General features: G+C 63.8%; 94 protein-coding genes and 3 pseudogenes. 37 read left to right on the forward strand and 60 right to left on the reverse strand.

Annotated elements, in window-relative coordinates; translation table 11 throughout:
• Positions 1-198 precede the first annotated feature (198 nt).
• The 17 genes and pseudogenes from arsH to HZF05_RS13915 all read right to left on the reverse strand — a co-directional run bounded on the left by arsH (position 199) and on the right by HZF05_RS13915 (position 17,187).
• Entirely contained in the window at positions 199-942 is a 744-nt protein-coding gene (gene arsH, locus HZF05_RS13840) for an arsenical resistance protein ArsH (RefSeq protein WP_160363763.1), read from the reverse strand.
• Positions 939-1,376, reverse strand: coding sequence for an arsenic resistance N-acetyltransferase ArsN2 (gene arsN2, locus HZF05_RS13845; protein ID WP_160363764.1), 438 nt, complete (start codon positions 1,374-1,376; stop codon positions 939-941). Before arsN2 ends, arsH begins: the two co-directional genes overlap by 4 nt.
• Positions 1,373-2,440 carry an ACR3 family arsenite efflux transporter gene (gene arsB / locus HZF05_RS13850; RefSeq protein ID WP_160363765.1) on the reverse strand — a complete coding sequence of 356 codons (1,068 nt, stop codon included), beginning with the start codon at positions 2,438-2,440 and terminating at the stop codon, positions 1,373-1,375. Before arsB ends, arsN2 begins: the two co-directional genes overlap by 4 nt.
• 1 nt (position 2,441) lies before the next feature.
• Positions 2,442-2,867 carry an arsenate reductase (glutaredoxin) gene (gene arsC, locus HZF05_RS13855; RefSeq protein ID WP_160363766.1) on the reverse strand — a complete coding sequence of 142 codons (426 nt, stop codon included), beginning with the start codon at positions 2,865-2,867 and terminating at the stop codon, positions 2,442-2,444.
• A gap of 14 nt (positions 2,868-2,881) precedes the next feature.
• Positions 2,882-3,211 (reverse strand): ArsR/SmtB family transcription factor, encoded by a 330-nt coding sequence (locus HZF05_RS13860; protein ID WP_160363767.1) that lies wholly within the window; start codon positions 3,209-3,211, stop codon positions 2,882-2,884.
• 197 nt (positions 3,212-3,408) lie between these two features.
• Entirely contained in the window at positions 3,409-5,361 is a 1,953-nt protein-coding gene (locus tag HZF05_RS13865; protein ID WP_160363768.1) for a hybrid sensor histidine kinase/response regulator, read from the reverse strand.
• Positions 5,354-5,992: a chemotaxis protein CheX gene (locus HZF05_RS13870; RefSeq protein ID WP_160363769.1), complete on the reverse strand. Its 639-nt coding sequence runs from the start codon at positions 5,990-5,992 to the stop codon at positions 5,354-5,356. Before HZF05_RS13870 ends, HZF05_RS13865 begins: the two co-directional genes overlap by 8 nt.
• Positions 5,992-6,372 carry a response regulator transcription factor gene (locus HZF05_RS13875; protein WP_160363770.1) on the reverse strand — a complete coding sequence of 127 codons (381 nt, stop codon included), beginning with the start codon at positions 6,370-6,372 and terminating at the stop codon, positions 5,992-5,994. Before HZF05_RS13875 ends, HZF05_RS13870 begins: the two co-directional genes overlap by 1 nt.
• 326 nt (positions 6,373-6,698) lie before the next feature.
• Positions 6,699-8,621: a chemotaxis protein CheA gene (locus HZF05_RS13880; RefSeq protein WP_160363771.1), complete on the reverse strand. Its 1,923-nt coding sequence runs from the start codon at positions 8,619-8,621 to the stop codon at positions 6,699-6,701.
• Positions 8,621-9,469: a CheR family methyltransferase gene (locus HZF05_RS13885; RefSeq protein WP_281367517.1), complete on the reverse strand. Its 849-nt coding sequence runs from the start codon at positions 9,467-9,469 to the stop codon at positions 8,621-8,623. Before HZF05_RS13885 ends, HZF05_RS13880 begins: the two co-directional genes overlap by 1 nt.
• Positions 9,470-9,471: 2 nt before the next feature.
• Positions 9,472-10,563 (reverse strand): chemotaxis-specific protein-glutamate methyltransferase CheB, encoded by a 1,092-nt coding sequence (gene cheB / locus HZF05_RS13890; protein ID WP_160363772.1) that lies wholly within the window; start codon positions 10,561-10,563, stop codon positions 9,472-9,474.
• Between the two features lie 2 nt (positions 10,564-10,565).
• Positions 10,566-11,618 (reverse strand): chemotaxis protein CheW, encoded by a 1,053-nt coding sequence (locus HZF05_RS13895; protein WP_246332007.1) that lies wholly within the window; start codon positions 11,616-11,618, stop codon positions 10,566-10,568.
• A 48-nt stretch (positions 11,619-11,666) separates the two neighbouring features.
• Positions 11,667-11,936, reverse strand: a pseudogene (locus HZF05_RS22440) (chemotaxis protein CheW); the annotation flags it as partial.
• A 2-nt stretch (positions 11,937-11,938) separates the two neighbouring features.
• Positions 11,939-13,750, reverse strand: a complete 1,812-nt coding sequence (locus HZF05_RS13900; RefSeq protein ID WP_246332008.1) for a methyl-accepting chemotaxis protein — start codon at positions 13,748-13,750, stop codon at positions 11,939-11,941.
• A 787-nt stretch (positions 13,751-14,537) separates the two neighbouring features.
• Positions 14,538-15,845: a chloride channel protein gene (locus HZF05_RS13905; protein WP_160363775.1), complete on the reverse strand. Its 1,308-nt coding sequence runs from the start codon at positions 15,843-15,845 to the stop codon at positions 14,538-14,540.
• Between the two features lie 192 nt (positions 15,846-16,037).
• A complete protein-coding gene (locus tag HZF05_RS13910; RefSeq protein ID WP_160363776.1) occupies positions 16,038-16,292 on the reverse strand; it encodes a hypothetical protein in 255 nt (84 codons plus the stop codon).
• Positions 16,276-17,187 carry a mechanosensitive ion channel family protein gene (locus HZF05_RS13915; RefSeq protein ID WP_246332009.1) on the reverse strand — a complete coding sequence of 304 codons (912 nt, stop codon included), beginning with the start codon at positions 17,185-17,187 and terminating at the stop codon, positions 16,276-16,278. The genes HZF05_RS13910 and HZF05_RS13915 overlap by 17 nt, the downstream gene beginning before the upstream one ends.
• Before the next feature lie 163 nt (positions 17,188-17,350).
• Between HZF05_RS13915 and HZF05_RS13920 the strand changes: the two genes are divergently transcribed.
• Complete coding sequence (locus tag HZF05_RS13920) at positions 17,351-17,605, forward strand: hypothetical protein (RefSeq protein ID WP_160363777.1); 255 nt, start codon at positions 17,351-17,353, stop codon at positions 17,603-17,605.
• Between the two features lie 22 nt (positions 17,606-17,627).
• Here the strand turns inward: HZF05_RS13920 and HZF05_RS13925 are convergent, their stop codons facing one another.
• The 6 genes from HZF05_RS13925 to HZF05_RS13945 all read right to left on the reverse strand — a co-directional run bounded on the left by HZF05_RS13925 (position 17,628) and on the right by HZF05_RS13945 (position 24,424).
• Positions 17,628-19,199: a DUF389 domain-containing protein gene (locus HZF05_RS13925; protein ID WP_160363778.1), complete on the reverse strand. Its 1,572-nt coding sequence runs from the start codon at positions 19,197-19,199 to the stop codon at positions 17,628-17,630.
• 55 nt (positions 19,200-19,254) lie between these two features.
• Positions 19,255-20,466: a hypothetical protein gene (locus tag HZF05_RS13930; RefSeq protein ID WP_160363779.1), complete on the reverse strand. Its 1,212-nt coding sequence runs from the start codon at positions 20,464-20,466 to the stop codon at positions 19,255-19,257.
• Positions 20,463-21,878 carry a DUF2254 domain-containing protein gene (locus HZF05_RS13935; RefSeq protein ID WP_160363780.1) on the reverse strand — a complete coding sequence of 472 codons (1,416 nt, stop codon included), beginning with the start codon at positions 21,876-21,878 and terminating at the stop codon, positions 20,463-20,465. Before HZF05_RS13935 ends, HZF05_RS13930 begins: the two co-directional genes overlap by 4 nt.
• Positions 21,879-21,941: 63 nt before the next feature.
• Positions 21,942-22,988 carry a cation:proton antiporter gene (locus HZF05_RS13940; protein ID WP_246332010.1) on the reverse strand — a complete coding sequence of 349 codons (1,047 nt, stop codon included), beginning with the start codon at positions 22,986-22,988 and terminating at the stop codon, positions 21,942-21,944.
• Positions 22,988-23,224 carry a hypothetical protein gene (locus tag HZF05_RS21935; RefSeq protein ID WP_246332011.1) on the reverse strand — a complete coding sequence of 79 codons (237 nt, stop codon included), beginning with the start codon at positions 23,222-23,224 and terminating at the stop codon, positions 22,988-22,990. Before HZF05_RS21935 ends, HZF05_RS13940 begins: the two co-directional genes overlap by 1 nt.
• 81 nt (positions 23,225-23,305) lie before the next feature.
• On the reverse strand, positions 23,306-24,424 hold the full coding sequence (locus HZF05_RS13945) for a permease (RefSeq protein WP_160363781.1): 1,119 nt from the start codon (positions 24,422-24,424) through the stop codon (positions 23,306-23,308).
• Positions 24,425-24,611: 187 nt separating this feature from the next.
• Between HZF05_RS13945 and HZF05_RS13950 the strand changes: the two genes are divergently transcribed.
• Complete coding sequence (locus HZF05_RS13950; RefSeq protein WP_160363782.1) at positions 24,612-25,379, forward strand: SDR family oxidoreductase; 768 nt, start codon at positions 24,612-24,614, stop codon at positions 25,377-25,379.
• Between the two features lie 2 nt (positions 25,380-25,381).
• The gene (locus HZF05_RS13955; protein ID WP_160363783.1) at positions 25,382-26,272 is read left to right on the forward strand and encodes a glycoside hydrolase family 130 protein; all 891 of its coding nucleotides are present in this window, start codon (positions 25,382-25,384) and stop codon (positions 26,270-26,272) included.
• A 12-nt stretch (positions 26,273-26,284) separates the two neighbouring features.
• On the opposite strand, the gene HZF05_RS13960 is transcribed toward HZF05_RS13955, so the two are convergent.
• Positions 26,285-27,166 (reverse strand): SMP-30/gluconolactonase/LRE family protein, encoded by an 882-nt coding sequence (locus HZF05_RS13960; RefSeq protein ID WP_160363784.1) that lies wholly within the window; start codon positions 27,164-27,166, stop codon positions 26,285-26,287.
• An 88-nt stretch (positions 27,167-27,254) separates the two neighbouring features.
• On the opposite strand from HZF05_RS13960, the gene HZF05_RS13965 reads away from it, so the two are divergent.
• The 7 genes from HZF05_RS13965 (at position 27,255) to HZF05_RS13995 (ending at position 35,503) form a co-directional block, all read left to right on the forward strand.
• Positions 27,255-28,106, forward strand: coding sequence for a sugar phosphate isomerase/epimerase family protein (locus tag HZF05_RS13965; protein WP_160363839.1), 852 nt, complete (start codon positions 27,255-27,257; stop codon positions 28,104-28,106).
• A 73-nt stretch (positions 28,107-28,179) separates the two neighbouring features.
• On the forward strand, positions 28,180-29,955 hold the full coding sequence (locus tag HZF05_RS13970; protein WP_160363785.1) for a glycoside hydrolase family 15 protein: 1,776 nt from the start codon (positions 28,180-28,182) through the stop codon (positions 29,953-29,955).
• Positions 29,952-30,806, forward strand: coding sequence for a cytochrome ubiquinol oxidase subunit II family protein (locus HZF05_RS13975; RefSeq protein WP_160363786.1), 855 nt, complete (start codon positions 29,952-29,954; stop codon positions 30,804-30,806). Before HZF05_RS13970 ends, HZF05_RS13975 begins: the two co-directional genes overlap by 4 nt.
• Positions 30,803-32,887, forward strand: a complete 2,085-nt coding sequence (locus HZF05_RS13980) for a cbb3-type cytochrome c oxidase subunit I (protein WP_160363787.1) — start codon at positions 30,803-30,805, stop codon at positions 32,885-32,887. Before HZF05_RS13975 ends, HZF05_RS13980 begins: the two co-directional genes overlap by 4 nt.
• A complete protein-coding gene (locus HZF05_RS13985; RefSeq protein ID WP_160363788.1) occupies positions 32,884-33,510 on the forward strand; it encodes a cytochrome c oxidase subunit 3 in 627 nt (208 codons plus the stop codon). Before HZF05_RS13980 ends, HZF05_RS13985 begins: the two co-directional genes overlap by 4 nt.
• Positions 33,507-33,821, forward strand: a complete 315-nt coding sequence (gene cyoD, locus HZF05_RS13990; RefSeq protein ID WP_160363789.1) for a cytochrome o ubiquinol oxidase subunit IV — start codon at positions 33,507-33,509, stop codon at positions 33,819-33,821. The genes HZF05_RS13985 and cyoD overlap by 4 nt, the downstream gene beginning before the upstream one ends.
• Positions 33,822-34,207: 386 nt before the next feature.
• Positions 34,208-35,503, forward strand: a complete 1,296-nt coding sequence (locus tag HZF05_RS13995; RefSeq protein WP_160363790.1) for a YhjD/YihY/BrkB family envelope integrity protein — start codon at positions 34,208-34,210, stop codon at positions 35,501-35,503.
• Positions 35,504-35,575: 72 nt separating this feature from the next.
• Here the strand turns inward: HZF05_RS13995 and HZF05_RS14000 are convergent, their stop codons facing one another.
• From HZF05_RS14000 to HZF05_RS14025, 6 genes are all read right to left on the reverse strand, one after another.
• Complete coding sequence (locus tag HZF05_RS14000) at positions 35,576-37,159, reverse strand: L,D-transpeptidase family protein (protein WP_246332012.1); 1,584 nt, start codon at positions 37,157-37,159, stop codon at positions 35,576-35,578.
• Positions 37,160-37,259: 100 nt separating this feature from the next.
• Positions 37,260-38,915: a GMC family oxidoreductase gene (locus HZF05_RS14005; RefSeq protein WP_160363791.1), complete on the reverse strand. Its 1,656-nt coding sequence runs from the start codon at positions 38,913-38,915 to the stop codon at positions 37,260-37,262.
• A complete protein-coding gene (locus tag HZF05_RS14010) occupies positions 38,905-39,552 on the reverse strand; it encodes a gluconate 2-dehydrogenase subunit 3 family protein (protein WP_160363792.1) in 648 nt (215 codons plus the stop codon). Before HZF05_RS14010 ends, HZF05_RS14005 begins: the two co-directional genes overlap by 11 nt.
• Positions 39,545-40,471: a hypothetical protein gene (locus HZF05_RS14015; protein ID WP_343046893.1), complete on the reverse strand. Its 927-nt coding sequence runs from the start codon at positions 40,469-40,471 to the stop codon at positions 39,545-39,547. The genes HZF05_RS14010 and HZF05_RS14015 overlap by 8 nt, the downstream gene beginning before the upstream one ends.
• A gap of 4 nt (positions 40,472-40,475) precedes the next feature.
• Complete coding sequence (locus tag HZF05_RS14020) at positions 40,476-42,257, reverse strand: thiamine pyrophosphate-requiring protein (RefSeq protein ID WP_160363793.1); 1,782 nt, start codon at positions 42,255-42,257, stop codon at positions 40,476-40,478.
• Between the two features lie 40 nt (positions 42,258-42,297).
• Positions 42,298-43,293: an SDR family oxidoreductase gene (locus tag HZF05_RS14025; protein WP_160363794.1), complete on the reverse strand. Its 996-nt coding sequence runs from the start codon at positions 43,291-43,293 to the stop codon at positions 42,298-42,300.
• Positions 43,294-43,423: 130 nt separating this feature from the next.
• Here HZF05_RS14025 and HZF05_RS14030 point away from each other — a divergent pair, with 130 nt between their 5' ends.
• From HZF05_RS14030 to HZF05_RS14045, 4 genes are read left to right on the forward strand one after another with little or no spacing between them, the layout of a single operon-like run.
• Positions 43,424-44,986 carry a GMC oxidoreductase gene (locus HZF05_RS14030; RefSeq protein WP_160363795.1) on the forward strand — a complete coding sequence of 521 codons (1,563 nt, stop codon included), beginning with the start codon at positions 43,424-43,426 and terminating at the stop codon, positions 44,984-44,986.
• On the forward strand, positions 44,986-45,447 hold the full coding sequence (locus HZF05_RS14035; protein WP_181638880.1) for a DoxX family membrane protein: 462 nt from the start codon (positions 44,986-44,988) through the stop codon (positions 45,445-45,447). The genes HZF05_RS14030 and HZF05_RS14035 overlap by 1 nt, the downstream gene beginning before the upstream one ends.
• Positions 45,444-45,890 carry a cupin domain-containing protein gene (locus HZF05_RS14040; RefSeq protein WP_160363797.1) on the forward strand — a complete coding sequence of 149 codons (447 nt, stop codon included), beginning with the start codon at positions 45,444-45,446 and terminating at the stop codon, positions 45,888-45,890. Before HZF05_RS14035 ends, HZF05_RS14040 begins: the two co-directional genes overlap by 4 nt.
• A complete protein-coding gene (locus HZF05_RS14045; RefSeq protein WP_160363798.1) occupies positions 45,875-46,690 on the forward strand; it encodes a VOC family protein in 816 nt (271 codons plus the stop codon). Before HZF05_RS14040 ends, HZF05_RS14045 begins: the two co-directional genes overlap by 16 nt.
• On the opposite strand, the gene HZF05_RS14050 is transcribed toward HZF05_RS14045, so the two are convergent.
• Entirely contained in the window at positions 46,680-47,594 is a 915-nt protein-coding gene (locus tag HZF05_RS14050; RefSeq protein ID WP_160363799.1) for an SMP-30/gluconolactonase/LRE family protein, read from the reverse strand. The two genes, HZF05_RS14045 and HZF05_RS14050, sit on opposite strands and share 11 nt — an antisense overlap.
• Positions 47,595-47,982: 388 nt before the next feature.
• Here HZF05_RS14050 and HZF05_RS14055 point away from each other — a divergent pair, with 388 nt between their 5' ends.
• The 8 genes from HZF05_RS14055 to HZF05_RS14090 all read left to right on the forward strand — a co-directional run bounded on the left by HZF05_RS14055 (position 47,983) and on the right by HZF05_RS14090 (position 53,880).
• Positions 47,983-48,804 (forward strand): glutathione S-transferase N-terminal domain-containing protein, encoded by an 822-nt coding sequence (locus HZF05_RS14055; protein ID WP_246332013.1) that lies wholly within the window; start codon positions 47,983-47,985, stop codon positions 48,802-48,804.
• Between the two features lie 48 nt (positions 48,805-48,852).
• On the forward strand, positions 48,853-49,308 hold the full coding sequence (locus HZF05_RS14060; RefSeq protein ID WP_160363800.1) for a DUF3617 domain-containing protein: 456 nt from the start codon (positions 48,853-48,855) through the stop codon (positions 49,306-49,308).
• Positions 49,309-49,468: 160 nt separating this feature from the next.
• Positions 49,469-49,843 carry a DUF2784 domain-containing protein gene (locus tag HZF05_RS14065; protein WP_160363801.1) on the forward strand — a complete coding sequence of 125 codons (375 nt, stop codon included), beginning with the start codon at positions 49,469-49,471 and terminating at the stop codon, positions 49,841-49,843.
• A gap of 102 nt (positions 49,844-49,945) precedes the next feature.
• Positions 49,946-51,397, forward strand: coding sequence for an 8'-apo-carotenoid 13,14-cleaving dioxygenase (locus HZF05_RS14070; RefSeq protein ID WP_246332014.1), 1,452 nt, complete (start codon positions 49,946-49,948; stop codon positions 51,395-51,397).
• Between the two features lie 69 nt (positions 51,398-51,466).
• Positions 51,467-51,964, forward strand: coding sequence for a DUF4142 domain-containing protein (locus HZF05_RS14075; protein ID WP_160363802.1), 498 nt, complete (start codon positions 51,467-51,469; stop codon positions 51,962-51,964).
• A gap of 128 nt (positions 51,965-52,092) precedes the next feature.
• Positions 52,093-52,527 (forward strand): sigma-70 family RNA polymerase sigma factor, encoded by a 435-nt coding sequence (locus HZF05_RS14080; RefSeq protein WP_246332022.1) that lies wholly within the window; start codon positions 52,093-52,095, stop codon positions 52,525-52,527.
• The gene (locus HZF05_RS14085) at positions 52,524-53,243 is read left to right on the forward strand and encodes an anti-sigma factor (RefSeq protein WP_160363803.1); all 720 of its coding nucleotides are present in this window, start codon (positions 52,524-52,526) and stop codon (positions 53,241-53,243) included. The genes HZF05_RS14080 and HZF05_RS14085 overlap by 4 nt, the downstream gene beginning before the upstream one ends.
• A 118-nt stretch (positions 53,244-53,361) precedes the next feature.
• On the forward strand, positions 53,362-53,880 hold the full coding sequence (locus tag HZF05_RS14090) for a fasciclin domain-containing protein (RefSeq protein ID WP_220129856.1): 519 nt from the start codon (positions 53,362-53,364) through the stop codon (positions 53,878-53,880).
• Between the two features lie 99 nt (positions 53,881-53,979).
• On the opposite strand, the gene HZF05_RS14095 is transcribed toward HZF05_RS14090, so the two are convergent.
• The 10 genes and pseudogenes from HZF05_RS14095 to HZF05_RS14140 form a co-directional block, all read right to left on the reverse strand.
• Positions 53,980-54,426: a lipocalin family protein gene (locus tag HZF05_RS14095; protein ID WP_160363804.1), complete on the reverse strand. Its 447-nt coding sequence runs from the start codon at positions 54,424-54,426 to the stop codon at positions 53,980-53,982.
• A 167-nt stretch (positions 54,427-54,593) separates the two neighbouring features.
• Positions 54,594-55,148: pseudogene (locus HZF05_RS14100) on the reverse strand (SDR family NAD(P)-dependent oxidoreductase); the annotation flags it as partial.
• Positions 55,149-55,198: 50 nt separating this feature from the next.
• Complete coding sequence (locus HZF05_RS14105) at positions 55,199-56,290, reverse strand: catalase family protein (RefSeq protein WP_160363805.1); 1,092 nt, start codon at positions 56,288-56,290, stop codon at positions 55,199-55,201.
• Between the two features lie 40 nt (positions 56,291-56,330).
• On the reverse strand, positions 56,331-56,927 hold the full coding sequence (locus HZF05_RS14110) for a flavodoxin family protein (RefSeq protein WP_160363806.1): 597 nt from the start codon (positions 56,925-56,927) through the stop codon (positions 56,331-56,333).
• Between the two features lies 1 nt (position 56,928).
• On the reverse strand, positions 56,929-57,750 hold the full coding sequence (locus tag HZF05_RS14115; protein ID WP_160363807.1) for an alpha/beta fold hydrolase: 822 nt from the start codon (positions 57,748-57,750) through the stop codon (positions 56,929-56,931).
• 39 nt (positions 57,751-57,789) lie between these two features.
• A complete protein-coding gene (locus tag HZF05_RS14120) occupies positions 57,790-58,575 on the reverse strand; it encodes an SDR family NAD(P)-dependent oxidoreductase (protein ID WP_160363808.1) in 786 nt (261 codons plus the stop codon).
• Between the two features lie 10 nt (positions 58,576-58,585).
• Entirely contained in the window at positions 58,586-59,776 is a 1,191-nt protein-coding gene (locus HZF05_RS14125) for a zinc-dependent alcohol dehydrogenase (RefSeq protein ID WP_160363809.1), read from the reverse strand.
• Entirely contained in the window at positions 59,776-60,363 is a 588-nt protein-coding gene (locus HZF05_RS14130; protein ID WP_160363810.1) for an SRPBCC family protein, read from the reverse strand. The genes HZF05_RS14125 and HZF05_RS14130 overlap by 1 nt, the downstream gene beginning before the upstream one ends.
• Before the next feature lie 329 nt (positions 60,364-60,692).
• Positions 60,693-61,115, reverse strand: coding sequence for a low affinity iron permease family protein (locus tag HZF05_RS14135; RefSeq protein WP_110155973.1), 423 nt, complete (start codon positions 61,113-61,115; stop codon positions 60,693-60,695).
• A 128-nt stretch (positions 61,116-61,243) separates the two neighbouring features.
• Positions 61,244-61,849, reverse strand: coding sequence for a PRC-barrel domain-containing protein (locus HZF05_RS14140; protein WP_343046894.1), 606 nt, complete (start codon positions 61,847-61,849; stop codon positions 61,244-61,246).
• Between the two features lie 71 nt (positions 61,850-61,920).
• On the opposite strand from HZF05_RS14140, the gene HZF05_RS14145 reads away from it, so the two are divergent.
• From HZF05_RS14145 to HZF05_RS14155, 3 genes are all read left to right on the forward strand, one after another.
• Positions 61,921-62,184 (forward strand): DksA/TraR family C4-type zinc finger protein, encoded by a 264-nt coding sequence (locus HZF05_RS14145; protein WP_160363811.1) that lies wholly within the window; start codon positions 61,921-61,923, stop codon positions 62,182-62,184.
• 383 nt (positions 62,185-62,567) lie between these two features.
• Positions 62,568-63,299: a Crp/Fnr family transcriptional regulator gene (locus HZF05_RS14150; RefSeq protein WP_246332015.1), complete on the forward strand. Its 732-nt coding sequence runs from the start codon at positions 62,568-62,570 to the stop codon at positions 63,297-63,299.
• 57 nt (positions 63,300-63,356) lie between these two features.
• Positions 63,357-63,542 (forward strand): hypothetical protein, encoded by a 186-nt coding sequence (locus HZF05_RS14155; RefSeq protein WP_160363812.1) that lies wholly within the window; start codon positions 63,357-63,359, stop codon positions 63,540-63,542.
• On the opposite strand, the gene HZF05_RS14160 is transcribed toward HZF05_RS14155, so the two are convergent.
• The gene (locus HZF05_RS14160) at positions 63,530-63,781 is read right to left on the reverse strand and encodes a hypothetical protein (RefSeq protein WP_160363813.1); all 252 of its coding nucleotides are present in this window, start codon (positions 63,779-63,781) and stop codon (positions 63,530-63,532) included. The genes HZF05_RS14155 and HZF05_RS14160 overlap by 13 nt on opposite strands.
• On the reverse strand, positions 63,778-64,497 hold the full coding sequence (locus tag HZF05_RS14165; RefSeq protein ID WP_160363814.1) for a Crp/Fnr family transcriptional regulator: 720 nt from the start codon (positions 64,495-64,497) through the stop codon (positions 63,778-63,780). Before HZF05_RS14165 ends, HZF05_RS14160 begins: the two co-directional genes overlap by 4 nt.
• Before the next feature lie 172 nt (positions 64,498-64,669).
• Between HZF05_RS14165 and HZF05_RS14170 the strand changes: the two genes are divergently transcribed.
• From HZF05_RS14170 to HZF05_RS14185, 4 genes are all read left to right on the forward strand, one after another.
• Positions 64,670-64,945, forward strand: a complete 276-nt coding sequence (locus tag HZF05_RS14170) for a hypothetical protein (RefSeq protein WP_160363815.1) — start codon at positions 64,670-64,672, stop codon at positions 64,943-64,945.
• Positions 64,946-65,104: 159 nt separating this feature from the next.
• On the forward strand, positions 65,105-65,497 hold the full coding sequence (locus tag HZF05_RS14175) for a response regulator (protein ID WP_160363816.1): 393 nt from the start codon (positions 65,105-65,107) through the stop codon (positions 65,495-65,497).
• Positions 65,498-65,580: 83 nt separating this feature from the next.
• Positions 65,581-65,988 carry an acyl-CoA thioesterase gene (locus tag HZF05_RS14180; protein WP_160363847.1) on the forward strand — a complete coding sequence of 136 codons (408 nt, stop codon included), beginning with the start codon at positions 65,581-65,583 and terminating at the stop codon, positions 65,986-65,988.
• 298 nt (positions 65,989-66,286) lie between these two features.
• On the forward strand, positions 66,287-66,712 hold the full coding sequence (locus HZF05_RS14185) for a hypothetical protein (protein ID WP_160363817.1): 426 nt from the start codon (positions 66,287-66,289) through the stop codon (positions 66,710-66,712).
• Here the strand turns inward: HZF05_RS14185 and HZF05_RS14190 are convergent.
• Genes HZF05_RS14190 through HZF05_RS14205 form a run of 4 tightly spaced genes read right to left on the reverse strand, consistent with a single transcriptional unit; the run spans position 66,687 to position 72,481 of the window.
• Entirely contained in the window at positions 66,687-67,217 is a 531-nt protein-coding gene (locus HZF05_RS14190) for a lytic transglycosylase domain-containing protein (RefSeq protein WP_220129850.1), read from the reverse strand. The two genes, HZF05_RS14185 and HZF05_RS14190, sit on opposite strands and share 26 nt — an antisense overlap.
• Complete coding sequence (gene mobF / locus HZF05_RS14195; protein WP_160363818.1) at positions 67,207-70,152, reverse strand: MobF family relaxase; 2,946 nt, start codon at positions 70,150-70,152, stop codon at positions 67,207-67,209. The genes HZF05_RS14190 and mobF overlap by 11 nt, the downstream gene beginning before the upstream one ends.
• Positions 70,149-72,185 (reverse strand): type IV secretion system DNA-binding domain-containing protein, encoded by a 2,037-nt coding sequence (locus HZF05_RS14200; RefSeq protein WP_160363819.1) that lies wholly within the window; start codon positions 72,183-72,185, stop codon positions 70,149-70,151. Before HZF05_RS14200 ends, mobF begins: the two co-directional genes overlap by 4 nt.
• Entirely contained in the window at positions 72,185-72,481 is a 297-nt protein-coding gene (locus tag HZF05_RS14205; protein WP_160363820.1) for a CopG family transcriptional regulator, read from the reverse strand. The genes HZF05_RS14200 and HZF05_RS14205 overlap by 1 nt, the downstream gene beginning before the upstream one ends.
• Positions 72,482-72,986: 505 nt before the next feature.
• Between HZF05_RS14205 and HZF05_RS14210 the strand changes: the two genes are divergently transcribed.
• A complete protein-coding gene (locus HZF05_RS14210; protein WP_160363849.1) occupies positions 72,987-73,217 on the forward strand; it encodes a hypothetical protein in 231 nt (76 codons plus the stop codon).
• A 207-nt stretch (positions 73,218-73,424) separates the two neighbouring features.
• Here the strand turns inward: HZF05_RS14210 and HZF05_RS14215 are convergent, their stop codons facing one another.
• From HZF05_RS14215 to HZF05_RS14235, 5 genes are all read right to left on the reverse strand, one after another.
• Positions 73,425-74,408 (reverse strand): SLOG family protein, encoded by a 984-nt coding sequence (locus HZF05_RS14215; RefSeq protein ID WP_160363821.1) that lies wholly within the window; start codon positions 74,406-74,408, stop codon positions 73,425-73,427.
• A gap of 431 nt (positions 74,409-74,839) precedes the next feature.
• Positions 74,840-75,034, reverse strand: a complete 195-nt coding sequence (locus tag HZF05_RS14220; RefSeq protein ID WP_160363822.1) for a hypothetical protein — start codon at positions 75,032-75,034, stop codon at positions 74,840-74,842.
• Positions 75,031-75,267, reverse strand: a complete 237-nt coding sequence (locus HZF05_RS14225) for a DUF6117 family protein (RefSeq protein WP_160363823.1) — start codon at positions 75,265-75,267, stop codon at positions 75,031-75,033. Before HZF05_RS14225 ends, HZF05_RS14220 begins: the two co-directional genes overlap by 4 nt.
• Before the next feature lie 49 nt (positions 75,268-75,316).
• The gene (locus HZF05_RS14230; protein WP_160363824.1) at positions 75,317-76,342 is read right to left on the reverse strand and encodes a DUF2493 domain-containing protein; all 1,026 of its coding nucleotides are present in this window, start codon (positions 76,340-76,342) and stop codon (positions 75,317-75,319) included.
• Between the two features lie 75 nt (positions 76,343-76,417).
• Complete coding sequence (locus HZF05_RS14235) at positions 76,418-76,906, reverse strand: DUF736 domain-containing protein (RefSeq protein WP_160363825.1); 489 nt, start codon at positions 76,904-76,906, stop codon at positions 76,418-76,420.
• 336 nt (positions 76,907-77,242) lie between these two features.
• Here HZF05_RS14235 and HZF05_RS14240 point away from each other — a divergent pair, with 336 nt between their 5' ends.
• From HZF05_RS14240 to HZF05_RS14250, 3 genes are all read left to right on the forward strand, one after another.
• The gene (locus HZF05_RS14240) at positions 77,243-77,656 is read left to right on the forward strand and encodes a Ros/MucR family transcriptional regulator (RefSeq protein ID WP_160363850.1); all 414 of its coding nucleotides are present in this window, start codon (positions 77,243-77,245) and stop codon (positions 77,654-77,656) included.
• Positions 77,657-77,745: 89 nt separating this feature from the next.
• The gene (locus tag HZF05_RS14245; protein ID WP_160363826.1) at positions 77,746-78,123 is read left to right on the forward strand and encodes a hypothetical protein; all 378 of its coding nucleotides are present in this window, start codon (positions 77,746-77,748) and stop codon (positions 78,121-78,123) included.
• 75 nt (positions 78,124-78,198) lie between these two features.
• On the forward strand, positions 78,199-79,083 hold the full coding sequence (locus tag HZF05_RS14250; protein WP_160363827.1) for a DMT family transporter: 885 nt from the start codon (positions 78,199-78,201) through the stop codon (positions 79,081-79,083).
• A gap of 289 nt (positions 79,084-79,372) precedes the next feature.
• On the opposite strand, the pseudogene HZF05_RS21940 reads toward HZF05_RS14250, so the two are convergent.
• Positions 79,373-79,780, reverse strand: a pseudogene (locus tag HZF05_RS21940) (MgtC/SapB family protein); the annotation flags it as partial.
• 113 nt (positions 79,781-79,893) lie between these two features.
• Here HZF05_RS21940 and HZF05_RS14255 point away from each other — a divergent pair.
• On the forward strand, positions 79,894-80,097 hold the full coding sequence (locus HZF05_RS14255; protein WP_160363829.1) for a hypothetical protein: 204 nt from the start codon (positions 79,894-79,896) through the stop codon (positions 80,095-80,097).
• On the opposite strand, the gene HZF05_RS14260 is transcribed toward HZF05_RS14255, so the two are convergent.
• Positions 80,094-80,573 (reverse strand): cupin, encoded by a 480-nt coding sequence (locus HZF05_RS14260; RefSeq protein WP_160363830.1) that lies wholly within the window; start codon positions 80,571-80,573, stop codon positions 80,094-80,096. The genes HZF05_RS14255 and HZF05_RS14260 overlap by 4 nt on opposite strands.
• A 155-nt stretch (positions 80,574-80,728) precedes the next feature.
• Positions 80,729-81,142, reverse strand: a complete 414-nt coding sequence (locus tag HZF05_RS14265) for an SRPBCC family protein (RefSeq protein ID WP_246332016.1) — start codon at positions 81,140-81,142, stop codon at positions 80,729-80,731.
• Positions 81,143-81,386: 244 nt separating this feature from the next.
• Between HZF05_RS14265 and HZF05_RS14270 the strand changes: the two genes are divergently transcribed.
• Both HZF05_RS14270 and HZF05_RS14275 read left to right on the forward strand, forming a co-directional pair.
• Positions 81,387-81,611 (forward strand): hypothetical protein, encoded by a 225-nt coding sequence (locus tag HZF05_RS14270; protein WP_160363831.1) that lies wholly within the window; start codon positions 81,387-81,389, stop codon positions 81,609-81,611.
• 157 nt (positions 81,612-81,768) lie between these two features.
• The gene (locus tag HZF05_RS14275) at positions 81,769-82,044 is read left to right on the forward strand and encodes an HU family DNA-binding protein (RefSeq protein WP_160363852.1); all 276 of its coding nucleotides are present in this window, start codon (positions 81,769-81,771) and stop codon (positions 82,042-82,044) included.
• A gap of 31 nt (positions 82,045-82,075) precedes the next feature.
• Here the strand turns inward: HZF05_RS14275 and HZF05_RS14280 are convergent, their stop codons facing one another.
• A complete protein-coding gene (locus HZF05_RS14280; RefSeq protein ID WP_160363832.1) occupies positions 82,076-82,372 on the reverse strand; it encodes a DUF5818 domain-containing protein in 297 nt (98 codons plus the stop codon).
• Positions 82,373-82,453: 81 nt separating this feature from the next.
• Between HZF05_RS14280 and HZF05_RS14285 the strand changes: the two genes are divergently transcribed.
• Positions 82,454-82,864, forward strand: a complete 411-nt coding sequence (locus tag HZF05_RS14285; protein WP_160363833.1) for a hypothetical protein — start codon at positions 82,454-82,456, stop codon at positions 82,862-82,864.
• A 58-nt stretch (positions 82,865-82,922) separates the two neighbouring features.
• Here the strand turns inward: HZF05_RS14285 and HZF05_RS14290 are convergent, their stop codons facing one another.
• The 4 genes from HZF05_RS14290 to HZF05_RS21655 all read right to left on the reverse strand — a co-directional run bounded on the left by HZF05_RS14290 (position 82,923) and on the right by HZF05_RS21655 (position 84,059).
• A complete protein-coding gene (locus tag HZF05_RS14290; RefSeq protein ID WP_160363834.1) occupies positions 82,923-83,099 on the reverse strand; it encodes a hypothetical protein in 177 nt (58 codons plus the stop codon).
• On the reverse strand, positions 83,100-83,273 hold the full coding sequence (locus HZF05_RS14295) for a hypothetical protein (protein WP_160363835.1): 174 nt from the start codon (positions 83,271-83,273) through the stop codon (positions 83,100-83,102). It lies immediately after the preceding gene.
• Between the two features lie 150 nt (positions 83,274-83,423).
• Complete coding sequence (locus tag HZF05_RS21650) at positions 83,424-83,816, reverse strand: hypothetical protein (RefSeq protein ID WP_246332017.1); 393 nt, start codon at positions 83,814-83,816, stop codon at positions 83,424-83,426.
• A gap of 9 nt (positions 83,817-83,825) precedes the next feature.
• Complete coding sequence (locus HZF05_RS21655; protein ID WP_160363836.1) at positions 83,826-84,059, reverse strand: hypothetical protein; 234 nt, start codon at positions 84,057-84,059, stop codon at positions 83,826-83,828.
• Positions 84,060-84,436: the final 377 nt, after the last annotated feature.

Consider the following 84,436-nt stretch of genomic DNA (forward strand, 5'->3'; position numbering starts at 1 on the left):
CATCGGTCACCCTCCTGCATTGAAGCGGCATTCCGACTTCGTAACATCCAGGAGGGTGGCTACATCAATTACGCGGTGTCCCACCTCCCATCGAGACGCTGGAGCGAAACGGTCGCCGGACCTGCCAGGCGGTTCGCGACCATTTGTCGCCATTGGCAGCGCCGTTTGGGCTTTCCGAAAGCTGTCGCTCTGGCTCGATCAATGACGGCCAACGGCGATCGCCGAATGGTCTTCCGGCTGGACGGGAACACCCACCGCTTTGCGCTCGGAATAGCGATCGACGAGCTGATCGGCATGGGGCCGCAACAGCACGGTCATGCGCGCCAGCTCCTCCATCACATCGACGATTCGGTCATAATAAGCCGACGGCTTCATCCGCCCGGCCTCGTCAATTTCATTGTAGGCCATCGCGACGGACGACTGGTTTGGGATGGTGAACATCCGCATCCATCGGCCGAGCAGCCGCAGCGTGTTGACCGCGTTGAACGACTGCGACCCGCCCGACACCTGCATCACGGCGAGCGTACGGCCCTGGGTCGGCCGCATCCCCTTCATTTCGAGCGGCAGATGGTCGATCTGCGCCTTCATGATTCCCGAAATCGCCCCGTGGCGCTCCGGGCTGCACCAGACCTGGCCCTCCGACCACATCGACAGCTCGCGCAGCTCGTGGACCGCGGCGTGATCGTCGCCTTTTATCTGGTCGGGAAGCGGCAGGTCGGACGGATCGAAGATCCGCGTCTCGGCACCGAAGAGCTGGAGCAGGCGCGCGGCCTCCTCGACGGCGAGCCGCGAGAAGGACCGCTCGCGCAGCGACCCGTAGAGCAACAGGATGCGCGGAGCCGGCGCGCCGTCCCCGAGACCCAGCGCGGGCCGGGCGACAACGAAGGCGGGATCGAGCGCGGGGAGATTGTCGGGGTCGGAAAGCAACCGAACACGGGTCATGCGATGTCCTTGACGAGATAGGCGGCGCTCGCCGGGCAGAGCGAGGCGAATTGCGCGGTCAACGCGATCGATGCGGGCGCTGTGGCGCGCTCGGCCGGACGATAGCCGCGCGCCCGAAAGAAGTCGGGCATCGTCTGGGTGAGTAGATGAAGCCGCTCGACGCCATCTTGGCGGGCGAACGCCTCGGCATGGGCGACGAGCAGCCCCCCGAAACCTCGGCGTTTGCGGCTCGGCAGCACGACCAGCGAACGGAGAAGCCGGTCGGCGCCGCTGCCTTCGATGCCGATGAAGCCGATCGGGCCGTCGTCGTCGGATAGGCCGAAAAAGGCCCGGCCAGGCTCGCGCAAATCGTCGGTCGGCAACCCGGCCGCGCCGAGCGCGAGCGTCAGCACATCGTCGGCGAAAGTGAGCGGGGCGAACATTACACGGCTCATGCCGCGCCCCGCTCATACCAGCCGCGCGTCCGCTTCACGATGCCGACCACGGACACCATCACCGGCACCTCGACCAGAACGCCGACGACGGTCGCGAGCGCCGCGCCCGAATTGAGGCCAAACAGCGAGATTGCCGCGGCGACCGCCAGCTCGAAGAAGTTGGAGGCGCCGATCAACGCGGCGGGTGCGGCGACGCACCAAGCGACGCCGAGTTGGCGCGAGAGCAGATAGGCCACGCCGGCATTAAGATAGACCTGGATCAGGATCGGGACGGCGATGAGCACGATGACGAGCGGCTGGCGGACGATCTGTTCGCCCTGGAAACCGAAGAGGAGGATCAGGGTCGCGAGCAGCGCCAGAAGCGAGACCGGCCCGAGCCGGGCGAGCAGGCGATCGAGCGCCGCCTGCCCGCCCGATGCGATGATCGACGTGCGGACGAGCTGCGCCACGATGACGGGCACGACGATATAGAGGCCGACCGAGATCAGCAGCGTCGCCCAAGGCACCGCGACGGAAGCGACGCCGAGCAGGAGGCCGACCAGCGGCGCGAACAGGAAGACCATCAGCACGTCGTTCAACGCGACCTGGCTGAGCGTGTAGCTCGGATCGCCGTCGCACAGGTTCGACCAGACGAAGACCATCGCGGTGCAGGGCGCGGCGGCGAGGAGGATGACACCGGCGATATAGGAAGACGCGTTGCCGCCGGGCAACATCGGCGCGAACAGATAGCCGAGGAAGAAGGTGCCGAGCAGCGCCATCGAGAAGGGTTTGACGCCCCAATTCACCAGCAGCGTCACGCCGACGCCGCGCCAGTGCTGGCGCACCGATCCGAGCGCACCGAAGTCGATCTTGAGCAGCATCGGCACGATCATCAGCCAGATCAGCACGGCGACGACGAGATTGACGCGCGCCACCTCGGCCGCCGCGATCGCGGCGAAGGCGCCGGGCGCAGCATGGCCGAGCGCAATGCCCACGATTATGCAGAGCGCGACCCACAGGGTCAGCCAGCGCTCGAACAGGCCCATCACCGGCTTGGCCGGCACGGCGTCCGCGATCTTCGCCATGTCAGCGCACCCGCCCGCCGGCAGCATCGACGACCTGTTCGCCGTCCTCCTTGGCGAAAGCGCCACGCTGCGCGTCGGGCAAAATGTCGAGAACCGCTTCCGAAGGCCGGCAGAGCCTCACGCCGAGCGGCGTCACTACCAACGGCCGGTTGATGAGAGTTGGGTGCGCCATCATCGCGTCGATCAGCGCCTCGTCGGAGAGCGTCTCGTAGCCGAGACCTAGCTCGGCATAGGGCGTGCCCTTCTCTCGCAGCAGCGCACGGGGCGTCATGCCGGCCGCGTCGATCATCTCGACGAGCAGCGCGCGCGATGGCGGGGTCTTTAGGTACTCGACGACGTGCGGTTCGACACCGCAGTTCCGGATCAGCGCAAGCGTGTTGCGCGACGTGCCGCACTCGGGATTGTGGTAGATGACGACGGTGGTCACGAGAACCAGATCCTTCAGCAGCAGGTGAGGTCGGCGAGTAGTGGCTCGCAGAGTTCAGCGCGGCCCTGACAACAATCCTTGGCGAGAAAGGTCATCAGGGTGCGCAGCGTGTCGATGTTGGCGCGCTGGATCTGTTGGCGTCCGCGCCGTTCGGCGATCACCAACTCGGCCTTGGCGAGTACAGCGAGGTGGGTTGAGAAGGTGCTTTGCGTGAGACCGCTCGCCTCGACCAGCGCTCCGGTCGGCAGGCCGTCAGGCTCATGCCGGACAAGCAGGCGGAAGGCATTGAGGCGGGTTGGGTGCGCCAGAGCCGCCAGAGCGGTGATCGCCGAATCCTGTTCCATATATCGGAATTACCCGATCATTGATGGCGCCGCAAGACGCATCGGATTATACCGATACATTTAACGAGCTTTGGCGACCCGTGCCCTTCTAAACGGTCTGACCGCTTTGTCCCATGACCTTCGGGCAGCAGTCGATCAGAGTCGGCCGTTGCCGGGTGGGTAGCAAGGAGAGGACCTATCCCAGCAGAACGACGATGCTAACGATCCAATTGAGAGCGGATCCGTTCCGAGAGTGCAGCGAAGCTGAAAGGTTTCGGCAGCAAATCGATACCCGGTTCGAGTTGCCCATTCTTTAGGATCGCATCTCGGGGATAGCCGGACGTGAACAGCACCTTCAGCTGAGGCTGCTCGCTCCGAGCCGCCTTAGCGAGCTCCCAGCCCGACATCGCGGGCATCACGACATCGGTCAGCAGGAGCTGCACGTCCTGATCGGGACGGGCGAGCAACCGCAGCGCAGTGTCCCCATCATGGGCCTCCAGAACACGATAGCCGAGCTCGCGCAGAAGATCGACGGTGTGCGCGCGGACATCGTCGTCGTCCTCGACAACCAAGATTGTCTCCGCGCCATGCCCCATGTCGCTGTTTGTTGCGGGTGCCGCCAAAACAGGCTCCTCGTTGGACAAAAGGCGCGGGAAGTGGAGCGCGATGCGCGTGCCTTTGCCAAGCGTCGATTGGATATCGACATGGCCGCCGGACTGCGTGACGAAGCCATAGACCATCGACAATCCGAGGCCCGTCCCCTTGCCGACCTCCTTCGTCGTGAAGAAGGGATCGAAGACCTTGCTGATCGTCTCCGGCGACATGCCAGTGCCGGTATCGACGACAGTGATGACAACAAAATCGCCGCTCCTTCCGTTTGGCTCTTGAGCGTCGAGGCTGAGATTGCGCGCCTCGATCGAGAGGCTGCCGCCATCGGGCATGGCATCGCGCGCATTCACGGCCAGATTGAGCACTGCATTCTCGAGCTGGTGCTGATCGATTTCGCACCACCATAGACCCGGCTGGACATGAATGTGGATCGCGATCGTTTCGCTGATCGATCTCGTGACCAGATCAGACATACCGGTCAGCAGGACAGCCATGTCCGTCGGCTTGGCGATCAACGCTTGGCGTCGCGAGAAGGCAAGCAGGCGATGCGTCAGCGCCGCGGCCCGTTCCGCGCCCTTCATAGCGTTGTCGATCGCGCGCCGGATCCGCGGATCTGCCTGCTCATCCAGTCGCCGGCCGACAGTTTCGACATTGCCGGTGATGATCGTCAGCAGATTGTTGAAGTCGTGCGCGATGCCGCTGGCGAGTTGGCCGATCGCCTCCATCTTCTGGGACTGGAGAAGCGCTTCCTCAGCGCGGAGGCGGACGGCGATTTCCTCCTTCACGCGCCGTTCGAGGCTGTCGTTCAGGTCGCGAAGCCGCGCCTCGGCCTGCTTGGAGGCGGTCACGTCGTAGATCACGCCGATGAAACGGTAACCCGGCCCGTCGTTGCGCACGACCTCGCCACGCCTTGCGACCCAGCGCAGTGCGCCGTCGCTGCTGCGAACGACCTCGAACTCGCCGAGAAGCTGGGTTGTGGCCGGATCGATGGAATCGGGAATGATGGGGGCCGAGCCCGGACGGACAAGGCCGTTGACGGTGCGGATGGGCAAAACGCTTGCCGGATGCAGCCCCAGTAGACGACAGAATTCATCGGATACCGAAGCAGTGGCAAACCCGTCGACATATTCGAAGGTGCCCACGCCGCCCGCACTTTGCGCGACCCGCAGGCGCTCCTCGGCGCGCTTACGCTCAGTTACATCGACCAACAGGCCGGTGAAGCGGACGGGCTCGTCCTGCGCGCTGAAATGACTCTGCCCACGGCCGTGCATCCACCGGAACGAACCGTCCGCAGCTTGAATCCGAAACTCCTTGGAGAACCGCTCGGCGCCACCCAGCATGCCGGCAACCGCGATTTTCATCCGGGCGCGATCATCGCGGTGAATGCGGGAGAAGAAAGTAGCTGTAGAAAGGGCGGCCCCGACCTTTCCACGTTCGAGCCCATAGAGTTCCGCAAAGGCCGCGTCGATCCTGAGCTCGTCCGCGGCAATGTCCCAGTCCCAACTTCCGCTGGCGCCGGCGGTCACGAGGGCCGCGTGGCTCAGGCCGCCATCCTCAGCCATCCTCGCCTACGACCCGCTCGATGAACTCGCCGACAAGCTCTTTCAGCACGGCGAGTGACGGCAGGCTCATCAGCATCGCGATATAGCCCCGGATGTCGCGGTCACGGACCGAGAAGTCGATATAGAGGAACAGGACCAAGCCGGCATCGGGCTCATCTTCGATAACCTCGAACAGGCTCGCGCCGTTGCCGCGCACCACCTCGGGGATGGTCATCGACAGCGAGCGCTTGAGCATGTTCGCCATGGTGGCGAGACAGGAGTTGAGGATGACGTTGCCGGTTTCGGCCAGCGCCTCATGCTCCATTTCGAGCACTTCCTCGACGGATAGCTCGTCGTGGGTGACTGCGCGGACGAGTTCGAGGCTCTTCGTTTCCGGAAAGATGAGCAGGGCCCGGCCCGAGAAGGCGCCCGAGAAATCCTGGCGGACCGCGACGAGATCGGCCTCCTCCCGCTCACTGATCAGCCGCGCCGCACGGGGCTGCGAGACGATCTCGATCGCTGGCACGGACAGCAACACCTGGCCGCCGACCATCTTGCGAAGATTCGAGGCTGCCCGGCCCACGCCGATATTGACGATCTCGGTCAGTGCGTCGCGCTCGAGCTCGCGCAGCAAGATGTCGTCGGTGGTCATTATTTCTTGGACCGCAGGCGAAGCGCCGTGCCCGACACGAAGCCCTGAAGCCCCTCGGTCGTCACCGGCTTCGCAACGAAGGCGGCATCGAGCGCTCTGGCGCGCGCGACGACCTCGTCCTGGATGTTCGCAGTGATGATCGCGATCGGCAGATCAGGGTGGGCTTCGCGAAGCTCGGCGGCCAGGACGAGACCGTCTTTCTCGGTCATGTTGAAGTCGATTAGTGCGACGTCGATCGGGGTCTTCGCCATGATCTCGATCGCCTGCGCCGCGCTGCCGGCTTCGACGCGGGTCCAATCGGGCTGGAGCTCCGCGAGCGCCTTCGTGGCCACGATGCGGGCGAGCTTGCTGTCATCGACGACCAGAACCGTCACCGGCATACGAACTCCAATTATGAACGGCCGGGGCGGGAATTGCCTCGACCTATGAGGAACTTGAGCCCGCTATAGCGGGACGGGACCGGAAGGTGAACGCTCTGTCTCCAGCAGGGGTACGACATAGGCGCAAAGGAACGGATCGACGGGCTTGCTCGCCATGACGGGTCTCGTCGCCATCATGATCTGGACGACCGCGGAATGCAGAGTTTCGCACGCGGAAAGGTCGACCCGGCGACCGGGCACCTCAAGAAGATAGCCGAGCAGCGTCTCAGCCTCCTCGATCCTGCACCGTCCCTCCAGGAGGATGATACCGTCAGCGACTCGCACACTCATCCGATCAGCCTTTCGGGATCGAGGACGAGGAGGACCTCGCCATTGCTCATCAGAGTTGTGCCGGCGATGCCGGGCACCGTCGCCAGCAATCCGCTGACCGGGCGCACCATCGAATCCACCCGTTCGCCGAATGCGTCGATCGCCAGCGCGATCCGCTCCGTATTCATGTGCGTGACCACAAGCCGGACCCGCTCCGACGGTGCGCGACCCCTCCCAACCAGTTCAGACAGATGTAGGAGCGGGACGGTCGCGTCGCGCAATACGAGGGCCTCGCCACCGCCGACCGGTACGATCTGCTCCGCCGACACGGTCGCCGTCTCTGCGATGCGATCAAACGGAATGGCATAGCGATCCTCGCCCGCGGCAACGACGAGCAATCTGGTCGTGATCGCGCTGAGCGGCAGGACGAGTAGCATCGTCGAGCCTGCACCGATGGCGCTCTCGACCTCGATCCGTCCCCCGGCGGCCTCCACTGCGCGCCTCACCGCATCCATGCCCACGCCGCGGCCCGAGACGTCGCTCACCTGATCGCAAGTCGAGAAGCCGGGCGAGAAGATCAGATGCGTGGCACTCCTATCGTCGAGAAGCGCCGACCCCTCGCCCGTTACGATCCCGCGTTCGACCGCAATGGCCCGGATGCGTGCCGGGTCGATGCCGGCGCCGTCGTCCTTGAGCGAGACATGGAGCTGTTCGCCGGAACGCGCGAAACGAAGGCGCAGCCGCCCCTGCGCCGGCTTTCCGGCGGCAATACGTCGCTCGGGCGCCTCGATGCCATGGTCCAGTGCGTTGCGGACAAGGTGCAGCAGGGGCTCGAACAGGATGTCCGCGATCGCCTTGTCGACCTCGATCGCCTCGCCTTCGATCACGAAGGCGACATCCTTTCCCAAGGTATCGGCGATGTCCCGGACGAGCCGCGGCAGGCGGCGGACGGCCGGACCAACTGGGACGAGGCGCACGGCGATGACGGATCGTTGCATCGCCAGGATGCCGCGATCGAGTTCGGTCTGGAAGGCACGGAGACGTGGCCCAAGCCCGGTGTCGCTCTGCGCCGCGTTAGCGACGATCGAGGCGAGGCTGTTCCCGATGACGACGAGCTCGCCGACATGGTCCACGAGGCTGTCGATCCGCCGCTCGTCGATGCGAAAAGTGCGGACCGCATCGTACGCGACGCCCACCTCGTCCATCTGCCGGGGCATAGCGAAGACCGCAGCCTGTTCTCCCACAACGCGCAGCACCGCCTGCACGGCCGTCATCGGCGCGGCGCTCAGCCCTTCCAGCACCAGATTGCAGTGGAAAGGATCGAGGACGTCCGCCTCGGGCCAGGGATCGCGGGGCCGGATCGCGAGCGCCAACGTCTCCGGGATGGCGGCGACGAGCGCGAGGGGATCGTCCCCTCGGAAGAAGCAGGCGGCATCGGGCGTGTAGCGAAAAGCGACGAGATCTCCGGCAGCCCCTTTGACGGAGGCAGCCTCCCTATCGAGGATGGCCGTTACCCAGTCCGGGACGGCTTGGCTGGTGATCGGCTCAGGTCCGGCATCCTCCTCGCTTCCACCAAAGCGGAGGAGGAGGCGCGCGGCGACGGTGCCAGCGTCGTGCGGCAAGCGCCCTTCGGTTTCCATAGCGTCGACCCAAGCATCGACGCGATCGAGGCAGGCAACGAGCGTGGCGATTGGGGCGAGATCGAGGCGAACTCGATTCGCCCGTGCGCCTTCGAGCAGATCCTCGGCCGCGTGCAGGATCCGGCCGGCGGGCGCCATGTCGAACAGCGCGACCGAGCCCTTAAGCGTGTGAATTGCGCGAAAGGCCGCGTCGATCCGCCCGGCGTCGCCCGGCTCCTGGCGCAGGCCTTCGAGGGCGGCTAGGGCTTCGGGAACGAGCTCGCGCGCCTCGATCAGGAATTGGGCCAGAAGCTCGTCCATCAGGGCCGACGATAGACGATCGCATCGTCCAGGCGAACAAGTTCGAAACGATCGCTGATCCGCGACATGGATTCTGTGTGCCCCAAGCAGAGGAAGCCGCCGGGGTTTAGGCTTTCGAACAGACGCCGGGCCGCCACGTCGCGCGCCGCATCGTCGAAATAGATCAGGAGGTTTCGGCAGAAGATGACGTCGAACCGGCCCTGCGCGGCCACGCTGCGCGCGTCGATGAGATTGGCTTCAGTGAGATGGATCGATTCCTTGAGATCGTCGACGATCTCTCGAACATGTCCCTTCACCGGGCCGAAATAGCGATTGCGGACATCATCCGGCAGGCGCGCCAGTGCCCGCTCGCCGTATCGGCCTCGCCGCGCATGCGACAGCGCGGCGGTATCGACGTCCGAACCGACGATTTCGATGTTCCACGAGTCCACCATCGGCCAGTTTTCGAGCAGCCAGATCGCGATGGAATAGGGTTCATCGCCGGTCGAGCAGGGGAGCGACCAGATCCGCACGAGATCGCCCGGGCGGCGCGTTTCGACGATCCGCGGCAGGATGTCGCGCGAAAGGGCAGCAAGCTGGCTCTCTTCGCGATAGAAATAGGTTTCGTTGATCGTGAAGGCGTTGATCAGCGCCTGAAGCTCGTTCCGATCGAACGGCAGCGCCGCCACATAGCGCGATATATCCGGAATGCCGGCCTTCGCCATCCGATCGGCGACGCGCCGCTCGATATAGTAGCGCTTGGTTTCGCCGAAGATCATGCCGGTGCGGTCGTACAGGATCGCGCACAGCCGGTTCAGGTGATCGGGGGAGAGCGACGGGGGCGCCTGGGGGATCGGGTCTGCCGCCAGCGTCACCTCGGGCGCGCCAGTTCCAGGAGGGCGCCCGCGATCCGATCGCGCGGAAGGATCATTGCGGCCCCGCCACGCTCGACGAGCGCGCCGGGCATGCCCCAAACGACGGCGCTTTCTTCAGCTTCGGCGATCGTCAGGCCGCCGCGCGCATGGAGCTCTGTCATCAACTCGGCTCCATCATCACCCATCCCGGTCATCAACACGCCGACGAGCCGTTCGGGCGCAACGACGCCTAGCGCGCTTTCGACCAAACGATCGGCGCTCGGATGCCAGAGCCGGTCCGGATCCTCTGGCGCCGGCATGGCGACCAGGCGGGCTCCGCGGCGGGTGACGATGAGATCGGCATCGCCGCGCCCAATATAGATATGCCCCGGTTCGATCGGCGTCGGCTTCGCAACCTCACCGACGGCCAGGGCGCAGGCCCTGTCGAGCCGCCGCGCGAGCTGCCCGGTGAAGCTCGCCGGCATGTGCTGGGCGACCAGGATCGGCCATGGGAATGTGGCGGGCAACGCGGTGAGGACCGCGTCGAGCGCCGGCGGCCCGCCCGTGGAGGTGCCGATCAGGACGATCGCGCCGTCCTCGGGCGCTGCCCATTCGACCGGCATCACGCGTCCGCGGGTACGAGCAGGCTTCGGCCGGCGCCGCGTTCCGGCACTCTGAAGGCGCACGCGCTCGGCGAGGCGGGCGGTGCGGGACAGGCGGGCGCGGGCGGCGGCGCGCACTTTCTCGACCAGCAGCGGCGCAAGCGCGTCGATCTCGAGCGAGATTGCGCCGCCGGGTTTCGGCACGAAATCGACCGCGCCGAGTGACATCGCCTCCAGCGTTTCCTCAGCCCCCTCGGCGGTCAGTGCGGAGACCATCACCACTGGCGTCGGCCGCTCCAGCATGATCCGGTCGAGACATTGCAGGCCGTCCATGCCGGGCATGTGGATGTCGAGCGTCACCACGTCGGGCGCGAATTCGGTCAGCACGGCGATCGCCTCTTCGCCGCTGCGGGCGGTCGCGACGACGAAATCCTCCTGCTGGCCGAAGATGTCGGACAGCAGTCGCCGCATCAGCGGCGAGTCGTCGACGATGAGCAGCCGAGTCACGGTCAGGACGTGGCCGTGTCTGTCTGCAGCGCCGTGAGTAGGTCGCGCTCCGTGCCGTCGAGAAGCTCGGCGGGTTCGATCAGGAGGGCGATGCTGCCGTCGGGCATCATGGCGGTCCGGTCGAACAGTCGCGTCTCGTCGGAGATGCTTGGCGCCGGGGAGACGCTGGATGCCTCCAGGCGGCGGATCTCCGTCACCTCGTCGACGATGAAGGCGGCCTTCAGGCTTCTCAGGCGGACGACGACCGCGCGGCGGCGCGTATCGGCCTGCTCCGTCTCGCCAAAGCGCCTGCGCTGATCGATCACCGGGATGGCATGGCCCCGCAGGTTCATCACGCCTTCGACGAAGCCGGGCGCCTTCGGGAGCCGCGTCAGCACGTCCGGCACCCGGACGATCTCGTCCACCGCCATCGCGGGCAGGCCGAAATTCTGCGTGCCCAGACGAACGATCAGAAAGGGTTCGGTTGCTTCTGTCGCCATTTCGGCCACATCCTCCGGTCGTTCGTCGCGCCGCTCCGGCATGTGAGTCATGAGCGCTTCGGTGAAAAGCTGGTCCGCCGCGAGGATCGAGATCAGGCGGCGCCCGCCTTCGAGCCGGGCGATCGCCTGGATGCGTGCCTCGCTCGCGCGTCTGGCGATGACGGTGGGCACGGGATCGACATCAGCCTCGTCGACGGCCAACACCGATCGCATCGACGTCACCGCGAGCCCGATACGATGCCCGCGCATGGTGGCTACGACGATTCGGGTCGGGCGCCCGCCAACGTCCTCCGACAGTCCCAGAAGCGGGGCGAGGACCAGGATCGGCAGCAATTCGCCCCGATGTTCAACCGTGCCGAGGACCGCACGATCAACATCCGGAAGCCGGGAAATTTCGGCCGGAACGGCGACCACCTCCGACACCTGATCGAGCGGGAGCGCGAATTCCTGACCGCCCGCGACAAACGAGATCAGATCGAGCGTTGCGGCTTCGCTCGCTTGCTCCTTCGTGGCAATCATGCGGGCCCGAGTCGCGGCCGTGCGCGCTGGCGCCTGCCGCAGCGCGAGTCCGACCAAAGCCTCAATATCGAGCGCCTTGGTGCGGCCCTTCCGGTCAACGACCTCCCGAACCTCGTCGACCAGCAGCGCGATCGGGTCGGCACGATCGAGGACCATGATCCGGTCCCCGCTCGCCGTCCCGCCCTGAAGGACGGAGACCGAAAGGATCGGGACCGCGGTGCCTCGGACATTGCCGAGACCGATCATGCCGGCGGGCGCATGGGGAACGCGGGTCGTCGCGGGCAGCTTCATCACCTCCCGGACGCTGTCCGCCGGGAGCGCCTGCAGGCGGCCTGCGGCACGGAAAGTCAGGAAGCGCGACGGGTTTTCAGCCACGATCAGGCCCCGGCCGGCACCAGCGCGGTGGACAGCGATGCGATCTCCTCGATCGCCGCGGCAAGGTCCTCCGCCCCCTGAGCCTGCTGGCGCGCGGCGCTGGCTGCCTCCTGCGCCGCAGCCGCTGCTTCCTGCGCGACGCTCGAAATCTGTTCGGTGCCCGCGCGGACCTGGCGGGCGGCGGTGATGATGCTTTCCGCGCCCTGGATGATCGCGTCGCTGCTGGAAGCGAGCGCGGCGAGTTCGGTTACCATCGTATCGAGGCGGGCGATCACAGCATGGTTGCGGCTCACCTCAAGTTCGCCCGCGCCGGCGATCAGTTCGAGATCGCGGCGCAGATCCCCGATCTCGTCCTGCATGCGGCCGACGATGTCCTTGGCGCCATCTGCATTCTCGGCAGCGGTGCGCGACAGGTTGCGAATATCGCTGGCGACCGTCGCGAAACCCGACCCGGCATCGCCCGCACGCGTCGCTTCCACTGAGCCGGAGACGGCCAGCATGTTGATCTGCACCGCGACCAGCGCGAGCCCGTCGACGAGGCGCTCGATCCGGCGCGTGGTGTCGGCCAGGCCCAACATCAAAGCGCCGATCTCGCGCGATTCCTGGAGCGCGGTTGCGACGCCGTCGACGAGGCGGCGAACCACGTCGCGGCCATCGTCGATCAGGGTCTGTAGGGCCGTCACTCTCTCGTTCGCCTCGGCGGCCCGCTGCATGGCGGCCGCAGCAGACTTTTCGATCTGCCCCATCGCGGTGTCGGCCTGCAGGGTTGCGGAGGACTGCAACTCGGCTCCCTTGCCGATCTGGTCTATCGCAACGAGGATCTGGGCGGCGGATCCGGAAATTTCCTGCACAGTCGCTGACAGCTCCTCGGCCGCAGCGGAGATCTGCGCACCGAGGTTCGTCGTCGCGCCGTCGGCCGACTGCTCAGCGATCGTCGCGATCTCCTCGGCCGCCTGATGGCTCTGATCGAGCGACTGGCTCTGCTGTTGCACCGCCTGCTGGGCCTCGGCTGCGGCCGCGGATTGCTCCTCCGCGGCGCTCGCGACTTGCTCTGCGCCCCTGCCCGCCTCGCGGGCCGCCGCTTCTGCCTCTGTCGCCGCCTGGACGATGGTCTGTGCGCCGTCGGCCAGGATCGCGAGATCGTCGCGGCTTGTCGCCAGACGCTGCATCAGGCCACGGCCGCCCGCGCTCTCACGCGTAGCGCTGTCTGACGCATCCTTGATACGTTTCGAAATCGCCTGCACTGTCCCGCGGATCTCGTCCGAAAGCTTGCGGATCTCGCCGGCACGGGCCTCAGACCCTTCCGCGAGCATACGCACTTCGTCCGCCACGATCGAGAAGCCGCGACCGTGATCGCCCGCCCGCGCCGCCTCCAGCGCGGCATTGAGCGCTAGCAGCCCGGTCTGCTCCGATACGTCAGATACGTCTCGGCTGATCGCGCCGATACCGCCGGCCTTCTCCTCGAGCGAGGCGATGACAGCGACCGAGGCGAGCTGGCGGTCGGCATTCAGTTCGATGGCCGAGATCGATCCCTCGATCTGCGCGTGAGTATCGATGAAGCTCGTCTGCAACTGCTCGGTCCGCATCAGCGATGCCACGGCCTGATCGCGCGCCTCGCCAAAGTCCCGCACGAGCGAGCTGATGGAGCCGGACGATTCCTGCGCGGCACTGGCGGCCTCTTCCGCTCCACGCGAAATCTGGTCCATTGCGCGCTGCAACTCGGCTGCGGCAGACGCCGCCTCGCCGACGCCGCTGGCCAGCTGCAGTGAAGCTGCCGCGAGCCTTTCCGATGCTCCGCCCTTCCGCGCCGACATCCTCTCCCGCGCCGAACGATGGGCGCGCGGCTTTGGCTGCTGAGGCGCCGACGCATCCTCGGCATTGGGGGCTTTCCGCCCCGTTATCGCGGTCTTTTTTACAAGCGCCATCTCATCCCCACATGTCGGATCGCCCTGACATAACAGGCTTCTCTCCGCACGCCAGCGATGGTCTGCGGCGGTAATTGGAAGCCAAGCAGTGAGAGAACGGCTCACGTCTTGATGAGCGGGTTATAAAAACGGCAAGATCCATCAATGGACGATGTCCTACGGTAGGTGCGGCCAGCTTGTTTTTTGAACCGGACTAACCGGCACCCGCAGGTCGAACAATGGGGGGTGGTCTGGAGAGAACCACGAGACCTGCACGCCGCACGAACGACCGGTTCCGGACATAACCGTCGTCCAGTGCAGTGGGCCCCGATCACGGCTTCGTTTAAGGTGTAGTCGTTCGAACTATGGGTGCCATTCGCTAGAGCCCAACAGGCTTACCGTCGGCTGTTGAGAATCACTATGAGGTGCGGGAACGGCCGTCATTGGGCGCTTCCCTGCCCGGCCGCTTGCGACCAGTCCAAGCTACTCCGCGTCCGACGATCGAACGTCCGGTCACACCCGAACCGAAAATTCGCATGAGACCCGGTAACCGTTCGGCAGGGCGCTGACGCCGTAAGTTGAGCGGCGGTTTCGATACGGCTCACGTCTGTCTGCTGATGCCCGCAAGCTCGTTAAAAATGCTGGTTCTCAGAGCTTCGTCCGTTGGAGTGGCGTCAGCTGCGGGCCCTGATACTCATCAGCGGTCAGCATCTCGGTCCCTCGGGGTGAACCCGTGTGACAGCCCGTGGTAGAGACGTTCGGGACAGATAACGCTCGATGCCGCGTCGGCGATCAGCGCGGTGGCCAACAGTGGTAAAAGCAGCCCATGGCTGGCAGTCGCCTCCGAAATAATCACGACGGCTGTTAGAGGCGCCCGGACTACTCCGGTGAAATATCCCGCCATACCGAGCAGCACGACAGTGCCAGCAGGCGCAAGTGGAAACAGATGCCTCAGGAGTTCGCCCAGCCCGGCGCCCGTCGCGAGTGAGGGCGCGAATATTCCGCCCGGCAGGCCCGAGACGGCAGTCGCCAAGGTCGATACAAACTTCGCCGGACCAAACCATGACGGCGCATCCACGCCGGTAATGATCAAACGCGCTGGTTCGTAGCTGGTCCCCCAGGTCAGCCCGGTAGTACAGCCGACGACCGCGACGACGAGGCCGGCTATACCTGCAGAGAGGCCCGGATGCTCGCGTATCCGAAGCAAAGGCTTCGCTTGGGATCGGCTGAAATCGAGCATCAATCGGGCGAACAATCCTCCCGTGAGGCCTCCAATAATACCTGCGATCGGTGTCACGAGGAGCGCCTGCTTCAGGGGCAACGTATTGGTCATGGCTCCGAAATAGACGTAGTCGCCGGACAGACCGAGACTTACCATGCCCGAGATGAGCACCGCAGTCATGACGAGCAGCGTCATCTTCTGTTCGTAGGCGGCTGCCAATTCCTCGATTGCGAAGGTCACGCCGGCGAGCGGGGTGTTGAAGGCTGCGGCAACACCGGCGGCTCCGCCCGCGATCATAACCGAGGCGCGGACCGGCATCCGAAAAAGACGGTGCGCGTAAGCCATGATCGTCGCGGAGATCTGGACCGTCGGTCCTTCGCGGCCGACGGATGCGCCGACGAGCAATGCGCCGATGGTCATCACAAACTTGACGACCGCCGTCTTCGCGGATGCGAGCGACATCATCGCACCTTCCGGATCTTTCCGCGCCGCCATGATCTGTGGAATGCCCGAGCCCCGTGCATCGGGCGCGATCCGTCGCGTCAGCCACACTAACAGGGCAAAGCCAGCCGGCGTCGCCAGAAGCGGTGCCCATTTCTGTCTTTGCACGACCATCAGGAAGAGATGGTTCGCCGTATCCGCCACCTTGGCGAACACCAGTGCGACTAGACCGAGCGCGACCGCGCCGGTCAGAATTGCCATTCGGCGGCGCCATACGGGAGCCGTAGGACCGTGACGACGGGCGAGCACTCGGACTCGGTCCATCTTTTTACCCCTGGTCATCCGCGGCGCCTCGGCAGAGGCGGGCGAAGCACTTGGAGTTGCCGATTCTGGCTGTCCTGCCGGTAAGCTCAACGACTATCCTTATGCTGTTATCCCGAGCACGCTTGCGCTCGAATCGCGTAGAGGCACTGAGCGAGGCTCTCGGCTGATGCGACCGATCTGTCCACGGTGAGATAGGATTGACGGCTCCTGCTACGCGCCGATCAATGCATCCAAACGCTTCCGCAGACTTTCCCGCCTCTCCGCGGATGTCCCATGGCGGGGGCGCATCAGAGCAAGTTCGTCGACGACGGCGTCCCTGACCCGGTTCGTTGCGGCATCGTCGAGCAGACCTGTCTGACGCAACTCCTTCGTCAGCTGAAGCAGCCCCACAACCGCTGCCCGTGACCGAAAACCCAAGAGGTTGAGTTCGCTATGGATATGGCGATCGTCACTCTCGCTTGTCATCTTCATCTCCTGCCGGACGCGCATGATCCCCTGTCTCTTTCGCCCGTGTGAGGGGCAAAGCTTCCTTGAAGGTGAGCGTGCGATAAGGGAAAGGTATCTCCATTCCGGCCTCGTCAAGCGCACGCTTCACTGCCCGAACGACACCATCGCGCGTGCGGTGCATCTCAATAGGTTTCGATCCCGCCCACCAGCGCACCGTGAAATTCATCGAGCTGTCGCCGAACTCGGTCGCGAACACGTCGATCCGCTTGTCCGCGTCGATACCCTCGACGCTTCGCACCGCCTTCTCGATTACCGCCGCCGCCGCGTCGAGGTCCACATCATAGCCAACGCCCACGGTCACCGAGTAGCGGCGCTGGGTCTCGTCGGTCAGGATCTTGACCGGGTTCTTGAACAGGAAGGAATTGGGCACCACCACCAGCTCGTTCGACAGGTGGCGCAGATGGGTATCGCGCAAACTGATATTCTCGACGCGCCCGGCCACATCCTGGCACTCGATCATGTCGCCGATCCGCATCGGCTTGCGCAGCATGATGAGAATGCCGGCCAGGAAATTCTCGAAGATGTCCTTGAACGCGAAGCCGACGGCGACCGATCCGAGTCCGAGAACGGCGAGGATGTTGGCCGGCGTGACACTCGGCACCACGATCGACATCGCAATCAGGATGCCGACGATCCAGATCGCAACGCCGATCAGCGTTTCGCCGAGGTTGACGAGCGTGCCGCGCGTGTCGGTCTGGCTCAACATGCGCTCGGCGAGGCGGCGTGAGAATCTGACGATCGCCCAGGTCGCGACCAGCACCAGCAGCGCGATCGCCATCTGGGGGAGCAGTTTGATGAACTCCGTCGCCATCTCCCACAGGCGATGGAACAGGATGTTGACGAGATTCATCATAACAAAATCGGGCGCTCCATGACATGCCAACGCATTACGGGCCGAATGCTCCCCATCTTGTACCGAGGCTGTGGAATCGTCCGCCGGTCCGGGGTATCGTTCCCCCAGGAGAGACCAAGAAGGGCATCAAGCCATGGAGACCCACCAAGCAATCGAACCGTCCTTGAGCCGCAAGCTGGCAAAAATGGAGCATCAGCGATCTTATGCCTCCAACCAGGCGGCAATCGCCGCGCTGGAACTCGCGACCGCCCTGTCTACCGTCCTGACCCGCCGACTGGGGCAGGATTTCGCGGACGAACTCTGCGCCGAATTGCGAACGCGCGCACAAAGCCTTCTGGCGGACGATTTTACCAGCCAGTGCACCGCTAACATTGTCAGCGAACTGGCGGATTGGCCGATCTGGAAATCCGCGCACTGAGGGACGCGGGCTGCGGCAAGCTTCAGGGCGAGCCGCTTCCGCCGTCAGGGGCGGCCGCGAGGCGAAAGCTCTGCCCTGCAGCCGGTGCGCTCACCGAAGCGATACCGCGTTCTCGAAGCAGGGTTGCGACCGCCTGAGCACGCCTGGCGTTGAGCAAGGGGTGATCGACGGGCGAAGCCGGTAGACCTGGCACCGCCAGCGCCGCGATGTTCCACCGCTGAGCCGCCCAGGCCGACAGCCCCACCGCCTCCGTCCCTGCCTGGTCGAGTGTGTCCGAGCCATCGGCGAACCGGATCGTCGGCATGTCGCCAAATGGCGGGACGAGGACGATATGCCAGCCCGACGATACCGCCTGAACCCTTTGCTCGAGAGCCCGGTAGGTGGCCAGCGTCGCACCGGGAAGTACGGAAGCCGTCACGGTCGCGCGTTGATGCCCCTGATCCAGCGTTACCGCCTCGGGTCCGACGCCCGCCGCGATAGCGACCAGCCTGGCAATCTCGGCCCCTTGCGCATCGGCATCCTTCGCCTCCTCAGCCGCCTTCACTTCGGCGCGCTGCCGGTCGAGCGCGCCGGCGTGAGGATCGAGCAGCACTTCGTCGATCTGCAACGTCAACGGGCGTCCGAGCGCCTTGATCAGGCCCGCCTTCACCGTATCGCCGGATACCGCGCGCGAGCGGGGCGCGATCACGATCGAGCGAACTGCGATGGGATCGCGCTCGAAATCGACATCGAGCTGGGTGACCCGCGACTGCGCACCGAACGTCTCGGACAGGTAGGATCGGACCTGATTCACCGTGAGGGCTTCCCGGGCGATGCGACTGAGCGAGATGCCCAGCGGGATCGCCATCGCGACGAAGACGAGGAGGAGCAGCACGGTCTGCGTCCAGCTCTGCTGGCTGGATAGCCGATGCCCGAAGCCGTAATAGCGCGCCATGATGGTCGCGGAGAGTGCGATCGTCACGAGGTTGGTGAAGAAAAGCGCCAGCGCGCCGCCGAGGATCGGCAGGTTCCAGGTGGCCAGCCCGAACCCGACCACGGCAAGCGGCGGCATGAGCGCCGTTGCGATGGCGACGCCGACGATCGTGTCGCCCTTGCCGCGGATAATCGCGAAACTGCCGGCGAGCGAGGCGAACAGCGCAATCACCAGATCGAACAGATTGGGACGCGTCCTGGCCAGGATTTCGGCGGTCGGAGCCCGCAGTGGCGAGACGAGCACGATCAGCGCGGTGAACAGCACGGCCACGACCGCGCCCACCACGAGCGCGGTCACCGAGCGCCGCATCTCGCGGAAGTCGAACAATGCGAGGCTGAAGCCGAGGCCGAGGATCGGGTTCATCAACGGCGAGATCAGCATCGCGCCGATGACGACCGCCGGCGAGGAGAGCAGCAGACCCAGCACCGCGATACCGGCCGACATCATCGTCATGAAGGCGTAGCGCGGCGACCAGCCGCTTTCCCCGAGTACGCGGGCGACGACAGCTTCGTGCTCGACCCGGGAGACAACGCGCAGGCGCCACCACCGGTAGAAGCCCGTGTCGCGCCAGCGATCCTGTATGCCTTGCGCGAAGGCGGGAGCATTAGGGGGCTCGGTCATGTCGCCAGACTATCGCCGACCGGTGACCGATTTCCACGCCGATTGTCGGGCACACTCATCCTTCCGCAGGCGCGCCGACCGCGGCGGCGACGAGACAGATCAGCCCGATCGCGATGAAGCCCGACCTTGTGGTCCAGCCGCCGGCCCCGGTGCGCAATGACGCCCATAGCGCGAGGCCCGCCTGCATCGCGTAGAACAGGGCAAATGCCCGCGATGCGAGCGCCACGACCTGAAATGGGTCGGTTAGCCAGACCACGGCGATCGCGAGCGCACAGACGGTGATGAACGCGCCCCGCACCCCGAGCTTGCGCCGCGACACCTCGACGACGAGGCCACCGGCGCCGATCGAATCCGCGATCGCCGCGCTCAACTGGCTGGCGACCGCGCCGATCAGCACGAAGATGCCGAGGATCGGTGCGACAAAGGTCATGATATCGAGAATGCCGGCGACACCCTGCGCCTGCGAGGCCTGTCCGAGGAACGGCGTCAGCAGCCCGATGAAGGCAAGGTAGATGACCGACGATATGCCTTGGGCCAGCCGCATGGTGCGAACACGGACGGTGCGGCTGTAGCTGTCGCCGAGATAGCGCGAGGTCTCGAACCCCTGGACCGTGATCAGCAGGCCGAGCAGCATCGGTATGCTGGCCGGGCTGAGCTTCGCCGGTGGCAGCGGCTGGATCGATCCTGCATGGTGCGCCCACCATATGGCTAGCCCGGCCAGAAGACCTGCGATCACGCCGATCTTTGCGGACACGCTGGCATGGGCGGCGTGTTCGATCCTGCGCAGACTTCCGGAGAAGGTGAGCGCCACGAACATCAGTATGATCGCCGTCACCATCGCATTCGCGACGGTCGCGTGGAGCGCGTCCGGAACGGGCAGTCGCTTCAGCGTGAATTCTGCGAGCAGCTTGAGATAGTATGCGACGGATACAGCATAAGCGACGCCGAGCATGCCCTGCGCGGCCCGCATCGCCCAGGCCATTGGATCATGGGTCGCGATCGTCTCGGACAGGGCTTCCACGTGGACGATGTTGAAGCGGATCACCGCGCCGACCGCGTAAGCGAGCAGCAAGAGGACCGTCATCGCACCGAAGGCGGCTGACCCGAATTCGTGCGCCAGTAGCGGCCCGCAGATGAGAAATCCCGATCCGATGATCGAGGCGAGCGGTGTGACCGTCGCGCGCCAGGTCTCCGAGCGGGCCACCGGGCCGATGGTGAGAAGGACGGTCACAAGGATCGCGGCGACGACCGCGACGATGACGATCATGCCGTCCCGCCGAGCCAGGCGGCGCTGTCGCGCAGCTGACGCCGGTAATCGGGCTCGGCGAGCGCGCGGCGCAGTTCGGCCGAGCGGCGCATTACCAGCCGCAAAGGTTCGCCATCGAGGCCGCCGGTGGCCAGTTCCTCGATCTGGTCGACCTGAGCACGCACGACGCCGAGACGCTCGACGTTGTCGCAACTCATCGCCACTTCACCGAGCGCGCCGAGAAAGCGCAGGGCGGCGATCCGATCCTGCGAGGCATATTGCGCGAGTGCTCCGAAGCCGCGGTCCATGAAGCCGGCGAAATCGACCGGATGGGCGATGACGCGGAGCGCGCCCTTCTCGTCGGCCCTCAGGCGGGAAGGAAGGCTGCGCCGGGCTACGTCGGCCAATGCCGCGCCCAGCCAGTCGAGGCAGGTGCTGGCCGTGAAGGGATCGTTGACGCCCGGCGAGAGTGCGCGGGCGGCGATCTCGACGAGTTCGTCGATCAGAAAGCGCAGGTCTTGCAACGGCGTGCGCCGCGAACCCACGGCGAAGCAACCCCGGATCGCCGCGACCGCATCATCGTCGCATTTCTCGGGTGGGCAAGCCTCAACCAGCGCGCGGCCGACATGGACGAAGTCTCCCGGCTGATATTGCAGCCGCAGAACCAGATCGTGCCGGGTCGCGACCGACAGCAGGGTCTCGTCATCGATGAGCTGGAGATACCCGGTCTGGCGGGCTTCGATTTCCTTGCGATGAACTGCCTGCGTGCTGCCCGCATCGCGGCGGAAAGCGTCAGGTATCCTGTCCTCGTCGGAGCGGGCCTCGGCGGGAAGCGGGGCACCGATGAAGACCGGAAACCGTGCGCCGATCTCCGCCAGGAGACGATCGCCGATCTCCTCGATCACGCTGTTGATGTGGATGCGCGTCGGCACGTGATGGATGAAGAAGATCAGCACGCCGATCGAGCACAATACCAGCAGAACCGCGACGAGGAGCGCGAGTTGGGGCACGAAGGCGTCGGCTCCCGCTCCGCTTTCGCCCGGCGAGCGGATCGTGCGCAACACCACCATCGAATAGACAAACGTGGCGATGAAGGTGCCGAGCGTGACCTGATTACCGCGATCGCTCATGAAGTTGCTGAGCAGGCGCGGGCCGTATTGCCCAGACGCATATACGACGGCCGCGATCGTCACCGAGAAGGTCGTGCCGGCCACGCCGATCATCGAGCCTCCGATCGACGACAGCAGCGACCGTGCTCCGTCGGGACGAGCCGCATAGAGCCACGGCACGCCGTCCATCCAGTTCGAGCCCTGATAGCTGTCGAGCGTGATCATCCCGCCAGCCAGCAGGATTGCCATCACCGCCATGATCGTGGGGATGAACCAATAGCTTTCGCGCAATCGGTCGGTGAGGGTGAGGAGCCACGCCCTCATGCAGAGACTACAATCACCAGAGGGCCTTCCGCACGGATGAGTGCAAGACGAACCCCCGGACCATCATGTCGGTTGCGTGCGTGATTGTCCGCGAGCGGCGACCCGCTTCAGGAGACCAGCGATACTGCTTCCCTGCACGATGACGGCGAAGAGGACGACGATGTAGGTCGCTGCCAGCGCAACGGCGCGTGCCGAACCGTCCGGGAGCGCCAGGGCCAACGCGACCGAAATGCCGCCGCGCAGTCCGCCCCAGATCAGCGTTGGCGGCGCCAGGTGGCCGAGGGACAGCCACGGCCGCATGGCGCCGAGCGGCAGCAGAACGGATATCGCGCGCGCGGTGAGCACCAGCGGGATCGCGGCAACGCCGACCACCGCCAGCCGGACGTCGTGCGGGATGGAGACGACCTCGAGACCGATGAGCAGAAACAGAACCGAGTTCAGGATCTCGTCGATCAGGCCCCAGAACTTCATCAGATAGTCCTCGGTCTCCTCGCTCATCGCGTGGGCGACCCCCTGGTTGCCGATCACGAGGCCCGCCACCGCCATCGCGACCGGGCCGCTGACGCCGATCCAGCTCGCGACAGCGTATCCGCCCATGACGACGGCAAGGCTGATCATCACCTCAACCTTGTAATCGTCGATCGAGCGCATGCCGCGATAGCCGATCCAGCCGGCGAGGAGCCCGAGCAGCACCCCGCCACCTGCCTCGATGCCGAAGAGGCCTGCGGCATGGCCGGCAGAGATTTCTTCACCGCCCGACGCGATGGCAAGGATGATCGTGAAGATGACCACGCCGACGCCATCGTTGAAGAGGCTTTCGCCGGCGACTGTCGCCCGCAGGGTCGGATCGACACTGGTACGTCTCAGCACGTCCATCACCGCGATCGGGTCGGTCGGGCTGATCAGCGCGCCGAACAGCAGGCACCAGATGAACGGGAGCGGCAGCCCGAGGGCCTGAACGAGGACATAGAAGCCAGCGCCGACGAGGAAAGTCGACAGCAATACGCCGATCGTGCTCAGGATCAGGATCGGCCAGCGCCCCCGCCGCATATCGCCCCAATCGACGTGCAACGCGCCGGCGAACAGCAGGAAGGAGAGCATCCCTTCCATCAGGTCTTGTGGAAATCGATGCCGGCGATGAACCGCACGATGTCGCCGCTGATGCGACTTTCCGGCAGCAAACGGTCGAGACCCACCACGACCAGCGAGGCGACCATGCCCATGACGGTCAGCCCGGCCGACTGGGGCAGCCGAATGAAGCGGTGATTGAGGTAGCCCAGCAGCGCGGCCAGCACGATCAGGATCGCGGCGGCGTCGAAGGGCGTGAGGAGGATAGACCCGATCATGCGCGCGAGGGAAGCTGATCGCGCGGCAGCGGGCAAGCGAAGTCGGCGTCGCCGCGAACGAGCGCCGTATTTTGCCTCAGTTCAGTGACAATGGTGATGATCGCCCGCAGGTTGTCGGCGGGCGAGCACGAACAGCCAGCTCGCGAGAAGGAGGGCAAGGCAGTCGAGCCAGAAACTGTAATCGAACGAGAAATCGGTCATGGCGGCGCGGATGCCGCCCATGGGAGCGGGCGTCAGACCGAGCAGTCCGAAACCGAGACTGACGATCAGGGCCGCTCCCGCCATCGAAACGAACAGCACCGCCGCGATCGCCAGCGCCATGCGCCAACCGAAATAGCGGCGATAGGCATCGATCAGCGGAAGGACGATCAGATCCGCGTAGAGGAAGGCGATGACGCCGCCGAAGCTCGCGCCGCCACCCCATAGCATCGCCGCCAGGGGCACGTTGCCGATCGAACAGACGAAGGTCAGCATCGCCACAATGGGACCGATCAGGACATCCGCAGGAATGCGGATCCAATCCGGCGCGCCGGCCAGAAAGAGTCCTTGCCAGAAGCCATCGGGCACGAACGCCGCCAGCACACCGCCGATCAGGAATCCCGCCAGAAGATCCTTCCACAGCATCTTCCATTCCATGACGAACGCCTGGGCGATCATGCCGAGTGCCTTCGGATTGCGCAGGCGCTCCCGCCAGTTGCCACCTTCAAGCTTCATCCCGCCATGGTCGTGGCCCTGTCCCGTCTCCTCGTGAACTCGCGCGGCGTCGATCAGACTGCGGGGGATCGCCAAACGCACGATCGGCACCATCAGGATGATGAGGATCGTTCCGCCGACCCACTCCGCGACCATGAAGCGCCAGCCCATCAGCAGCCACAGGATCACGCCCAGTTCGAGCACGAGATTGGTCGAGGCGACCAGGAAGGCAAGGCTGGGGCCGAGCGCCGCACCTTTCTTGAACAAGGTCCGCATGATCGACGCCGAGGCATAGGAGCAGCTCGAGCTCGCCGCGCCCGCCGCCGAGGCGATCGCAATCGACTTCGCACGGTCGGTTCCAAGCAGGTCTCGCAAACGATCAGCCGACACAATGACCTGGAGCACGGCGGAAATCGCAAAGCCGAGCACCAGACTCCAGCCCGTCTTCCACGCCATGCCCGCCGCGATCAGAAGTCCGGTGAGGAACAGATGTAACAATGACGGCATGCCGCTCTCAAGCGATCACGCGCGGCTTCGTTCCTCCCGATGTAGGGAGACATCCAATGCTCGCGACTGATTTTTTCTCGGGCACGAGCCCTGGATCGCCTTTCGAACCGTTGTGCGTTCAAAGCATCCAAATCCGCGCGGCAACCGCCGGTAGCCCGCCTCCCGCTTTATCCGTCAGGACAATGCCATGTTCGATAACAAAATCGCGATCGTCACCGGGGGTGAATCCGGTGTCGGCGCGGCATGCGCGAGAGCGTTGAGCGCGGCCGGCGCTCGTGTCGTCATTACATATTTCAAAGACGCCGATGCTGCGAACACGGTCTGCCGCTCTATCGGGGACGAAACCCGTGCGATCGCCGTTCAAACCGACGTCGGCGACGAGGCGGAAGTCGAAGCATTGTTTGCGGCTGCCGAAAAGGCCTTCGGAACGGTCGCACTGCTGGTCAATTCCGCGGGGCTCAACATGAGCGGCGTCAAGATCGTCGACATGGCCCTAGCGCAATTCGACCGCGTTCTGCGATCGGATCTTTACGGCCCGTTCCTGACCTGCCGGCGCTTCGTTCGCGCTCTGGAAGACACGGACACCAAGGGGCGGATCGTCAACATATCTTCCATCCACGAGAGAGCGCCCCGGGCCGGCGGCGTCGATTATGATTCTGCCAAAGGCGGCTTGTCGCAATTGACCGCCACACTGGCCCTGGAACTCGCGCCCAAGGGCATCGCCGTCAACGGCGTGGCCCCCGGCATGATCCTGACGCCAATGAACGAATCGGCGATCGACAATCCTGCCGAGCTGAAGACCAAGGAAGCGGCGATACCCTGGGGTCGCGCAGGGCGGCCCGAAGAGGTAGCAGATCTGGTGTCGTTCCTGCTATCTCCCGTTGCGGACTATATCACGGGCACCACTGTTACGATCGACGGCGCGCTGTCGCTGACCGTCGCCCAAGGCGCCTGAACATGGCGACTTATGCGGTTGAGCAACTCGACACCGTCATCGTTGCCAAAGGTTCGACGATCGACGGCATGGACATGATGAGTCCGTTTGTCTGGAAGGAAGGTCCGCTGTACCGCGCCATGGTCCGCGGCGTCCCCTGTCCCTTGGGCCCGACCGATCCGACCGGCATCATAGCTTGCGGCACCAGCGATGACGGCTTGCGGTTTGTGATGGACCCCGACCTCGCTATCGTTCCGGGTCCGATGGCTGACGATGCCGGTGGATGCGAGGATCCGACCGTCCTCCAGTTCGGCGGCAATTATCTTGTTTATTATACCGGCGTCGATGCTGCCCGCACTCAGGGATCGATGATCCTAGCCGAAGGTCCGGACCTGAAATCGCTCACGAAGCGCGAATTGGTGCTGAAAGCGCCACCATGCGAGGGCAACATCAAGGAGGCGACCCTCGCCCAGACTGCCAATGGAGACTGGCGCCTGTTCTACGAATATGCCGCCAACAATGCCTCGCGGATCGGGATGGCGGGGGCACCGGCGCCAGAGGGGCCGTGGTCGGTGCTTCCGGACCCGTTCGGAATCCGCGAGGACAGCTGGGACAATTGGCATCTGTCGACCGGGCCAATGACTAACGTCGAGGGACGAGATCCCGTCATGTTCTACAACGGCGCAACCCATGATGCCCGTTGGCGGATCGGCTGGATCAGTTTCGACCCGGATTTCACGCGTGTCACCGGGCGCGGTCTGGAACCGCTGCTCCTCCCGCCACCGGCCAAAGACCGCGACGCGACGGATATCGCCTTTGCGGCCTCCACGGTGGTGATCGATGACATGATCGCGCTTTACTACTCGCTCGAGGATCGCATGCTACGCCGAGCGCTCGTGCGTTATTATGCCTGAGCAGCGTTCGAATCAGCGTACGAGATAAGGCCGGAACGCGCCACGACACCCTACGTCCAGACGCAATAGGGCTCCGGCCAAAGGCTCCCGCGATTTGTCGTGCGGGGTAATACCGTCCGACGCGCTGGTGACATACAGCCTGTCGAGTGCCTCGCCGGCAAAGGCCGGCATGGTCGGTTGGCTCACGGGCAATTCGACGTCACGGTCGACCGTGCCGTCGGGATGGAACCGCCTCAATACCCCGCCGCCATGAAGAGCCGACCAGTAACCGTTATCGGTGTCGATCGCGGCGCCGTCCGGAATGCCCTGCTCCTTCGGGACCACAGCGAAAACCCGGCGATTGGAAATGAGACCGCCGTCCACCTTGTAGTCGAACGCGATGATCTGACCCTTGTTGCTGTGGGAGAGGAAGAAGGTCTTGCCGTCCGTGCTCCACGCCATGCCGTTATGCAGTTCGGCTGCGTCCGCTTCGGAACGCAGGCCGTCCGCCAGCGTGAAGCTGTGCAGCGCGCCTTGCTGCCCGGGCGGTGAGCCCTCGAGCGGATCGAACATCACGCCGATCCAGAACCGACCAGCAACATCGCACGCGCCTTCATTGAAGCGGAATAGCGCGGGATCGAACGGGGACGGTGCGAGAAGATGGAGCGCATCGCTGTCGAGATCGAGATGGTACAGACCCTCCCGGAGCGCTACGACTGCCCCGCCCCCTTCAGTCAGCGCGAAGCCGCCAATATCGCTCGTCACCCTCCAGGTTCGCGTAGAATTGTCCTCGGGACGAAAACGGTGAAGCGCGGGCGCCTTGACGTCGATCCAGTAGAGCGCCCGCTCACTTTCGACCCAGGTTGGCGACTCACCGATGGTCGCATGAGCATCCAGTGCCGTCTCGATCGCCATGCAATGTGCTCCGTTTCGAGAGGAAAGCGATCTTGGAGCGGACCCGTTCCTTCGTGCCACGCATTGAGCAGCGAGGAGATTTGCGTTGATGTCTAAGCTGCCTTTTGCCTTTGGCATCAGCGAGTTCACCACGATGCCATGGTCGTTCGACCAAGACGTGGAGCGATACGCTCGGCTCGGCGTGGACACGATCGAGGTGGTCGAAGCGAAACTCGATGACGATCGTTTCGCCGAGCAGATGCAGTCGATTGCGGCTGCCGGGCTTGGCATCAGCGGAATCCAGCCAAGGGTCCGTACCTTCTTCGGCAGCCGGATGATGCCGACGCCCAAGGCCCTGGATGAACGTGTCGCGTGTCTGAGAGCATCGATCGAACGCCTGGCACCTTACGCCCCGGGCGTCCCCTTCATCACAAACGTCGGGGCGCATCCAAAGGGAGATATGGCAGATGCGATGGCCATAACCGCCCGAAAACTGGGCGATCTCGGAAGGGTCGCGGCCGATCACGGTGTCCTGATGGCAATCGAGCCGCTCAATCCGACATCGGTGAATGTCGAAAGCGCGATCTGGACGATCGACCAAGCGCTCGAGATTATCGACCGAAGCGGCAGCGACCATGTCGGGCTTTGCCTCGATTACTGGAATATCTGGCAAAATCCCGATGTCGAAGCCTCAATCGGACGGGCTGGCGATCGCATCTTCACCGTACAGGCGAGCGACTGGCGGCTGCCTCGCTCGTTCGCCGACCGCATCGTGCCTGGCGACGGAGCGATCCCCCTGCCCGCTCTCATCAATGCGACGCGAGCGACCGGTTATGACAAGCCCTGGGTCGTGGAGATCTTCTCGAATGACGTGGCCGATTCGCTCTACGACGGCGATCTGGAGGAGATGATAGAGCGCTCACGAGACGGCATGGCCGTCGCCTGGAGTGCCTCATCTTGATGTCACGATGGCATTCCCAGGGTCGGCGGTCGTCGTACCGCGCGGCTCCCCTTGCTGACGGCGCCGGACTGCGATGACGTCGGCGATTGGCGACTATGCGCTCATCGGTGACGGGCGGACCAGCGCGCTTGTCGCCTCCACCGGATCGGTCGATTTCCTGTGCTGGCCAAATTTCGACAGCGACGCGTGTTTCGCCGCCCTGCTCGGCGACGACACGAACGGCCATTGGCGGATTGCTCCCGATGCCGTTGTGACAGCGATCACGCGCCGATATCGCGGCGACACGACCATCCTGGAGACCGACTTCACATGCGACCGCGCGGCGGTACGGATTATCGATTTCATGCCCTGGCACGACGGTCCATCGACGCTCGTTCGCATCGTTGAGGGGTTGGAAGGCGAGGTGCCGGTCTCGCTCTCCCTCCGGCTGCGCTTTGGCTACGGTCAGATCGCGCCTTGGCTTCGCGCCGACGAGACCGGCTTTTGCGCGGAGATCGGCCCTGATCGCGTAAAGTTCGACAGCGCGGCGGAGTTGCGTCTCGGCGATGGCGAGGCCGCAGCCAAGTTCACGGTAGGCAAAGGCGACCGTTTCGTCTTCATCCTCACCTATTCTCCGTCCGATCAGGCCGTTTCAAGGAGCGTTGACCCCGACGCGGCTCTCGCTACGACCGAACGCGAATGGCGCGATTGGGCGGATCGTTTCGATCGCCCTTGCCATTGGCCCATCGCGGTCAAGCGCTCGCTGGTCACGTTGCGTGCGCTGGTCGACCGGCGCACCGGCGGGATGATCGCCGCGGCCAGCATGGGCCTTCCCGAGATACCCGGCGGCGGAGCCAATTGGGATTATCGTTACTGCTGGCTGCGCGATTCGACCTTCACGCTCAGCGCCTTGCTCAACGCGGGCTTCCACGATGAAGCGCGGCGATGGCGCGACTGGATCCTTCGTGCGATCGGCGGTGACTGCGCGACGATGCAGATCGTCTATAGGATCGACGGTTCGCGCCGATTACCCGAATGGGAGGTGGAGGCACTTTCCGGCTATCAGGGCGCTCGACCCGTCCGCGTCGGCAACGCAGCCTCCGGCCAGACTCAACTCGACGTATTCGGCGAGCTGATGGACAGTTTCGACGTGGCGGCGAAAGCGGGGATCGATCGCACGGCGCGCGTGATCGAGGTCGAAACCGCGATCGTCCGTCACCTCGAAACGGCCTGGGATCAACCCGGCGCGGACATTTGGGAAAGCCGCGGCACGCCCCGATGCTATACCTACTCGCAGGTGATGGCCTGGGTCGGCATCGATCGCTTCTTGAAGGCACATGGCGACAGCCCGGATGTGGATCGAAGCCTCATCGCGCGGCTGGAGACGCTGCACACACAAATCCACGCGACTGTCTGCGAACGCGGATACTCGATCGAACGCGGGCATTTCGTGCAGCATTACGGAAGCACCACGCTCGACGCCTCCTTGCTTTTGCTGCCGCTGGTCAATTTCCTGCCCGCGACAGACCCCCGCATCGTAAGCACGATCGCTGCGATTGAGCGCGACCTGGTGGACGGCGGACTGGTTCGTCGTAAGATGGCCGGATCCGACGAGCCTGCCGAGGGCGCGTTCCTCGCCTGCTCATGCTGGCTGGCCGATTGCTACAAGCTGCAGGGCCGCGACGATGAGGCGGCAGCCATGCTCGAACGTGTCATTTCGCTCGCCAACGACGTCGGTCTACTGAGCGAGGAATATCATGTGCCGACACGCCAGCTGATCGGCAACATCCCGCAGGCGCTGACGCATATCGGACTGATAAACACGGCATTGTTCCTGTCCGGCCCGGTGATCACCCGGGGGGGCGCATGACCTGCCCGGCGAGGCGGATCGTACCCTTCGCGTTACTGCCCCCTGCTCTTCTGGGCGGATGCAGCGTCCTCAAGCTGGGTGTTGTCAACCATGCCGGACCCGTCGCCGCGAGCCAATGGCACCTCTACCTGATCGTCGGTGCCGTGCTGGTGTTCGTGGCCGGCCCGGTCCTGCTGCTCGTGCCGATCATTGCCTGGCACTATCGGCTGTCGAACAAGCGTAGCGCGTTCAGGCCGAAATGGGATTTCTCCTGGCCGCTCGAAGGGCTTATCTGGATCCCGCCGGCCGGGATCGTCATCGGCCTCGGTTTCGTGCTCTGGCACTACACGCATAAGCTCGATCCCTACCGGCGCCTGCCATCAAGCCAACCCGCGCTCGAGGTGCAGGCGGTCGCGCTCGACTGGAAGTGGCTGTTCATCTACCCGGACGCGCATATCGCGACGGTGAACCGGCTGGCGATCCCGATCGGGCGACCCATCCATATCAGTCTTACCAGCGGGACGGTGATGCAGTCGCTGCTCGTGCCGCAGCTGGCGGGCCAGATCTATGCGATGGCGGGGATGACTACCCAGCTCAATCTCGAGGCGAGCCGGCGCGGCGTCTATCGCGGCGAAAATACGCAGTTCAACGGGCAGGGATTCCAGAACGAGCAGTTCGATGTCGTGGCGCTCTCGCCCGCTGACTATGATCGCTGGATCGCTGTCGTGCGCACCCAGGCGCCGCCGCTCGATGCCGCGGCCGAGGCCCCTTTGTTTCGCAAATCCGTCTTATCCCGGCCCGCTTACTATTCGGCGGCACCGGCCAGACTGTTCAAGACCATCCTGACCCGATCACAGGGGCCGGCGAGATGACCGATGGCATCTGGTCCGCCATTCTTGGCCGTTTTACCTGGACTGCCCTCCCCTTCGTCCGCGCGTGGGAGACGCCCACGATCAGCGAGATCATCGGCGCGGGCGCAGCCTCGGTCGTCATCCTCGGCGCGATCCTGCTCGCGACGCTGCTGACCGTCTATCGCGCCTGGCGGCCGCTCTGGTCCGAATGGCTGACCAGCCTCGATCATAAAAAGATCGGTATCATGTATGTCGTGCTCGCCTTCGTGATGCTTGCCCGCGCGGTGATCGAGGCTGTGCTGATGCGGATGCAGCAGGCAAGCGCGATCGATACGCCCGGCTTCATCGCGCCCGACCATTTCGCGCAGCTGTTCAGCACGCACGGCAGCATCATGATCTTCTTCATGGCGATGCCGTTTCTCACCGGGATCATCAACTATGTCATGCCGCTCCAGATCGGCAGCCGTGACGTCGCCTTCCCGCTGCTCAACTCGATCAGCCTGTGGCTGACCGGAGGCGCTGCCGGGCTGATGATGGTCAGCCTCGTGATCGGCCGCTTCTCGACCGGAGGCTGGAGCGGCTATCCACCCTACACCGAGCTCGCCTTCAGTCCCGACGTCGGGCCGGACTATTGGATCTGGGCGGTGACGCTGGGTTCGATCGGATCGACGCTGACCGGGCTCAACTTCGCCGTCACCATCTACAAGATGCGCTGTCCGGGCATGACCCTGATGCGCATGCCGCTGTTCGTCTGGACCTCGCTATGCACCAGCATCCTTATGATCTTCGCGATGCCGCCGCTCACCGTCGCGACCGCGCTGCTCGCGCTTGACCGCTATCTGGGCTTCCACTTGTTCACCAACGATCTCGGCGGCAACATGATGAACTACGCCAACCTGTTCTGGCTGTTCGGTCACCCCGAGGTCTATATCCTGATCCTGCCGGCGTTCGGCGTCTATTCCGAGGTGGTTTCGACCTTCTCGTCGAAAGAGCTGTACGGCTACACCTCGCTGGTGTTGGCGACGATGGCGATCGCGGTGCTGTCGTTCACTGTGTGGGTCCATCACTTCTTCACGATGGGCCAGAACGCCGATCTCAACGCGGTGTTCGGGATCGCGACGATGACGATCGGGGTGCCGACCGGCGTCAAGATCTACGACTGGATCTGGACGATGTTCAGGGGCGAGGTGCGCTTCACCGTACCGATGCTCTACTCGCTCGCGTTCATGATGACCTTCGTACTCGGCGGCTTCACCGGCATCCTGCTCGCCTTCCCTCCGCTCGACTATCTGGTCCACAACACGTTGTTCCTGGTCGCGCACTTTCACAATATGCTGATCCCGGGGCTGCTCTACGGAATGCTGGCGGCAACGCATTATTGGTTCCCGAAAGCATTCGGCTTCCGACTCAACGAGAAGTGGGGACGGATTTCGTTCTCCTGCTGGGTGGTCGGCTTCTATCTCGCCTTCATGCCACTCTATGTGCTCGGAGCCGCAGGCGCCGCGCGACGGACGCAGGCTTTTTTCGAGCCTGCCTTCCGGCCGTGGCTCTACGTCGCCGGGATCGGCGCGCTGATCCTGCTGGCGGCGCTGGCGACGTTGTTCGTCCAGCTTTGGGTGAGCATCCGCGAGCGCGACGCCAACCGCGTCGCCGCGGGCGACCCTTGGGATGGCCGCGGTCTCGAATGGTCGATCGCGGCGCCCCCGCCCGAATATAATTTCGCTGTCGTCCCGAGTGTTGCCGGCCGTGATCCCTTCTTCGATGGCAAGCGTAGTGGGGCCGCTTATGCGGCGCCCGCGCGCTACGGGGACATCGAGCTTCCCCGCAACAGCGCGACCGGCCCGGTGATCGGCATTGTCGGCGCGGCGACCGCCTTCGGTCTGGTCTGGCACATCTGGTGGCTGGCGGCGCTTGGCACGCTGGCGGTCATCGTCGCCGTGATCGCGCGCAGCTTCGTGCGCGACGTCCACCGCATCGTCCCAGCGGCGCAAGTCGAACGCGAAACGGAACGATGGCTGCGGACTGTCTCGGCGGCGCGTGCCATTCCGCGCGAGATCGAGACGACCCCGGCCAATCAGGGCCTGGCCCAGGTGCCAGCATGACCTCAAGCGAGCTTAGGCACACCGGTCTCAATCTTGGTGGCACCGGCGAAATCTCGCACGAGCAGGCCGAGACCGGGTTATTCGGCTTCTGGGTTTTCCTGATGAGCGACGCGGTGATCTTCGCGCTGCTGTTCGCCACCTACGGCGTGATGCTGTCCGCGACCGCTGGCGGTCCTACGCCGACTGCCGAGTACAAGATCGGCCCGGCGTTCATCGAAACGCTGCTCCTGCTGACCAGCAGCCTGACCTTCGGCATGGCGTCGATCACGATGAAGCACGACGCTAGGCCCCGCGGTCTGTTCGGCTGGCTGTTCGTGACGCTGCTGCTCGGCCTCGCCTTCCTGGGGTTCGAGCTGCACGATTTCGCGACGATGGTCGGTGACGGGGCATGGCCGATGCGCAGCGGCTATCTTTCGGCCTTCTTCGCGCTCGTGCCGCTGCACGGGCTGCACGTACTGTTCGGCAGCCTTTGGATCGTCGTCATGATGGTGCAGCTCGCGGTGTTTGGGCCGGACGCGCGCGTGAAGCTCAACATCCTGCGACTGGGCCTTTTCTGGCACTTCCTCGATATTGTCTGGATCGCGATCTTCACGATCGTCTACCTACAGGGGCTGATCCGGTGAGCGAACGCAAGACTGGCAAGGCTGGCGAGATTCGATCCTATCTGATCGGCTATGGTCTGGCGCTGCTGCTCACCTGCGCCGCCTTCGCCGCGATCCGCTGGCAGAGCTTTGCCGCCACGACGACGTTGGCAGTCCTGTTTGCGCTCGCGCTGGCACAGGTGATCGTGCACTTCCGCTTCTTCCTGCACATCCGTCTCAGCCGATCGTCGCGCGACGACCTTCAGCTGATCCTGTTTTCCGCGCTGATCGTGGCGTTGATGGTGTCGGGCACGCTCGTCATTCTGTTCAACCTGCGCCAGCGGATGATGTGATCAGCGCGTGCAAGGCAATCTCGTCTCACCTACGATGCAGCCCGTTCGATGGTGATCAAGTCAACGTTGCGCGATCGAACCCGCCACCGAGCTCTGCGACGCCTGCCCTACTTCTGATCACAAATCGATGAGGTCATCGTCACAGCGGTAGGGCGCCCGTAATAAGACGGAGTCTCTCTCGGATCGTCCCGGTTTGCCGAGTTCACCTTCACCTCGTCGCCATGCCAGGGCTATCGACGGATTATAATCACCTTTGTGTGCCCCCAGCAGAGCGCCTGGCCCCTTATCCGCAGGATCTTCGTTGAGAAGATGGCGTCGACCATAGCACGGCGGGCTGAGCTTCATCTTATTTGCCGTGAAAACGCTCTCGGAAGGCTGTCGTCATCGTGGACATTCCTCCATCCACCATCGAAAGCGGTGCGCGCGGCAGATCGGCTCGAGAATTTTGGCATATTCCAAAATCGGGCTGGCGCGACATCCTGGTCCGCACATGGTCCCAGACCGGAGAAGACAATCTCAGTCTGCTCGCTGCCGGCGTGGCCTTCTACAGTTTTCTCGCCTTTGTCCCGCTGCTGGCAGCCGTCGTGCTCGTCTATGGCATCGTCGCCAACCCGACAAACGTTGCCACGCATGTCGCGGAGCTTACCCGCCTGTTGCCTGCGGATGCCGCCAAGATCATCGCCAACCAGCTCAAGGGCATGACCGCGACACCCGTCACGCGGACTTCGATCGGGCTTGTTGTCGCGATCCTGTTGGCACTTTACGGGGCGATGCGGGGCGCGACATCGATCATCGAAGCGCTTAATATCACCTATGGTGAGCGCGAAACCCGCTCGATCGTCCGGACTTATGGCCTGGCATTCGGTTTCACACTCGGCGCGGTGCTGGTCACCATCGTCGCGCTCTTTACAATCAGTGCGATGACCCTGATCGGTGGTCTCATCCAGCTACCGAGTGTGGTTGGACCCATCGTCACCGTGGGCTTGTGGATCGCAACGGCTCTGGTGGCGAGCGGATTGATCGCCATCATCTACCGCTTCGGCCCTGACCGCGAACATGCGCGCTGGACATGGCTCACGCCCGGCTCACTGTTCGCAAGCTTCGGGACGCTGATCGCGACCCTCCTGTTCGGCCTCTATGTAAGCCATTTCGCGGGCTACAACGCCACATATGGTGCTTTGGGCGCGGTCGTCTCGTTCCTCATGTGGTTGTACGTCGCGGCGTTCGTCATATTGCTTGGTGCCGAACTCAACGCGGAAATAGAGCATCAGACGGCGAAAGACACGACAACCGGTGCAGAGTTGCCGCAGGGGCAGCGAGGAGCGGTCATGGCCGACACCACCGCCGGCGTGCCTCTATCTCCGGATCGATCTGATCTGAGCGTTGGCAGCTACGGCGCAAACATTCCTGCCTTATCCCCGGCTGTCGCGGCTGATCCATCGATTCTCCGCGTCAGTCTCGCTTCGGGCTTTGTCGCTTCGCAGCTGACCAGGATCGTCGGCGATATGAAGATCGGAACGATACCCTTGTCTCTGATGAGCGGGGGAATCGCCTTACTCGGCCGAAGGGGGCGGGCGCCGCTCGGTCTCATGTGTATCGCGGCGGGTGGCCTGCTCGTGTTTCGCGCGCAAGGTCGCGCCAATAGGGCGGCCGAGCCGCCTTGCCAGCGCGCCCCCCGATGATGAATTGTCACCGTCTCCCCGTTCGGATTGCGCGTAGCGAGCAAGCGTCGAAAGGCCGTCGATTCAGCTCAATCAAGGCCCGATGTCGATATCCTTCGGTTTTGGCTGCACTGACCTAGCGGCCGGGAAGCCGAGCGCCTTGGCGATCGCCGGGTTCCAGCCATAAGGATCAGTGCGGAAGGCGACCTTGCCGTCCGTATCCTGAAAGGCATTCCAGTAAAGCAACCGCACCGGGATCGGCTGCGGCAAGGTGACGAAGCTCTCCTTGCCGGCCTGCCGCGCCTGCTGCCATTGAGGCAGGATGCCCTGCTGCTGCGCCAGCGCCTGCGCGAAACCGAGCGCGTCATCGACGCGGACGCAGCCGTGACTGAGATGCCGCTGGACGCGCCCGAACAGTGAATGATCGCTGGTATCGTGCAGGTAAATCGCCTGATCGTCCTGCATGTCGAACTTGACGAGTCCCAGTGCGTTCTTCGGGCCCGACTGCTGGACGATGAAGCCGCCCTTATAGTCCATGCCGTGCGCCTTCAGATAGGCGGCGCCCTTGCCGCCGAGTGACGCATGCTGGATCGACTTCGGCACGGTCCAGGTCGGGTTGGCGACCAGCCGGTAGATCGGGGCGCGCAGCGGTGGCGTCTCCTTGCCGGGTTTGCCGACGATCACCTTGCGCCGATCGACGATCTTGCCGTCGCGATAATAGGTGAGCGTCGCAGCCGCCGTATTGACGTCGATGCGGGTTGCAGGCGGCGTGCGTGACAGCCAGCGGCGCCGCTCCATCTCGACGCCGAGCGCACGCGCCTTATCCTCAGGACCCTGGTTGAGCACATCCAATACGTCACCACCAATCGTGCCGTCTGCCTTCAGCCCGTAATCGAGCTGGAGCTGCTTGACGGCATTGGCAAGCGGTGGGGTGTAAGTGCCAGTATCCGCAGGCACGCCGCTCGGGTCCGCGGGCAGATAGCCGTTCGAGATGAGTTGCATCGTGATGTTGGCGATGCGTGGATCGTGATCGCCAACATGGATCGCCTTGGTGTTGGGGATCACCGGCGCGCTCTTGTCCGGCAGTCCATTACGATAGCCAAGATAGGCTGCCGAAAGCGCCTTATAGTCGGAATCCTGCGGGGCGAGGCTATCCAGCCACGCGCCGACGGTGCCGGCGTGCAAGGCGCCGAGCAGACCAGCGGCGAGATCGGGATCGGGACGAGGTATGGTGTAGACTTTGTGCAGCGTCGTCGGGTCGATCACACCGTGCGCAAGCGCGGCAGCGTAGGCGAGCGCCGCGCGGGTTCGAGCAACATCGGACTTCGCGGACGAGTCTTGATCGCCGGCAGAGCCGAAATCGACATGGTCGAGGCCGTCGCGCTGTCTTTCCGCCAGCGCCTTGACGAGTGCCTGTGTCGCGTCTGCCGACCATGCAGCCTGCCAGCCATCCTTGCCGTAGAAAGCTTTGGTCGCGGGATCGGTCGCTGCCGCCTGAAGGTCGGCCCTGGCGATCTCGGGTGGCGGCTGAACAGGCCCGCTCGCGCTTGGCGCCACCGTGTTGGACGTCGCGGTCCCAGCGTTCGAACCGGATGCCGATTGCTTCTCCGTCGTGATGTTACAGCCTTGCGCCATGAGCGCGAGCGCGGCGACAGAGCCCAATGTCGATGTCTTCATAGGGATCGGACGGCCTTTCGGGATGCTGCACCCGGAAAAGCCCGCGGCAGTGGAGAGCGAGTAAACGCTTCAAGACAACGGTTGGGCGCGCGGACCGTCGCTACAGTTCCCCTGCCGCCGCGAGCTGGCCGATCCGGTCCGCCGTGCGCAGCGCGATCGTCTGAGTGGTGAGCGCGGGATTGACGCCGCCGACGGTCGGAAACACCGAGCCGTCGCATATCCACAGATTGGGAATGTCCCAGCTGCGGCAGTCGGCATCGACGACGCTCGTGCGCCGATCCGACCCCATGCGCGCGGTACCACCGAGATGATTGGTGTCGTCTTCCTGGAGGAAGATGCCCTTCGCCCCGATCGCCTCGATCGAGCGGCCCATCTGCTCGAGCGCATGCGCGATCAGCGCCTTGTCGTTGTCGCCCCAGGCATAGGTGATCTTCGCGACCTTCAGGCCATATTGGTCGAGATCATCGGACAGCGTCACGCGATTGGCCTCGTTGGGCAGCATCTCGCCGACCATCTTGACGCCGATCATGTAGTTATAGTCGAGCATCGCATCGCGCAGCTTCTGGCCCCACAGCCCACGCGCGCCGGTCTGGATAGACGCCCATTCGTTGGGCAGCGGCCCCTGCCCCAGCCAGATATAGCCGCCGTGGAAATCCTTGTTGTCGTCATAGTTCCAATGCTCGGTGATGGCGAGGCTGGGCGGCCCCTTGTACCAGCGCACCGGCTCATCCATCCGGCCCCACACGGCCTGGTTGGACTGCGTCATCAAATTCTTGCCGACAAGCCCCGAGCTGTTGGCGAGCCCGTCCGGATAGCGCTGGTCGGCGGAGTTGAGCAGCAGCCGCGGCGTCTCGATCGCATAGCCGGCGACGACGACATTCTTCGCGCGCTGGAAATGCCATTCTCCCTCGCGGTGATAATGGACGCCCGTCGCACGGCCACTCGGGCCGGTCTCGATCCGACCGACCATGGCGAGATCGCGGATCTCCGCACCGGCCGCAAGCGCCCGCGGGATCCACACGGTCAAAGCGGAGCGCTTGGCGTTGGTCGTGCAGCCGAACCGGCAGAAGCCACGATAGGCACAGGGCGGCGACTTGCCCTCGGGGCCGCTAAGCGGCGCCGACAAGGTGGCGAGCGGCGTCTCGGTCCAATTGATCCCGATCGCCTCGCAGCCCTTGGCGAGGAGCTTGCCAGCGCCATTGAGCTCATGCGCGCGATACGGATAGCGCGGCCGCTTAGGGCCCCAAGGATAGGTCAGCGGGCCGGAAATGTTGATCTGCTTCTCCGCCAGATCGTAATAATGCCACATCTCCTGCCACGAGATCGGCCAGTCGGCGCCATAGCCGAGCGAGGTCCGTGCGGAGAAATGCTCGGGGCGGAAGCGCAGCGACACCATCGCATAGTGGACGGTCGAGCCGCCGACCGCCTTGCCCGAATTCTTGCCTCCCATCTGGATCGGGTTGGCCCCGTCAACGACGCGCCTGTCGGTCCAATAGAGCTTGTTCTGCTCGCTCTCGTCCGAGGCGAAATCCTCGAGCGGCCGGAAATAGGGGCCCGCGTCGAAGGCGACAACGGAAAAGCCCTGCTCGGCGAGCAAGGCCGCCAGCGTGCCGCCGCCGGCGCCCGTGCCCACGATGGCAAAATCGACCTCGTCGGTCTCGCGATGCTCGCGCATCGACACCCAGGCGCCGTGGCGAAAGACGTCTGGGGCGCGACCGTGGCGGGCGCGCGGCGCGGAGAAGGGATTAGACAACATGCCGATTGTCCCGCTCGGCCTTCTTTTCGTGGCCGGGCGTCGCCTCGGCGGCTTCCCAGGCGTCGCGGTGATCACCGTCGAGCCGGACATAGCCGCGTGGCGAGGCCGGTCCCCCGAACCCGATCTCGTTCCAGGCGGAGGGGTGGCTGTAGAAGAGCCCCGGCACATCGACGAGTACGCGACGCTTGAAGAATTTCTGCGGATCGAGGTCACCCCAATGCTCGCCGCCGAGACCGCCGTCCGCCATCGCGCCGATCAGCCGATCCTGATCCTCGTCGGAGAGTGAAGCAAAGCTCCGGCCGCCATGGCGCGTCTTGGCCTCGGCCTCGATCGCCGCGAGACCCCGCCGCCAGGCTTCGCGCATATAGGGCATGTCCGCATCGCGGAACCCGTCGCCATGGTCGGCGAGAAGCTTGGCGTCGAGAAGCGCCGCGAGCGGCACCGGCGCGGCGTCTTCCCGTTGCGGCAAGATGCGCTCGCAGAACGCCGCCGCGACGGACCATTCATCTCTCGTCAGAAATCGCGGGCGATCGGGCGTCGCCAGCCGCTTGTCGACGACCTTGCGCGTCGCCTCGTCCCAAGACGGGGTATTGCGCTTGGCGAGAACGTCGTAGCCGGGATAGCGGGGCTTAGTCATCCTTGTCGTCCACCAGCAAGGCGAGCGCGGCGAGACCGGCGAGCGCGAGCCCGGTGAAGGACGGTGGCGCCGGCAAAGGCGGTCCTGCAAAAAGATTCTGTCGCCAGTTGCGCCAGCCGCCCATATTGCGCGAGACGCCGTAGGCATGGAGAGCGACGCCGGCGATGCCCATCGCCGCGGTTGCGGCCAGCCAACCGCGCGAGGCGGGGCGGGCGACGCCAGCCGGCCCGACGGCGGCATAGACGAGCAGCGCGGCCGCGGCGGGTGGCATCGTCACCGGCAAAAGCATGGCGGGATTATGGAAGGCACCACGAAAGTGAAGCAGGCCGGCTTCCGCGGTCGTGCCCAGCAGCGACGCGCCAGTCAGCGCCGCGACCACGCGGCCCGCCGGCAAGCCCGCGACCATCGGCCGGGTTCCGGGCTTGTTGTCGCGTACCCGTTCGCCGAGGAAGCCCATCAGCCCAGACAGCGAGATCGCGGCCGGCGCGCCGATCGGGGCGGAATAGAACAGGTTCTGCCAGCTGAACCCGCCGACTTTCTTGGTGACGTTGTAGATGTGGAAGGCGGTGCCGACGAGGCCGGTCAGGCCGGCCGCGACATAGACCGTGTCGCGCAGCGGGTGCGCGCCGTGGCGCCCGTCGACATGGCCGTGGACGCTGACGCCGATCGACAGCGCCGACGTCACGATCGGCGTCCACATCGCCTTGTTGCGGAAGTCGCCGCGATAATGCTCCATCGCGCTGTCCACCAGCACCGATGCCGCGATCGTGCCTGCCGCACGGTTGAGCCGCCGCGCGGCGGTGACGATCTCCGTCTTCGACGGGATGGGCGCGGTTTCGTAACCACCGCGCGCAACGGGTGCCTCGCCCCGAAAGCCCAGCAGGAAGCTCGCCTTCAGCCGCTCGCGCGTCGTTGCCACAGGGTCAATCCTTGCCCGGGAGGATACCCGCAAGCAGCTGCTTGGCGCTGTTCTTGATGACGCTGGCGAGTTCGGGCTCGTCGGCCATCATCGTCATGAAATTCTTGGCGTCCTTGAGCGTGATGTGCGGCGGCAGCGGCGGGACGTTCGGGTCCGCCTTCATGTTCATGATCACCGGCCGATCGGAGGCCAGCGCCTCGTCCCATGCCGCGCCGATCTTGTCGGGATCGTCGCAGTAGATCCCCTTGAACCCGAGCAGCTCGGCGTATTTGTGATAGGGAAAGTCGGGGATCGACTGGGTGATCGGCGTCTTGCCGTCGCCGAGCTGGACGCGCTCCTCCCAGGTCACCTGGTTGAGATCCTGATTGTTGAGCACCATCAGGATGAAGCGCGGATCGGACCAGGTCTGCCAATATTTGCTCACCGTGATCATCACGTTGAGGCCGTTCATCTGCATCGCGCCGTCGCCGATGAAGCCGATCACGGGCCGGTCGGGATAGGCCATCTTGGCGGCAACCGCATAGGGCGTCGCGGCACCGAGCGAGGCGAGGCCGCCCGACAGCGAACCCATCATGCCGCGCCGGATACGAATGTCGCGCGCATACCAATTCGCGACCGATCCGCTGTCGCCGGTCATGATCACACGGTCGGGCAGGCGCGGCGACAGTTCATGGAAGATGCGCTGCGGATTGACGGGGTCCGCCGGCTCCATCGCGCGATCCTTCAGCGTCTCCCACCATTTCGCGACGTTGGTCTCGATGCCCTGTCGCCACTTGGCATTGTCGTTCTGCACCAGCAGCGGCAGCAGTGCCGCCAAGGTCTGCTTGGCGTCGCCGACCAGGCTATATTCCATCGGGTAGCGCAGCGAAACGTTGGCGCCGTCGATATCGATCTGCACACCGCGGGCGTCGCCGGGCTTGGGCAGGAACTCGCTGTACGGGAAAGCGGACCCGATCATCAGGAAGGTGTCGCACTGCTTCATCAGATCCCAGCTCGGCTTGGTACCGAGCAGCCCGAGCGATCCGGTGACAAAGGGCAGATCGTCGGGCAGCGCCGCCTTGCCGAGTAGTGCCTTGGCGACGCCGGCATTGAGCCGGTTGGCGACCGCGATCACCTCATCGGTCGCATGCAGCGAGCCGGCGCCGACCAGCATCGCCACCTTCTTGCCGCTGTTGAGGATCTCGGCGGCCTTTTTCAGATCGGCCATGCCGGGCAGTGTCGCGGCACCGGGATAGCCGACGCCGGTATGCGTCGCGCCATGCACCATCGGCGCATCTTCATAGGCGAGGTCCTGAAGATCGTTGGGAATGATCACGGTGGTCACGGCGCGCTTGGCCTGCGCGATCCGCACCGCGCGATCGATGCAGGTGCGGACCTGCTCGGGCACGGTCGCGGTAATGACATATTCGCAGACATCGCCGAACAGCGTCTGAAGGTCGACCTCCTGCTGATAGCTGGCTCCCAGGGCCGAGCGCGCCTGCTGGCCGACGATCGCGACGACGGGCATATGGTCGGCCTTGGCGTCGTAGAGCCCGGTCAGCAGATGGATCGCGCCAGGCCCCGACGTCGCGTAGCAAAGCCCGACCTGGCCGGTAAACTTGGCATGCGCCGATGCCATGAACGCCGCCATTTCCTCGTGGCGGACCTGGACGTAGTCCATGAAATCCTTGGCCTTTTCGAGCGCGACGTCGAGCCCGCCGACGCCGTCGCCCGGATAGCCATAGACCCGCGACAGACCCCATTCACTGAGGCGCTTCCAGACAAATTCGGCGACATTCTGGGACATGGAAAGCTCCGTGGGATATGCAAACGAAAGAATGCGGGGATCAGGCCTTGGGCCGTCTGACTGCGCCCGCCACGGCGAGCGCGATGCCCGCCGCGAACAGGCCACCGAACATCAGGCAGCGATGGCGATCGGTGAACATCTCGATGCTTCGCGTCCGGGAGCGGTCGTCGAAACGGCCATGCGCGGAATAATCCCCCGGCACGGGCTCGAAGAGATTGTTCGGGGCATCGGGTGCCGTCGGCTTGTCGGAGAGCTGGCCCGAATAGCCCGTCTTCGCCAGATAACGGTCGATCAGACCCGGCGCGATCCGGTTGGCCATGATGGCTTTGACCGTAGGCCAGCCGACCCAGACATCGCGGCGCTTGTGCGTGGCTGCGAAGAAGATCGCGCGCGCGGGCACCTCGGGCTCGAAGATCGGCGCCACCGGCTTGGCCTTGCGCCCCATCTTGTTGAGCGCCCAATCGAACTGCGGCGTGTTGACCGCCGGCAGATCGACCATCGTTATATGCACGTCTAGCTTGTCGTGGATGATCTCGGAACGCAGGCTGTCAGTGAAGCCGCGGATCGCGGCCTTGGCGCCGCAATAGATCGACTGGAGCGGAACCGAGCGATAGGCCAGCGCCGAACCGACATTGATGATCGTGCCCCGGTTGCGCACGCGCATCCGCTTCAATGCCGCCATCATGCCATGGACCTGGCCAAGATAGGTCACCTGCGTGCCGCGCTCGATCTCCGCAGGCGTCAGCTTCGACACCGGCGCGAACACCGTCGCCATGGCGACATTGACCCAGATATCGATCGGTCCGAGTTCGGCCTCGACGCGTTCGGCAGCCGTCTCCACCGCGCCCGCGTCCGCGACATCGGTCGGGATCGGCAGTGCCCGTACACCCAGTCGCCGGATCTCCTCCGCCGCCCGCTCGAGACGAGCGGGATCGCGAGACAGCAGCGCGACATCATATCCATGCCGCGCAAACTCTTCGACGGTGGCGCGGCCAACGCCTGCGCCCGCGCCCGTGATGACGGCGACCTTGGACATCTGATTCTCCAGAGATTTGTTCATCAAGCGAATAGCTTGCGCCGAGAGTTCCGATTTCCGTTCCTAAATTGGCTGTAATGAAACGGATGACGCCGCCCACCGTTCAGGGGACAACTCCCGGGAATGTCGCGTGGCTGACCATTATGATCTGATCGTGATCGGCAGCGGCCCAGGCGGGGCATCGCTGGCCCAGCGGCTCGCGCCCACCGGCAGACGTATCCTGATCCTCGAACGCGGCGACTATCTGCCGCGCGAGGAAGCCAATTGGGACTCGAAAGCGGTGTTCGTCGACGGTCGATACCAGGCGGACGAGACATGGGCGGATGCCAAGGGCAAGGATTTCGCCCCGCAGCTCCATTATTATGTCGGCGGCAATTCGAAGGTCTACGGGGCGGCATTGTTCCGCTTACGCGAACGCGATTTCGACGAGGTCACGCATGCTGGCGGCGTGTCCCCCGCATGGCCGCTCAAATATGACGCTTTCGCCCGCTATTATGACAAAGCGGAAGCGCTGTTCCACGTTCACGGCGCCCGTGGCGAGGACCCGACCGAACCGCCGACGACAAGCGCCTATCCGTTCGTCGCGGTGAAGCACGAGCCCAAGGTCGCCGTACTGTCTGAGAAGCTCGCCGGGATCGGCCTGAGGCCCTTTCATCTGCCGCTCGGGATCCTGCTCGATCAGAAGGAGGACGGTTTCGCGACGCCGACCAGCACCTGCATGCGCTGCTCCTTCTTCGACGGTTTCCCCTGTCTGCTCAACGGCAAGGCCGACGCGCAGGTGATGTGCATCGATCCGATGCTCGCGGCGCACGACGATGTGACGCTGCTGACCGGTGCCTATGTTTCGAAGCTCGATACCGACTCGACCGGACGGCGGATCGACGCCGTCCATGTCACGCGGAATGGCCATGAGGAGGTATATTCGGCCGATACGGTCGTCGTCGCCTGCGGTGCGCTCTCCTCCGCCTTGCTGCTGCTGCGCTCGGCGAACGTGCAGCATCCCAATGGGCTCGCCAATGGCTCGGGCCAGGTCGGCCGCAACTACATGCGCCACGAGATGAGCATCGTCATGGCGGTGATGCGCCACGTCAACGACACCGTCTTCCAGAAGACGCTGGCGCTGAGCGACTTCTACTTTGGGAGCGATGACTGGGATTATCCGCTCGGCCTCATCCAGATGTGTGCGACCAGCCATGCCGATCAGATCAAAGGCGAGGAATTGCCCGGCTGGCTCGAATGGCTACCCGAGATGCCGTTCGACGAAATCGCGCGCCATTCGATGGATTTCTGGCTGCAGGCCGAGGATCTGCCGCATCCCGATAATCGCGTCTATTACAAGGACGGCAAGGTCCATCTCGATGTCGTCGCGACCAATCCGCGGGCGCTGGAGCAGCTCAAGCGCAAGCTGAAGGACGTGTTGTCGCAGATCGGCTGGCCAGCGGTGCTGCTCGAACGCTCGCTTTATCTGGGCAAGGACATCCCCCTGAGCGGCACGGCGCATCAGGCGGGCACCTGTCGCTTCGGCAACGATCCTTCCACCTCGGTGCTGAACCTCGACTGCCGCGCCCATGAGGTCGACAATCTCTACATCACGGACGCGAGCTTCTTCCCCTCGATCGGCGCGGTGAACCCGACGCTGACAATCATCGCCAACGCCTTGCGTGTTGCCGACATCATCAAGGATCGCATGTGATGGGCGCGATGATCATGGCGCTTGTCGTGCGCTATGGGCTGGTAATGCTGTTCATGCCGTTCAGCGCGCTCGACAAGATCTTCAATTTCGAAGGCGCGCTCAAGCAGTGCGGACAAATCTTCAAGCCCAAGGCGCTGGCAGCGATCATCCTGCTTTGCGGTCTGGGAATCGAGGTCTTCTGCACGATCGGCGTCGTAACCGGGGTTGCGGATCGCGCTTGCGCGCTGATCCTCGCCGGTTACTGTGCTGCGACTGCTGTCCTCTACAAGCAATTCTGGGCACAGGGTGATTTCTGGGCCAATCCGGACGGCAAGGGGCGCACCCTGTTCTGGGATTTCCTCAAGAATCTATCGTTGGGTGCGGGCTTCCTGCTGATCGTCGTCGGCACCGACGGTCAAGGACTCGCGCCCTTCCTCGCCCATCCCCTCGCATCCAGCCATCCCTATGGAGTTCACCCATGAGCGATCCCGGCCCCAAGCCTTCCGTCCCCTTTTGGCATCTCCATGTCGGCGAGGACGGCGTCAGCCACCAGACGCAATGCGCGCTGACCGATTACGAGCTCAAGGGCGTCGGTCCTGCCGACCCGCAGTGGAACGACAAGATGGCGCGTGGCGAGGCGACCGTCGTCTTTACCGTACAGCCGGTCGGCTGGGTGGGCGACTGGCATGAGAATCCGGCGCCGCAATGGATCATCGTGCTCTCCGGGCGCTGGTGGATCGAAAGCATGGACGGCACCCGCATCGAGCAAGGTCCAGGCGAATTCTCCTTCGGCGAGGACCAGGGTTGTACCGAGACGGACGGCAAGAAGGGGCATAAGTCCGGCACGATCGGAGATGAGCCCTGTTGCCTGATGACGGTGCAACTCCACGTCGATCCGAAGCGCGAGCCATGTCATCTGACGTGAGGCTCGCCGCCATAAAAGGCTTCCGGCTCGTCACCCAGAATCCGGAGCGCCTACGGCTGTTCTACGAGGCGCTGGGCTTCATCGCGTCCGATCCGATCGGCATCGAGGCAGGCGAGATGGAAGCACTCGGGCTCACCGGTTGTGGCATGCGTATAGCGATGGTCCTCGGCGAAAGCCGGCTCGATCTCGATTGTTTCGAGCAGCCCGGCCTCCCCTACCCCGCCGACGCGGACGCGGCGGACCTCGTCTTCCAGCATCTGGCGCTGGCGACCAGCGATGCAGGATCGGCCTGGTCGAACGCCTTAGCGGGCGGCGCGATGGCGATCAGCAGAACAGGCCCCGTCACGCTTCCGCCGTCCGCGGGCGGCGTGACCGCGGTCAAGTTTCGCGATCCCGACGGCCATCCGCTCGAACTCCTTGAGTTTCCGGCGGGCAGCAATTCGACCTGGCAGGGTCATGGCATGTTGGGGATCGACCATAGCGCTGTCTCCGTCGCTACCATAGACGACAGCTTTCGGTTCTATACGCGCCATGGCCTCAAGGTCGGCGATCGCACGCTCAATCACGGCCCGTCCCAGATCGCGCTCGACGGACTGGACGATGTGGTGGTCGATGTCGTGCCGATGAACCCATCCCGCGCGACGCCGCATATCGAACTGCTGCGATATCGCACGCCATCGGGCCGCACCTTTCCGCCAAGCTCGCCCAATGACGTAGCAGCGACGCGGATCGTCTGGGTCACCGATCAGGAGACCCTTCTCCGCGACCCCGACGGTCACCTTCACCAGCTTACACGATAAGATCGATCGCCAGCAGATATTGCGTCGCGGCGATGAACAGGCGTCGGCCATCGACCCCGCCGAAGCAGCAATTGGATGCGACCACGGGCAAGGGGATGAAGCCGAGCTTGCAGTGATCCGGCGACCAGATGTGCACGCCATCGGCCGCCGTCGTCCACACCCAGCCCCGGGGGTCGACTGCGAAGCCGTCAGGATAGCCGTGATCGGTGTGACAGAAGAAGCGTCGGTTCGAGAGCGCCCCCTCCTTGCCGACGTCGAATGTGATGATCTCGTGCTTCTTGCCCGCTTTGAAACCTGGCACTTCACCAAGCGATAGTGACGTGTCCGACACGTAGAGCGTGCCGCCGTCGGCGCTGAATGCGAGGCCGTTCGGCTGCTCGAAATCGGCCATGCGGGTGAGTTCGCCACTCTTCGGGTCGAAGCGATAGACGCTGCGATGATCGATCTCCGGCTCGGCCAGCGCTCCCTGGTTGGGCATCACGATGCCGAAAATCGGATCGGTGAACCAGATCGACCCGTCGGGCGCTACCGCGACGTCGTTGGGCGAATTTATACGCTTGCCCTCGTAATGGGTGACGATCGGTTCGGGCGAATTGTCATAGTCCCCGCCGCGGCTGATGCAGCGTCGACCATGTTCGCAATGCACGAGCGTGCCGTCGTGCTCGACGGCGTTGCCGTTCATGAACCAGGTGCCGTCGATCAACACCTCGACATGGCCGTCGGGATACCATCCCAGCAATCGCCGGTTGGGCACGTCGGACCAGACCAGTCTCTGCTCTGTCGGCTGCCATACCGTGCCCTCGCCGTGGATCGTGCCTTCATGCAGGATCAGCGGTGTCGCATCCCCCGACAGCACCTCCTCGAGCCGCGGATCGTCGAACTGTACGCCGCGGAATTCGGCCATTGCATCGGCTTCCCCCGCTCGATGGAGCAGGCGTCCCGGCTCGAGATTGCTTGTCACTGCTTAGACCTTCCATTTTGAACGACCGCCATTTCTTGTTCCCGGCGTCGGTGGTCGTCGCTCGGCTCAGTTTACGATCCGCGCTTTACGAACTCTGTTGGGGATAACTGTCATAAGAGCCAGCTGATCCGTGCCCTGATCAACGTGTCGGCAGTCGAAGCTCGCTTTCTGGTGCGTCACGTCACGCATGTGCCGAAGGTAAGCGAAGCGCGACCGGAACGCCCGGTTTTGACGGAAGCTGCCATTGGCAGGCACAGGATGGAATGGGCGGAAAGTCCCACGATCCGATGTTCGCTTCCGGCTGCAGTCAACCGGATATCGCCGTTCACCCATGGTGGTGCGTACGTCCGGATCTGACAGAAGCTGCCGCCCGGGAGATATGAAGCTACCGATCTGCAGCCGCGCCCGATCCGGCGATCGCTTCCTGCAGCAGGCGACCAAAATCAGATGTTCAGACGCCGAGATCGAGATCTCGGTAGCTCTCGTTGGTTGGTCCACGGATGTGCAACACGATCGAGACCAATTTTGCGCGCCAGACGTTAGCTGGGAAACATCAGGAGAGATCACCATGAAGCTCTATTTTTCGCCCGGCGCCTGCAGCATGGCTGATCATATCGCGCTGCACGAGGCGGGCTTGTCGTTCGATCACGAAAAGGTCGACCTCAAGGCCAAGCGTACCGAGAGTGGAATCGACTATCTCACGATCAATCCGAAGGGCTATGTGCCGGCGTTGACGATCGATTCCGGCGAAACGCTGACCGAGAACGTCGCCATCCTCGACTGGATCGCGCATCAGGATGGCGCGCTCAAGCCGTCGGGCGCGATGGGACATACCTACCTTCTTCAGGCGCTGGCCTACATTTCGACCGAGATCCACAAGTCCTTCAAACCCTTCTTCGCGGGCGCTGAAGAAGATGAGAAAACGAAGGCGGCTGAGACTATCCTGAAGAGGATGAATTACCTCGCCGATACGATGAAGGGCGACTTTATGTTCGGCAGCGACGTGAGCGCCGCCGACTGCTATCTGTTCGTCATGCTGCTCTGGGCGCAGAAGAACGGCGTCGAAGTCCCCGCCAAACTCGAAGCGTTGCGCGATCGGATGCGCGAGCGTCCGGCGGTGCAGAAGGCGATGACGCACGAAGGCATGATGTAGAGTCACCCGGTTCCCGTCGGTGCCGAACTTCTTCAGGAGCAGGCGAGAATGCGCACGTTGACTGCCATCGTCCTGCTCCTATTGCCGGGCGCGGCCGGTGCACAGGCGGTGCAATCCGGCCCATGGGATGTCACATCAACCGCGGTGAGCCTCGATATACCGGGCGCGCCGGCCTTTTTGCTGCGGATGATGAAGGGCAAATCGAAGAGCGAGCGGAAATGCGTGTCTCCCGTGCAGGCCGTCGACGGCGTCGCCGCGCTGCTCGCTCCCGATCCGAAGGCCCAATGCCACGTCGATAGTCAGCAGATCGCGGGCGGCCTGTACCATCAAGCCCTGACCTGCCCACAGAAGCAGGGTCCGCCGATTCGGATAACGCGGAGCGGCACCTACGACGCGGCGGGCTTTACGGGGCGGCTCGATATGGGTGGTCAGACGCCGAAGGGCGCGATGAGCATCGTGCTCGACCAGAAGGCAGTTCATGCTGCCGGCACATGCCGAGGATGAAGGATGGCCAAGTGCAGCGTGTGTGGATGTTCCATTCCTCAGCGTATAGGTAATCCGGAACACGTTTCCCGCCGTATCTCAATCATGCGCAGGCAACATGACGATCCATTCGCTCGGCGCGACCTGGTTGGGCAAACGCCTGTGACGTCAGGCTAAGGCGATGCTTGGCCTTCTGATCCTCGCCGTGCATGTCGGCATCATCCTGTTCAACATCTTCGGGCTGATCGCGATTCCGTTCGGCGCATGGCGCCGGTGGAGCTTCGTGCGGGCGCCTGTGTGGCGTTATCTCCACATACTTTCGCTGGGCCTCGTCGCCGTTCAAGCAGCGCTCGGTCGTGCCTGCTTCCTGACGATCTGGCAGGATGCGCTGACCGAAGGGGCACCAGAAAGCCAGCCGCTGATCGCGAGGACAGTCGATGCGCTGATCTACTGGCCCATCCCGATCTGGGTCTTTGCTGTCGGCTATGTGCTGATCTTCGCCTATGCGCTCGCGCTGATGTGGTTCGTCCCGCCGCGCCGCTTCGGTCGGCCGTAGCGCGATCCTCGCATTCTGCAGCCAACGCCGCGGTCAGTCCGATCGGCTACGGGATGCGTTGAAGCGTCGGTGCTCCAGTGAGGTGCACGGAGAGAAAACAATATGACCGTCGCCGAACGCGCTGCAATGCTGATGGAAGGCGCCGTCCGCGCGGTATCATCCCCAGTGATCTCGGGGCTGGCGTCATTCAATCGCTGGCGGCTTCCGCCCCGCGATGCCCCGCATCCGCTGCTGACCGGCATCCACCAGCCGATGACCGAAGAGCTCACCTTGACCGATCTTGTGGTCGAAGGTGTGATCCCGCCCGAGCTTGACGGACGTTATGCGCGGATCGGTCCCAATCCCGTCGATCCCGATCCGCGCAGCTATCACTTCTTCACCGGCGACGGCATGATCCATGGCATCCGGATCGCCGATGGCCGTGCGCACTGGTACCGCAACCGCTGGATACGATCGAACGCAGTGGCCAAAGCCCGAGGTGTCGCACCAGCGCCGGGGCCGCGGCATATCTTCGATACGGTGAACACCAGCATCCTCGGCCACGCCGGCGGAGCATACGCGCTGGTCGAGGCCGGCAGCACGCCCGTCCGCTTCGGCGAGGAACTGGACGAGCAGCGCTTCGACGATTTCGCAGGCACACTCCCCGGTTCGTTCACGGCGCACCCGCGACGCGATCCGGCGACAGGCGAGCTTCATGCGATCTGCTATGAAGCGACCGATCCCAATCGCGTCCGCTACAATGTCATCGATACGCCGGGTAAGGTGCGGCGGTCGGTCGTCATCCCGGTCTCACACGGCCCGCTCATTCACGATTGTGCGATCACCGATCGGTTCGTGATCATCCTCGATCTGCCGCTGACGCTCTCGCTGCGAACCGTCATCTCGGGTCGTGGCTTCCCGTATCGTTGGAATCCCCATCATGCCGCGCGCCTTGGATTGCTGCCCCGCGAGGGCGAAGCTAGCGACATCATCTGGATTCCGCTCGATCCCTGCTTCGTTTTCCATACCGCCAACGCCTATGATCTGCCCGACGGCCGCGTCGTCCTCGACGTGATCGCCTACGAGCGGATGTTCTCCGACGAGAATGACGGCCCCGACGCCAACCCGCGCGGGTTCGAGCGCTGGACGATCGATCCCGCGGCTCGGACGGTCAAACAGCGCACCCTCGACCATACGCCGCAGGAATTGCCGCGGATCGACGAGCGCCGCACCGGTCGCGCCTACCGCTATTCCTACGCTATGGGATTGCCGACTGAGATCGGCGAGACACTGGTCGGCGAAGCGCCTTTGTTCAAGCATGACCTCGAGACGGGCGTCAGCACGGCTCACGATTTTGGTCCGGGCCGCGTGGCGGGCGAATTCATGTTCGTGCCTCGTAATCCTGAAGCGGAAGAAGACGACGGCTGGCTGATCGGCCTGGTAATCGAAGCCGGTGGCGTAGGAACGTCGCTGGAGATCATCGATGCGCGTAAGATAGATCAGGCGCCGGTCGCCGCGATCAGGCTGCCGCACCGTGTTCCGCCCGGCATCCACGGTACATGGCTGGCGGCATAGACCAAGCGCGCCGGTGGAACGATCATCCGTCGCCCCGCATTGAGCTGTCGAGTAAAACGGAGAAATCGCATGAAGCCGCGGGCCCTTTCATTTCTCGTCGTTTTGCTCGGCGCGACGACAGTTCACGCCGCGACTGCCACGACGTCCGACCGTAATTTTGTCGCCAAGGTCTCGCAGGGTGGTATGTTCGAGGTTGCGGCTGGAAAGCTCGCGGAAACGAAAGGGTCGACCCAGGATGTTCGAGACTTCGCGACGGCTGAAGTCCACGATCACATGCTGGTCGGCAACAAGCTGAAGGCCATTTCAACAAGCGAAGGCGTGGCGATTTCGGACAGGCCCAATGCTGGGTTTTCGGGCAAGCTGTCTCATCTGTCGGGCCTCTCGGGGACTGCGTTCGACGCAGCCTACCTGACCGAGATGGCCGCGCTGCATGATGCCGATGGCGCTGCCTTCGCCAAGGAGGCGACGGACGGGGGAAGTTCTGCTTATCGCGCATTTGGCGCCGAGACCCACCGTATCGTCCAACGGCATATCGGTGCAATTCACGGCGCGCCCCTTCCGCGCTGACCGGGTCTGAGAGCGGTGTCCACGTCGGAGCGCGAAGCACTGGCAGCGGCTTTGCGAAAGGTAGCGACCGGAGACCGCAAAGCGTTTGAAGACGTCTATCACCTGACGTCGGCAAAACTTTTCGGCGTCTGCCTGCGGATTCTGCCCACACGCATGAAGCGGAAGAAGCGGCTCAGGAAGTCTATATCGCGGTTTGGCAGAAGGCTGGTTCGTTTGACGAGAGCCGCGGCACAGCGATGACCTGGCTGATCACGCTGGCTCGCAATCGCGCGGTCGACCGGTTGCGAGCGGCGGGCAAGGTCATGACCGCCCCGCTCGATTATGCAGACGGGCTTGCCGATCCGACGCCGCTTGCGAGCGATACCGCTGAGATCGCGGACACCGAACGACGTCTCCTGGACTGCATGGCCACGCTCGAAGGGCGGGACGCGGACTGCATAAAGACAGCCTTCTTCCAGGGTTCGACCTATTCGGAACTCGCTGCTCGATCCTCAACGCCTGTCGGGACGATGAAGAGTCGTATCCGCAGAGCCCTGCTCAAGCTGCGCGAGTGCCTGCAATGAGCACAGATGTGATGGTGCCGGAGGCCAATGATCTCCTCGCGGCGGAATTGGCGTTCGGGCTTCTCGATCCCCGTGATCGTGCCGACGCTGAACGGCGCGTCGCAATGGAGCCGGCTCTCGCGGGCGTCTATCGAAAATGGCAGGACTATGCGGCCGCGCTCGCGGCTGGGAATGCCGAACAGCCTCCATCATCGCTGTGGCCCTCGATCCAAGCGAGGATTGCCGCCAACGACACAGTCGCTCTGCCCACCAGAGCTGCGCTCCGCAGGTGGCAGGCCGGAACGGTTGTCGCGATCGTCGCAGCGCTGGGGCTTGGCGCTCTCGCGCTTCAACGCACTTCACCGCCGCCAGCGTCGAAGCTGGCGGCGGTGACGCGGAATGCGCCGCCGTTGGTGGCTGTCCTGAAAGGCGATGCGAACAGGGCCATCGTCGTGATTTCCTTTGATCGCTCGAGCAATCACCTGTCGACGGTTCCGACGGGATTACGCATTGGCGATCATTCGGCTGAGCTGTGGGTGATCCCCAAGGGCGGGAAGCCCAACACCCTGGGGCTCGTTGCGACGGATAAGCCGGACTGGAAGCCTGCAACGCACGCCGCCAGAACCTTGATCAGGGAAGGCGCTGTCCTCGCGATTTCGGTTGAGCCGATAGGTGGCTCGCCCACTGGGCAACCTACCGGCCCTGTCATTCTTACCGGCGCTATCGAAGCGAGCTGACGACATCCGGATTGGCGTAGCTCTCGTATCTCCTTGCGTGCCTCTCGAAGGTGCCGACGATACAAGGATGAGAGTGATGACCACGAAGACACTGCGCGCGGGCATGGCCGCGATTGCGATGATGGGATTTTCTCCGATGCTCGCGGCACCCGCGCTGGCCAACCCGATGGTCGGCGGGGCTGCTATGTACCCGACCAAGACGATCGTCGACAATGCGATGAACTCGAAGGACCACACGACGCTGGTCGCCGCGGTAAAGGCCGCCGGTCTCGTCGACACGTTGTCGGGACCCGGCCCGTTCACCGTCTTCGCGCCGACCAACGAAGCGTTCGCCAAGCTCCCGGCCGGAACCGTGGACACGCTGGTCAAGCCGGAGAACAAGGCTAAACTTACGAGCATCCTCACCTATCATGTCGTCGCCGGCACGATGACGTCGAAGCAGATCGCTGCCGCGATCAAAGCAGGCGGCGGCAAAGCGATGCTGACGACCGTCCAGGGCGAGCCACTGACCGCCACGATGAAGATGGGCAAGCTCATGCTGACCGATGCCAAGGGCGGGATGTCCATGGTGACGATCAAGGACGTGATGCAGTCCAACGGCGTGATCCACGTCGTTGACACCGTGCTGATGCCGTAAACCGAAGATGGGCCGACCTTCTCCTCGGCCCATTTTTAGTCCGGCAACGTGTCTCACTCAGTTCAACGCCGCCACTCGGCAGTCCGGTCGCCGAGCACACTAAGGTTGTGCAGGAAACTCCAGCTGAGAGACATCATACCCCATCGATTTGGCCTTCCCGACAAGAGTCTTCACCAGCGACGGGCTCGGGCGAGCATCACGGGTGTAGATCCACAGATCGGTGAACTGCGGGTTGGAAGATATGAACCAGCTATAGGCATCGTCGTGATCGAGGATCCAATAGTCGCGCCCGACCGGCAGAAATCCGAGAAAGCGGTACGCTACGTGCAGCTTGGTATTGACACCCGGATTGAGGATCGTGCCCGGGCCGCTGATGGACTTGAGCTTACCGGCCGGCGTCTTCTCATGACATGTGTCGACGACGTTGACATGCCCGTTCTTGCCCGAAGTATAGCGCGTGCCGCCCGCCACACAGCTGTTCGTGAGCTTCATCGGCTTGCGGCCGATCTCGACCCACTGGCCGACGAAGAGCTTCGAGGCGTCCACCGGACTCGATGGCTCCGGTGCGGTGGGAGTGGTCGCTTGAGCGCTGCTGGCGATAGCAGGTGTCACAGCAATAGTCATCGAGAGTAAGAGTATTCGCGGCCGTAGAATGTCATTTCGCATGATCAGGATTTCCCACAACTATCGGAGACGCGCCTGCCGGTGCCCGTCGTGAGGTCGAGGATCGAGGGAATGGATCGCTTCCGAGCGGCATTGCAGACCCAAATGTCGAGGCCGCCGAGGCCCGACACGGCTTGCAAGACCAGCTGGGCGCAGAAAGTCTCGGTACGGATGTCTCCTGGAATGGCCAGGGCCTAGCGTCCGGCCTTTAAAATAAGGTCTATAACCTCGCGAGCGTCCGGCTCCTCCTTGGAAAGATAGTTGATCGCGACATCGGCGCCCTCGCGGGCGAAGGCGATCGCCGCCGCACGACCCATGCCGGAATCGCCACCGGTGATGAGTGCTTTTCGCCCTCGCAACCGGCCCGATCCGACATAGCTGGTTTCGCCATCGTCCGGCTGCGGGTTCATCTGGCTCGCGAGGCCCGGCCAAGGCTGCGACTGGGACTTGAACGGCGGCTTGGGATATTTGTCCCGCGGGTTCTGCTTGCCGTCGCGCGCCTGGCCACCTCCGCCAACCTGAGCGGCCGCCGGCGCCGCGACCGTCGCCGCCGCGGCGCCGAGCGCGGTCGTTGCGATCATCTGGCGTCGGGTCGTGTCACGCATGTCCATGATGATCCTTCACGCTATCTTGCTGGTGGTCGGAGACGAAGCGATCAGCCCGCGAGTTCGGCGAGCCTAGAAGGCTCATGAATGGGGCATCCGTTGACCCTGCCACGATAGTCCGCCGAAAAATCATAGGGGCTCTTGCGAGCGCGATTGACGCCACCGAGCGGCTGGTGCGCGGTGAGGCCGTGCCAAGGGCTGAATGCCAGCTCGTCCTCGATCTTCTGGCTGACGCCGTCCTGCCAGGCGACCTGCGGCGACACGTCGAGCGTCGCGACGGTCACGAACGGGCTTGCCTTTTCATCCCAGAGGACAGTCGGATCCTCGATCGGCATCTTTTCCAGGTCCGCGCAGAGCTGAACCCGGAACTCCCATGTGCCGCCTTCGCCGATTAGGCCCTCACGGACATTCTCGCGGATAGCATCGGGACGACCGGCGGCGTCGATCGTCGCGTCGGCGAAGTCCTTGAGTACTGCCGAAGCGGGCACGAGAGAGAACTTGGCGACATAGTCGCCATACCGGAACGGCGTCTGGCTGTAATAAGTCGCCCCCAGCGGGTGGACCGGCTTGGCGCCGCCAAGCGTGGTGAGGAAGGCGGACTGACCGCCTACCGCCTCGAGCGCCGCCTCCGCCGCGCGGAACAGGCCGGACAGCAATTTCTTGCCACCTTCGGCCTTGTCGGTCGTCTTGGCGAGCATCTTGAGGTTGGCAAGAAACGCCTTGGGCGTCGGCGCCGCGAAGGTCGGCCCGTTGACCATCACGAAATCCTGCGTCGCGTCGCCTTCCGAGCCCGGCAGCCTTTCACCTTCAATTCCAAGAATCTTCAGCGCGAGCCCGCGTGGAAGGTCGATCGAATCGTCGAGAATGTCGCCGGCGTTGGTCGAGAGGCGGAAGATCGCTTCATATTGGCCGGGCGCGGCGAACAGGCCTTGCGCAAACTCCGGAGACAGGCCGTCGTGAACGGTCAGTGTGCCTCGGGCGATGCCGTGCCCCTTGGCGTGGACCGAACGGACACCATGCCCATAATCCTTCGACGTCGTGTCGAGGATGATCTTGAACTGCTCTTCGAGGCCGCGGATGGTCTCCGCCTCATCCGGCTCGACCTTTTCGACATCGGCCTGGTAGCGCACGGGGCTGGTCATATTTTGATCCTTCGTCAAACAGGCAATCGTTTGGCTTCGCTCACCCCGGATAGGTGTCGGCCTTCAGCAGCGTCGCAAGGTGCGTCGCGTTGGACGCGACCATCTTCGCGGTCTTCGCGACCATCTCGGGCGTTGCGTCGAGATCCTTGAAGTCGGTCGAGCCCATCGCTTCCCCGACCCAGTAACAGGCCGCTATGGCGGGGATCGTCCAGCCCACGTCGTTCAGTGCTTGAAAGATCTGGGCCGAGGCGAAGTGCGCGCCATCCTCGTTGCCCACGATCGCGGCGACCGCCACCTTGCCATAACTCGGCATTCGGCCCTGCTCGTCTGTCTCCTCGATAAAGGCGTCCATCCGCTCCATCACGCGCTTGGCGACGCTGCCCGCCGATCCCATCCAGATCGGCGTGCCGAGGACAAGGATGTCCGCCGCCAGGATCTTCTCGCGAATGTGCGGCCAGTCGTCGCCATCACCTTCGTCCGAGGTGACGCCCGGCTTGATATCGAAGGCGGCCGCGCGAACCGTCTCCGCGACGGTCGCGCCCTTGGCCTCGAACTCTTTCGCCATGACCGCGATCATCGCGTCGGTGGAGCTTTCGCCGCTCGCCTTCAGCGTGCAGTTGATGGGCTGGACCAGCATCTCAGAGCGCCACGAAATTGAGGAGATCGCTCGTCAACCGGTCAGCGGCGGTCGCGCACAGGCCGTGGGGTTCGCCTTCATATTCGAGGAATTCGGCGTGCGGGATGCCCTTCGCCGCGGCCCGCCCGGCGACATCGATCGGTACCGTCTTGTCGCCGGTGCCGTGAATGATCAGCGTCGGCATGGTGAAGGAGGCGAGATCGCCCCGGAAGTCGGTGGTGCCGAAGGCATCGACGCATTCGATCGTCGCCTTGGGGCTGGCCATGACGCCCAGGATGAAGGTCCAGTCGAGCAGCGCCGAGCTGACCGGGCTCGAGACGACGCCCACCCCGTAGAATTGCTTGGCGAAGGTCTGGAGAAAGGCGAAGCGATCCTTGCGGATCTGGTCCTTCATGTCCTGGAAGACCGAATAATCGACACCATCCGGATTGCTGTCGTCCTTCAGCAGATAGGGTACGACCGACGAGACCAGAGCCACCTTTGCGATCCGGGCCGGCCCATGGCGCGTGAGGTAGCGTGCGATCTCCCCGCCGCCCATGGAGAAGCCGATCAGGGTTGCCCCGCTGATCTCGCCGGCCTCAAGAATGGCGGCCAAGTCGTCCGCAAACGTGTCGTAATCATAGGGCCCGACCGGGTGGCCTGACTGGCCGAAGCCACGCCGATCGTAGGTGACGACGCGGTGCCCCGCCTCAAGCAGCGGGAGCGTCTGATATTCGAACATGTCGCCGGTGAGTGGCCAGCCATGGATCAGGACAACGGGCGAGCCCGAGCCTGTGTCCTTGACGTGCAACGCCGTCCCATCTTTTGCGTGGGCGAAGGGCATGATGATCTCCTGAAAAAGCGGAAAGCAAGCGACGACCAATCAGTCGCTCGCGGAACCGGGCTCAGCCATCTTGCGATGCTGTTCGGCGAGCACGGCGGCGGGCGTAACGTGGGCTACCGCCGCCTGGACCTTGTTCTTCCAGCCCGAGACGATGTGGGCGTGGCCCGCCATCAGCGCGTCCCAGCCATCCTTGGCGACGTCGGCCGGATCGCTCTTGCTCTCCGACGCGCCGACGCTGGTGTCATCCATGCCGGCGGTGTGGAAGAATTCGGTCTCGACCGGACCGGGCATCAGCGTGGTGATCTGGACGCCGTCATGCTCCTTCAGCTCGTTGCGGATCGCATCGGCGAAGCTGTCGACGAACGCCTTGGTGCCGTTATAGACCGCTTGAAAGCTGCCCGGAATGAAGCCCGCGATCGAGCCGGTGATGAGTACCTTGCCCTCGTTTCGGGCGGTCATGTCCTTCAGCACCTTCTGGAGCAGATACAGCGTGCCCGTGATGTTGGTGTCGACCACGCGGCGCCAATCGGCGACCGGCTGTTCGAGAAATCCATTGCCGAGGCCGCGGCCCGCATTGGCGCATAGCACGTCGATCCGGCGGCCCTGCGCAGCGGCGAGCAGGCGGTCAACACCGTCGATCGTCGAAAGATCGGCCTCGATCGACTGGACGCTAATCCCGTGCTGCTGGAAGTCGCTGCCGGCGGCATCGATCAGCGGCTCGTCGGCGACGACCAGCAAGTCATACCCGTTCTTCGCGGCGAGATGGGCGAGTTCGAAGCCGATGCCCGTCGAGGCGCCGGTGACGATCGCGAATTTGTCGGCCATGTCGTGTCTCCTATTCGGCGGCGACGGCAAGGTCGGGCTTCAGCACCACCTTGGTCACCTCGTTCTGATTGTCGTGAAACATCTTGTAGCCGTCGGGCGCCTGCTCGAGGGGCAGACGGTGCGAGATCAGGAAGTCGCTATCAATCTTGCCCTCGAGGATCGCGTTGAGCAGCGCCGGCATGTAATGCTGCACGTGGGTCTGGCCGGTCTTGAGCGTCAGGCCCTTCTCCATGAAGGCGCCGAGCGGCCATTTGTCGACGAAGCCGCCATAGACCGCCGGCATCGAGATGCGGCCGCCCTTGCGGCAGGCCAGGATCGCCTGGCGATTGGCATGGATGCGATCGGTGCCGAGGAACGTCGACTTCTTGATCTGATCGAGGACATTGTCGACGAAGAAGCCGTGCGCTTCCAGGCCGACGCTGTCGATGCAGGCATCCGGCCCGATACCGCCTGTCATTTCCATCAGCGCTTCGTAGACAGCGCTCTCCTCGAAGTTGATCGTCTCGGCGCCGAACTTCTTGGCAAGCTCCAGCCGATGCGGAAAATGATCGATCGCGATGACCCGCTCCGCCCCCATCAGGAAGGCCGATTGCACCGCGAACAGCCCGACCGGGCCGCAGCCCCACACCGCGATCGTGTCGCCCGGCTCGATCTGCGCATTCTCGGCCGCCTGCCAGCCGGTCGGCAGGATGTCCGAGAGGAACAGGACCTTGTCGTCCTCGACCCCATCGGGGATCACAATCGGGCCGACATCGCTGAACGGCACACGGACATATTCGGCCTGACCGCCGGCATAACCACCGGTCATGTGGCTGTAGCCGAACAGACCGGACATCGGCTGGCCGTACAGCTCCTGCGCGATGTCCTGATTGTCGGCGGGGAGCCCGTTGTCGCAGGCGGAATATTGATGCTTGCCGCAATGGTAGCAGGACCCGCAGGCGATCGTGAATGGCACCACGACACGCTGGCCCTTCTTGAGTGTCGATCTCGGCCCGGCCTCGACCACCTCGCCCATGAACTCATGGCCGAGAATGTCTCCCGACTGCATCGTAGGAATGAAGCCGTCGTAGAGGTGGAGGTCGGAGCCGCAGATCGCGGTGGACGTCACCTTGATGATGCAGTCGCGCGGATTGAGGATCTCAGGATCGTCGACCGTATCGACGCGGACGTCATGCTTGCCGTGCCAGGTGAGCGCGCGCATCAGGCCTTCTCCTCTTCGAGCTGCGCCTTCGTGCGCGACGATGTCGCGATCTCGCCCGTCTCCATCAGCTGCTTGAAGCGCCGCAGGTCGCGCCGCGCCTGGATCGCGGGCTCGCGCTGAAAGAGCTTGGCGACGAGCTTGCCGATCGTGCCAGCAGGCGGGTCGTAGGCGATGGTGGCCGTCACAACCGTGCCGCGGGCACCGGCGTCGCGAAATTCGACCCGGCCCGAATTGTCGATGTCGGCTCCGTCTTCGGATGTCCAGGCGATCAGCTCTCCATCGCGCTCTTCGGTGATACGAGCGTCCCACTCGACCGTCTTGCCAGCGGGAGCCTTCACGACCCAGTGCGATCGCGACCCGTCGCGGACATCGACGCGCACGACATTCTCCATGAAGCTCGAGAGCTTCGAGAAATCGCGGAAGTAGGCGAAGAGTTCGGCCGCCGGCTTGTTGATCGTCACCGAGCGGCCGACCACATGGCCTCCTTTGGCATCAACGAGCCGGTCGGTTGCCTCGTCGCGGACAGGCCTATCCTTGGCCGACGACGCAGGCGCATCGTCGGTCCGCGCGTCGCGGATATCCGACATCGATCTATCTCCTTGATATTTCGCCTCAACGCGCCGGGGCCATGCAAGTCTCACCCGGCTGGAAATCATTTCATCGCGTTCGGCACACACTCCGAGCGCGAGCCTTATCCCAAGATAATTTTATGTCAGCCACGGCGGCGACAATGCTTCCTCAACCAACAGCTTCGCTGCGCATTGGCGCTGCAGCTCAAGACCGACGAACTTATCCTGTCGAAGCACCGCTCACGCGATTAAGTCACCGGCATTGAAGGTAAGACTGAGGCCGAGATCGATCAGATCCACGGAGGAGGCGATACCCTCGCCAGCACGGGAGGCGAACCAAAGCCTGATCAGTAGCGCGCCAGCAGGCGGTCCACGCTTGTCTGAACGGTGGCTTCCTTGCCCTCATATTTGTCAGGCGTCTCGTGACAATCCTTCTCGAGAGCCGTCCTGATCTCCTGGATTTGCTTGTCGGTCAGATGCTCGATCGCGATGAAGGTGCCGCGCGCCTTGTCAACCGCGCGGATCAGTTCGTCGAGCTTCGCCTGCATGGCCGCTGCATCGCGGTTCTGGCTGTTCTGGATCAGGAACACCATCAGGAAGGTGATGATCGTCGTGCTGGTATTCACGATCAGCTGCCAGGTGTCGGAATAATGGGAGACCGGCCCGAAGCCGCCCCAGATGATGATCAGCAGGAACGCGACGATGAAGGTCACCGGCTGACCGGCGAAGCTCGCGATGCGTCCGGAGACACGGGTGAAGAACAGGTCCATGGATCGCCTTTCATCGCCGGATGAACCCGTCGGCACTGTGACACACCGAACGCTCCGCAATACTCCCATACCGAGGTGTGGAGGTGGCGCTGCTGATACGCCAGCAAAATTGCGCGGGAAGAGCCTCTTCAGCCCGGATCGGCCGGCGCCAATCCACTAAATTCCGCGTCGCTTAACTGTGTTGAGATCGCCTGATCGCGAACCCGGGCGTTATTCCACGGCAATCGACGAAGGGTCTCGCCGAGCCCGGCTGCGCCGCCTTCGCGCACGACAAGATAGTCGATCCCACCGTCGGCGCAGGTGATGAGGGCGTCGACGACGTGCCCTATCACCACACCGCCGGCGCCCTTGACCGCCATCCCGTCCAGGCTTGCCGCAGAAAACAGGTCATCGCCGCGACCGTCTTCGCTGCGAAGTTCCTCAGCGCGAGACGTGTCGCTGAACTTGGCACGACGCCCAAGCCAGCGCCAGATACCGAACAGATCGACGGCAGCCAGGAAGCCGTTCGACCAGAGGAGCTGGGTCTGCCCGCTGAAAAACCCGTCGAGCGCCCACGCGACTGCGCCTACGGTAAAGATGACGAAGCCCCAGCCTGTCACCCGCGCACCGAGATTAGATGCCGTCATCAGCGCGGCTATGCAGGTCGTACCCAACGCGATCCAACCCGCGCTCTCGATCAGCATGTCTTGATCGCCTTCAAAAATCTGAACGGGTTCAACGCCCAGCGACTGCACCAAGGCCCTCCCGCACTCGAAATTCGTCGCGCGACTACCCACTTACGTTTGACAGAAGATGGGTGGTCACAATGGCGAATGGCTGGGCACGCGATGGCGCGGTGCAGGAACAGATTGATGTTACGGTCATCGACGCGGTCCTGGCTGCGCGTGCACGCATGCCGTCGGGTGAAGGCGCGGATGAGTGCGAGGATTGCGGCGGTCCGATACCGGAACGGCGCCGATCAGCACTGCCGGGCGTCCGGACTTGCGTCGGTTGTCAATCGGAACGCGACCGCAAACTCGTTCTAGGCGGCATCAATCGGCGCGGGAGCAAAGACAGTCAGCTTCGCTGAAAGGGCGCTCGCCCTATCGCGCGTCAGCGAGTGCCTCGACTCGCGCTGACAGGTCGACCCATGCAACTTGAGCCGAACTGCCGACTGGCGCTGCCCCTATTTGGCCATCGCAGACCTCGAGCGCGCGATCGCCGAAGACCGTCAGAAGGGTGTGCGCCAAGGCATCAATGTCAGCTGCACGGGCGCCCGCTTGATTTGCTGAACTTCGCTTTGGAGGTTTCGCAGGCCCCATGGAAGTCCGTGATCTCAGGAAGGGCGGGTGCAAACTTGACCCAGGTCTATGGCCCGCCTGCGTAACGAGCTGATTCTCGATTAAAATCAATGCTCGCCATATACATGGATCAACTATTTCATTGGATGTTGGCGCTACCAGTGAGCCTCGGATGGCCAACCGCTTCACGGACAAGCTCAGGCGATTTGCCGCGCTGAGCGACCAAGATATCGCAGTCCTTTCCGTAGCTACGGCGCGAACGCGAACCGTGCCCGCCAGACACGACCTGATCCTAGAGGGAGATGTGCCGGGGCCGGTCTTCGTGATGCTCGAGGGATGGGCCTGCCGCTACAAGATCCTGCCAGAAGGCGGCCGGCAGATCATGGCCTTCCTCATGCCGGGCGACACCTGCGATATCCAGACTGGATCGCTGGAGGTCATGTATCACAGCATCAAGACGCTGACCCCGGCGCGGATTGCGACCATCTCACCACGCGAGATGCACGAGCTGCTCGAAAACCGGACGCCGATCGCGCTTGCACTGATCCGGACCCAGCTCGTCGATGAGGCGACGCTGCGGGCCTGGATCGTCAGCATGGGCCGGCGCGACAGCCTTGCGCGTGTGGCCCACCTCATGTGCGAGCTCTTCATCCGCGCTCGCAATGTCGGCTTGGTCGAGGACGGCGAGCTCGAGCTTCCAATCTCTCAGATCGTCATAGCGGACTCGCTTGGACTAACGCCGGTTCACGTCAACCGCGTCTTCCGCACACTGAGGAAGGAAAACGCCATGCGCGTCGATGTCGGCAGCCTTGTTATCACCGATCCGGCCCGGCTGGCCGTCCTGGCCGGTTTCGACGACGCCTACCTTCACCGGCGGGTGATCAGAACGGTTGCGTCGCAATAGACCTAGATCAATTTCATTCTGCCGGAATAATCCATGCTCGCGGACAGGAGGCGACCGATGGATCACGACGAGGCAGCCAACTCTTACGATGCGGCCTATTATCGAGAGCGTGAGCAGCAGGCCCGACGGCTTGCCGACGCAGCATCGGTGCCCAGCATCCGCGCCATTCATCTGCAGATGGCCGACCGTTATTCCCAGCTTGTCGAGCGGCCGCCGAAAATCTCCGCTGGTCAGTCCACGTAGAAGCACGAGTGCGATGGTTGGCGATCCTTGCATGGCGAAGAAGGGATCGCCGACGCATCGTGGGAAATCCGTGGGTCGACAAGCGTCCCGATGGAGTCACGCTCGAGGAGCTGCTCGGCTACAAGCAGCGGCGCCAGGAGGCCAACATCAAAAGCGATGACCGGTGCGACGGCGGTGGGCCTGCCTGAACTGCCATTTGCCACCCCAGAACCGGATTCGATGATCTCGCCGAGGTTCATGCCACGCGCAGGCGCCGGTGAAGATAGTTCTCATCGAAGCCGGCGATTCTCATGAGCTTGGCTGGGTCGGTGATCATCAGCTTCCCGCGCTGGAGGGACACAGCCGCTTGCAGCTTCAGTTCCTTGAGCACCCTGTTGAGATGCACCGGGGTCATGCCGAGCGCGTCGGCAAGCACGAGCTGTGAGAGGGGAAGGATCAGCTCGGCGTTGGAAACCAAGCCGATATTGGCCGCGCGCAGATACAGTTCGCAGATCAGATGGGCAGCGCGCTCGATACTCGTGCGACGGCCCATGCTGGTAATCCAGGCCCGCATGATGCCCTCGTCGATGAGCTGGGCGATATACATCGCACGGGCCACCTTGGGATGAGCGTCCATAAGCCTGTCCATCTCCTCTCGCCCGATCGTGGCGATCTTCGCCTGCGTAATGGTCTGGATGGTGTGATCCATTTCCGCGAGCAGGCCGACGTGGAGATCGCAACAGTCTCCAGGCATCAGGAATGCCGTCACCTGTCGCGTGCCGCTTGGAAGCACCTTGTACCGGCAAGCCCAGCCTTCGAGGATCACGAAGACGGGGCCCGGCCGATCGCCTTCCCGGATGAGGTCGGCTTTCGCCCCATAGTCCTGGCTTCGCGCGGTCGCCGCTTCGAGAGCCGAGGCGTCCGCCGTATCCAGGACGCCGTAGCTTTTCAGCTTGTCGATGAAGCGGTTGCCCATGCCGATCCATCCCACAGGCGGCTACTTTTAGACATTGCCGTAAGTTATAATCGAAAATTGATCTGCGTGGTTTTCCGATTGCGAACTTACGCTATCATAGGCGCATCGTCGGCCCGCGTCAGGCTCCGGCGGCTGGGAGACATTGAGCGCTCTCGCCTAGCCGGGGTGCTCGATGAACGACAATGATCAGTCGCCAATGCAAAGCCTGTGGTCGGGCCCTGATCCGCATGGTCAGGCGGCGCTTTTGCTCGTCGAGAGCCTGCTGCACGGCCTGATCGAAAAGCGGACGCTGACGATCGAGGAGGCGGTCGTGATCGTCGACATTGCCGCCGACGTGAAGGCGGAAATCGCCGCGGACATCGGTGACGCGCCGCATGCTCTTCAGAAATCGCTGTCGTTGCTCAAGTCGATTGCCGCAAGCCTTCGTCACGATCTCGACGGCCGATGAGGGGCTGCGCCTAGTTTAAAATCGATCGCTTGGGTTCGATTGGAGCACGGTTTGCCGAACAAGCAAGCTTTGAACTTATTGCCTGTAACCAAAGGCCTGCTCGATCATTGATACAGTCCCGGTGTGTTCAACGATGGCACGATGGGTAGGAGACCCTCGATGCCCGATGATCGCACCCTGATACTCGTTGTCGAAGACGATGCGCTCATCCGTATGAACGGATGCGATATTCTCGAGGACGCTGGATTCAGTGTCGTCGACGCCGGTAGCGCCGATGAGGCCATCGCAATGCTGGAGCAGCACGACGATGTGCGCTTGCTCTTTTCCGACATCGAGATGCCCGGCAGCATGAACGGGCTCGAACTAGCCAAGCTTGTCCATGAGCGATGGCCCGGGATCGGGTTGCTGATCACGTCGGGCAATCACAGGCCGGACGAACGCGACCTTCCGGATGATGGACGTTTCGTTCCGAAACCTTGGCAGAGGACCGACCTTCTAGACAAGGTCCGCTCAATCCTGAAGGCCGGCCGAGCTGACACTCCACCGGCATGAACATGACCCCAGCCTCTGAAGAAACCGTCCGGAATCTTGATACAGCCGAATTCTCTGATCAACCGACCGTGCTAGGGAAGGATATGAATTCGACAAGCCTCGCCCAACCCATAAAAATCGAGACAGCGGACATCGATTTTATGGGTCACGTCAATAATGCGATCTATCTGACGTGGGTGCAAAACGCCGTTATTGCTCATTGGGAGCGCTTTGCCGGTTCCGATGCTGTCGCTGCGCACCGGTGGGTCGCACTGAAGCACGAGATTACCTACCGCAAAGCGGCTTTTCTCGACGATCAGCTACTCGCGACCACCGTGCTCGAACGGGTGCGTCGGGAAAGCGCGTTCTACGACACTGTTATCAGCCGAGGTAAGGAAGTACTGGCGCACGTGAAGTCGCGCTGGTGTTGTCTAGACGCCGTGACATTGCGTCCCATTCGACTGGCCGATGACATCGTGAAGCGCTTCCTTCCCCCAAAGACCGCCGCCTAAGCCCGTCCGCGCTCGAGCAGCCCTGAGAGCCCCGCAGGAAGCATCGGACGGCCACGAGCGCTGCACTCATGTCACTTCCCACCTGAATTTGAGACTAACGCCAACTGGAAAAATGTCGCTGCACGCGAATTGGGCGGCCGCTTGGAAGTTACGGCCCCTATTGCTGCCGATCCGCAATGTCCCACTTGCGGTCGCGCTGATCGTCAGGCGACGAGCCGGCACTCTCGTAATGCAGGTCCCTTGCGCGTCTATGTCCGGGCTATCTATGACGGCCCCAAGGCTGGGGTAGGTAACGCGTATGTGGCTTGAGTCGCGCCAAGTGCTCGCTCTCTTGGGTGATCAGAAAATCACGATCGCGTCATTCGTCGCCTTGATGTTCTACGGCGCATTCATGATCATCCGCCGCGGAACGGCATTGAGCCGGTTGAGAGCGATCATCATATTCGGATGCGCCGCCGTATGGCTACTCGTGGTCATAACCGGGGTGATATTGGGGGATCTCGCCCAGTGGTCATCTCTCGCGGTCTTCCTGTTTGCGATCGGCGTCGAAGGGGGCACGTCGTTACGCGCGCCGTCGACCGTGGCGTCCGAACAGAATCCGCAAACGGCCAAGCGCGCCGCGCCTCGCAGACCATTGGTAGCGGAAGGACCGATGGACAACGCCGGCTGCGATACTCCTTCTTTTCAAAACGAGATCGTTACCGGATCCTGCCTCTCGAACTAAAGATTGCAGGTCCGAAGCGACGCTGCAGACGATCGGCGACCCCCGAAGCGTACATCCTCTGCCGCCATACGGTTGGACTATGATAAGCCCCGACAGCCCTCCAGTAGTCGACGCGAGGACCAAGCCCCGAGAGAAAGATCCACCGAGCCGCATCGACATTGAAGCACGTGTCGTGAACGAGCCACCAGCGTACGCTCGCCGCAGGCCGATCAGTCATCACAGCGATCCGGGAAATCCATCTGCTGTTGATCTGCAAAGGTCCCAGATCAAAGCTGCCATCCGAATTGAGTATCTGCGCTCCGTTCCAGCCGCCTTCCTGGTCGCGCAGGCCCCATAGGGTCTTCTCAAGCCACGTGCGCCCGCCTGCCACCCGGCGGATGCAGCGTGCAAGCTCGAACTCCTGCGCGAGCGCTGGCGACGTCCGGGCAATTGCTGTTGCGGGCCGGATCCAAATGCCCGCCAGCGCGATGGCGATCGCCGCGACCGTAAAGTGACTAGCGATCATCGCGACCTCCCCGACGCAGCTCGGGATCGAGTGACGGCGCTTTTCGATCTTCCTGGGAGACACGGCCCGGCTCGGTGGCACGGTGCGATTCGACGACAGCGCCAAGCCATCGATCGACAATTTCAGCAGCCCCACGCGCGCGCAAAGCCAAATTCTCCGCAAGATTGGACGGCTTGCCTCTGCTCGACCGATTAGCGAGGCGTTCCTGACGTTCACTGCGATCCAGGCGCTGCTGCGAACGCAGCGCGGTCAGGTGACCTTCGTGTCGCGCGCCAAACGCGGTCGCCCGATCCTGTCCAAGACGCCCAAGCCCCTCCAGAGCGGAGGTCTTTTCCCCCGACTGCGCAGCGAGCTTCTCAGCAAGCTTCTCGCGGTCCTCGGTCCACAATTTGGCACCAAAGCGCGCACGAGTGATGGCCGTGTAGTAATTCTGTCCGTTGACCAGACCCGACCCTACGGGAGCCAGCACGTAGACCCTGGCGTAGGTTTTCGACTGCGCGGAATAGACAGTCTCTGCATAGCCATGATCCCAATATTTGTGCTCGCCAAGGTCGACTTGCTGGAGCCGATCGTCCCTGTCCCAGCGAATCGTCGCGATCCCAGCATCCAGTTTCTCAACCGTGCCGCGCTCAGCGTTCTTGAGGTCGAGCTGCTTGCTCGCGAGGCGCCACTGGATGCGATCCCCTTCGGCAAGATCGCGTTCGTCGCGATTGAACACGTTGATGTGACGAGCGGCGCCAAGCCTTGGATCCCAGCGTATGGTGCGCCCATTGCCGTTTACCAGGCGCACGATCTGCCGACCATTCGGCTCGCGCCCCATGCCCAGCACACGATATTCGGAATCGCGGGCTATCCCGGCTGCACCTATGTCCCGGCCGAATGTCACGACTTGCCCGGTCGAATAGAAGCGCGCGAAATGCTTCTCCTCGTCCGACAACGCCGCCGGTGTCAGCACCTCAAGCCGGCTGTCCTCGGCAGCGATTGCTCCTTCCGTCCGGAGGGTTTCGCGAATTCGGCTGTTCACGATGAGACGAGTCGCGTTCTCCAGAACGAGGATATTCGTCGTGGCGCGCGTCTCCGGCTTGAGCCGTGTCCATTCCGTAACAAGATTTTCCGCCAGCTGGTCTGCGCGCATGCCCGTTACCACACGGTCGAGCCGGTCAAGCGAGCCTTCAAAGTCACCTGCCCGCGCCTGCGTGACGGCGCCTTTCATCGATCGGGTCTGCTGTCGCATCGATTCTGTCAGATGCGCCGTCGTCATCCCGAGCTTCTGGAGAAGCCAAAAGGGCTTACCTTGCTCGATGGCGCCGGTCTGCTTGTCGTCGCCAAGCAGGATGACCCTTGCCCCCGTCAGCCGACTGAGTTCGAGAATGCGGAGCGCCTGGCGCGATCCGAGTTGCCCGGCCTCATCAAGGACAAGCACGTGTCTGTCGGTTAGCCCCTGCCCGCCGCTCGCCAGTAGGCTTGCCACGGTGCGAGAGGGGATGCCTGCCATGTCGCCGAGATTGGCGGCGGCCGACGATGTCGGTGCGAGCGCGACCATTTCGGTGCCGGGCTCAGCCGCCCGATGAAGCACATCAACGAGAGTCGATTTGCCTGCGCCGGCCACGCCCAGGATACCCGTGACGCGGTCGCGGGAGGTCGCGACGGCAACAAGCGCCTGTTCCTGCTGCGGTGTGAGCCCGGCTCCTTCCAGAACGGACAGCAACCGATCGGATGATGCGACCGGCCGAGCGTCGTCGAGGGCAAGCGCGATATGCTGGGTCAGTGCCAATTCGCGCCGCACGGACTGCCGCGTCGTCCTGCCGCGCGTGAGAATGGCATCGCCTGTCTTTTCGCTCGTCGCCAGCAATTTCTGTCGTATTTCATGTTCGTCGAGCAGTGGCCGGAGGTCCGACGACCGGACCTCACCGACGTGGCTTGCAAGCCCTACCCGCAACATGCGGCCGTAGTTGTTGACGGCCTCTCGAACCTCCGATTGGCGCATTCCGAACAGTGTCGCTCGACCCGCAAGCGCTCGATCAACACCGATTGCCTGCTCCCCGTTCTCGGCCACTGCGCGTTCAAGCTGATCGAAGGATTTCTCGTGAGGCTTAGCCCGCTCATGCCATCGAGACCGCAGTTCGTCGAGCGTGGCCCTCTCCTTCGGCCCGCGGGTTTCGTAGAAGGATCGGCGACGCGCCGCCTGGCCAGTCAAGCCATGCTCGCGGGCATGGGCCTCGATTTGCTCTGCTCGCTGCGACATTTCCCGGACCAACCGTTCGGGCACGCCTGCGATCTCGAAGAGGCCGCGCCGTGGGTCAAGTTCGATCTCGTAACCAAGCTCGCGCAGGCGGTGTGCGAGGTCGTTGCGATAGACCTGCCCCGCCGTCATCTGCTCGACGTACATGGACCGCGTTTCCAGGCTGGCCATGCGATCGCCGTCCCCCCGGTTCGTCATGTTGAGGACGACGACATGCGTATGCAGATGGGGATCAAGTTCACGCGACGCATGCTCGGTGAATCGAGCGTAGATCAGCCGGCCGCTGGTTTCGTGGATGATCTTCCCGTCGTCGCGCCTGCGGAACTCGGCATGCTCTTCCAGATAGGCGAGCGCCGTGCCGACCGCCTTTTCATGAGCCTCGATGATGCGCTCGTCGCCGCGAACGAGCGCCATGATCGAGACCGATTTCGGCGCATTGACCGCAAAATCCCAGCCGGGATGGTGCTCTATGCGGCCATCAGCGCGGTGCCGGCCGAGTTGCTGACCCCGGACGTGTCCCGCGAGTAGATCCTGGAAGATGCAAGGATCGACCGGACCGGACAGCCCAAGATCGGATGCGATCCGGCCTCCCCACTCTGAATGCTCAGAGTCGCCCTTGGTGTAATAGTCTCCAACAGTATAATAGCGGGCCACGTTGGCGGGCGTGCCCTTGAGACGGCGGGGGTGGATCATGCCGGCGTCGCCTTGTGCCGGGGACCGTCGGTCCGGTCATGATAGTCTAGTTCGATGCGCGTGCTGCCGGGGACAGGTGCCATGCTGCGGAATGTTCGAGCGGGCTTCTGGGGAGGTCGCTCCGGAGGGGCCTGCGACTCAACATCGACCGTCGGATCCTTTCGCTGACCGGCAGGTGGCTCATCGAACATCTCACCCTGATCAGGGGGAAGGTCATCGCTCGAATCCTCAGGGCCATCCGCGACGCCGGTCGGCTTCGGCCGCCCCCGTTTTGCGATCTCGCGGATCACCGATTCGGCACGAGCCTCGCGATGCGGAGGCACGGTCCGCTCCACGAATGCCGGCGCGACCGAGGGCAGATCGTGGAAGTCATCCAGGAAGCGGACCACCGGCAGATTGCGGCCGAAGCGGAGGAAGCCTGAGAGGTTGGGCAGGTTGGTGACCTCGGTGTGAAGCACTAATGGCCGGGTTACCTGCATGCGCGACAGATTGATACCGTCGCGCATATCGTTGACGCCGTAGGACATGCCTTCATTCGCTTCGACCTGCTCGACCTGCCCCAGATTCTCCGACACGTGTTTGGCGGTCGGCGTGTCGTTGGCGCGTAGCGCAACCCAGGTCGAGCAATAGCCGGTGATCGCGGCGGCATCCTGAATGCCGTAGGTGGCCTCGAGCTGGGGATAGGACTGGAAACCGAGGATCCCGCAGCCGCCATATTTCCGCGCGCGGGCAAGAAAGTCTGAAAGCGACGGCAGCTTCTGCAGTGTCGGGAGCTCGTCGATGACGCAGTAGAGCCGGCGGTCGCGGTCAGGCGCGAGGCTCATGATCGCGCTGATCGCGATGTCGAGCCAGACCGTGATCAGGGGACGGAGAGAGGGGAGCTGATCGGCCTTCACCGAGATGAAGAGCCAGCCATCGCCATTTTCATTCTCGACCCACTTGCGGATCGAGAAGCCGTTGGTCGTGTCATCGAGATAGGAGAAGGAGCGCATCACCGACGCGAGCTCGGCCTGGATGCCTGCCGACGTTCGCTCTCCCTCCTTGGAGATAAAGGCCGCTGCGTCCGTCCCCTGTGCGAATGCCGCGAGATCGGCGAGCTTGGACCGCAGGATGCGATGGAGCAGCACGGAGATCAGCATGTGCTTTTGGGTCGCGAGCTTGCGCATGACCGCGACCAGCGTGCCTCGCGCCGCCTTCGCCCAGAAGGGGTCGCCCGATTTGTTGGGGATCGTGGACTCGGCGATCTGGTCGTAATGATAGTCGCGCGGCACATCGACCCAGGGCGACCAGCGATCGGTCCGGGCATCGAGCGGATTGAGCAGGATGTCAGTCCCCTGACGGTAGAACTTCTCCACAAAGCTGCCCGCCGTGTCGTAGACGATCGCCCGCCTGCCCTCCCGGCGAATGCCGTCGAGCATGTGGGTGATGAGGTTGGTCTTGCCGGTACCGGGTGCTCCGCACAGCAGGATATGCTCAGGTTCGTAGGCTGCGGGCACCTGCACGCCCCCGATTGAAAGCGGTCCCTTCGCCTGCCGCCAGAGTGTGCGACGGACCTCCCGCGCAGTGCCGAAGCGAGCCCCACGGAGATATTCGTTCGACCCAAGGCCCCTCCCCGTGCGGGTAAAGGTGAACCAGGCGCAGCCGAGCGCGATCAGAGCGAAGAGCCCGGCAATCACCGCCCCGTGGACGAGGAGGATTTCGAAGCGATGAAGCACCCGCTTCGCAAGGGAGGAGGCCATCAACCAGTCGGCCGACGTCCAATATTGGCGACCGTCCGGCGTGTGGAAACGAACGGGATCGTTGGTACCGCCGGCGGCGTCCACCTTGATGGCGGCCTCCGCCAGTTTCACCAGCACGAAGCGTTCGAAGGCGGTCGATCTCTCGAGCACGTACCAGACGGTACCCATCACCCACAGGATGAAGCAGGCGAGCCCGGTCTGGAAAAAGACCTGGGTCGACATGCGGACGTTGTGGACGATGGCCTGCCCGCCCCTGGTCCATGACCCCAGCGTGTCGTTGCGGAAGATGCTCATCAGCGCTGCTCCGGTCCGAGCAGTCCCCGCTCGAGGAGGAGGTCGCGCGCTTCCGCCATCCCGTGTTCGAGCGTTTCGGGCGAGCGCCGACCGATCGATGTCGCAAGGATCGTGAGGATCTGGATGGACGTCGCGAGGATTTCGTCCTGCGAGGAGAACACGTATCGCTGACTGGGATCGGCCGCCTGTTCCAGCACCGACCGCAGGAAGGCAGACAGCGAAAGGTTGGCGCCGTGCGCGCGCCGGCTGAGCCGCTCATGCACGGCCGCATCAACGCGGATATTGATCTTGATCACGCAACTGCTCCCGAGGAGGCCGCTGCGGAGGGTCAGAAAGCAAGGTTGTTATAGGGACGATTTCGGTCTCAGGCAATGATTACTGCCTGTGGTCAGAGGACCACAGATTTTTTAAGGGTTTCTCAGAGTTTTACTTGGCCGAGAGAATGGCTGGTGATCCTGTGACCACACTGGTCGAACGCATCGTGGGCTGATGACCACGCATTATCCAATTGTGTTTTCATGGCAATCTCCTGCCGCACGTGTGCGTACGGTGCATTTCAACGGCCAAGGCCGTGCGTCCCGCCTCCCGCAGCGCGTCAGCGCTGCGCCACGCCCTCAGCAGCCGGGCGGCGCCCCCCCGGCAGGGAGTTTTGTCCTTCCCGGCGGAACGCCGGGCAGATCAACTGCACCGCAGAGACAGTGCGGCACTTGTCTCGTCCATGGGCATTGCGATCCTTGCCCATCGGTACGATGTTGGAGCCAGGCGGGCAGACCATCGGACAGGATGATGGACATGCCCAGGATGAGTGAACGCGATCGACTGGCGGAGCTTGAGGCCCGCCACCACAAGGTGACCAACGAGCTGGACCAGGCGCGCCGCGCCGTGCGCGACCGCTATGCCGCGATCGTCTCCGAGATGTCGGTGGAGCAACTCCCCGAGCGGGAGTTTCGCGAGATCATCGGCCATGTAATCCGGGTGAGCGGATCGACCGCGCTTGCCGCGCTGCAGGCCCTGTCGGCGGGAAAAGCCTGATCGTCGACGTCGCCCCGAAGGGGCGGCCCAGCGACGAGCACGGCGGAGCCGCGCGCAGGAGGCCGGCACGCTCACGTGCCGCATCGCCGGCCGACGGGATCGGACGCGCCAGCGTCCGGTCCCCGAGGGCGGCGAAATGGGGTTCGACAAAAAGAGAGCGGGACCGATCCGGGAGGAGCCGAACCGATCCCGCTTCGTGGTCATCCCTCACACCGCCCAGTGCGCCGGCCCTCCGTAGAGGGAGAGCAGCACCGGCTTCACGCCGACCGAACGCAGCACCCGGACCAGCTGCGATTGCACGCCCGACCCTTCGGCGACGATGCCGTCGACCGGTTGCAGCCGCGCGATCTGATCGTTGCGGACGAACCCTGCCCGGTTGCCCCAGCGTGCCTTGTCGATCCCGAGCTTGACCAGCGGCGTCTTCGTCCGCGCCGCCCAAGCTTCGGCGACCACATCGGCACCTCGACCCTGCGCGGTGGTCAGCAGCACCATTGTCGGCCGCACCGCCTTCATCTGCGTCAACGCTGTCCAGATCGGCTTCGGATCGCTCCACTGGCTGCCGCCTGAGAAGACCACCAGCGGCCCTTCCGGATGATGCTGGCCAAGCTTTCGCTGGCGACGGGCGGCGAGATAGTCGATCCCCTCGATCACGGCCTGCGTCCGTTTCGACGACACGAGCGTGGCCTTCGGTGCCGACCAGGGTTTCCCCACCTCGGCATGATAGGTTTGCGATCCGTGATCGCGCATGCAGGCGAGCGCGTCGGAGGCTTCGTCGAGGAACTGCAGGCGATCGCGCGCCTCCTCAAGCTCGACCGAGTGGATCTCCGAGCCATCGACCGATTTGAGCAGGTCCTGCATCGTGCGGGCGGCCTTGTCGGCGTGCGCGGCCCATTCCGACGACACCCGATGGAAGCTGTTGACGACACCCCAAGCGAGGCGCTCTGCGGCCACTTCGAGGCGTGTATCGCGCAGCACGTCGAAGATGGTGGTGATGATCAGCTCGACGGCCAGCTGGGCCTGATCTGCGTCCGGCATGTCGGTGGTGATCACCGTGTCACCGCGACCGATCCGCACTCCGTCGAGGTCGGAACCGAAGGCGGTTGCGAACGCATCCGTCGGCTGCCGGGTCTCGGCGGCGATGAGGTCGGCGATCTCGGCGAAATCGCGGGTGCTGCGCTGGAACGTCGTCATGGGAACCTCCTGTGAAAGAAAGAGGTCCCACTCCCGGCACGGGCTCTGAGCGGCGGGGTCAAGGATCGCGAAGCGACCGGCGAAGCCGGCGATGGGGGTCACGATTTTTCCGCAGGAAAAATGGTGGGGCCCCGTCGTCCTTGAGGCCGTTGCGGTCCCGTGGCACGCTTGGAATTGTTGAGAGAAAGAGTGCCCTTCGGGGGCTCGATGCCCCCGAAGGGCAGGGTCTCCACACAGTACAACGTAAAAGAGCCCATGGCGCCAGGGCAGCAGTCAAGGAGCGCCGTCAGGCGATCGCGAAGCGGCGGTGGGGGTCACGATTTTGCATGGCAAAATGGTGGGGCCCCGCCGTCCTTGACGGCAACCGCGGCCGTCATGACGATGATCGATCATGGAGGGCAGCGAGAGCGTAGCGCCCGCTGCCCGTCCCTTCATGGCGTCAGCCAGTCGAAGCCGCTGGCAAAGCCGCAATGAGCGCACCGCACCGTCAGATAGATGTTCACGCTGCCGGCGACCTGCTCATAGCAGCCATGCTCGGCCTGCTCGTCGCAGCGTGGACACGGGGCCGACCAAAAGTCCGGATCGCTTCCACCGATGCCAGCGGCATCACAATCTGTCCCCATCATCGGCGACTCCCGGGCATGTCTACGACGGGCAGCAGCCTGTCAAACGGGTTGCTGCCGAGAAGCTCGGCGAAGACGATCCTCGGGATGCCCGATCCGGTCGCAGCGACGGCGCACAGCAGGAAATGGATCTCGCCGGTCGCAGGATCGGCGCACTCGATCATCCCGAGATTGCCGGACTGGGCTGCACGACCCAGTGTCGCGAAATTGCGGCTCACATGGTCGGGGATGGTCATGACACGCTCCCGAAAAAGGGGCGACGCGGATCCGCGCCGCCCCGCTGGATCAGTGGATGGATGCCGTCCCGCGCTGGACGGACGCCCCCTGCCCGGGTCGCCGCACCGTTTCGGCGGCCGCCTGGTCGGCCTTGCGGAAGGCATGGATCGGAACGCCGGCCGCGCGCAGCGCCTGGTAGAGATTGGCCTGGATCCCCGAGCCCTCGCCAAGCACCGCCTCGACAGGTTTCAGCTCGACCATCTTGCGGTTGCGCGCGAAGGGTGCGCCGCGCCCCGAACCGGTCAGCGTGTAAGCGACCAGCGGCACGACCCGGTCCGCAGCCCAGGCGGCAACGATCGCATCGAAGCCCTTGCGCTGCGCCGTCGTGACGATGGTGAGGTGCGGCAGGCGGGTCCGGATCAGGTCCAGCCGCTCCCAGATCGGTTGCCAGTCGTGCCACTCGGCATGGCCCGACGCGATGACGATCGGCCCCTCCGGGTGATAGCGCTCGCGGGCGGTGAGCGTGCGGGAGCGAAGGAAATCCTGCACGGCGATCTGGGTCGCGCTTGACGCCTTCGACGCCTTGCTGCCGCGCGACGGCGACCAGGGCCATCCGGACTGCGCCCGATACATCTCGGCGGCATAGTCACGCATGCACTCGACCGCCTCGCGCTGCTCGAAGGTGGACTGGCAGAGCAGCTGCTTCTCCTCCAGCTCGACGGTGAAGACCTCGGACGGGTCCATGCGCCGTGTCATGTCGCGCAGTTCGTCCGCCAGCGCGTCCTCGCGCCGTTCGAGCTTGCTCGCGACGAAGTGGAAGCTGTTGACGAAGCCCCAGGCGATTTCCGCCGAGAGCGGTTCGAGGCGGGTGCCGGCCAGCAGGTCGAAGATGGTGGCGATCACAGCACCACATTCGGCCTGCGCCGCGAGCGGCTCGGGCATGTCATGCTCGCCGGGCTCATCGCCGGGCTCGACGATCGAGAGGGGGAGCGGATCTCCGAACGCCCGCTTGAACTCGGGCGTCTCGATCATCGCGGCATAGAGGGTCGGCAGGTCCTGGAAATGGCGCACGCTGCGCGCGGAAACGTCGGACATGGGAAGTCTCCCGAATGTGGGGAAAAGGCCGGAGGCGTGCGCTCACGCCCCCGGCCGGGATCAAGAGGTGAGTGCTCAGAAGGGGACGCGATCGTCCGCAAGTTCGCCCTCAGCGCCCTGACCGGTCAGTTCACCGTTGGCGCCCGCGGTGCTGCCGCCGAAGCTTCCGTCACCCAGATCCTCGGGCGCGCGCTGCCCGCCGAAGCTGGCGGCCCCCGCAAAGCCGGAGCCACCCAGATCGGAACGCACCGTGTCGCGACGCCAGGCGATCGAATAGCCGCCGGTCTCGTTCGGGAAGAGCGCGATCGGCAGCGGCTCGGGCAGGCTCGGGTCGTCGATATTGCCGGCGAGGAAGACTTCCCCGGTCCGCTTCATCGCCGCCTGCCACAGCGCGCCGATCTGGACCCAGCGCTTGGCGACGTTGAGGGTCAGGATCTCGTAGACGGGCGCACGATCGTTCATGCTCTCCACCTTGCGCAGACCGATGCGCGGCAGGTCGATGGTGCGGGTCGCGATGCGGCCTTCGAGACGGCCATTCACGACGACGATTTCACCGATATTCATGGTCTCAACCTTTCGAATATCGCTCGGAACCTGTTTCCGGCGACACTCTGTCGAGATCCTTCTCTCCTCTGATGCGCCGCGCCCGCCGCCTGGCGAAACGGCCGAAGACAAGTGCCCCGTCTCCCCCTCCTCCTCCCGCGCGCCATGGAAACGCGGTAGGGATGAAAGCCCGTCATGGCCGAGACCCGGCTTGGGGCTCAGGCAAAGACCGCCAGCCCGGTGCCCTCCAGGACGGGCAGCCGCTCGGGCCAAACCTCGGCTCTTTCCATCGGACGGGGACAAGAGCAAAGAGCGGCAGGGTCCGAACACGCAGCGCGAACAGATGATGAGAAACCGATGCCCGACCAGAATTTGATCACGCTCACCGCCGACATCGTCTCGGCGCACGTGTCCCACAACAAAGTGGCGCCGACGGAGATGCCATCGCTGATCCAGTCGGTCTTCGCCGCCCTGGACACATCGTCCACGCCGAAGCCCGTCGAGGAGTCGCCGGTCCCGGCCGTGCCGATCCGTGCCTCGGTGAAGCACGACCACATCGTCTGTCTGGAGGACGGCGCGAAGCTCAAGATGCTCAAGCGCTACCTGCGCACGAACTTCAACATGACGCCTGAAGAGTATCGGGCGAAGTGGGGCCTGCCGCGCACCTACCCGATGGTGGCGCCGGCCTATGCCGAGAAGCGCAAGGAGCTGGCGCAGAAGATCGGCCTGGGTCGCAAACGGAACGCCAGCGACATCGATACGGCGCAATAGGAGAGATTGCCTGAGCCCAACGCGATTGCCGGCGACGGGGGCCAGCGAACAATGCTATTCATGGCGTCATGAGTTGCTGGGGGCGTATCGTGATTGAGCGGGCGTTCGATCCCGAGGTGGGGATCATCTACGTCACCGGAACCGGCGTGTGGGACCGAGCGGCAGTCGATGAGCACTACACAGCCTTGCGGACCATGATCGAAGACTTGCGATCGAGGGGGCTGCCGATCCGGGTGCTGTCGGACGTCAGCGCCGGCCAGCGCCAGGATCCGGCACTTGAGCGCCACATCCTCGCTCACATCGAGGCGACATTCCGCGCCGGAGACCGGTTTGCCCTGCTGGCCGCCGACATGGCCGACAAGTCCCACATGAGGGGACTGCTCGGTGCGGCGGATTTCGGCGTGTTCGCGTCGCGCATTCCGGCCGAGCAGTGGCTGCTTCTGGACGAACTGCCCCTGACGGGCTGATCCGCCAACAAGTCTCCATGACGTGGGACAACCCGGCATTTGCCGACCATGCCCGGCTTCGGTAGCGACCGGGCCATGTCTCCCGGTATCGGTCTTCTCGTCCTGCTGGCCGCAGTCCTGCACGCAAGCTGGAACGGTCTGCTGCGCTCCGGCGCGGACCGGCTGTGGTCGATGACGATGATGTGCATCGCGATCGCATTGGTCTGCGCGGTCCTCGTTCCCGTGGTTCCGATGCCGGAGCGAGCGAGCTGGGGATATGCACTTCTCTCGGCGCTCCTCCACGTCGGCTACAATCTGTTCCTGGTTCGAACCTATCGAAGCGGCGACCTCGGCCAAACCTACCCGATCTCGCGTGGCTCCTCGCCTGTCCTGGTGTCACTGGGCGCCGCGCTGTTCGCAGGCGAAATGCCCGACACGATCAGCGCGATCGGCGTGCTGCTGGTGTCCGGCGGCATCATCTCGCTCGCCTTCCAGGGGCGCAAGCTCGGTCTGGGAAGCCTCCCCTACGCACTTGGCACGGGATGTTTCATCGGCGCCTACAGCGTCACCGACGGGATCGGCGTCCGGCTATCCGGGACACCCGTTGGTTACACGGTCTGGATGTGCCTGTTGTGGGGTGTGCTCGCGCCGCCCGTCTATGCGCTTCTCCGTGATTGGCGAAGCCTCGTACGAGGGCCGCGCGAGACGCTCATCGCGGCGGGCGGTGGCGTCGTCTCGCTGATCGCCTATGGCATCGTGATCTTCGCCATGTCGCTCGGCCCCATGGGCTCAGTGTCGGCGCTGCGCGAAACCAGTGTTGTCTTCGCGGCCGTGATCGGTCGCGTCTTCCTCAACGAGCGCCTGACGGCCTGGCGGATCGCCGCCTGCTGTATCGTCGCGGCCGGGGCGATCTGCATCGGCCATGATGGCGGTGCCAGGCACGTCGTACCGAGGAGGCCCGACGCAGGCGTTGCGCGATAGCTGATCGCTCCAGGTCCGCCGCCTTTCGCTTCTCGGTCTCCACATCATGGACGCCAGGCGCCTCCTTGAGCCGCGCCAGGCCAAGACGGATATCGCGCTGGGACACCCGGGCGAGATGAAGTCGTGTCTCCTCGAGATCATCGGCGGCCGGGATCGTGACGAGGCGGCTTAGCTGACCGCCACGAATGCCGAGCAGTTTCTTGACATGATCCGGGTCGAGCGAACCTCTTTCGGCGGTGACCTTGATGACGGCACTCTGCACGCGGGATCGATAGGCGTCCTCGAGAGGCTTGATGCCGACAAGGATGAGCAGGATGATCGCGGTGGCGAGCGCGGCGGCGAAATACAGGCCACCGCCCGAAGCCAGCCCTATGGCGGCGACGCTCCAGACACTGGCCGCGGTGGTGAGGCCCTTCACCACCTGGCCGCGCAGCAGGATCGAACCCGCTCCCAGGAAGCCGATGCCGGAGACCACCTGCGCGGCGATGCGCGACGGGTCGAGGACGACATGCGGCATCTCGGTCGCGCGCGTGAAACCGTAGGCCGAAACGATCATCAGCAATGCGGAACCGACGCTCACCAGCATATGAGTGCGAACGCCCGCCGCCCACAGCAGCCGCTCGCGTTCGAACCCGACGAGGCTGCCCAGGACCGCGGCGACGGCGAGCCGGATCGCGATGTCGGTGTTGGTGATCATCCGCTGCTTTGGTCTCCGTAGCTTGTCCGAATGAACTCCTTTTGCCGCGGCATGTTCAAACACGTGACTGCCTTGTTGGGAGCAACGCGATGTCGGGATCGGACGATGTTGAGATGACGGTCAGCACGGACGAAGGCCCGGTGCACGTCTCGATTGCCCGACAGGCGCTGGCGCGCCTGTCGGGTCGCAGCCATGTGACAGCGGAAGGGACCGCGTCCGCCTATCGGGTCGAGATCGAGGACATCGTTCGCCCGAAAGCCCGATCGGGTGAGCCGCGAGCCATGATGCGGCTCTCCGAAGCCGACTTTTCGGTCTAGCTGCGCGGGCCGCCTACCGGATCCTGCAAGGGATCGGGAACGGCCGCGATGGCGATCGTGACTGCGGTCGAGACGACGTCGCGACATTCGACAGCATCCTGCCCTGGAGGACAGGCTGACACGAGGCAGAAGTCGAGGCTCGCAGCGAGCCGGGCATGTCCCGTGCCGGCAGGCAGGACGATGACGTCGCTCGCATCGACCGCCAGCCGGACCGAATGTGGTCCCCCCAAGCCCAGGATCGCCGAGCCGGCAGCGACGCCAATCACCTCATGCGCGGTAGCGTGATAATGGTAGTCGCGGTGGATGCTGGCTCGTTCAGCGATCAGCCAACCATTGCAGGTGAACAGGCGCTCAAGCGATGCCCCAATATCGGGATCATCATGATCGACAGCATTGCGGTAGACCAGCACGGGAAGGCGCGGATTATTTGGGATCCAGTCGTCTCTATCCAGGAATATCCTGCGCGCTTCCGTCATCCAGCTCTCTTCAAAGGCTTTAGGAGCCGTGACGCTGCGCAGAAATCATTACAGCAGCGTGACACGCCACAGGCTCTCCTCCCGCAGATCGTCGAGATTCTCCCCGGAGATGGCGCTCCATGCCGGTCTTCATCGCCAGCGGCCCCGAGCGACACCTAATGCCGAGCTTCCAGCAACGCCTTCAACGTGTCGGGATCCGCTCGCACGAGCGTCGCATCTGCCTCGAAAACGGCGTCGTCCATGTCGGGTTGGCGAAACAGAGTGAACAGCACCGTCGTGCCAGCGCCATTCTCGATCATGCGGAGCGGGATATAGATTTCGGGCTGTCCGGCGATGCAGACCCGGTGATCGAGGATGCAGAATTCGTTCGCCGGGCTGAAGGTGACCACCGCATCTCCTGCTGGGGTGTCGGCATGCCAGATGTCGCCGTCCTTGTGCAGCGACCGGGAGAGGCCAGCCGCCCACCTGGGGAAATTCTCAGGTCTCTGCGCAAACGCATAAGCCTTGGCGAACGGGCAATCGATCGAGATGCTGATCTGTCGCACCGCCATCGGGTGGTTATCCGCCATCGCTGTCTCCCGGCACTTGGTCGGCAAGCAAACGCCAGGCGAACGCTATGGGTGCCACATGCAGGCGTTGCCCGCGCCAAAGCCGGGACGCGGTCAATGGGGCCAGAGGGCGACCATCGACCGTGCGAAACGAAGGATCGGGACGGGACAACGCCCCGTCTCCCTCGCGCGCCTGACCGGCTTGACCCGGCAGCCGGTCTTCCTATCTCCCCTGCAAAACAGAGCGAGAGAGACCTGAAGCCGCATGTCCGACGCCTTATCGTACCGCATGTTTCGCATGAATGCGTTGACGGGAGATATACGCAGCCACGAGGATTTCGAAGCCTGGTCCGATGACCAGGCGATTGGCCGGGCGCTGGAGGCAGCCGGTCCTTATCGCATCGAACTGTGGCGCGAGGGCCGCAAGCTTGCGGCGATCAGCGGAACGGGCGGCCCGGGCGAACTGACGATCGCTCCAACGACCGAGTAATCCTGCCTGACCGGCCCCAGGCGATCAGGTCGTCCGCAGCGGCATCGCGTCGGCCTGCCGGTGCCGTTGCTGGATCGGATATATACGCAGGACGGCTGGACGGGCCTCGTCGGCGCCCGCTATGTCACCGGCCCAATCTCGTTACAGGGACACCATAATGAACAACAGTGATCTGGCCGAGCTCGTCGCCGGCGAACATAGCCTGACCAAGACCGACGCGCGCAAGGTCGTCGATGCGATCTTCGAGGCTGTCGCAGCGGCGGCCGCGAAAGGCGACGAGATCTCGATCAGCGGCTTCGGCAAGTTCAAGGTCAAGGAGAGCGCCGCACGCGAAGGTCGCAACCCGTCGACCGGGGAAACAATCAAGATCGCGGCGTCGAAGAAGCTAGGCTTCTCGGTCGCCAAGGCGGTCAAAGACAAGCTGAACGGCTAAATGTCAGACCCGGCGTGCGCGGCGCGCCGGGTCAAACCGCCTTTGTCTCGTCGTCCGCAACGCTGTCCGGACCGATCCAGAGCAAGGCAAGTTCATCCGCCGCACTGACCCGTGCCTCGACAGTCGTCCGTCGGTCGGCATGCGGCTGCAAGTCTTCGTCGGAACGCAACCGCCACAGCGTCCCGTCGTCCGTCTCGAGCATGGCGTAGCGCGGTCCGATGCGGACCAGGCCCGACAGTCGTACGTGGGCGTTGACCGCCGGCCGGCGAGCGCGCCCGGCACTGCCGCGCGGTACCCGGCGTTTCGGCGAAGATGTCTCGTCACTCATCGATCAAACCTTGCAGCCGGAACCCGATTCGCGCAAATTCGTTCGCAGCATGTTCTCTTTCGACGCCGAAGGGGCGATCCTGTGATCGAATCCTATCTCGCCACCTATGACTATAATCTTCCACTTCGGGACGCGGAGCGCGACCCGGAGCTGAGCCCGCGCCGCAGGATGCTCGCTGCGATCGGCTGCCACGTGGCGCTCGACAGCGGTTATTATGATGCCCAATCGCTCGCCGCCGGCCTGCTCGATATTGCTTCGGAGCGAAACGAGGGCCTTGATGCCGGCCGCAGCGACGCGTCTGAACGATTGCAGGATTTGCTAGCGCGAGATGATCTTGGCTTCCAGAATGCGCTCTATCGGGTGATCGCCTTCGCCCCTGCGGCGGACGCAGCGGCCGATATCTGCTGGCTCGCCGATCTGATGCGCCAGCGCGCGGACATGGCGCGCCCGCTCCGCGCAATGGGGCTCAACCCCACGCTGCCCGACCGTTAAAACTGAGCGGGCAGTGCCGTCCATCCGAACCGATGCTTCGGTCGCGCAGGCTGAACGGTCAGAGGCGCGCGGCAAATCCGGAGATGCGCGCAAGGAGGTCACCGAACGGTGGCTGCTCCCGATAGTAGAGCGCGACGTTCAGTGCGTAGTCGGCTTCGACCAGCAGCCCGTCCTTCACGCCATCGGGCAAGGGGGTGAGCGAGGGATAGTGCAGGCGGATGCCGGCGCTTTGCATCTAGCCATCGTCGAGGGCGTTGTCCCGCGCGACGCTCACGAGGCCCGAGAGTGCGAGCCGAGACCCCAGATCGTCGTAGAATGCGCGACGGGCCTCGACATGGGCCGGCTTGTTCTGGTTGCGCCCGACCGCCAGCTCGCCATCCGGATGGATCAGGATGTCGATATTCTCCAAAAAGCGATGGATAGTCCTTGGAGAGCGAAGTGCCGCCCTTCAGCTCGAAGCGCAGGCCGAGCTGCTGGAGAGCCCAGAGCCCATGCCTGATCCGATAGTACTTCTCGACGAGACTGGGATCGATCGACAGGTCGCGCGCCTTGACTTCGATCAGGTCCAGGAAGTCGGGCTGTCATGCAGGAGGACGAAGCGCGCGGTCAGGCGGGCGCGGCATCGAGCACGGGCGCGAGCAGTCGCCCGGCGCGCGCCGACCCGAAGTCGCGAACCGCGTGCCAGCCGCTTACAGTCCATCGAGCGCGCCCTTTCGAGCGCACGTGGCAGCACCTCGGTCCGATCCTCCGGCAGCCTGTCGAGATTGTGGAGCAGGTCGACGAGCAGGACCTCCTGCGACAGCTGCGCCGGCACATTCGCGCGAAGCCGGAAATCGTAGGTTCGTCCGTCGAGACGGAAACGGCCATGGCGGTTGTGGTTGTCGACCACGGGCTCGTTGTGAAGCTGGGTCGCGCCGACGCCCAGACCATTGAAGGCGTTGGGCGATACCATGAGGAGCGGTCATCGCCCAAAAAGCTCTTCACGAGCTTCTCGGGACTGGCCGGCGCAGTTGCCGAACCGGGTCTTGCGCCGCACCGCATAGAGTCCAATGGCGACCTTTTCGAGCCGTCCGTCAGCCAGCAGCTGCTTCAGGTGACGGTCGACAGAGGTCGACCAGCGCGCGAGATCCTTGCGCCGATAGATCTGGCCGGGCCGCAGGTGCCTCGAAAGCTCCGAGTGTGAAGTCATGGCCATCGTCCTCCAGATAGCCCTTGCCTCAGAAGTGTCCAACTTCTCATTAAAAATTCATGCAAACTGACCGGGCGAGGTCTGCGCGACATCGACATTCAATGCGGACGCCGCCCCATACGTCTGGGGCCGCAATCGACGCTTCCGCGCTGCTGGTTCGGCGTGATGGGGAATGTTCGTCCAACCGGATCTCAAAACCGCTGGCCGCCTGAGGGCGTGATCCGAGGCAGCCGAATTGTCGCGCTCGACATGGGAGGTAATTAGGTGCCGCTCTCTCCGGTCAGTGCGAGGGGCTTCTAATGGGACACCGCGTAATTGATGTAGCCACCCTCCTGGATGTTACGAAGTCGGAATGCCGCTTCAATGCAGGAGGGTGACCGATG

This window comes from Sphingomonas chungangi, from assembly GCF_013778325.1.
Lineage (GTDB): Bacteria > Pseudomonadota > Alphaproteobacteria > Sphingomonadales > Sphingomonadaceae > Solisphingomonas > Solisphingomonas chungangi.

Excerpts from the sequence above, each read along its gene's own strand:
- arsH (WP_160363763.1), bottom strand. The coding sequence starts at position 942 with ATGACCCGTGTTCGGTTGCTTTCCGACCCCGACAATCTCCCCGCGCTC.
- arsN2 (WP_160363764.1), bottom strand. The coding sequence starts at position 1,376 with ATGAGCCGTGTAATGTTCGCCCCGCTCACTTTCGCCGACGATGTGCTG.
- arsB (WP_160363765.1), bottom strand. The coding sequence starts at position 2,440 with ATGGCGAAGATCGCGGACGCCGTGCCGGCCAAGCCGGTGATGGGCCTG.
- HZF05_RS13860 (WP_160363767.1), bottom strand. The coding sequence starts at position 3,211 with ATGGAACAGGATTCGGCGATCACCGCTCTGGCGGCTCTGGCGCACCCA.
- HZF05_RS13865 (WP_160363768.1), bottom strand. The coding sequence starts at position 5,361 with ATGGCTGAGGATGGCGGCCTGAGCCACGCGGCCCTCGTGACCGCCGGC.
- HZF05_RS13870 (WP_160363769.1), bottom strand. The coding sequence starts at position 5,992 with ATGACCACCGACGACATCTTGCTGCGCGAGCTCGAGCGCGACGCACTG.
- HZF05_RS13875 (WP_160363770.1), bottom strand. The coding sequence starts at position 6,372 with ATGCCGGTGACGGTTCTGGTCGTCGATGACAGCAAGCTCGCCCGCATC.
- HZF05_RS13880 (WP_160363771.1), bottom strand. The coding sequence starts at position 8,621 with ATGGACGAGCTTCTGGCCCAATTCCTGATCGAGGCGCGCGAGCTCGTT.
- HZF05_RS13900 (WP_246332008.1), bottom strand. The coding sequence starts at position 13,750 with ATGTCGGCGCGGAAGGGCGGAGCATCGGAAAGGCTCGCGGCAGCTTCA.
- HZF05_RS13905 (WP_160363775.1), bottom strand. The coding sequence starts at position 15,845 with ATGACCAGGGGTAAAAAGATGGACCGAGTCCGAGTGCTCGCCCGTCGT.
- HZF05_RS13910 (WP_160363776.1), bottom strand. The coding sequence starts at position 16,292 with ATGACAAGCGAGAGTGACGATCGCCATATCCATAGCGAACTCAACCTC.
- HZF05_RS13915 (WP_246332009.1), bottom strand. The coding sequence starts at position 17,187 with ATGATGAATCTCGTCAACATCCTGTTCCATCGCCTGTGGGAGATGGCG.
- HZF05_RS13925 (WP_160363778.1), bottom strand. The coding sequence starts at position 19,199 with ATGACCGAGCCCCCTAATGCTCCCGCCTTCGCGCAAGGCATACAGGAT.
- HZF05_RS13930 (WP_160363779.1), bottom strand. The coding sequence starts at position 20,466 with ATGATCGTCATCGTCGCGGTCGTCGCCGCGATCCTTGTGACCGTCCTT.
- HZF05_RS13935 (WP_160363780.1), bottom strand. The coding sequence starts at position 21,878 with ATGAGGGCGTGGCTCCTCACCCTCACCGACCGATTGCGCGAAAGCTAT.
- HZF05_RS13940 (WP_246332010.1), bottom strand. The coding sequence starts at position 22,988 with ATGGAAGGGATGCTCTCCTTCCTGCTGTTCGCCGGCGCGTTGCACGTC.
- HZF05_RS21935 (WP_246332011.1), bottom strand. The coding sequence starts at position 23,224 with ATGATCGGGTCTATCCTCCTCACGCCCTTCGACGCCGCCGCGATCCTG.
- HZF05_RS13945 (WP_160363781.1), bottom strand. The coding sequence starts at position 24,424 with ATGCCGTCATTGTTACATCTGTTCCTCACCGGACTTCTGATCGCGGCG.
- HZF05_RS13950 (WP_160363782.1), top strand. The coding sequence starts at position 24,612 with ATGTTCGATAACAAAATCGCGATCGTCACCGGGGGTGAATCCGGTGTC.
- HZF05_RS13955 (WP_160363783.1), top strand. The coding sequence starts at position 25,382 with ATGGCGACTTATGCGGTTGAGCAACTCGACACCGTCATCGTTGCCAAA.
- HZF05_RS13960 (WP_160363784.1), bottom strand. The coding sequence starts at position 27,166 with ATGGCGATCGAGACGGCACTGGATGCTCATGCGACCATCGGTGAGTCG.
- HZF05_RS13965 (WP_160363839.1), top strand. The coding sequence starts at position 27,255 with ATGTCTAAGCTGCCTTTTGCCTTTGGCATCAGCGAGTTCACCACGATG.
- HZF05_RS13970 (WP_160363785.1), top strand. The coding sequence starts at position 28,180 with ATGACGTCGGCGATTGGCGACTATGCGCTCATCGGTGACGGGCGGACC.
- HZF05_RS13975 (WP_160363786.1), top strand. The coding sequence starts at position 29,952 with ATGACCTGCCCGGCGAGGCGGATCGTACCCTTCGCGTTACTGCCCCCT.
- HZF05_RS13980 (WP_160363787.1), top strand. The coding sequence starts at position 30,803 with ATGACCGATGGCATCTGGTCCGCCATTCTTGGCCGTTTTACCTGGACT.
- HZF05_RS13985 (WP_160363788.1), top strand. The coding sequence starts at position 32,884 with ATGACCTCAAGCGAGCTTAGGCACACCGGTCTCAATCTTGGTGGCACC.
- HZF05_RS14000 (WP_246332012.1), bottom strand. The coding sequence starts at position 37,159 with ATGAAGACATCGACATTGGGCTCTGTCGCCGCGCTCGCGCTCATGGCG.
- HZF05_RS14005 (WP_160363791.1), bottom strand. The coding sequence starts at position 38,915 with ATGTTGTCTAATCCCTTCTCCGCGCCGCGCGCCCGCCACGGTCGCGCC.
- HZF05_RS14010 (WP_160363792.1), bottom strand. The coding sequence starts at position 39,552 with ATGACTAAGCCCCGCTATCCCGGCTACGACGTTCTCGCCAAGCGCAAT.
- HZF05_RS14020 (WP_160363793.1), bottom strand. The coding sequence starts at position 42,257 with ATGTCCCAGAATGTCGCCGAATTTGTCTGGAAGCGCCTCAGTGAATGG.
- HZF05_RS14025 (WP_160363794.1), bottom strand. The coding sequence starts at position 43,293 with ATGTCCAAGGTCGCCGTCATCACGGGCGCGGGCGCAGGCGTTGGCCGC.
- HZF05_RS14035 (WP_181638880.1), top strand. The coding sequence starts at position 44,986 with ATGGGCGCGATGATCATGGCGCTTGTCGTGCGCTATGGGCTGGTAATG.
- HZF05_RS14040 (WP_160363797.1), top strand. The coding sequence starts at position 45,444 with ATGAGCGATCCCGGCCCCAAGCCTTCCGTCCCCTTTTGGCATCTCCAT.
- HZF05_RS14045 (WP_160363798.1), top strand. The coding sequence starts at position 45,875 with ATGTCATCTGACGTGAGGCTCGCCGCCATAAAAGGCTTCCGGCTCGTC.
- HZF05_RS14050 (WP_160363799.1), bottom strand. The coding sequence starts at position 47,594 with ATGGCCGAATTCCGCGGCGTACAGTTCGACGATCCGCGGCTCGAGGAG.
- HZF05_RS14055 (WP_246332013.1), top strand. The coding sequence starts at position 47,983 with ATGGTGGTGCGTACGTCCGGATCTGACAGAAGCTGCCGCCCGGGAGAT.
- HZF05_RS14060 (WP_160363800.1), top strand. The coding sequence starts at position 48,853 with ATGCGCACGTTGACTGCCATCGTCCTGCTCCTATTGCCGGGCGCGGCC.
- HZF05_RS14065 (WP_160363801.1), top strand. The coding sequence starts at position 49,469 with ATGCTTGGCCTTCTGATCCTCGCCGTGCATGTCGGCATCATCCTGTTC.
- HZF05_RS14070 (WP_246332014.1), top strand. The coding sequence starts at position 49,946 with ATGACCGTCGCCGAACGCGCTGCAATGCTGATGGAAGGCGCCGTCCGC.
- HZF05_RS14075 (WP_160363802.1), top strand. The coding sequence starts at position 51,467 with ATGAAGCCGCGGGCCCTTTCATTTCTCGTCGTTTTGCTCGGCGCGACG.
- HZF05_RS14085 (WP_160363803.1), top strand. The coding sequence starts at position 52,524 with ATGAGCACAGATGTGATGGTGCCGGAGGCCAATGATCTCCTCGCGGCG.
- HZF05_RS14090 (WP_220129856.1), top strand. The coding sequence starts at position 53,362 with ATGATGGGATTTTCTCCGATGCTCGCGGCACCCGCGCTGGCCAACCCG.
- HZF05_RS14105 (WP_160363805.1), bottom strand. The coding sequence starts at position 56,290 with ATGACCAGCCCCGTGCGCTACCAGGCCGATGTCGAAAAGGTCGAGCCG.
- HZF05_RS14110 (WP_160363806.1), bottom strand. The coding sequence starts at position 56,927 with ATGCTGGTCCAGCCCATCAACTGCACGCTGAAGGCGAGCGGCGAAAGC.
- HZF05_RS14115 (WP_160363807.1), bottom strand. The coding sequence starts at position 57,750 with ATGCCCTTCGCCCACGCAAAAGATGGGACGGCGTTGCACGTCAAGGAC.
- HZF05_RS14120 (WP_160363808.1), bottom strand. The coding sequence starts at position 58,575 with ATGGCCGACAAATTCGCGATCGTCACCGGCGCCTCGACGGGCATCGGC.
- HZF05_RS14125 (WP_160363809.1), bottom strand. The coding sequence starts at position 59,776 with ATGCGCGCGCTCACCTGGCACGGCAAGCATGACGTCCGCGTCGATACG.
- HZF05_RS14130 (WP_160363810.1), bottom strand. The coding sequence starts at position 60,363 with ATGTCGGATATCCGCGACGCGCGGACCGACGATGCGCCTGCGTCGTCG.
- HZF05_RS14135 (WP_110155973.1), bottom strand. The coding sequence starts at position 61,115 with ATGGACCTGTTCTTCACCCGTGTCTCCGGACGCATCGCGAGCTTCGCC.
- HZF05_RS14145 (WP_160363811.1), top strand. The coding sequence starts at position 61,921 with ATGGCGAATGGCTGGGCACGCGATGGCGCGGTGCAGGAACAGATTGAT.
- HZF05_RS14150 (WP_246332015.1), top strand. The coding sequence starts at position 62,568 with ATGGCCAACCGCTTCACGGACAAGCTCAGGCGATTTGCCGCGCTGAGC.
- HZF05_RS14155 (WP_160363812.1), top strand. The coding sequence starts at position 63,357 with ATGGATCACGACGAGGCAGCCAACTCTTACGATGCGGCCTATTATCGA.
- HZF05_RS14160 (WP_160363813.1), bottom strand. The coding sequence starts at position 63,781 with ATGAACCTCGGCGAGATCATCGAATCCGGTTCTGGGGTGGCAAATGGC.
- HZF05_RS14165 (WP_160363814.1), bottom strand. The coding sequence starts at position 64,497 with ATGGGCAACCGCTTCATCGACAAGCTGAAAAGCTACGGCGTCCTGGAT.
- HZF05_RS14170 (WP_160363815.1), top strand. The coding sequence starts at position 64,670 with ATGAACGACAATGATCAGTCGCCAATGCAAAGCCTGTGGTCGGGCCCT.
- HZF05_RS14175 (WP_160363816.1), top strand. The coding sequence starts at position 65,105 with ATGCCCGATGATCGCACCCTGATACTCGTTGTCGAAGACGATGCGCTC.
- HZF05_RS14180 (WP_160363847.1), top strand. The coding sequence starts at position 65,581 with ATGAATTCGACAAGCCTCGCCCAACCCATAAAAATCGAGACAGCGGAC.
- HZF05_RS14185 (WP_160363817.1), top strand. The coding sequence starts at position 66,287 with ATGTGGCTTGAGTCGCGCCAAGTGCTCGCTCTCTTGGGTGATCAGAAA.
- HZF05_RS14190 (WP_220129850.1), bottom strand. The coding sequence starts at position 67,217 with ATGATCGCTAGTCACTTTACGGTCGCGGCGATCGCCATCGCGCTGGCG.
- mobF (WP_160363818.1), bottom strand. The coding sequence starts at position 70,152 with ATGATCCACCCCCGCCGTCTCAAGGGCACGCCCGCCAACGTGGCCCGC.
- HZF05_RS14200 (WP_160363819.1), bottom strand. The coding sequence starts at position 72,185 with ATGAGCATCTTCCGCAACGACACGCTGGGGTCATGGACCAGGGGCGGG.
- HZF05_RS14210 (WP_160363849.1), top strand. The coding sequence starts at position 72,987 with ATGAGTGAACGCGATCGACTGGCGGAGCTTGAGGCCCGCCACCACAAG.
- HZF05_RS14215 (WP_160363821.1), bottom strand. The coding sequence starts at position 74,408 with ATGACGACGTTCCAGCGCAGCACCCGCGATTTCGCCGAGATCGCCGAC.
- HZF05_RS14220 (WP_160363822.1), bottom strand. The coding sequence starts at position 75,034 with ATGATGGGGACAGATTGTGATGCCGCTGGCATCGGTGGAAGCGATCCG.
- HZF05_RS14225 (WP_160363823.1), bottom strand. The coding sequence starts at position 75,267 with ATGACCATCCCCGACCATGTGAGCCGCAATTTCGCGACACTGGGTCGT.
- HZF05_RS14230 (WP_160363824.1), bottom strand. The coding sequence starts at position 76,342 with ATGTCCGACGTTTCCGCGCGCAGCGTGCGCCATTTCCAGGACCTGCCG.
- HZF05_RS14235 (WP_160363825.1), bottom strand. The coding sequence starts at position 76,906 with ATGAATATCGGTGAAATCGTCGTCGTGAATGGCCGTCTCGAAGGCCGC.
- HZF05_RS14240 (WP_160363850.1), top strand. The coding sequence starts at position 77,243 with ATGCCCGACCAGAATTTGATCACGCTCACCGCCGACATCGTCTCGGCG.
- HZF05_RS14250 (WP_160363827.1), top strand. The coding sequence starts at position 78,199 with ATGTCTCCCGGTATCGGTCTTCTCGTCCTGCTGGCCGCAGTCCTGCAC.
- HZF05_RS14255 (WP_160363829.1), top strand. The coding sequence starts at position 79,894 with ATGACGGTCAGCACGGACGAAGGCCCGGTGCACGTCTCGATTGCCCGA.
- HZF05_RS14260 (WP_160363830.1), bottom strand. The coding sequence starts at position 80,573 with ATGACGGAAGCGCGCAGGATATTCCTGGATAGAGACGACTGGATCCCA.
- HZF05_RS14265 (WP_246332016.1), bottom strand. The coding sequence starts at position 81,142 with ATGGCGGATAACCACCCGATGGCGGTGCGACAGATCAGCATCTCGATC.
- HZF05_RS14270 (WP_160363831.1), top strand. The coding sequence starts at position 81,387 with ATGTCCGACGCCTTATCGTACCGCATGTTTCGCATGAATGCGTTGACG.
- HZF05_RS14275 (WP_160363852.1), top strand. The coding sequence starts at position 81,769 with ATGAACAACAGTGATCTGGCCGAGCTCGTCGCCGGCGAACATAGCCTG.
- HZF05_RS14280 (WP_160363832.1), bottom strand. The coding sequence starts at position 82,372 with ATGAGTGACGAGACATCTTCGCCGAAACGCCGGGTACCGCGCGGCAGT.
- HZF05_RS14290 (WP_160363834.1), bottom strand. The coding sequence starts at position 83,099 with ATGCAAAGCGCCGGCATCCGCCTGCACTATCCCTCGCTCACCCCCTTG.
- HZF05_RS21650 (WP_246332017.1), bottom strand. The coding sequence starts at position 83,816 with ATGGTATCGCCCAACGCCTTCAATGGTCTGGGCGTCGGCGCGACCCAG.
- HZF05_RS21655 (WP_160363836.1), bottom strand. The coding sequence starts at position 84,059 with ATGGCCATGACTTCACACTCGGAGCTTTCGAGGCACCTGCGGCCCGGC.